The sequence below is a fragment of the Micromonospora globbae genome (genome assembly GCF_036184225.1).
Taxonomy (GTDB): Bacteria; Actinomycetota; Actinomycetes; order Mycobacteriales; family Micromonosporaceae; genus Micromonospora; species Micromonospora globbae.
This window is the reverse complement of the sequence record NZ_CP108084.1, coordinates 861,305-976,352: the sequence shown is the minus strand read 5'-3', so window position 1 is coordinate 976,352 and position 115,048 is coordinate 861,305. Positions and strand designations below refer to the sequence as shown.

General features: G+C 71.5%; 103 protein-coding genes and 8 pseudogenes (2 of these 111 cut by a window edge). 54 read left to right on the top strand and 57 right to left on the bottom strand.

Annotated elements, in window-relative coordinates; all coding sequences use genetic code 11:
• The 3 genes from katG to OG994_RS04385 form a co-directional block, all read right to left on the bottom strand.
• Window positions 1-1,338: the 5' portion of a catalase/peroxidase HPI gene (gene katG / locus OG994_RS04395; RefSeq protein WP_328852269.1), read on the bottom strand. 939 nt of this gene lie to the left of the window's left edge; 1,338 of the gene's 2,277 nt are visible here — the first part of the coding sequence; the start codon lies at window positions 1,336-1,338; the stop codon falls past the left edge of the window.
• Between the two features lie 23 nt (window positions 1,339-1,361).
• Window positions 1,362-1,790: a Fur family transcriptional regulator gene (locus OG994_RS04390; RefSeq protein WP_120326525.1), complete on the bottom strand. Its 429-nt coding sequence runs from the start codon at window positions 1,788-1,790 to the stop codon at window positions 1,362-1,364.
• Window positions 1,791-1,974: 184 nt separating this feature from the next.
• Entirely contained in the window at window positions 1,975-2,847 is an 873-nt protein-coding gene (locus OG994_RS04385; protein ID WP_328852268.1) for an alpha/beta fold hydrolase, read from the bottom strand.
• 241 nt (window positions 2,848-3,088) lie between these two features.
• Between OG994_RS04385 and OG994_RS04380 the strand changes: the two genes are divergently transcribed.
• Complete coding sequence (locus OG994_RS04380; RefSeq protein ID WP_120326527.1) at window positions 3,089-3,295, top strand: hypothetical protein; 207 nt, start codon at window positions 3,089-3,091, stop codon at window positions 3,293-3,295.
• Window positions 3,296-3,308: 13 nt separating this feature from the next.
• Here the strand turns inward: OG994_RS04380 and OG994_RS04375 are convergent, their stop codons facing one another.
• Window positions 3,309-4,292, bottom strand: a complete 984-nt coding sequence (locus OG994_RS04375; RefSeq protein ID WP_328852267.1) for a DMT family transporter — start codon at window positions 4,290-4,292, stop codon at window positions 3,309-3,311.
• Window positions 4,293-4,365: 73 nt separating this feature from the next.
• On the opposite strand from OG994_RS04375, the gene OG994_RS04370 reads away from it, so the two are divergent.
• Window positions 4,366-5,280 carry a LysR family transcriptional regulator gene (locus OG994_RS04370; protein WP_328852266.1) on the top strand — a complete coding sequence of 305 codons (915 nt, stop codon included), beginning with the start codon at window positions 4,366-4,368 and terminating at the stop codon, window positions 5,278-5,280.
• A gap of 106 nt (window positions 5,281-5,386) precedes the next feature.
• Window positions 5,387-6,481 carry an FUSC family protein gene (locus tag OG994_RS04365; RefSeq protein WP_328852265.1) on the top strand — a complete coding sequence of 365 codons (1,095 nt, stop codon included), beginning with the start codon at window positions 5,387-5,389 and terminating at the stop codon, window positions 6,479-6,481.
• 188 nt (window positions 6,482-6,669) lie between these two features.
• On the opposite strand, the gene OG994_RS04360 is transcribed toward OG994_RS04365, so the two are convergent.
• The 3 genes from OG994_RS04360 to OG994_RS04350 are packed head-to-tail and all read right to left on the bottom strand — an operon-like array spanning window position 6,670 to window position 8,761.
• Complete coding sequence (locus tag OG994_RS04360) at window positions 6,670-7,305, bottom strand: hypothetical protein (RefSeq protein ID WP_328852264.1); 636 nt, start codon at window positions 7,303-7,305, stop codon at window positions 6,670-6,672.
• Window positions 7,302-8,054, bottom strand: coding sequence for a hypothetical protein (locus OG994_RS04355; RefSeq protein ID WP_328852263.1), 753 nt, complete (start codon window positions 8,052-8,054; stop codon window positions 7,302-7,304). Before OG994_RS04355 ends, OG994_RS04360 begins: the two co-directional genes overlap by 4 nt.
• A complete protein-coding gene (locus OG994_RS04350; protein WP_328852262.1) occupies window positions 8,048-8,761 on the bottom strand; it encodes an ABC transporter ATP-binding protein in 714 nt (237 codons plus the stop codon). Before OG994_RS04350 ends, OG994_RS04355 begins: the two co-directional genes overlap by 7 nt.
• Window positions 8,762-8,873: 112 nt before the next feature.
• Between OG994_RS04350 and OG994_RS04345 the strand changes: the two genes are divergently transcribed.
• Entirely contained in the window at window positions 8,874-9,722 is an 849-nt protein-coding gene (locus tag OG994_RS04345) for a sensor histidine kinase (RefSeq protein WP_328852261.1), read from the top strand.
• Complete coding sequence (locus tag OG994_RS04340; protein ID WP_328852260.1) at window positions 9,719-10,384, top strand: response regulator transcription factor; 666 nt, start codon at window positions 9,719-9,721, stop codon at window positions 10,382-10,384. The genes OG994_RS04345 and OG994_RS04340 overlap by 4 nt, the downstream gene beginning before the upstream one ends.
• 24 nt (window positions 10,385-10,408) lie before the next feature.
• On the opposite strand, the gene OG994_RS04335 is transcribed toward OG994_RS04340, so the two are convergent.
• From OG994_RS04335 to OG994_RS04310, 6 genes are all read right to left on the bottom strand, one after another.
• Complete coding sequence (locus OG994_RS04335; RefSeq protein WP_120326535.1) at window positions 10,409-10,849, bottom strand: GNAT family N-acetyltransferase; 441 nt, start codon at window positions 10,847-10,849, stop codon at window positions 10,409-10,411.
• A gap of 24 nt (window positions 10,850-10,873) precedes the next feature.
• The gene (locus OG994_RS04330; protein ID WP_328852259.1) at window positions 10,874-11,911 is read right to left on the bottom strand and encodes a CU044_5270 family protein; all 1,038 of its coding nucleotides are present in this window, start codon (window positions 11,909-11,911) and stop codon (window positions 10,874-10,876) included.
• Window position 11,912: 1 nt separating this feature from the next.
• A complete protein-coding gene (locus OG994_RS04325) occupies window positions 11,913-12,455 on the bottom strand; it encodes an RNA polymerase sigma factor (RefSeq protein ID WP_120326537.1) in 543 nt (180 codons plus the stop codon).
• Window positions 12,456-12,716: 261 nt separating this feature from the next.
• A complete protein-coding gene (locus tag OG994_RS04320; protein WP_328852258.1) occupies window positions 12,717-14,126 on the bottom strand; it encodes a pyridoxal phosphate-dependent decarboxylase family protein in 1,410 nt (469 codons plus the stop codon).
• Between the two features lie 102 nt (window positions 14,127-14,228).
• Window positions 14,229-14,804 carry a hypothetical protein gene (locus tag OG994_RS04315; protein ID WP_120326539.1) on the bottom strand — a complete coding sequence of 192 codons (576 nt, stop codon included), beginning with the start codon at window positions 14,802-14,804 and terminating at the stop codon, window positions 14,229-14,231.
• Between the two features lie 90 nt (window positions 14,805-14,894).
• Complete coding sequence (locus OG994_RS04310; RefSeq protein WP_328852257.1) at window positions 14,895-15,881, bottom strand: GlxA family transcriptional regulator; 987 nt, start codon at window positions 15,879-15,881, stop codon at window positions 14,895-14,897.
• Between the two features lie 213 nt (window positions 15,882-16,094).
• On the opposite strand from OG994_RS04310, the gene OG994_RS04305 reads away from it, so the two are divergent.
• Window positions 16,095-16,556 carry a hypothetical protein gene (locus OG994_RS04305; protein ID WP_328852256.1) on the top strand — a complete coding sequence of 154 codons (462 nt, stop codon included), beginning with the start codon at window positions 16,095-16,097 and terminating at the stop codon, window positions 16,554-16,556.
• A 77-nt stretch (window positions 16,557-16,633) separates the two neighbouring features.
• Here OG994_RS04305 and OG994_RS04300 read toward each other — a convergent pair whose 3' ends face one another.
• The 4 genes from OG994_RS04300 to OG994_RS04285 form a co-directional block, all read right to left on the bottom strand.
• A complete protein-coding gene (locus OG994_RS04300; protein WP_158610060.1) occupies window positions 16,634-16,915 on the bottom strand; it encodes a hypothetical protein in 282 nt (93 codons plus the stop codon).
• Between the two features lie 634 nt (window positions 16,916-17,549).
• Window positions 17,550-18,089, bottom strand: a complete 540-nt coding sequence (locus OG994_RS04295) for a hypothetical protein (protein ID WP_328852254.1) — start codon at window positions 18,087-18,089, stop codon at window positions 17,550-17,552.
• 119 nt (window positions 18,090-18,208) lie between these two features.
• Entirely contained in the window at window positions 18,209-18,787 is a 579-nt protein-coding gene (locus tag OG994_RS04290; protein ID WP_328852253.1) for a dihydrofolate reductase family protein, read from the bottom strand.
• A gap of 204 nt (window positions 18,788-18,991) precedes the next feature.
• The gene (locus tag OG994_RS04285) at window positions 18,992-19,900 is read right to left on the bottom strand and encodes a LysR family transcriptional regulator (protein ID WP_328852252.1); all 909 of its coding nucleotides are present in this window, start codon (window positions 19,898-19,900) and stop codon (window positions 18,992-18,994) included.
• 71 nt (window positions 19,901-19,971) lie between these two features.
• Between OG994_RS04285 and OG994_RS04280 the strand changes: the two genes are divergently transcribed.
• Window positions 19,972-20,361 carry a RidA family protein gene (locus tag OG994_RS04280; protein ID WP_120326543.1) on the top strand — a complete coding sequence of 130 codons (390 nt, stop codon included), beginning with the start codon at window positions 19,972-19,974 and terminating at the stop codon, window positions 20,359-20,361.
• 42 nt (window positions 20,362-20,403) lie between these two features.
• Here the strand turns inward: OG994_RS04280 and OG994_RS04275 are convergent, their stop codons facing one another.
• A complete protein-coding gene (locus tag OG994_RS04275; RefSeq protein ID WP_120326544.1) occupies window positions 20,404-20,895 on the bottom strand; it encodes a carboxymuconolactone decarboxylase family protein in 492 nt (163 codons plus the stop codon).
• A gap of 63 nt (window positions 20,896-20,958) precedes the next feature.
• Window positions 20,959-22,362, bottom strand: a complete 1,404-nt coding sequence (gene pdxR, locus OG994_RS04270) for a MocR-like pyridoxine biosynthesis transcription factor PdxR (RefSeq protein WP_328852251.1) — start codon at window positions 22,360-22,362, stop codon at window positions 20,959-20,961.
• Between the two features lie 200 nt (window positions 22,363-22,562).
• On the opposite strand from pdxR, the gene OG994_RS04265 reads away from it, so the two are divergent.
• Together OG994_RS04265 and OG994_RS04260 are read left to right on the top strand one after the other, a co-directional pair.
• Window positions 22,563-22,952, top strand: a complete 390-nt coding sequence (locus tag OG994_RS04265) for an SCP2 sterol-binding domain-containing protein (RefSeq protein WP_120326705.1) — start codon at window positions 22,563-22,565, stop codon at window positions 22,950-22,952.
• Window positions 22,937-25,021 (top strand): annotated as a pseudogene (locus tag OG994_RS04260) (amylo-alpha-1,6-glucosidase). Before OG994_RS04265 ends, OG994_RS04260 begins: the two are co-directional and overlap by 16 nt.
• A gap of 85 nt (window positions 25,022-25,106) precedes the next feature.
• On the opposite strand, the gene OG994_RS04255 reads toward OG994_RS04260, so the two are convergent.
• Window positions 25,107-25,685 carry a TetR/AcrR family transcriptional regulator gene (locus tag OG994_RS04255; RefSeq protein WP_240032744.1) on the bottom strand — a complete coding sequence of 193 codons (579 nt, stop codon included), beginning with the start codon at window positions 25,683-25,685 and terminating at the stop codon, window positions 25,107-25,109.
• A gap of 94 nt (window positions 25,686-25,779) precedes the next feature.
• Here OG994_RS04255 and OG994_RS04250 point away from each other — a divergent pair, with 94 nt between their 5' ends.
• Together OG994_RS04250 and OG994_RS04245 are read left to right on the top strand one after the other, a co-directional pair.
• The gene (locus OG994_RS04250; RefSeq protein ID WP_328852250.1) at window positions 25,780-26,451 is read left to right on the top strand and encodes an FMN-dependent NADH-azoreductase; all 672 of its coding nucleotides are present in this window, start codon (window positions 25,780-25,782) and stop codon (window positions 26,449-26,451) included.
• A complete protein-coding gene (locus tag OG994_RS04245; protein ID WP_120326548.1) occupies window positions 26,448-26,771 on the top strand; it encodes a DMT family transporter in 324 nt (107 codons plus the stop codon). The genes OG994_RS04250 and OG994_RS04245 overlap by 4 nt, the downstream gene beginning before the upstream one ends.
• A gap of 187 nt (window positions 26,772-26,958) precedes the next feature.
• Here OG994_RS04245 and OG994_RS04240 read toward each other — a convergent pair whose 3' ends face one another.
• Together OG994_RS04240 and OG994_RS04235 are read right to left on the bottom strand one after the other, a co-directional pair.
• Window positions 26,959-28,149: a sensor histidine kinase gene (locus OG994_RS04240; protein WP_328852249.1), complete on the bottom strand. Its 1,191-nt coding sequence runs from the start codon at window positions 28,147-28,149 to the stop codon at window positions 26,959-26,961.
• Entirely contained in the window at window positions 28,146-28,802 is a 657-nt protein-coding gene (locus OG994_RS04235) for a response regulator transcription factor (RefSeq protein WP_328852248.1), read from the bottom strand. Before OG994_RS04235 ends, OG994_RS04240 begins: the two co-directional genes overlap by 4 nt.
• Before the next feature lie 127 nt (window positions 28,803-28,929).
• Between OG994_RS04235 and OG994_RS04230 the strand changes: the two genes are divergently transcribed.
• The 4 genes from OG994_RS04230 to OG994_RS04215 are packed head-to-tail and all read left to right on the top strand — an operon-like array spanning window position 28,930 to window position 32,469.
• A complete protein-coding gene (locus OG994_RS04230; protein WP_147427220.1) occupies window positions 28,930-29,505 on the top strand; it encodes a hypothetical protein in 576 nt (191 codons plus the stop codon).
• Entirely contained in the window at window positions 29,502-30,587 is a 1,086-nt protein-coding gene (locus OG994_RS04225) for an efflux RND transporter periplasmic adaptor subunit (protein ID WP_328852247.1), read from the top strand. The genes OG994_RS04230 and OG994_RS04225 overlap by 4 nt, the downstream gene beginning before the upstream one ends.
• Window positions 30,584-31,246, top strand: a complete 663-nt coding sequence (locus OG994_RS04220) for an ABC transporter ATP-binding protein (RefSeq protein ID WP_328852246.1) — start codon at window positions 30,584-30,586, stop codon at window positions 31,244-31,246. The genes OG994_RS04225 and OG994_RS04220 overlap by 4 nt, the downstream gene beginning before the upstream one ends.
• Entirely contained in the window at window positions 31,246-32,469 is a 1,224-nt protein-coding gene (locus OG994_RS04215) for an ABC transporter permease (RefSeq protein ID WP_328853661.1), read from the top strand. The genes OG994_RS04220 and OG994_RS04215 overlap by 1 nt, the downstream gene beginning before the upstream one ends.
• A gap of 195 nt (window positions 32,470-32,664) precedes the next feature.
• On the opposite strand, the gene OG994_RS04210 is transcribed toward OG994_RS04215, so the two are convergent.
• Window positions 32,665-35,289 carry an AAA family ATPase gene (locus OG994_RS04210; protein WP_328852245.1) on the bottom strand — a complete coding sequence of 875 codons (2,625 nt, stop codon included), beginning with the start codon at window positions 35,287-35,289 and terminating at the stop codon, window positions 32,665-32,667.
• A 346-nt stretch (window positions 35,290-35,635) separates the two neighbouring features.
• On the opposite strand from OG994_RS04210, the gene OG994_RS04205 reads away from it, so the two are divergent.
• The 6 genes from OG994_RS04205 (at window position 35,636) to OG994_RS04180 (ending at window position 43,024) form a co-directional block, all read left to right on the top strand.
• On the top strand, window positions 35,636-35,818 hold the full coding sequence (locus tag OG994_RS04205; protein WP_120326555.1) for a mersacidin/lichenicidin family type 2 lantibiotic: 183 nt from the start codon (window positions 35,636-35,638) through the stop codon (window positions 35,816-35,818).
• A gap of 95 nt (window positions 35,819-35,913) precedes the next feature.
• The gene (locus tag OG994_RS04200) at window positions 35,914-39,093 is read left to right on the top strand and encodes a type 2 lanthipeptide synthetase LanM family protein (protein ID WP_328852244.1); all 3,180 of its coding nucleotides are present in this window, start codon (window positions 35,914-35,916) and stop codon (window positions 39,091-39,093) included.
• Complete coding sequence (locus tag OG994_RS04195; protein ID WP_328852243.1) at window positions 39,081-41,315, top strand: peptidase domain-containing ABC transporter; 2,235 nt, start codon at window positions 39,081-39,083, stop codon at window positions 41,313-41,315. The genes OG994_RS04200 and OG994_RS04195 overlap by 13 nt, the downstream gene beginning before the upstream one ends.
• Complete coding sequence (locus OG994_RS04190) at window positions 41,297-41,929, top strand: flavoprotein (protein WP_328852242.1); 633 nt, start codon at window positions 41,297-41,299, stop codon at window positions 41,927-41,929. The genes OG994_RS04195 and OG994_RS04190 overlap by 19 nt, the downstream gene beginning before the upstream one ends.
• Entirely contained in the window at window positions 41,922-42,578 is a 657-nt protein-coding gene (locus OG994_RS04185) for a DUF3105 domain-containing protein (protein WP_328852241.1), read from the top strand. Before OG994_RS04190 ends, OG994_RS04185 begins: the two co-directional genes overlap by 8 nt.
• Before the next feature lie 155 nt (window positions 42,579-42,733).
• Window positions 42,734-43,024, top strand: coding sequence for a DUF4287 domain-containing protein (locus OG994_RS04180; RefSeq protein WP_328852240.1), 291 nt, complete (start codon window positions 42,734-42,736; stop codon window positions 43,022-43,024).
• A 55-nt stretch (window positions 43,025-43,079) separates the two neighbouring features.
• Here OG994_RS04180 and OG994_RS04175 read toward each other — a convergent pair whose 3' ends face one another.
• Together OG994_RS04175 and OG994_RS04170 are read right to left on the bottom strand one after the other, a co-directional pair.
• Window positions 43,080-45,020 (bottom strand): FtsX-like permease family protein, encoded by a 1,941-nt coding sequence (locus OG994_RS04175; RefSeq protein ID WP_328852239.1) that lies wholly within the window; start codon window positions 45,018-45,020, stop codon window positions 43,080-43,082.
• Complete coding sequence (locus tag OG994_RS04170) at window positions 45,017-45,757, bottom strand: ABC transporter ATP-binding protein (protein ID WP_328852238.1); 741 nt, start codon at window positions 45,755-45,757, stop codon at window positions 45,017-45,019. Before OG994_RS04170 ends, OG994_RS04175 begins: the two co-directional genes overlap by 4 nt.
• Before the next feature lie 108 nt (window positions 45,758-45,865).
• Here OG994_RS04170 and OG994_RS04165 point away from each other — a divergent pair, with 108 nt between their 5' ends.
• Together OG994_RS04165 and OG994_RS04160 are read left to right on the top strand one after the other, a co-directional pair.
• Window positions 45,866-47,122 carry a sensor histidine kinase gene (locus OG994_RS04165; RefSeq protein WP_328852237.1) on the top strand — a complete coding sequence of 419 codons (1,257 nt, stop codon included), beginning with the start codon at window positions 45,866-45,868 and terminating at the stop codon, window positions 47,120-47,122.
• Window positions 47,123-47,130: 8 nt separating this feature from the next.
• Window positions 47,131-47,778, top strand: coding sequence for a response regulator transcription factor (locus OG994_RS04160; protein ID WP_328853660.1), 648 nt, complete (start codon window positions 47,131-47,133; stop codon window positions 47,776-47,778).
• Here OG994_RS04160 and OG994_RS04155 read toward each other — a convergent pair whose 3' ends face one another.
• The gene (locus OG994_RS04155; RefSeq protein WP_407942562.1) at window positions 47,779-48,633 is read right to left on the bottom strand and encodes a DUF2510 domain-containing protein; all 855 of its coding nucleotides are present in this window, start codon (window positions 48,631-48,633) and stop codon (window positions 47,779-47,781) included. It abuts the gene before it with no gap.
• Between OG994_RS04155 and OG994_RS04150 the strand changes: the two genes are divergently transcribed.
• A complete protein-coding gene (locus OG994_RS04150; protein WP_120326566.1) occupies window positions 48,632-48,973 on the top strand; it encodes an ArsR/SmtB family transcription factor in 342 nt (113 codons plus the stop codon). The genes OG994_RS04155 and OG994_RS04150 overlap by 2 nt on opposite strands.
• A 65-nt stretch (window positions 48,974-49,038) precedes the next feature.
• Here the strand turns inward: OG994_RS04150 and OG994_RS04145 are convergent, their stop codons facing one another.
• A complete protein-coding gene (locus tag OG994_RS04145) occupies window positions 49,039-49,419 on the bottom strand; it encodes a VOC family protein (protein ID WP_120326567.1) in 381 nt (126 codons plus the stop codon).
• Window positions 49,420-49,578: 159 nt separating this feature from the next.
• Between OG994_RS04145 and OG994_RS04140 the strand changes: the two genes are divergently transcribed.
• Together OG994_RS04140 and OG994_RS04135 are read left to right on the top strand one after the other, a co-directional pair.
• Window positions 49,579-49,797 (top strand): hypothetical protein, encoded by a 219-nt coding sequence (locus tag OG994_RS04140; protein WP_120326568.1) that lies wholly within the window; start codon window positions 49,579-49,581, stop codon window positions 49,795-49,797.
• Between the two features lie 173 nt (window positions 49,798-49,970).
• Window positions 49,971-51,356 (top strand): DEAD/DEAH box helicase, encoded by a 1,386-nt coding sequence (locus OG994_RS04135; protein WP_120326569.1) that lies wholly within the window; start codon window positions 49,971-49,973, stop codon window positions 51,354-51,356.
• Between the two features lie 137 nt (window positions 51,357-51,493).
• On the opposite strand, the gene OG994_RS04130 is transcribed toward OG994_RS04135, so the two are convergent.
• A complete protein-coding gene (locus tag OG994_RS04130) occupies window positions 51,494-51,760 on the bottom strand; it encodes a helix-turn-helix domain-containing protein (protein ID WP_120326570.1) in 267 nt (88 codons plus the stop codon).
• Window positions 51,761-51,835: 75 nt separating this feature from the next.
• Here OG994_RS04130 and map point away from each other — a divergent pair, with 75 nt between their 5' ends.
• Together map and OG994_RS04120 are read left to right on the top strand one after the other, a co-directional pair.
• Window positions 51,836-52,654, top strand: a complete 819-nt coding sequence (gene map, locus OG994_RS04125; RefSeq protein WP_120326571.1) for a type I methionyl aminopeptidase — start codon at window positions 51,836-51,838, stop codon at window positions 52,652-52,654.
• 85 nt (window positions 52,655-52,739) lie between these two features.
• Window positions 52,740-53,684 carry an acyltransferase domain-containing protein gene (locus OG994_RS04120; protein WP_328852235.1) on the top strand — a complete coding sequence of 315 codons (945 nt, stop codon included), beginning with the start codon at window positions 52,740-52,742 and terminating at the stop codon, window positions 53,682-53,684.
• 49 nt (window positions 53,685-53,733) lie between these two features.
• Here OG994_RS04120 and OG994_RS04115 read toward each other — a convergent pair whose 3' ends face one another.
• Window positions 53,734-55,407, bottom strand: coding sequence for a Na+/H+ antiporter (locus tag OG994_RS04115; RefSeq protein ID WP_328852234.1), 1,674 nt, complete (start codon window positions 55,405-55,407; stop codon window positions 53,734-53,736).
• 265 nt (window positions 55,408-55,672) lie between these two features.
• Here OG994_RS04115 and OG994_RS04110 point away from each other — a divergent pair, with 265 nt between their 5' ends.
• The 6 genes from OG994_RS04110 (at window position 55,673) to OG994_RS04085 (ending at window position 59,973) form a co-directional block, all read left to right on the top strand.
• Complete coding sequence (locus tag OG994_RS04110) at window positions 55,673-56,023, top strand: hypothetical protein (RefSeq protein WP_120326574.1); 351 nt, start codon at window positions 55,673-55,675, stop codon at window positions 56,021-56,023.
• Window positions 56,020-56,439 carry a MerR family transcriptional regulator gene (locus OG994_RS04105; RefSeq protein WP_328852233.1) on the top strand — a complete coding sequence of 140 codons (420 nt, stop codon included), beginning with the start codon at window positions 56,020-56,022 and terminating at the stop codon, window positions 56,437-56,439. The genes OG994_RS04110 and OG994_RS04105 overlap by 4 nt, the downstream gene beginning before the upstream one ends.
• 79 nt (window positions 56,440-56,518) lie before the next feature.
• The gene (locus OG994_RS04100; protein ID WP_328852232.1) at window positions 56,519-56,854 is read left to right on the top strand and encodes a YnfA family protein; all 336 of its coding nucleotides are present in this window, start codon (window positions 56,519-56,521) and stop codon (window positions 56,852-56,854) included.
• Window positions 56,855-56,955: 101 nt separating this feature from the next.
• Window positions 56,956-57,285, top strand: coding sequence for an ArsR/SmtB family transcription factor (locus OG994_RS04095; protein WP_328852231.1), 330 nt, complete (start codon window positions 56,956-56,958; stop codon window positions 57,283-57,285).
• Window positions 57,285-58,052, top strand: coding sequence for a cation transporter (locus OG994_RS04090; protein WP_328852230.1), 768 nt, complete (start codon window positions 57,285-57,287; stop codon window positions 58,050-58,052). Before OG994_RS04095 ends, OG994_RS04090 begins: the two co-directional genes overlap by 1 nt.
• A 73-nt stretch (window positions 58,053-58,125) precedes the next feature.
• Window positions 58,126-59,973: a glycoside hydrolase family 15 protein gene (locus tag OG994_RS04085; RefSeq protein ID WP_328852229.1), complete on the top strand. Its 1,848-nt coding sequence runs from the start codon at window positions 58,126-58,128 to the stop codon at window positions 59,971-59,973.
• Between the two features lie 144 nt (window positions 59,974-60,117).
• On the opposite strand, the gene OG994_RS04080 is transcribed toward OG994_RS04085, so the two are convergent.
• Complete coding sequence (locus OG994_RS04080; protein ID WP_328852228.1) at window positions 60,118-60,849, bottom strand: dienelactone hydrolase family protein; 732 nt, start codon at window positions 60,847-60,849, stop codon at window positions 60,118-60,120.
• 305 nt (window positions 60,850-61,154) lie between these two features.
• Window positions 61,155-62,123: a helix-turn-helix domain-containing protein gene (locus OG994_RS04075; RefSeq protein WP_328852227.1), complete on the bottom strand. Its 969-nt coding sequence runs from the start codon at window positions 62,121-62,123 to the stop codon at window positions 61,155-61,157.
• Between the two features lie 141 nt (window positions 62,124-62,264).
• Here OG994_RS04075 and OG994_RS04070 point away from each other — a divergent pair, with 141 nt between their 5' ends.
• Window positions 62,265-65,954: a S8 family serine peptidase gene (locus OG994_RS04070; protein ID WP_328852226.1), complete on the top strand. Its 3,690-nt coding sequence runs from the start codon at window positions 62,265-62,267 to the stop codon at window positions 65,952-65,954.
• Here OG994_RS04070 and OG994_RS31525 read toward each other — a convergent pair.
• From OG994_RS31525 to OG994_RS04020, 10 genes and pseudogenes are all read right to left on the bottom strand, one after another.
• On the bottom strand, window positions 65,917-66,204 hold the full coding sequence (locus OG994_RS31525; protein WP_407942595.1) for a hypothetical protein: 288 nt from the start codon (window positions 66,202-66,204) through the stop codon (window positions 65,917-65,919). The genes OG994_RS04070 and OG994_RS31525 overlap by 38 nt on opposite strands.
• Before the next feature lie 294 nt (window positions 66,205-66,498).
• Window positions 66,499-66,666, bottom strand: a complete 168-nt coding sequence (locus tag OG994_RS04060; RefSeq protein WP_328852224.1) for a hypothetical protein — start codon at window positions 66,664-66,666, stop codon at window positions 66,499-66,501.
• Window positions 66,667-66,959: 293 nt separating this feature from the next.
• Entirely contained in the window at window positions 66,960-68,765 is a 1,806-nt protein-coding gene (locus OG994_RS04055) for a hypothetical protein (protein WP_328852223.1), read from the bottom strand.
• Complete coding sequence (locus tag OG994_RS04050) at window positions 68,762-72,217, bottom strand: DUF5682 family protein (RefSeq protein ID WP_328852222.1); 3,456 nt, start codon at window positions 72,215-72,217, stop codon at window positions 68,762-68,764. Before OG994_RS04050 ends, OG994_RS04055 begins: the two co-directional genes overlap by 4 nt.
• Window positions 72,201-73,316: an ATP-binding protein gene (locus OG994_RS04045; RefSeq protein ID WP_328852221.1), complete on the bottom strand. Its 1,116-nt coding sequence runs from the start codon at window positions 73,314-73,316 to the stop codon at window positions 72,201-72,203. The genes OG994_RS04050 and OG994_RS04045 overlap by 17 nt, the downstream gene beginning before the upstream one ends.
• Window positions 73,313-78,043 carry a hypothetical protein gene (locus OG994_RS04040; RefSeq protein WP_328852220.1) on the bottom strand — a complete coding sequence of 1,577 codons (4,731 nt, stop codon included), beginning with the start codon at window positions 78,041-78,043 and terminating at the stop codon, window positions 73,313-73,315. Before OG994_RS04040 ends, OG994_RS04045 begins: the two co-directional genes overlap by 4 nt.
• Window positions 78,040-78,915, bottom strand: a complete 876-nt coding sequence (locus tag OG994_RS04035; RefSeq protein WP_328852219.1) for a DUF4132 domain-containing protein — start codon at window positions 78,913-78,915, stop codon at window positions 78,040-78,042. The genes OG994_RS04040 and OG994_RS04035 overlap by 4 nt, the downstream gene beginning before the upstream one ends.
• A gap of 170 nt (window positions 78,916-79,085) precedes the next feature.
• Window positions 79,086-79,796 (bottom strand): annotated as a pseudogene (locus tag OG994_RS04030) (IS256 family transposase); the annotation flags it as partial.
• Between the two features lie 26 nt (window positions 79,797-79,822).
• Entirely contained in the window at window positions 79,823-81,316 is a 1,494-nt protein-coding gene (locus OG994_RS04025) for an ISL3 family transposase (protein ID WP_328853659.1), read from the bottom strand.
• Window positions 81,317-81,465: 149 nt separating this feature from the next.
• A pseudogene (locus tag OG994_RS04020) lies at window positions 81,466-82,050 on the bottom strand (transposase); the annotation flags it as partial.
• A 707-nt stretch (window positions 82,051-82,757) separates the two neighbouring features.
• Here OG994_RS04020 and OG994_RS04015 point away from each other — a divergent pair.
• Window positions 82,758-83,972: a HEAT repeat domain-containing protein gene (locus OG994_RS04015; protein ID WP_328852218.1), complete on the top strand. Its 1,215-nt coding sequence runs from the start codon at window positions 82,758-82,760 to the stop codon at window positions 83,970-83,972.
• 101 nt (window positions 83,973-84,073) lie between these two features.
• Here OG994_RS04015 and OG994_RS04010 read toward each other — a convergent pair whose 3' ends face one another.
• From OG994_RS04010 to OG994_RS03990, 5 genes are all read right to left on the bottom strand, one after another.
• Window positions 84,074-85,162, bottom strand: a complete 1,089-nt coding sequence (locus OG994_RS04010) for a hypothetical protein (protein ID WP_328852217.1) — start codon at window positions 85,160-85,162, stop codon at window positions 84,074-84,076.
• 49 nt (window positions 85,163-85,211) lie between these two features.
• Window positions 85,212-86,882 carry a HEAT repeat domain-containing protein gene (locus tag OG994_RS04005; protein ID WP_407942594.1) on the bottom strand — a complete coding sequence of 557 codons (1,671 nt, stop codon included), beginning with the start codon at window positions 86,880-86,882 and terminating at the stop codon, window positions 85,212-85,214.
• Window positions 86,883-87,016: 134 nt separating this feature from the next.
• Complete coding sequence (locus OG994_RS04000) at window positions 87,017-87,592, bottom strand: hypothetical protein (protein ID WP_328852215.1); 576 nt, start codon at window positions 87,590-87,592, stop codon at window positions 87,017-87,019.
• 22 nt (window positions 87,593-87,614) lie between these two features.
• The gene (locus OG994_RS03995) at window positions 87,615-88,106 is read right to left on the bottom strand and encodes a hypothetical protein (protein ID WP_328852214.1); all 492 of its coding nucleotides are present in this window, start codon (window positions 88,104-88,106) and stop codon (window positions 87,615-87,617) included.
• 6 nt (window positions 88,107-88,112) lie between these two features.
• A complete protein-coding gene (locus OG994_RS03990) occupies window positions 88,113-88,478 on the bottom strand; it encodes an ADP-ribosylation/crystallin J1 (RefSeq protein ID WP_328852213.1) in 366 nt (121 codons plus the stop codon).
• 322 nt (window positions 88,479-88,800) lie between these two features.
• Between OG994_RS03990 and OG994_RS03985 the strand changes: the two genes are divergently transcribed.
• The 3 genes from OG994_RS03985 to OG994_RS03975 all read left to right on the top strand — a co-directional run bounded on the left by OG994_RS03985 (window position 88,801) and on the right by OG994_RS03975 (window position 92,486).
• Window positions 88,801-90,465: a recombinase family protein gene (locus OG994_RS03985; RefSeq protein ID WP_328852212.1), complete on the top strand. Its 1,665-nt coding sequence runs from the start codon at window positions 88,801-88,803 to the stop codon at window positions 90,463-90,465.
• 46 nt (window positions 90,466-90,511) lie between these two features.
• Window positions 90,512-90,856 carry a ThuA domain-containing protein gene (locus OG994_RS03980; RefSeq protein WP_328853658.1) on the top strand — a complete coding sequence of 115 codons (345 nt, stop codon included), beginning with the start codon at window positions 90,512-90,514 and terminating at the stop codon, window positions 90,854-90,856.
• Window positions 90,857-91,313: 457 nt separating this feature from the next.
• Complete coding sequence (locus OG994_RS03975; protein WP_328852211.1) at window positions 91,314-92,486, top strand: low temperature requirement protein A; 1,173 nt, start codon at window positions 91,314-91,316, stop codon at window positions 92,484-92,486.
• Between the two features lie 218 nt (window positions 92,487-92,704).
• Here OG994_RS03975 and OG994_RS03970 read toward each other — a convergent pair whose 3' ends face one another.
• Window positions 92,705-94,255: an FAD-binding oxidoreductase gene (locus OG994_RS03970; RefSeq protein WP_328852210.1), complete on the bottom strand. Its 1,551-nt coding sequence runs from the start codon at window positions 94,253-94,255 to the stop codon at window positions 92,705-92,707.
• Between the two features lie 322 nt (window positions 94,256-94,577).
• Here OG994_RS03970 and OG994_RS03965 point away from each other — a divergent pair, with 322 nt between their 5' ends.
• From OG994_RS03965 to OG994_RS03950, 4 genes are all read left to right on the top strand, one after another.
• Window positions 94,578-95,588, top strand: a complete 1,011-nt coding sequence (locus tag OG994_RS03965; RefSeq protein WP_328852209.1) for an aldo/keto reductase — start codon at window positions 94,578-94,580, stop codon at window positions 95,586-95,588.
• A 146-nt stretch (window positions 95,589-95,734) separates the two neighbouring features.
• Entirely contained in the window at window positions 95,735-96,601 is an 867-nt protein-coding gene (locus OG994_RS03960; protein WP_328852208.1) for a helix-turn-helix domain-containing protein, read from the top strand.
• A gap of 49 nt (window positions 96,602-96,650) precedes the next feature.
• Window positions 96,651-97,700 (top strand): PAS domain-containing sensor histidine kinase, encoded by a 1,050-nt coding sequence (locus OG994_RS03955; RefSeq protein ID WP_328852207.1) that lies wholly within the window; start codon window positions 96,651-96,653, stop codon window positions 97,698-97,700.
• Window positions 97,701-97,763: 63 nt separating this feature from the next.
• Window positions 97,764-98,120 (top strand): response regulator, encoded by a 357-nt coding sequence (locus OG994_RS03950; protein WP_328852206.1) that lies wholly within the window; start codon window positions 97,764-97,766, stop codon window positions 98,118-98,120.
• Here OG994_RS03950 and OG994_RS03945 read toward each other — a convergent pair.
• Window positions 98,110-98,769 (bottom strand): response regulator transcription factor, encoded by a 660-nt coding sequence (locus OG994_RS03945; protein ID WP_328852205.1) that lies wholly within the window; start codon window positions 98,767-98,769, stop codon window positions 98,110-98,112. The genes OG994_RS03950 and OG994_RS03945 overlap by 11 nt on opposite strands.
• Window positions 98,770-99,119: 350 nt before the next feature.
• Here OG994_RS03945 and OG994_RS03940 point away from each other — a divergent pair, with 350 nt between their 5' ends.
• Together OG994_RS03940 and OG994_RS03935 are read left to right on the top strand one after the other, a co-directional pair.
• Window positions 99,120-100,091: an alpha/beta hydrolase gene (locus OG994_RS03940; protein WP_328852204.1), complete on the top strand. Its 972-nt coding sequence runs from the start codon at window positions 99,120-99,122 to the stop codon at window positions 100,089-100,091.
• A 36-nt stretch (window positions 100,092-100,127) separates the two neighbouring features.
• Window positions 100,128-101,174: a DUF4331 family protein gene (locus tag OG994_RS03935; protein ID WP_328852203.1), complete on the top strand. Its 1,047-nt coding sequence runs from the start codon at window positions 100,128-100,130 to the stop codon at window positions 101,172-101,174.
• 53 nt (window positions 101,175-101,227) lie between these two features.
• Here OG994_RS03935 and OG994_RS03930 read toward each other — a convergent pair whose 3' ends face one another.
• Window positions 101,228-102,361: a cupin domain-containing protein gene (locus tag OG994_RS03930; protein ID WP_328852202.1), complete on the bottom strand. Its 1,134-nt coding sequence runs from the start codon at window positions 102,359-102,361 to the stop codon at window positions 101,228-101,230.
• A gap of 13 nt (window positions 102,362-102,374) precedes the next feature.
• Window positions 102,375-102,635 (bottom strand): hypothetical protein, encoded by a 261-nt coding sequence (locus OG994_RS03925; RefSeq protein WP_328852201.1) that lies wholly within the window; start codon window positions 102,633-102,635, stop codon window positions 102,375-102,377.
• A 302-nt stretch (window positions 102,636-102,937) separates the two neighbouring features.
• On the opposite strand from OG994_RS03925, the gene OG994_RS03920 reads away from it, so the two are divergent.
• The 4 genes and pseudogenes from OG994_RS03920 to nicT all read left to right on the top strand — a co-directional run bounded on the left by OG994_RS03920 (window position 102,938) and on the right by nicT (window position 105,939).
• Window positions 102,938-103,731, top strand: a protein-coding gene (locus OG994_RS03920) for an IS5 family transposase (protein ID WP_328853657.1) whose coding sequence is annotated in 2 segments (ribosomal slippage) — window positions 102,938-103,274 and window positions 103,274-103,731 — 795 coding nt in all. Because the reading frame shifts where the segments join, the coding sequence is not laid out codon by codon here.
• Window positions 103,658-104,215 (top strand): annotated as a pseudogene (locus tag OG994_RS31520) (low temperature requirement protein A); the annotation flags it as partial. The gene OG994_RS03920 and the pseudogene OG994_RS31520, both read left to right, overlap by 74 nt.
• A gap of 31 nt (window positions 104,216-104,246) precedes the next feature.
• Complete coding sequence (locus OG994_RS03915; protein WP_328852200.1) at window positions 104,247-104,639, top strand: low temperature requirement protein A; 393 nt, start codon at window positions 104,247-104,249, stop codon at window positions 104,637-104,639.
• A 226-nt stretch (window positions 104,640-104,865) separates the two neighbouring features.
• Entirely contained in the window at window positions 104,866-105,939 is a 1,074-nt protein-coding gene (gene nicT, locus OG994_RS03910; RefSeq protein WP_328852199.1) for a Nickel transporter NicT, read from the top strand.
• A 90-nt stretch (window positions 105,940-106,029) separates the two neighbouring features.
• Here the strand turns inward: nicT and OG994_RS03905 are convergent, their stop codons facing one another.
• From OG994_RS03905 to OG994_RS03895, 3 genes are all read right to left on the bottom strand, one after another.
• Complete coding sequence (locus OG994_RS03905; protein ID WP_328852198.1) at window positions 106,030-106,203, bottom strand: hypothetical protein; 174 nt, start codon at window positions 106,201-106,203, stop codon at window positions 106,030-106,032.
• A gap of 1,089 nt (window positions 106,204-107,292) precedes the next feature.
• Window positions 107,293-108,318 (bottom strand): DUF4331 family protein, encoded by a 1,026-nt coding sequence (locus OG994_RS03900; protein WP_328852197.1) that lies wholly within the window; start codon window positions 108,316-108,318, stop codon window positions 107,293-107,295.
• 227 nt (window positions 108,319-108,545) lie between these two features.
• Window positions 108,546-108,704 (bottom strand): hypothetical protein, encoded by a 159-nt coding sequence (locus OG994_RS03895; RefSeq protein ID WP_328852196.1) that lies wholly within the window; start codon window positions 108,702-108,704, stop codon window positions 108,546-108,548.
• Window positions 108,705-108,945: 241 nt separating this feature from the next.
• On the opposite strand from OG994_RS03895, the gene OG994_RS03890 reads away from it, so the two are divergent.
• On the top strand, window positions 108,946-109,275 hold the full coding sequence (locus OG994_RS03890; RefSeq protein ID WP_328853656.1) for an ArsR/SmtB family transcription factor: 330 nt from the start codon (window positions 108,946-108,948) through the stop codon (window positions 109,273-109,275).
• Window positions 109,275-109,990, top strand: a pseudogene (locus tag OG994_RS03885) (cation diffusion facilitator family transporter). The gene OG994_RS03890 and the pseudogene OG994_RS03885 overlap by 1 nt, the downstream one beginning before the upstream one ends.
• A 76-nt stretch (window positions 109,991-110,066) precedes the next feature.
• Here the strand turns inward: OG994_RS03885 and OG994_RS03880 are convergent.
• A pseudogene (locus OG994_RS03880) lies at window positions 110,067-110,698 on the bottom strand (vitamin K epoxide reductase family protein).
• Window positions 110,695-111,334: pseudogene (locus OG994_RS03875) on the bottom strand (DsbA family protein). Before OG994_RS03875 ends, OG994_RS03880 begins: the two co-directional pseudogenes overlap by 4 nt.
• Here OG994_RS03875 and OG994_RS03870 point away from each other — a divergent pair.
• Together OG994_RS03870 and OG994_RS03865 are read left to right on the top strand one after the other, a co-directional pair.
• On the top strand, window positions 111,249-112,166 hold the full coding sequence (locus OG994_RS03870; RefSeq protein ID WP_328853849.1) for a hypothetical protein: 918 nt from the start codon (window positions 111,249-111,251) through the stop codon (window positions 112,164-112,166). The pseudogene OG994_RS03875 and the gene OG994_RS03870 sit on opposite strands and share 86 nt — an antisense overlap.
• Window positions 112,167-112,279: 113 nt before the next feature.
• Complete coding sequence (locus OG994_RS03865; protein WP_328852195.1) at window positions 112,280-112,426, top strand: CbrC family protein; 147 nt, start codon at window positions 112,280-112,282, stop codon at window positions 112,424-112,426.
• Window positions 112,427-113,125: 699 nt separating this feature from the next.
• Here OG994_RS03865 and OG994_RS03860 read toward each other — a convergent pair.
• Together OG994_RS03860 and OG994_RS03855 are read right to left on the bottom strand one after the other, a co-directional pair.
• Window positions 113,126-113,620, bottom strand: coding sequence for a thiamine pyrophosphate-dependent enzyme (locus OG994_RS03860; RefSeq protein ID WP_328853655.1), 495 nt, complete (start codon window positions 113,618-113,620; stop codon window positions 113,126-113,128).
• 153 nt (window positions 113,621-113,773) lie between these two features.
• A pseudogene (locus OG994_RS03855) lies at window positions 113,774-114,651 on the bottom strand (IS5 family transposase).
• Window positions 114,652-114,900: 249 nt separating this feature from the next.
• On the opposite strand from OG994_RS03855, the gene OG994_RS03850 reads away from it, so the two are divergent.
• A protein-coding gene (locus OG994_RS03850) for an IS5 family transposase (protein WP_396844139.1) crosses the window boundary here: on the top strand, window positions 114,901-115,048 show its start. It continues 767 nt past the right edge of the window; the window shows 148 of its 915 coding nt (coding positions 1-148); the start codon lies at window positions 114,901-114,903; its stop codon lies off the right edge, out of view.

Below are 115,048 nucleotides of genomic sequence, written 5' to 3'. Positions count from 1 at the left end.
CCGGCTGACCGGACCCATGTCACGGTGCAGCAGCTTGTACCAGGCCTTGGCGAACGCCAGCGCGAACTCGTCGGGGTTCTCGAGGAAGCGACGCGAGATCTTCTCGTACGTCGGGTCGACGCGCAGCGCCAGGTCGGTCGTGAGCATCGTCGGCTTGTGCTTCTTCGACGGGTCGTACGGGTCCGGGATGATCGCCTCGGCGTCCTTGGCGACCCACTGCTTCGCGCCGCCCGGGCTCGTGGTGAGTTCCCACTCGTAGCCAAAGAGGATCTCGAAGAAGCGGTTGCTCCACTGCGTCGGGCGGTCGGTCCACGTCACCTCGAGACCGCTGGTGATCGTGTCCGGGCCCTTGCCGGTGCCGTAGCTGCTGAGCCAGCCCAGACCCTGCGCCTCCAGCGGGGCGGCCTCGGGCTCGGGGCCCACGTGGTCGTCGGCGACGGCGGCACCGTGCGTCTTGCCGAACGTGTGGCCGCCGGCGATGAGGGCGACGGTCTCCTCGTCGTTCATCGCCATCCGGGCGAAGGTCTCGCGGATGAAGTGCGCGGCCGCCGCCGGGTCCGCGTTGCCGCGCGGGCCCTCCGGGTTGACGTAGATCAGGCCCATCTCGGTGGCGCCGACACCGGCCACCATCTCCTTCTCCGAGACGTAGCGCTCGTCGCCGAGCCAGGTGTCCTCCGGGCCCCAGAAGATCTCCTCGGGCTCCCAGATGTCCTCCCGGCCGAAGCCGAAGCCGAACGTCTTGAAGCCCATCGACTCCATGGCGACGTTGCCGGCGAGCACGAGCAGGTCGGCCCACGAGATCTTCTGGCCGTACTTCTGCTTGACCGGCCACAGCAGCCGGCGGGCCTTGTCGAGGTTGGCGTTGTCCGGCCAGCTGTTGAGGGGGGCGAACCGCTGGGCGCCGTCGCCCGCTCCGCCGCGGCCGTCGTGGATGCGGTACGTGCCGGCGGCGTGCCAGCTCATGCGGATCATCAGGCCGCCGTAGTGGCCGAAGTCGGCCGGCCACCAGTCCTGCGAGGTCGTGAGGACCTCGACGATGTCCCGCTTGAGGGCCTCGACGTCGAGCTTGGCGAACTCCTTGGCGTAGCTGAAGCCCTCACCGAGCGGGTTCGCCTTCGGCGAGTTGGCGTGCAGCACCGACAGGTCGAGCTGATTGGGCCACCAGTCCCGGTTGGTGCGGGGACGACCTCCCGTCTTCGGGGTCGGCGAGTCGATCGCCGGGTTCTCGCTCTCGCTGCCGTGGGCGGTCACCGAGTCGTGCGCGACCGGGCAGCCGGCGGCCGCCTTCTTGTCGACGCCCTGCGCGCTCACGGGGGCGTTGTCCTGGGTGTCGCTCATCTTCTTCCTTCCGAACTGGCGGATCACTGGGAGGTGCGTTCGGTCGCGCAGTCGGGACAGGTGCCCCAGTAGACGACCTCCGCCTCCTCGATCACGTAACCGTGGTCGTCGGAGGCGGTCAGACAGGGAGCGTGACCGACAGCACAGTCGACGTCGGCGATCGCACCGCAGGAACGGCACACCACGTGGTGGTGGTTGTCCCCCACCCGCGCCTCGTACCGGGCGGTCGCGCGGGCGGGCTGGATGCGGCGTACCAGGCCGGCGTCGACGAGCGCACGCAGCACGTCGTAGACCGCCTGGTGGGAGACGGTCGGAAGATCGGCCCGCACGAGCGCGATCACCGCCTCGGTGTCGACGTGCGGATGGTCGTGCAGCGCCGCCAGCACCGCCAACCGAGGCCGGGTCACGCGCAACGACGCCGCCCGCAGCTGGGTCACGAAGTCGGACGGCATACGGCAAACCTAGACCACTCTTCTGGAATGAATCGAGTTTTCGCGGGGTGTCGCGCGGCGGACGTCGACCGGGGCCCGGTCTCCCCCGACCGGTACGCGAACGCGGAGCCGGCCCGGACCAACCGCGGGTCCGGACCGGCTCGACGCGTCCTGCGGGGCGGGACCTCCGACACCCGAGTCCTGGTCAGTCGTCGTTCTCCAGGACCTCGCGCAGCTTGCGGGCGAACGCCTCGGGCTGGCCGGGGTAGCCGAACTCGTCGCCGAGGAAGCCGCCGTGGTTGCTCGGGAACACCGTCGCCCGCTGGCCGAGCAGCTCGGCGGTGGCCACCGCGGTACGCGCCGTGAAGGTGCCCGCGGACTCCTCGCCCACGGCGATCACGACGCGGGTGGGCGCCGCGGCCAGCGCTTCGACGTCGGGGCGGTAGCTGCTGACCGCCCAGGACCGGTCGGAGAGCAGCGGGTCGTCCCGGCGACCGTCGTCCTCGGTCGGCATCCCGAACGCCGCGGGATCGGGGGCGCCCTGCGCGAAGTACGCCTCGGTGAACTCGCCCTGCCAGGAGGTCATCGCGATGAAGGCGGCCATGCCGGCGTTCGACCCCTTCGCCTCGTACACGGCCCGGACGCCGTCGCGGGCCCGCTCGGCCGCCACGGCGTCCGGCAGCACCGGGATGATCGGAGGCTCGTGCGCCACCAGGACGGTCACGTCGTCGGGGTGTGCCGCCACGAGCGCGAGCGCCGTCACCGCGCCCCCGCTGCTCGCGAACATCTCCACCGGGCCGGCACCGAGCGCCTCGATCACGGCGTGCACGTCACCGGCCTGGACCGTGGGGTCGTGGTCGACCCGGCCGTCCTTGCGCCGGCTGCGGCCGAGGCCCCGAGGGTCGTACGTCACCACGGTGCGGTCGGGGAAGTACGACGCCAACGTGGCGAAGCCGGTGGCGTCCATGGGCTGGCCGATCATGAACAGCGGCGGGCGTCCGTCGGCCGTCGGCAGCGGGCCGCGAACGTCGTACACAATGTCGGCCTCGGCCGTCTCAAGAACGTGGGTAGTCGTCATGCCGGTACTGACTTCTCCGTCGCCGGAAACTCATCGGTCCGCGCGGTGGACGATCGGTGGCGCCGTGCGGCCGCACCCGGCCGACGCGGGCGACGCCGGGCCGCCGGCTCCTCCGACCCGATCCGTGCTGGTCGTGCGACCCGCCGGCGGCGGAGCCCGACGGCGCCCACGTGTCGGCCGCACCGGCCCGGGGTACAGGTCGAGGCAGGGCTATATTGCCTGGTGGCGGTAGGAGAATGACGTGACGGAGGACAGCGGACACACCCGGGCCGGATGGGCCGTCCGCCGCTACGTCGTCACGGTCCGTCAGCCCGGCGACACGGCGCGGCCCGTGAGCCGCCACTTCACGTCCCGTGCCGCGAACCGCCGCGCCGACTGGCTGCGCCGCCAGTCCGACTACGCCGACTGCGACGTGCGCGTCCGGCGCCTCGGGGACGGGAAGGGCTGAGGCCCCGGCTCCGTCAGGCCTCGTCGTGCGGTGCGGCGGCGGCGCGTACGCCGAACATCGCCCGCCCCACGCGGAGGCCGCCGCGCGCGGCACCCGGCGCGCCGGTGCTCGACCTCGGCGCCGGAACCTGCAGGACGGCGACGGCGGACAGCACGAGAGCCGCGCCGGCGAGCTGAACGGCGCTCAGGGACTCACCGAGGACGAGCGCGGCGAGCGCCGTGGTGACCACGGGTTCGAAGGTCGACAGGATGGCGGCGGTGGACGGGCCGGTCCGCCGCAGACCCGCGAAGAAGGTGAGCATCGCCAACACCGTGGAGACGACGGCGATGCAGGCCAGCCAGAACCATCCCGGCAGCCCGACGTCGAGGTCGACGCCACCGGTGACGGCGGCGCGTACGCCGAGGGTGCCGGCGGCCCCGGTCATCACCAGCGTGGACAGCACCACGGGCGGCAGCCGGTGCACGACGGTGTCGGCGACGAGGATGTAGCTCGTGTAGACCACCGCGGCGCCGAACGCCAGCAGGGCCCCGAGCGGATGGAAGCCCATGCCGCCCGCGCCGAGGAGGACCAGGACCATTCCGCTCGACGCGGCCAGCAGCGCGACGAGGCGTCCCGGTGTCAGCCGGTCCCGGCCGAGCAGGACCGCCGCCACGGTCACGAGGACGGGGTAGGTGTAGAGGATCAGGGACAGCAGCGAGGCGTCCATCAGTTCGAGGGCCGAGAAGAACAGGCTCGCCTGCGCGGCGTACCCGACCGCGCCCAGGCCGAGCGCGGTGACCAGCACCCGGCCGCCGGCCGCGGCCGGCGGATCCTCGTCGGCACCGCCGCGTCGCAGACCGGGCCGCAGGAGCAGGAGTACGCCCAGCACCGCGGCCGCGAGGCCGAAACGCACCAGGAGCAGCGCCCCGGGCGAGACGCCCGCCTCGTAGGCGAGCTTTCCGAAGACCGCCATGGCGCCGAAACACGCCGCCGACAGGAGACACAGTGCGGGACCCACGCCGTCGAGCATCGGCCACCCGACCCATCAGGTCCAGTGATGATTCGTGGAGTCGATTCGTTAGCATTCCCGAATGGTTGCGCTGGACCTCCGCCGCCTCCGGTTCCTTCGCGAGTTCGAGGAGCGCGGCACCCTGGGCGCGGTGGCCGCGGCGCTCGGCTACAGCCCGTCGGCGATCTCCCAGCAGCTCACCCTGCTGGAGAGGGAGGTCGGGACGCGGTTGTTCGAGAAGGCCGGGCGCGGCGTGCGGCTGACGGACGCCGGGCACCTCCTGGCCCGGCACGCGCGGGTGCTGCTGTCGGCGGCCGAGGCGGCGGCGGCGGACCTGGCCGCCCTCGACGACGACGTGCGGGGCACCGTGCGGGCCGGCGGCCTGCAGTCGGCGGCCCGCCGCCTGTTGGTGCCGGCACTCGCCCACACGACGGCCGCCCATCCCCGGGTACGGGTGGAGATCTTCGAGATCGAACTGGAACAGGCGCTGCCGAACCTCCGCCTGGGCGCGATCGACCTGCTGATCGCCGACGAGTACGACGGGCACCCCCGGCCGCGACCGGCAGGGCTGCGTTTCGCGGTCCTGCACGAGGAGCCGCTGAAGGTGGCGTTACCGGCGGCGCACCCGATGGCCGCGTCGGGTGGACCGGTGTCGATGGCCACGCTGCGGTCGGACGTCTGGACCGCGTCGGCCGAGGGGACCGGCCACCACGCCATGGTCGTCGGAACCTGCCGGTCCCTCGGCGGGTACGAGCCCGACCTGCGGCACCGGTGCAGCGACGCGGACGTCCAACTCGAACTCGTCCGCCGCGCGCAGGCCGTCGCCCTGCTGCCGGCACTGACCCTGCCGCCCGACGATCCCGCTCTCGCCGTCCGTGACGTCGCCGAGGCGGACCTCCGGCGGCGTCTCGTCGTGGTCACCCGCGACACCCCGCCGGGCCCCGCACTGACCGCCTTCCTGGCCGCCGTGACGGCTCAGGCGCGCACACTGACCTGAGCCGGGCTGGTGGACGCGGCCTCCCGGAGACCAGCGATCCCGAAGAACGATCTTCACCGGTGTACGAGTATGTGCTCCAGAGCCGGCGGGTCGTTGGAGGTGAGACGTGCGGCCTGAGCTGCTGCGGCGCGAGGGCAGACAGGCGTACGAGCGGCTCCGCAACTACCTGGTCATCGCGGTCCAGGCGGGTGTCGCCGCTGGTCTGTCCTGGTTCATCGCGAACGACGTGCTGCAGCACTCGCAGGCGCTGTTCGCGCCCGCGGCCTCGATCGGCACGATCGCGGCGGCCCATGGCAACCGGATCCGACGAGCGGTGGAGCTCATCGCCGGCGTGGTCGTGGGGGTGCTGACCGGGCAGCTGATCATCGAGGTCATCGGGACAGGGCCCGTCCAGACCGGCCTCATCGTGGCGTTCGCCATCTCCTCGGCCGCCGTGATCCGCGGCAACGGCGCCGTCATGGTGCACGCCGGCAGCACCGCCGTGCTGCTGGGAACGCTTACCGCCGAACAGCCGCACCTGGCCGCCGCGCGGACCGTCAACGGGTTGATCGGTGTGCTGGTGGCCGTCGCCGTGGCGCTGCTGGTGCTGCCGGCAAATCCGGTGCGGGTCGTTCATCGCGCCGCCGGCCCCACGCTCGACCTGTTCGCCCGCAATCTCACCGCTGTCGCCCAGGCCCTAAAGCAGCGGGACCTTCAACAGGCGGAGAATGCCTGGCAGCGCCTGGTCGCGGCAGAGGAGGAGCGGAACCAGACGGTGGAGATGGTCGCCGCGGCCGCCGAGATCGTGAAGCTGTCACCGTGGCGGCGGCGGCAGGTGACGGTGATGCGCAGGTACGAGCACGCCTCGGAGCACCTCCAGCACGCCTACTCCAACAGCCGCGAGGTGGCGCACTGGATAGCGTCGACCGTGCGCCAGCGGGAGCCGTTCCCACCCAGCCTCCCGGCGTCGATCGAGCACCTCGGGCAGGCGGTGAGGCTGCTGCACCGTGACTACCTCGCCGGCCGGGAACCCGACCTCGCCCGTGCGCGGGCGTGCCAGGCCGTCGAGGACGTCGACCGGGCCTGCGCCGAGGAACTCGAGTTCTGTGGACGGGTCCTCGCGTCGCGGCTCCGCCTCGCCATCAGCGACGTCCTCCAGGCCACCGGAGTGCCCAAGGCGGAGGCGAACCATACGGTCGGGCTGTCGTCCGGGGCGACCTGACGGTGGCCGTGTAGACGCAGGTGGAGGCGCATCGACGGCGGCCGGCCGCCACCTGCCCCGTCGCCGCGTGTCAACAGCCTTCCGACATCGCTCGATGGGCGAAGTGGCACGACTACTTCGGCCTCGACGGCGAAACCACCCTCTGAACCGGCGGTCCGGACGACGCCCCCGTCCTCGACGTCGGCGCGTCAGGCGTCGCGCCGGTGGAAGGTCAGAGCGGCGAGCGCCAGCACGGCGGCCGTCCAGGCGACCGTGGCGGCGGCGCCGCGAGGCGGATCGAGGGCGGCGGTGTCCGGTAGGTAGGCGGCGATGCCGCCGGGCCGGGCCCGCAGCAGGGGGCCGGCGATGAAGTACAGGCCGAGCAGCAGGATCGCGGCGGGCACGGCGCGACGGACGACGCCGGCGACCGCCGCCGCCAGCAGCGTGGTGAGTGTCAGGTACGCGGTGGCGGCCGGTGTCCACGTGGCGCCGCCGGCCGGCAGCGTGCTGGTGGCCGCCGTCACGGCGGCCACCGGAAGCGTCACGGCACCCAGCGTCAGGGCCTTCACCACGTGTAGTGGCAGGCGGCGGGGCATCGCCAGCAGGGTGGTGTGGATCTGTCCGCCCTCCTCGTACTCGGACGCGGCCGCCAGCACGCCGAGCACCAGGAAGCCGGCCTGGGTGTAGCCGAGTGGGGCCAGGGCTGCGTCATCGAGCGGCGCGTCGCGGTCGGCGTACGCGTACGCGTACGCCAGCAGCAGGGTGGCGGCCCAGGTCAGCAGCGCGGTCAGGCGCAGCGACGGCAGCGTCAACAGTTTGCGCAGCTCGGCACGGGCGACGTTCATGCGTCCCGCCGCTGGAACAGGACGGCGCCGATCGCGAGCAGCACGGCGACCCACGCCGTCATCACGAGCCCGGCGGTCAAGGGTGCGATCTCGACGGGGAAGTCCGCGTCGCGGATGAACATCTGCGCGCCGACGATGTCTGGCAGGTAGGAGGCGAGGTCGGTGATCTTGGTCAGCAGGTAGGACACCGACACGACGGTGCTGTTGATGACCAGCAGCGTCAGCGGCACGATGCCGTTGCGGGTGATCAGCGTGATCGCGTACGCCAGCAGCGCGGTCAGCGTCCAGTAGAGGATCGCGCCGGCGACCCGGGCCGGGGCGGGCACCGGCACGTGGTCGCCGTGCAGCACCTGGGTGAGCCCCAGCGTGGCGGTTGCGGCCACCGCCGCCTGCGCGGCGACCACCAGCACGAGCGCCGCGGTCTTCGCCACGAGCAGACGTAACCGGTCCGGCACCGCCGTGAGCGTCGCGGTGAGCTGGCGGGCGCCGGGGGCGTGCTGACTGGTGGACGTGTACTCGCTGCTCACCGCGATCACGCCGAGGACCATGGGACCGATCAGTCCCACACCCAGGTCGCGCAGACCCAGGTCGGAGGTGTCGGTGAGGGTGCCGGCGGCGATCGCGCGGCGGGTGTACGGCGCGTTCAGCAGGACGATCGCCGGTGCCGTCAGCGTGCCGAGCACCAGGCCCACCCAGGCGGTGGGCAGGCCGAGCAGCTTGCGGAGTTCGGCGCGGACCCGGCTCACCACGGGCGGACCGCCTCGGTGGCGGTGAGTGCGAAGAAGGCGTCCTCGAGCGTCCGGTGGTCACCGGTGACCTCGGCGAGGCTGCCGCGCGCCACGATCCGACCCTTGTCGATCACGATGACGTCGTCGGCGATCTCGGCCAGCTCGCTCATCAGGTGGCTGGAGAGCAGGACGGTGCGACCCTGCACCGCGCTGTTCCGGAGGAACTCGCGCATCCAGCGGATCCCGACCGGGTCGAGGCCGTTGACGGGCTCGTCCAGGACCAGCACCTCGGGGTCGCCGAGCAGCGCGGTGGCGAGCCCGAGCCGGCGGCTCATGCCGAGGGAGAAACGGCCGGCACGCTTGCGTGCGTCGCCGGTCAGGCCCACGATCTCCAGGACCTCGTCGGCGCGGGAGTCCGGCAGCCCGTTGCTGGCGGCAACCCAACGCAGGTGGGCGCGGGCCGTGCGGGCCCGGTGCGCGCCGCTGCCATCGAGCAACGCGCCGATCGTCGTGAGTGGGCGGTCCAGTTTCCGGTACGGGCGCCCGCAGATCAGCGCGGCGCCGCTCTCCGGGCGGTCCAGGCCGAGCAGGATGCGCAGAGTCGACGTCTTGCCGGCTCCGTTCGGCCCGAGGAAGCCGGTGACGCGGCCGGGCCGGGCCTCGAAGGTGACGTCGTGCAGGATCCGCGTCCTGCTCCTGGTCTTGCTGACGCGATCGACCGTGATCATGATCCGAGTCAACCGGTTGTCCGGCCCGCACGCATCGGACCGTTCTCGGATCCCGACGGCCGGGTCGGTCCGTGGACCGTCAGACCCTGGTCTGAGACCTACAGTCGTGGTGGTGAACACCCATCCGCGCCCGTCCGGGCGGTCCCGGGTCGTGCCGGTGGTCGCCGTGGTGATCAGCGTGCTGGTGATGGCCATGTGCACGGCCGGTACGCCCCAGGGCCCGCTCGCGCTCGTGCTGCCGCCGCTGATGGTCGGCATCGCAGTGGCGGCCGCGGTGTGGGCGGTGCGGCGGTCACGCGCCGACCGGGCCGCCTACGAGTCGCGGCTGACCGCCTGGGCCGCGTCCGAGGCGGTGCTCGCCGAGCGGCTGCGGATCGCCCGCGACCTGCACGACATCGTCTCGCACGGCCTGGGTCTGATCACGGTCCGCGCGGCGGCCACCCGGCATCTACCCAAGCCCGCCGAGGTCGCGGCGGCGCTCACCGACATCGAGGACGCGAGCCGGCACGCGACGACGGAGCTGCGCCGCATGCTCACGGTCCTGCGTGAGCCGTCGACCGCCAGCCGCCGTACGCCCGTCGACAGCCTCGACGACCTGCCCGGCATCGTGCACGGCGCGTCGCTCGCCGGGCTCCGGACGCGGCTGGCGGTCGAGCCGCTCGGTGAGGTGTCGCAGGGCGTCCAGGTCGCCGTCTGCAAGATCGTGCGGGAGGCGCTCAGCAACGCGGCGCGGTACGCGGGACCGACGGAGGTGGAGGTGCGGGTGCGCCGGGACGGACCGTTCGTGGTGGTCACGGTGGCGGACTCCGGCCCGGTCGACGGGTGGCGGGCGTCGCCGGGCGCCGGACACGGTCTGACCGGATTGCGGGAGCGGGTCGCCAGCCTCGGCGGCACGTTGTCCGCGGAGCACGTCGACGGCGGCTTCCGCCTCACCGCGCGGATCCGGGACGAGGCGACATGAGCGGCATCCGCGTGTTGTTGGCCGACGACCAGGCGCTGCTGCGGCAGAGCCTCGCCATGATCATCGACAACGAGCCGGACCTGGCCGTCGTGGGCGAGGCCGGCGACGGCGGGCACGCCGTCGCGCGCGCCCGCACGAGCCGCCCCGACGTCATCCTGATGGACGTCCGGATGCCGCACGTCGACGGCATCGAGGCCACCCGCCGCATCTGCGCCGACCCGGCGCTGTCCACCGCCCGCGTACTGGTGCTGAGCATGTTCGAACTCGACGAGTACGTCTACGACGCGCTGCACGCGGGAGCGTCCGGTTTCCTGCTCAAGGACGCCCGCCCCGAAGAGCTGATCGACGCGATCCGCCGCACCCACCGGGGTGAGTCCCTGTTCGCGCCGTCGATCCTCACGCGGCTCGTCGCGCACTACGTCGCCGCGCCCCGCCCGGACCGGCCCACGCCGGCGCTGCGGCGCCTGACCGTCCGCGAGGTCGAGGTGCTCACCCTGATCGGCGGCGGCATGTCGAACGACGAGATCGCCACCGCGCTGACGATCTCCGTGAAGACGGTGAAGACGCACATCACGCACCTGATGGCGAAGCTGGCCGCGCGGGATCGGGCGCAGCTCGTGATCGCGGCGTTCGACGCGGGGCTGGTGCGGCCGCGCCCCTGATCCGACGCGAGCTGGTCGCCGCGCCTACCCGAGGAGCTTCAGGAAGCGCGCGGACCGGGCGCAGACGTCCTCGTATCCCAGCCGCCGGTAGAGGCGGTGGGCGTCGCCTCGCTGACGGCTGCTCGTCACCTCCATCCGACGGCAGCCGAGCTCGGCCGCCCGGCTCTCGGCAGCCTCGACCAGGCGCCGCCCGATGCCCTTGCCGCGGTGCTCCTCGTCGACGACCAGCACGACGAGACGCGCCCACCGGCCCGTCAGTTCGAGGAGCGGAGCCACGTGCAGGGCCGCGACCCCGGCCAGCTCGCCGCCGACGTCGGCGCCGATGAGGACGCCGGCCGCGTCGTCGCCCCAGTAGCGCAGCCGGGCCGCCGCCTCCGGTTCCTCGGTCGGATAGCCGAGCTGGGTCAGCAGCACGGCGAGGCGAGCGGCGTCTTCCCGGCGTACCGGCCTGAGGTCACCATCCATCGACCCACTCTGCCAGCGCCGGCGTCACCGTGGCATGGACGCGTACTCCGCCTTCAGGTACGAGCGGTAGGTGATCACGGCGGGGATCGTCACGTTCAGCTTGCCCGCCGTGGTGGTCAGCATCTCCTCGTATCCCAGTAGCGTACCGGTGCGCGGATCGACGATCACCGTGTACTGGGCGGGCAGACCGTGTGCGTCGCTCGTGATGGAGAAGGCCTCACCGGCGCGTCCGGCGCGATCGGTGACGGTGCCGGCGGCGGTGATGCCGGGGAGATCGGCGAGAAGCGTGAGCACCGCGGCGCGCTGAGCCGGGTTCAGTAGCCGTATGCCCGCAAGCTGGGCGACGTCCTCCAGGTACTGCACCGGCGCCGGCGGCGCCGACGTGCCTGCTCTCAGCCAGTCGCGCAACACGCCGGCGTCCGTCGGCACCTCGCCGCGGAAGCCGCGGTAGAACTCGCCGGCCGCGTAGTCGCGCACCTCCCGCGACGAGTCGACGCGGCCACCCCACTTCTGCCACTGCCTGCGGTCGACGTCGGACCGGAATATCGGGGGTAGATCCTTCCTGACCATGCGGCCGGCGTCGTCGTCGCTCCGCCAGGACTCCCACTGCTGCGGCACCACCGCCGACGCCGTCCGCCCACCGGAGATGGAGGAATTCAGGAACCAGTTCGCCGACTCCAGATGCTCGACCGTCCCGGCCGGCCGCGGCGGCATCGGCTGCGCCGCTGCCACGGCGGCCAGACGCCGAAGCCGGACGCTGGCCGGTTCCGCGCTCGCCGGCGGACCGTAGTCCAGGAGTGCGGGGGTTGCCGCGTACGCCGGCTGCGGCTGACGGTCGATCCCGATCGCTACCGCGCCACCGGCAACCGCCACGACCCCCGCAGCGGCTGCGGCCAGCACGAATCGGCGTCGTGGGGTTGCTCGGCCAGCGGCGCCCGCGGTGCGGTCGACGGAGAGGATGCGAGCGAGATCCCGCTCGTGACGAGCGTCCTCGGCTGGCCCTGTGTTCCGGGTCGGGTCCAGGCCGCCCAACAGCTGGCGCACTTCGTCGATGGCCTTCATGTCATCCGTTCCGGTTCGACATCGAGGGCGTCGCAGGTCGCCCCGCCGCGTCGCTCGCCATGCCGAGATGCCTGCGCAGCCGACGGCGGGCCCGCATCAGCCGCATCGCGAACGTCGCCCGCGACTGGCCCAGGACTGCCGCCGCCTCGACCGGCGTCAGCCACTCCCAGGCCACCAATCGCAGGATCTCCCGGTCGCCCGGGGACAACCGGTTGAACGCGACCGCGGCGTCACGCTGGCTGACCACCGCGTCCGCGTGGTCCATCACGATCACGTGGCCCGCCTCCGCCGCAACGCGCACCGTCAACTCCTGCCACCGCCGACGGCCCCGAGCCTCGTTGGCCAGCACCAGACGCGCCACCCCGTACAGCCAGGGCAACGGCGAACCCGCCGGGACATCGGCCAGACGTCGCCACGCGACGAGGAACACCTCGGCAACCACGTCACCGACATCGGACGCGACGATCCGCCGAGCAACGTACCGCCACACCTCGGCGTGATGACGCTCGTACAGCTCGGTGAACTGCTCCTTCGCCGCGTCCATGACACCTCCTACCTGCTTATGTCCGGCACCAGGCGAAACGTCACACTCCGAACCCCACCCGGCCGCTGCCACGGCCTCGATCAGGAAGCCGAAGCGCCTTCGGGCGTGCCGACCCGACCGTGGCGCCGTACGACCGTGGCGCAGTGCGCGTCGCAGCCCGCGCCCGCACGCTCACCCGAGCGAGTCGTCGCGCTGCGGATCTGTCCGGGACCGTGTGCCGCGCAAGCCGGCACGGATGCCCGGTGGACCTGCGGTGGACCGTCAGAGCACGCTCCGCGCGATCCGGGTGATGGCAGCCACGCTGCGGTCCACGTCCGCCTCGGTGGTCAGGTGGTTGGAGACCGAGATCCGCATGAGTCGCCGGCCGCGCCAGCTCGTCGCCCCCAACCAGCAGGTGCCGTCGCGCTGCACGGCCGCGACGATCTCGTCGGTCCGCGTGTCGTCGCCGAAGCCGACCAGCACCTGGTTCAGCACCACGTCGTTGACGACCTCGAAGCCCGCCGCGCGCATCCCGTCGGCGAACCGTTCCGCGAGCGCGCAGCAGCGCTCGACGAGACCGGCGACGCCGTCACGTCCCAGTTCACGCAGCGCCGCCCAGACGGCGAACCCGCGCGAGCGGCGCGACGACTCGGCGGTGTAGTCGGCACCTCCCACCGTCGCGCCGGCGCCGGTGAGGTAGGGGGCGGAGTAGGACATGGCCGCGGCGTGCGCGTCCGGCCGCGAGGTGATCGCGAAGGCCGAGTCGTACGGCACGTTCAGCCACTTGTGGGCGTCGCAGGCCCACGAGTCCGCCAGCTCGATCCCGGCGACCAGGTGTCGCTTCGCCGGCGAGGCCGCCGCCCACAGCCCGAAGGCACCGTCCACGTGGACCCATCCCCCGTGCCGGTGGGTCAGCCGGATCGCCGCGCGCAGATCGTCGCACGCCCCCGTGTTCACGTTGCCGGCCTGGAGACACACGATGGACGGCCGGCCGCCGCCCGACGCCAGCACGCGCTCCAGGTCCGCGACGTCGATCGCGCCGTTGCGGTCGGTGCGCACCGTCGTGACGGCGTCGGTCCCGATCCCGATCAGGCGCACGGAGCGGTCGATGGTGGCGTGCCGCTCCTCCCCCACCACCACCCGGATCTCCGGCGCGCCGCCGAGGCCACGACGCTCGACGTCCCAGCCCGCCTGAGCCAGGACGTGGTGGCGCGCGGTCACCAGACCGACGGTGTTGGCGGCCTGGGCGCCGGTGACGAATCCCACCGAGGCAGACGCCGGGAGGGTCAACAACTCCTTGAGCCACGCACCCGCCGCCTCCTCCGCGGCGATCCCGGCGGGCGCCAGCGCGGCGTTGAACGCGTTCTGGTCCCACCCCACGGCGAGCATGTCCGCAGCCATCGCGGCCGGCAGCGTCCCGCCCACGACGAACCCGAAGAACCGTGGCCCCGGCGAGCCCATCAGGCCCGGCTCCGCGGCCGCGACGAGCGCGGCGAGAACCTCGTCGGGCGGCGTCGGATCCGACGGCAACGGCCCGCCGAACGCCTTCCGGAGCGTGTCGAGGTCCGCCTGCGGTCGCACCGGACGGCCCGGCAGCGACGCGTGGAACGCCGCCGCGTGCTCGGCCGCCCGCACGAGGAGGGCCCGCAGGTCGGACCGGTCTCGGTGGGACTCGTCGGAGCGTTGGTTCATCGCCACTTCCCGCGTTGTCGACCGGCGCCGCACTCGTCGCGTCACCGCGGACGAGCGGTCCCAACCTACCCGCACCGGCCGCCGGCGAGCCGCTCCGGACTCTCAGCTGGTGAGGCCGACGAGGACCACCCCGAGCCCGAGGGGCACGTCGAGCGCCATGCATGCCTCGGCGAGGGATCGGGGTACGACTCGGGCGCGGACGAAGTGCACGGCGTCCCACACAGCGTGGGCGGCGAGGGTCAGTCCGGCGAGGACGAGGCCAGGTCGCGGGTCCAACGCCAGCGCGCCGAAGGCGAGGCCGCCGTAGGCCGCGAACGCGACGGTCTGGGCGATCACGGGCCGCCGCGGGGCGCCGACGACCACGGCGACGACGACGAGCGCGAGCGCGACGGCTCCCAGCGCGGCCCAGCGACCGATCCCGGCCAGTTCGCCGGCCGTGACGACGACGCTGCCGCCGAGTACGCCGGCCCATGCGACCCAGGGACGGTTCAGTGCGGCCGCGCCGAGGTAGCAGAGCACGGCCACGCCGACCGAGGTGGCCGCCGTGTCCCGGTCGGCGGCGGCGAGCAGCGCGGCGGACGCCGCGACGAGCCCGACGACGGTCGGCCAGCGGTGCAGCGCCTGGTGGGTCGAACGTCGAGCGGCGTACGGAGAGCCAGGGTGAAGGGCGTCGGTCATGCCGGTGACCCTGCCGAAGCGGAAGCGGACGGTCGAGACGCGGGCACCGCGCCGTCCGGAATCCTTGGCGGTGCGGCACGGGGACGGTGGTCAGTGGGCGGTGACCGGCGGCGTCGACGTTGCGCGGAACCGCGACGGCGGCACACCGTACTGCTGCACGAATGCCTGGCGTAGCGTCTCCACGGAGGAGAACCCGCACCTGCGGGCGATCGTGGCGAACGGCTGCCCGGTGTCCGCGAGGAGGCGGGCGGCGGCGTCGAGCCGGGTCCGGCGGACGAACTGACCGGGTGGCATGCCCAGGTGCTCGACGAAGAGGCGGTGCAACTGCCGCTCGCTGACGCCGGCGCTACGGGCCAGGGTCGCGGTGTCCAGCCTCGCGGACAGGTTCGCGTTGACGTGTGCGACGACCTCCCGGACGAGCGCGTGGTCCGGGTCGGGGGCGGTGAACACGCTCATCTGCGCCTGGGTGCCGGGCCGCTGCAGGTGGGTGACCAGCGCCCGCGCGACGGTGCGGGCCAACTGCGGCCCGTGGTCCTCGGCGACGAGGGCGAGCGTGAGGTCGAGGGCGCTCGTGACACCGGCCGAGGTGGCGATGCCGCCGTCGCGGATGAAGATCGGTCCGGGGTCGACCTCGACGCCCGGGTACCGCTCGCGGAGCGTGCTGGCGTAGCGCCAGTGGGTCGTCACCCGCCGCCCGTCGAGCAGCCCCGCGGCGGCCAGCACGGTGGCTCCGGTGCATACCGACACCGTCCTGCGGGCCAGCGCGGCGAGCCGCCGTACGTGTGCCACGACCGTCTCCTCGGCCGCCGCGTCCTCGTGGCCCTCGCCGCCGGAGATGACCAGCGTGTCGATCGGTCCGGTCGTGCGTTGCAGCGACCCGCCGCTCTCGAGGCGGAGGCCCGAGTCGCACCGGACCGCCCGGCCGGCCGGTGACACCAGTTCCACCCGGTACAGCGGGCGGCCGGCGATCCGGCCGGCGAGGTCGAGTGTCGAGGTGACGCAGGCGATGTCGAGCAACTCGGAGCCGTCGTAGCCGACGACCACGACCCGTCGTGCACCATCGGACGCAGCAGCCATCGCGGGCATACATACATCCTGCCCGATCCACCGTCACCGTGTACCCTGCCGGTCCCGACGCTTCGGGCGTGCCGGGCCGGCCAGCGCGTCGCTCCCGCCCTGGGCCGCACGTGGCCGTCGATCGCTCCGGGCGGGTCGGGTCGCTCCGCCGGTGGCTCGCGGCACACTACGATCGATGCCGTCGTCCCGCGTCGAGCCGTGCAGGAGCAGCAGATGACCACCGACGCCACGCTCGTCCGCATCGGCCAGGGCGTGGCGTTGCACCACCATCAGGGTCAGCGCGAGGCGGCTCGGGACCTGTTCGCGCAGATCTGGGACGAGATCGGCGGGGAGCGCGGCGATCCCTTGCACGTGTGCGTCCTCGCGCACTCGATGGCCGACGTGCAGGACGACGTCCACCAGGAGTTGGTCTGGGACCAGCGGGCGCTCGCGGCCGCCGACCTGCTCAGCGACGCCCGGGTCGCCGAGGCCGGTGTGACGCTGCCGGTGGCCGGCCTGTATCCGTCGTTGCACCTCAACCTGGCTGACTGCTACCGCAAGCTCGGCGATCTCGGCCGTGCCCGCGAGCACCTCGCGTGCGCGCAGGCGGGGATCGGCGCCCTGGGCGACGACGAGTACGGGCAGCTGATCAAGGACGGCCTGGAGCGGCTGGCGCAGCAGCTGAGGTCCACGTAGGCGCGAGACCACCCGAGCAGCGAGGGTCCTCGGCCGCTGCTGTCCCCGCCCGTCGCTCGCGTCCAGCCCCGAAGCCGTCAGCCGTTGCTGTCAGCAACCGCCTTCATCAGACCGCCCGCGTACCTGCGCGTCTCGAACCGGCCGTTCGACGCGCCCGAGCATCGGTTGGGTTCCGCGCTCGCGGCCACCCAGACGCGTCCCTCCGCGTAGTCCAGACCCAGCAGGTAGGGGACCAGGGGACCCCCCATCTCGGTGCAGGACGCAGGGCCCGGATGGTCCGCCAGCGACGGCAGCGCGGCGAGTTCGCGGGCCAGGTCGTCCCGCCCGGTCGTCACGGCCACCGCCGCGGCCAGAGGCACGCTGCTGGCAGTCGAGGCGGTTCCTACCGGGACGGACCGGTACTGGCAGAGGACGGCGCTGCGTGGCGCCTCCGTCGGCACGAGGTGCTGGTCCGCACCTGACGCGGTCGGTTGGGCCGGCACCACCGGGACGATGCCACTCCGCGGAGCGGCCGACACGGTCAACGGCACGGTCGCCGGGCACTCCGCGGTCCCGCCGGCGGTGGCGTCCCTCGCGGTGGCGTTGGTCGTGGCCGCACTGGTCGTCGCGGCGCACCCGCCAGCAGCCAGAGCAAGAGCGACGGCGCCCACGACACCGATGGGGCCCGCGGACCACCGAGCGGCAGAGCGTACTCCCGACGGCGACCGCCTCGTGAATGGACTCCCCCGTGATGGCATCTTTCGATCGTAGGCCGCGTTGGTGCTCGGCGTCACCACCGACGGCTGCGTCCGCGCGACGAGGCGTGCCACTGGCAGCGCCGGCGGATGTCCCGGCGGTCGGTGATCGCGCGCCCACGAGCGGGGCAGTTCCTCCGGTGGGGACGGACAAAAAGGCCCCCGACCTGCCTGATCGGCCGCCCGGGGGCTTCTCCGTGCGCGCCCGAGGGGGCCCGAACCCTCGTCGCGATCGTTCGTCAGGTTCGTACCGGCGGCGTCAGCACAGCAGTTCGAGCCAGTAGGCGCGGTCGTTCATGTAGCTCGGCATGTTGCCGAACCCGTACCCGGCGGTGACGGGTGTCAGGGTGAACCACTCGTCCTCGAACCTGATCTTGGCGCCGCCGGTCTGGTTGTTGTACCAGGACGAGGCGCCACCGCGCTGACCGATGGGGAACCCGTATTCCGGGAGCCGGTAGGTCTGGCATCGGTAGAAGGCGTAACCGTAGCCGCCGCGGTTGGCGTCGGCGTGGATGCACGCCCGTCCGGTCTGGCACCAACTGCCAGCAGTGTCGGCGTCCGTGACGGTGAGGACGACGCCGTCGTCGGGCCACGCGACCTGGTTCGCGGAGAGCCGGGTCGCGTCCGGGTGGGCGGCCAGGATCGCGCCGATCCGGTCCTCGGCGACGGCATTCGGCGGTGACGCCGTGGCCGGTGCCGCCGAGGCGGGTATCAGTACGAAGGTGGTGATCACGATGGACAGGGCGAGCGTGAACATGCCCCTGCCTCGCCGGCGGGGTGTCGCTCCAGCGGTGTTCACGGTGACTCCTTTCGGATTCGGATGGTGGTCGACAGCCGTGCGCCCAGGGCGGCCGCGAGATCGGTGGGCGGAGTCCGCTGCCGGGTGCCGGCCGCAGGCCGGTGAGCGCTCGGCTGGGCTCAGCCGTGCAGGGTGGGCCGGTAGACCAGTTCCTGGATGGAGCCGTCGAGCGTCCGGCTCTCGATCAGTTCGAGGTCGAAGTCCGCCGCGCCCTTGAAGATCGGGTCCACGCCGGTCCGACCCGTGACGACCGGGAAGATCGTCACCTGGAGTCGGTCGACGAGCCCGGCGGCCATCAGCGCCCGGTTCATCGACAGGCTGCCGTGCGAACGTAACGGCACGTCGGACTCCTCCTTGAGCCGCGCGACGACGTCGACGGCGTCACCGCGTGCGACGGTCGCGTCCGGCCAGTCGAGCGGTCCTTCCAGCGTGGTGGACACCACCGTTGCCGGCAGGCTCGTCATCCGGGTGACCCATGGGTCGCGCATCTCGGACTCGTCGGTGCTCGATGCCAGCATCCGCGCGAACGCCCGGAACGTGGTGGCCCCGAAGACCATCCGTTGCTTCTCGCCGTACCGGGCGAGTCGGTGTGCGAGCAGTTCGGGACCTTGCTTGCCCCAGTAGCCGGTCCAGTCGCCGGTGGCGGCGCCGAAGCCGTCGAGGCTGGAGAATACGTCGAAGGTGTAGGTGGCGGTCATGAATGCCCTTCTCGGGTGCGGTGGCGTGGGGACGCGCCCCTCCGGGTCCGGCCAGGGGCAGCGACCCGATGGGAGTTCACGCCCTCGCGGTGGCCGCGTGGCGAGCAGGTGACGAGGCGGACGCGACAGCCCGGCAGAAATCCTGGACCTTCTGGCACACGAACGACTCCCGGCCGGCGTGCGACCACCAGGCGTCGGGCTCGCCTAGGGTCGGTCTCGCGGATCGTGGCCGACGGCCGCCAGCAGGTGCGCGACCAGGGGGCTCCGGTCGTTCCTGACCCAGGCGACGGCGACTCGCGTACGGGCGGTGCCGGGCTCGACCCTGCGGAACGCGACGCCCCTGAGGCGGATGCGTCGGATGCTCGCCGGGGCCAGCGAGACCCCCAGACCGGCACCCGCGAGCGCGCACACCGTCTGCCACTCCACGGCGTGCTGGGCGATCCGCGGTGGGAAGCCTGCCGCGGCGCACAGGCCGGTGATCTGGTCGTACAGCTGCGGGCCGGCCGCACGGGGCAGCAGCACGAACGGCGAGTCCGCCAACTCCGCGAGCGGCACGACCCGTTGGGCGGCCAGTGGGTGGGCGGCCGGGAGCACGGCCACGAAGGGCTCGCTGAGCACCGTCCGGAATTCGAGCTCCGCGTCGACGGCGGGGGGTTCGCGCAGCAGGCCGACGTCGATGGTCTTGTCGCGCAGGGCGGTGAGCTGCGGCGCACTGGTCATCTCGCGGATGTCCAGGTGCACGCCGGGGAACCGCTGCCGGAAGGTGCGCAGCAGGTCGGGCAGGACGGTCAGGGCGAGGGAGGCCGCGAAACCGATCCGCAGCCGGCCGGCCTGGCCGCTGCCGACGGCCCGGGCCGCGGCCAGACCGTCCGCGAGGTCGGTGAGGGCCCGCCGCGCGGCGGGCAGCAGTTCGCGACCGGCCGGGGTGAGCGTGACCCGCCCTGGTTCGCGGCGGAACAGCGCGTGGCCGACCTTGTCCTCCAGGCGGCGGATCTGCTGGCTCAACGGCGGCTGGGCGATGCCCAGCCGGGCGGCCGCGCGGCCGAAGTGGAGTTCCTCGGCGAGCACGACGAACGCGTGCAGCTGTGCGAGGGGAATGTCGGGCCGCGCCATACGCCTAGAGATATCACCTCACGCCCGAGGCGGTATTGGACGTATATGCGCTGGCCACCTAGTGTTCGCCCGTGACAGAGCGACGTGCGATCCTCAGCGGCTCGACCTTCGAGGAGCAGATCGGCTACGCCCGCGCCGTGGTGGACGGCGACTGGGTGCACGTGTCGGGGACGACCGGGTTCGACTACACCACCATGACGATCTCGGACGACGTGGTGGAGCAGGCCGAGCAGTGCCTACGCAACATCGAGGCGGCGCTCGCCGAGGCGGGGTGCACCCTCGCCGACGTGGTGCGGGTGCGCTACCTGCTGCCCGACCGGGAGGACTTCGAGCCCTGCTGGCCGGTCCTGCGCCGCGCCTTCGGCGACGTCCGGCCGGCCGCCACGATGCTCGTGTGCGGTCTCGCCGACCCTCGGATGAGGATCGAGATAGAGGCGTACGCGCGGCGGGCCGCCGTATAAACAGACGACCCGCCACGCCCGCCACGGCATCGCCGCCGCCGGTCAGTCGCGACGCCGGATGGCGGTCGGCCAGCAGCGCGTGGTCACGCCGATCGTGTTCCAGGTGTTGATCGCGATGACGAGGGTGAGGAGCGCCGCGGCGCCCTCCTCCCCGTAGGCCGCGACGACGGCGTCGACGGTGGACGCGGGCACCTTCGTGCGGGCGAGCAGGGTGACGTCCTCGGCGAAGTGGAGGGCGGCGCGCTCGGCGGCGGTGAAGAGGTTGGAGTCGGACCAGATGGCGACGGCGTCGACGCGTTGGGGCGCGACGCCGGCCCGGCGGGCGGCGCGGGCGTGCATGTCGACGCAGTAGGCGCAGCCGTTGAGCTGGGAGGCGCGCAGCCGCACCAGCTCGCGCAGGGCCGGGTCGATGCCGACCCGGTCCAGTTCGGCCGTGGCGGCCTCGTCCAGGTCGTTCACGGCGCGGGCGAAGGCGGGCACGAGTGCGTCGAAGTCGAGACGCGTGGGGATCGGGACGTACTCAGTCGCTGTCATGCCGAGAACGCTAGAGCTCGATCGCACCGGCTCCCTGGGGCAATCCGCCGGCTGAGCGCTGGGTCAATCCGCTCGCCGCCGGACACTCGCCCGGATGCTCTCCACGAGAAGCTCGATCGCCGTCTCGTACTGTCCCGGCGTCGGGCCGCCGTACCCGATCACCAGGGCGGGCCCGTGGGGTTCCCGCCCCGGGCCGAAGCGGAAGGAGCCCAGGCCCTCCAACCGCAGCCCGCGCGCGGTGGCTTCCTGCTCGACCACCTCCTCGGCAGCCCCGGCGGGCAGGGTGAGCAGGCACTGGAGGCCGGCCGCGAGACCGGTCACCTCGCAACCGGGAAGCCGGTCCGCGACGACCTCTTCCAGGCGTAGGCGACGCGACCGGTAGGTGGCGCGCAGCCGCCGGACGGTGCGGTCGTAGTCGTGGGCCTCGACGAACCTGGCGAGCGCCAGTTGGTGCAGCGCCGCCGGCTGCCCGCCGGAGAGCGCCCGCTGCTCCAGCACGTCGGGCAGCAGCCACGTGGGCAGGACCCCCCACGCCAGGCCGACGGCCGGCGCCACGGCCTTGCTGGCGGTGCCGAGGTACGCGACCCGTTCGGGCGCGAGGGACTGGAGCGCGCCGATGGCCCTCCGGTCGTAGCGGAACTCGCCGTCGTAGTCGTCCTCGATGACGAGGGCGTCGGACCGCTCCGCCCAGCCGACGAGCCAGCGGCGCCGGCCGGCGGCCAGGGGGACGCCGACGGGGAACTGGTGGGCCGGCGTGAGGAGCACCGCCGACACGTCCAGCTTCTCCAGGAGCTGGACGTCGGCGCCGTCCTCGTCGACCGCCACCGGAACGGGCGTGATCCCGGTCGAGGCGATCAGCCTTCGGTGGTGGTCGTGGCCGTACTCCTCGACGGCGATCCGGGTCGCGCCGCGCTGGCGCAGGGCTCGGCACAGGAGCACGAGCAGCTCCCCGAATCCCTGGCCGACCACGACGCGTTCACGTTCGACGGCGACGCCGCGGGTGCGGGCCAGGTACGACGTCAGCGCGCCGCGCAGCCGCGTCGTGCCGGCGGGGTCGGGATAGCCGAGTTCGGCGGTGGTGGCGTCCAGGGTCGCCTGGCGCGCCGCGGACGCCCACTCCCGGCGGGCGAACCCGGCGGTGTCCGGTATCCCGCCCCGCAGGTCGATCCAGCGGCGCCGGACCGTGCGCTGGCGCAGACCCGCCTGGACGTACGACGGCGTCCGGACGGAGACCCACGTTCCCGCGCCGACCCGCGATTCCAGCCAGCCCTCGGCGGCGAGCTGCGCGTACACGTCGGCCACCGTGTTGCGGCTGATGCCGAGGTCGGCGGCGAGTGTCCGGGCCGCCGGCAACCGGGTGTCCGGGCTGAGCCTGCCGTCGAGGATGGCGGCGCGCAGCGCCGCCTCCAACGAGCGCCCGGGCCGGACGGGTGAGAGGTCGAGGTGCAGGTCCAGGCCGAGGCTCATGACGAGATCGTAGATTGCCCCAGTTGGATGCCACGAGACGGGCGCGGTGACCTGGGCCGATCGGCGGTCGCGGGCGTCGGCCCCCGCCCGACCCGGGTCGGCGTCGGAGCCGGGGGTGCACCCTTCGGCCACCGACCCGTTGGCGGGGCTTCGGGTGGTTTCCGGCCCGGGAGCCGGGCGTGCCCGCATACCATTTGCGGGTGTCCGAGCCGATTGATCGATTCTTCGACCGTCTGCCGGCGCACGCCGCCATGGTGCTCCGGGGACCGGTCCAGGGAACCCTGCGAATCGATCTCGATGTCGACCACCGGACGGAGCACTGGCTGGTGACCATGACACCGGGAGCCGTGGCCGTCACCCGGGAGAGCGCCGAAGCCGACGCGGTGTGGAAGTGCGAGCTGGACCTGTTCGCCGACCTGGTGAGCGGGCGCTCGCAGAGCATCGCGGCGGTGCTGCGCAACGAGGCGACCGTCAGCGGCGAGGTCTCCCTGTTCCTGGCCTTCCGGCGGTTCTTTCCGGAGGCCCCGGGTGCGAGGGACCCCCGTACGGTTGGCCGTGAAGCGCTCGACGGCGAATGCGATCGACCGTGACGGATCTGATCAGCATCCTGGACGGGAACACGTTCGTCGTCTCCGACGGCCGCGGCGACATCGAGGAGTCCTTCGACTACCCGATGGGGCTGTTCTCGTTCGACACCCGCTTCCTGTCCACGTGGGTCCTCACCCTCGACGGGCAGCGGCTGGGTGCGCTGTCGGTCAACGAGGAGAACTCCTACGCCACGACGTACTTCCTCGTGGCCGGGGAGCCGAGCCATTACGTGGACGCGAAGATCTCCGTCCAGCGACAGCGGGTGATCAACGGCAGTTTCGAGGAGACCCTCAGCGTGCGCAACCACGGCACCGAGGCCGCCGAGGTCACCGTACGCGTGGAGATGGCCGCCGACTTCGCGGACCTGTTCGAGATCAAGAACGCCCAGCGGAAGCAAGGAACCGCGACGGCCGACACCAGCGGTGGCGCCCTGCGCTTCGTCTACCGTCGGGAGAAGTTCCACCGCGAGGTGATCATCACCTCCAGTGCCGAGGCGCGCGTGGACGCGCGGGGGATGACGTTCGCGATCCGCATCGAACCGCATGGCGAGTGGCAGACGCGCCTGCGGGCCAAGGCCCGGATCATCGGCGCCAACGGCCGCGACTTCCGGGAGTCCGTGCCCCTCGGCCCCGACCGGCCCGTACCGGAGATCCGTGACGAGCGGCGCCAGTTCCTGGAGTCCGCTCCGACGCTGCGGTGCGACAGCGAGGCGCTGCTGCTGGCCTACCAGAGGGGTATCCGCGACCTCGCCGCGCTGCGATACGAGTCGATCACCCTCGGCATGCGGCTCGTGGCCGCCGGCCTGCCGTGGTTCATGACGCTGTTCGGCCGGGACAGCATATTCACCTGCCTGCAGGCCCTACCGTTCCTACCGGGAGTGGTCAAGCCGACCATCGTCATGCTCGCCGGACTGCAGGGCAGCCGCCTGGACGACTTCCGCGACGAGGAGCCCGGCAAGATCCTGCACGAGCTGCGCTACGGCGAACTCGTCGGCTTCGAGGAGCAACCGCACTCCCCCTACTACGGCTCCGCCGACTCCACCCCGTTGTTCGTCGTCCTCCTCGACGAGTACGAGCGGTGGACCGGCGACGTCGACCTCGTCCGGCGGCTGGAGTTCCCGACCCGTGCGGCACTCGACTGGATCGACAACTACGGCAACATGCTCGGTACGGGATACATCTACTACAAGACCCGCAACCCGGAGACGGGACTGCTCAACCAGTGCTGGAAGGACTCGCCCGACGCCATCTCCTACCACGACGGACGCCTGCCCTGTTATCCCCTGGCCACCTGCGAACTGCAGGGCTAAGCGTACGACGCGAAGATGCGCGGGGCCCGGCTCGCCCGGGAGGTCTGGGACGACCCGGCGTACGCCGAGCGGCTCGAACGCGAGGCCGCCGAGCTGAAGCAACGGTTCAACCGTGACTTCTGGATAGCCGACCGCGAGTGCTACGCCACCGCCCTGGACCGCGACGGCGGACACGTCGACTCGCTGTCGTCCAACATGGGGCACCTGCTGTGGAGCAGGATCGTCGACGAGGCCCGCGCTCCCGCCGTCGCGCGGCATCTGCTGGGGCCGGCGCTGTTCTCCGGCTGGGGCGTGCGCACGCTCGCCACCACCGAGGGCAGGTACAACCCCATCGGGTACCACGTCGGCACCGTCTGGCCCTTCGACAACTCCATCATCGCCTGGGGGCTGGCCCGCTACGGCTTCCGCCACGAGGCGGGCCAGATCGCGGCCGGGATCATCGACGCCGCCCGTGACTTCGGCGGCCGCCTCCCGGAGGCGTTCGCCGGCTTCCCCCGCGACCAGACGAACTATCCCGTCGAGTACCCCACCGCGTGCAGTCCCCAGGCGTGGTCGGCCGGGGCTCCCCTGCTGCTCCTGAGAGTCCTGCTCGGCCTGCGACCGCACGACGGGCACCTCATCATCGATCCGCACGTGCCGGAGGGATTGGGGCGGATCGAACTCCTCGACATCCCCGGCCGCTGGGGCACGATCGACGCGCTCGGCCGCGCCCGGGACTCCGTGGAGACGGGCCGGCTCCTGTCCAGCCGCGGGCTGCCGTGAGTCGAGGCCCCGCACCGGTCGGCCGGGCCGCGCGTCCCAACTGACGGGACGCGGACCGCTGTCGTTCGGCCTCCGCGCCGCCGGCTCACCCGAGCGCGGCGCGGGCGAGGCGTTCCAGGGCCGCCGCGATGCGGTCGGCACCGATGCCGATCTCCCGCTGCCGGGCGAAGACGTCGGGCGCGAGCGGGGCCAGGAGCGGCTCGACCATCGCGTCGGGATCCGCGTGGCCCGCTTCGGCCACGAGGGCGCGGACGTGGGCTCGCCAGAACCCGTAGGCGCCGGCCTCGAACCGGGAACGGCCGACCTCGGCGCCGAGCGCCAGGTGGACGTGCCGGTCGAGCAGAGCGACCATCGCCGCGTAGAAGGCGGCCAGCCGCTCGGCCGGCGACGCACCCGGACCCAGCGGAGGTTCTCCCCGCAGGAGCGTCTCCTGGAGGTCCCGCTCGTGCGCGTCGAGCAGCGCCAGCGCGATCGACGCACGGTCCGGATACCTGCGGTACAGCGTGCCCCGGCCGACGCCCGCGGCACGCGCGATGTCGTCCATCGTCACGTGCGCGGCGCCCCTCTCGGCGTAGAGCCGGTCAGCCGCCTCGAGGATGAGCCGGCGGTTGCGGGCAGCGTCGGCACGCTCATGGTGCGGGTGCTCCACCGACTGACGCGTCACACGATCGAGCCTAGGAGCATCTGGACACGGCGTCCAGTTCTCCGTACGCTCCATAAGTGGACATCGTGTCCGGATACTTCGAGGAGGGCCAGACATGCCGAATCTGCTCCACCTGGACTCCAGCGCGCGGACCGCGTCGTTCTCACGCGACCTCGGCGCACGCTTCGCCCGTCGCTGGCGCGAGGCGTACCCGAACGGCGGCTACACCTACCGGGACCTGACGCGGGAGCCGATCCCGCCGATCGGCGAGGCGTGGACGCAGATCTGCGACACGATGCTGGCCGAACAGATCACCGACCCCGCGCGCTACCGCGAGGCGGTGCGCACGCCGGCCCAGCACCGGGCCTGGGACGTGGTGCAGCCGCTCCTCGACGAGCTGCTCGCGGCCGACGTCGTCCTGATCGGCGTGCCGATGTACAACTTCTCGGTCCCCGCGTCCCTCAAGGCATGGATCGACCAGGTGACCTTCCCCCGGATGAACCTCGCCGGAAAGCGGTTCGTCGTGGCCGGGGCGCGCGGCGGCTCGTACGTCGAGGGCGCTCCGCGGGCTCCCTACGACCACCAGGAGCGCTACCTGCGGGACTTCCTCGCCGGGCACTTCGCGGTACAGGACGTCCGGTTCGTCCACGCGGAGCTGACCAACGCGCGACTCGACCCGGGCCTCGCGCACCTGCGGGACCGGCACACGGCCTCCGTGACGGCCGCGCTGACGCGGATCGAGGCGATCGCCAGCGAGCTGGCAGCCGAGTTGGAGGCCGTGTCATGACCGGCTGGCCGCTCCTCATCCTCGCCGGCCTCGTCGAGATCGCCTGGTCGCAGAGCATCAAGCCCACCCACCACTTCACCCGGCCCGGCCCCACCGCGCTCTGCGTCGTGCTGGGCGTGTCGGCGGTGTACCTGCTCTCCCGGGCCATGGAGTCGCTTCCCGTCGGCACGGCGTACGCCGTCTTCACCGGCATCGGCGCCCTCGGGGCGATCGTGCTCGGCGTCGTCCTCTTCGACGACCCGGTGTCGCTCGGAAGGATCGGCGCGCTCGCGCTCATCCTGGCCGGCGTCGTCCTCGCACGCGTGACGACCGAGGCGTGAGGCCCCGCGCGTGACGACCGAGGCGTGAGGACCGCGGCGTGAGGACCGCGGCGTGAGGACCGGGGTGTCGGACCGGTGCCGGCGCCCAGCCCGGTGGGGCCTGGGTGTCGGACCGGCGCCGGCGCCCGCCGCACCGTCGCTCCGCGGTCCGGACGCGCCTCGGCTCGGAGGGGTCGACGGCGTCGCGTCAACCGGCGGGCGGCAGGGTCACCGTGACGACCAGGCCGCCACCGTCGCGGGGCTCGGCGCGTACGCCGCCACCGTGCGCGCGCGCCACCGCCCGCACGATGGACAGCCCCAGGCCCGCGCCGGGCGGACCGGAGGACTGCTCGGCGGAGAGCCGGCGGAACGGTTCGAACAGGCTCGGGATCTCGTAGCGGGGCACCACCGGACCGCTGTTGGCCACCCGCACCTCGACCGCCCCGTCCGGGCCGGTGCCGCTGGAAACCCGCACCCAGCCCCCCTCGGCCACGTTGTGCCGCACCCCGTTCTCCACCAGGTTCTGGACCAGCCGTTCGAGCAGCACGGGGTTCCCGGTGGTCGGCGCCTCCCCCGGTTCGGCCTTCACGGACACCGCGCCCGAGGCGACGCGCGCCACCACGTGATCCACGACGTCCGCCATGTCCACGTACGACCTCTCCGGGATCTCGCGCTCGGATCGGGCGAGGAGGAGCAGCCCCTCGATCAGCCGCTCGTGCCGCTCGTTGATGGCCAGCAGCGTCCCACCGAGCTGGGCCATCTCGGGCGACGCCGTACGCGGATCGATCATGACCTCCAGCAGCGTCCGGTTCAGCGTGAGCGGGGTGCGCAGCTCGTGCGAGGCGTTGCCGATGAACCGGCGCTGGGCGTCGAAGGCGTGGTCGAGGCGTTCCAGCATCACGTCGAACGTGTCGGCCAGCTCCTTGATCTCGTCGGCCGGGCCGGCCAGGGCGATGCGCTCGTGCAGCCCCCGGTCCGCGTCCGGGGCGGCCCCGATCCGCCGGGCCGTCTCCGTGACCCGGTGCAGCGGCTGGAGCAGACGACCGGCGATCAGCCAGCCGAAGGCGATGGCGGCGGCGCCGACCACCGCCAGCGCGATCCCGCCCTGGGTCAACAGCGCGTCCAGGGCGTCGTGCCGGGTGTCCGTGACGAACTGGGTGGACGAGGGCCCGGGGGCCTCGCCGGTCACCGGCGGGGGCCGACCGCCGGGCATCGGCGACGGCGTCGCTCCACCGACCGAACGTCCGCTCGTCGACACCGTGTTCCCCTGGGGAAGCCGCTGCGACACCAGCACGTACGTCACGCCGAGCAGCAGCAGACCGGCGAGGAGGAAGAGCCCGCCGTAGACCAGGGTGAGTCGGGCCCGGATGGTCAGCTTGGCGAGCCAGGCGGCGGTCACGGGATCCGGTACCCCACTCCCGGGTCGGTCAGCACCACCGGCGGCTCGCCGAGCTTGCGCCGCAGCTTGAGGATGGTCATCCGCACGGCGTGGCTGAACGGGTCGGCGTGCTCGTCCCAGGCCTTCTCCATCAGGTGCTCCTGGGAGACCGCGGCGCCGTCGGCGCGCAGCAGCTCGGCGAGGACGGCGAACTCCTTGCGGGACAGCGGGACGTAGCGGCCGTCCCGGTACACCTCGCGCCGGTGCGGGTCGAGGCGTATCCCGCCGCGTTCGAGGATGGGTGGCGCGGCCGCCCGCGAGCGCCGGCCGAGCGCGGCCACCCGGGCTGCGAGCTCCCGGTAGGCGAACGGTTTGGGCAGGTAGTCGTCCGCGCCGAGGGCGAGCCCGGCGACCCGGTCGTCGATCTCGGCGGCGGCCGTCAGCATCAGCACCCGTACGGAGGTGTCGCGGGCGGCGAGCGCCCGGCAGACGTCGTCGCCGTGCACGACGGGGATGCCGCGGTCGAGCACGAGGACGTCGTAGTCGTGCACGTCGAGCCGTTCGAGCGCCGCCGCGCCGTCGTGGACGACGTCGACGGCGTGGGCCTCCCGCCGCAGGCCCTGCGCCACCGTGTCGGCGAGCAGCGGTTCGTCCTCGACCACCAGGATGCGCATGGGTCCATGGTGACCCGCCCCCGCGTCACCTCCGCGTCAACACTTTCGCTGACGGCCGGGAAAACCCCGTTTCGCTGTACTTCGTCGCAGGGCCGACGCCCGCTCGGCCCGGACGGAGATGGAGACCATGCGTATCAGAACCCTGCTCGCCGTCGGCGGCCTGCTCGTGACGCTGGCGGTGGCCGGCTGTGGTGAGGCCGAGGCCGGCGGCGGAGTGGCCACGGCCGGCGGCACACCGACCGCCGAGGTCAGCGGCGCCGCGGCGTCCGGCGCGGACCAGGATCGGGAGAACTTCGTGCGGTTCTCCCAGTGCATGCGGGAGAACGGCGTCCCGGAGTACCCCGACCCGAAGTTCAACCAGAACGGCGGCGTCAACCTCAGCCTGCCCGAGGGGGTGAGCAGGGAGAAGGTCGCCGCGGCGGAACAGCGGTGCAAGCGGTACATGCCCAACGGGGGTGAGCCGACCAAGGCCGATCCCGAGGTCGTGGAACAGCTGCGGGCCTTCTCGAAGTGCATGCGGGAGAACGGGGTGCCGAACTTTCCCGACCCGACCGACGCCGGCCTGCAGGTCAGCAACGACGCGCTCGGGATGCAGCCGGACGACCCGCGGCTGACCGCGGCCCAGGAGAAGTGCAAGAGGTACCGGCCGAACCCGAAGGACGGCGCGCCGGCCGGCGGGCTGACCACGGAGAACAAGGAATGAGAGGGTTCGCCCGACGCGGGACCCGTCGGCTGGCGGTCGTGGTGGCGGCGGCGCTCGCCGTCGGCACCACGGCCGTGGCGGCCACCGGGTCCGGCCTGGATTTCGGCAGGAAGCGCACGGGGTCGGCCGCCGGAGGGTCCCGGCCGCTGGAGACCGCTACGGTGACCCGGCAGACGCTGGTCGAGCGCAAGACCGTGGACGGCACCCTGGGCTACGGGGACGCGACCGTCCTCGCCGACCGGGTCGGCGGCACCCTGACGGCCCTCCCGCCGGTCGGGCAGACCGTCGCGCGCGGGCAGGCGCTCTTCCGCGTCGACGACAAGCCGACCGTGCTGCTCTACGGCCGCCTTCCGGCGTACCGGGACCTGGCGCCGGGGACCGAGGGGCCGGACGTCCGGCAGTTCGAGGAGAACCTGCGGAAACTGGGGTACACGGGGTTCACCGTCGACGACGAGTACACCACCGCGACGGCGACGGCCGTCGAACGCTGGCAGGAGGACCTCGGCCTGCCGGGGACCGGCTCGGTGGAACTGGGCCGCGTCGCGTACGCGGACGGCACGGTGCGGGTGGCCAGCCACGAGGCGACCGTCGGCACCCTCCTCAAGCCCAGCGAGCCCGTGCTGTCGCACACCGGCACGACCCGGGTGGTGACCGTCGACCTCGAGGTGACCGACCGGAGCATGGCCCGGACCGGGGCCGCGGTGACCTGCACCCTGCCCAGCGGCACGGCGACCCCCGGCAAGGTCATCAGCACCGAGACGGTGGTCGTACCGGCGGACGGCAAGGACCAGGAGTCCGAGACCCGACTCCGGGTGACCGTCGGCGTCACCGACGCCAAGGCCCTGGCCGGGCTCGACGAGGCGACCGTGCCGGTCGCGTTCACCGCCTCCCAGCGTGAGAACGTGCTGGCCGTGCCGGTGGCCGCGCTGCTCGCCCTGGCCGAGGGCGGGTACGGCCTCCAGGTGGTGGAGAACGACGCCGTCCGGGTCGTGCCGGTCGAGACGGGACTGTTCGCCGAGGGCCGCGTCGAGGTCTCGGGCGCCGGCGTGGCGGAGGGCACGACCGTGGGGATGCCGTCGTGACCGCGGTCGTGGAGCTGGCCGGGGTGACCAGGACGTACCCGGGCGGAGTGACGGCGGTACGCGAGGTCAGCCTCGCCGTCGGGTACGGCGAGATGGTCGCCGTGGTGGGCCCGTCCGGCTCGGGCAAGTCCACGATGCTGCACCTGATCGGCACGCTGGACCGCCCGTCGTCCGGAACGGTGCGCGTCGACGGGTACGACGTGGCGACGCTGAGCGACCGCCAGTTGTCCGCGCTGCGGGCCCACCGGATCGGGTTCGTGTTCCAGCAGTTCCACCTCGCGCCGGCGGCGACCGCACTGGACAACGTCGCGGACGGGCTGCTCTACACCGGCGTGCCCCTGCGGGAGCGGCGGCGCCGGGCGGCGGCGGCGCTCGTCCGGGTGGGGCTGGGCGACCGGCTGGACCACCGGCCGCACGAACTCTCCGGCGGCGAGCGACAGCGGGTGGCCATCGCCCGTGCCGTGGCCGGCAACCCGGCGCTGCTGCTCGCCGACGAACCGACCGGCAACCTCGACTCCGCCGCGGGGGCGGGTGTGATGGCGCTGCTGCGGGAGCTGAACGCGGCCGGCACGACCGTCCTGGTCATCACCCATGACCAGGAGATCGCCGCCGCCCTGCCCCGGCGGGTGGTCATGCGCGACGGGGAGGTGACGAGGTGATCGGACCGGCACCCGGTGATCCGCGCCGGTCGCTCTCCCCCGCGGCACTGCGACCCGCCGACGTGCTCCGGGTCGGCAGCGCGGGACTGCGGACGAGGCCGCTGCGGGCGTTCCTCTCCGCGCTGGGCATCGCGATCGGCATCGCGGCCATGGTGGCCGTGGTCGGCATCTCGTCGTCGAGCCGTGTCGAACTGGACCGCCAGCTCGACGCGCTCGGCACGAACCTGCTCACGGTGGCGCCGGGAAACTCGCTCAGCGGCGACACCGCCACGCTGCCCACCGAGTCGGTCGCGATGATCGCCCGCATCGAACCGGTACGCCAGGTCGCCGCGACCGGAACCGTCCCCGACGCCGGCGTCTACCGCAACGACCGGATCCCACGGATGCAGACCGGCGGCCTGGCGGTGCTGGCCGCGCAGCTGAACCTGCTGGAGACGGTGGGCGCCACGCTGGCCGACGGCGCCTGGCTCAACGCGGCGACCGAGCGGTACCCGGTGGTGGTGCTGGGGTCCGCGGCCGCCCGCCAGCTCGGTGTCCCGGAGGTGAACCCGGACGTCCAGGTCCACCTCGACGGGCAGTGGTTCACGGTGGTCGGCATCCTCGACCCGGTGCCGCTCGCCCCGGAGCTGGACTCGGCCGCCCTGGTCGGCTGGCCCGCCGCGCAGCGGCAGCTCGGCTTCGACGGTCACCCGACCACCGTCTACACCCGGTCCCGTGACGCGGACGTCGAGGCGGTACGTGGCGTCCTGGCGGCGACGGCCAACCCGGAGTCACCGAACGAGGTGACGGTGTCCCGGCCCTCGGACGCGTTGGCCGCCCGGCGGGCGGCCGACCAGGCGTTCACCGGTCTGCTGCTCGGCCTCGGCGCGGTGGCTCTGCTGGTGGGCGGGGTCGGGGTGGCCAACACCATGGTCATCTCGGTGCTGGAGCGCCGCGCCGAGATCGGACTGCGCCGTTCCCTCGGCGCGACCCGGGGGCAGGTCCGGCTCCAGTTCCTCGCCGAGTCCCTGCTGCTCAGCGCCATCGGCGGTGCCGGTGGGGTGCTGATCGGTGTCGCGGTGACCGCCGGATACGCCAGCTCCCGGTCCTGGCCGGCGGTCGTGCCGGCCTGGGCGTCCGTGGGCGGGGTGGGGGCGACGCTGCTCATCGGAGGCATCGCCGGCCTGTACCCGGCTGTCCGTGCCGCCCGGCTGGCACCCACCGAGGCGCTCGCCGCGTCCTAGCGGCCGGGGCAGGTGACCCGCGAATGCGCCAGACGTGAGTCCTCCCGACGCGGCGCCCTCCGGGCGGGGGCGGGGCGGCGGGCCCCGTCTCCGCCCGGGGCGGCACCTGGGCCGCTCCGGGCGGCACCGCGGCCCGATCCGGGCGGCCGGTCCGGGCGGCACCCGGGCCGGTCAGTGTCCGCCGACGGCGTACGGTCAGCCCGCCCGCTGCAGCCCGAGGGCCTGGGCGAGACCCGCCCGCCCCCGCAGCCCGAGCTTCACGTACGCCCGCTGGAGGTGGTTCTCCACGGTCCGCACCGACAGCACCAGCTCGGCGGCGATCGCCGCGTTGTCGTGCCCCGTCGCCGCCAGCTCGCAGATCTGCCGCTCCCGCGGGGTGAGATCGTCCCGGCCGACCGGGCGCGGCCTCAGCGGCGGCCAGTAGCCCCCGCACCGCTTGTGCAGCAGGTCGGCCCTGCGGGCCAGCAGGTTCGCCCGGCGGTGGTCGCCGCGACAGCCGTACGCCGCCTCCCCGGCGACCATCGCCTCCAACGCGAGAGCCAGGTATCCGCTGGCCTCCAACTCGGTGCCGATCCGTTCGAGCGCGGAAGGGTCGTCGGCGGCGAGCGCGTGGGCGTAGTCGGCCCAGAGCGTGAACAGCGGGCTGTCGCATCCGGCCGCGACCTGCGCCAACCGCTCGGCGGTGCCGGTGGTGGGCTCCAGGCGGGAGAGCAGGTGCAGGCACTCCACCGTGATCGTGGTGGCCTGGTCGGCCCGGCCGGGCAGCTCGCGCAGCGTGCCGACGGCCGTGGCGAGTTGGCCGTCGGCGGCCGCCAGCCAGGCGGCCGTCAGCTCGGCGTCGGCGGCCACCAGGCCCCTGAGCTGCCCGTCGCCGGCGCCGGCGTGGTCGTCGAGCAGCTGTTGCAGCAGCCGCCGGCTCTCGGCGAGTTCACCGAGCTGCGCCGCCACGTACGCGTTGGCGGACAGCACGTAGGCCCGGACGGGGAACAGGGTGCGGTCGCCGGCGAGCGTGCGGGCCTCGTGCAGCCAGCGCATCGACCGGTGCATCTGACCGGCGTGGTAGGCGCACTTGCCACGGGCGAAGGCGAGCAGCCCCACCGCGTCGGCGGCGCCCCGCTCCACCGCGTCCCGGTAGTAGCGTTCCGCCAGCTGTTCGGCCTCGGGCAGCCGGCCCGACATGAGCAGGGACTGCACGTGGCAGGCCTGCGTGGCGGCCCGCATCGTCGCCCAGGTGTCGGGGATCTCGACCTCACCGCTGTCGAACATCCGGGCCGCCCGGCCCGGCTGCCCGTCGAACAGCAGCAGGTAGGGGTGCAGGGCCGTGACGGCGGTCGCCAGCAGCGGATCGCGCGGCGGATCCACTGCCAGGCGCGCCAGGGACTCACGGGCGCCGCCGCTGTCGCCGCTGAACGCGCCGATCCCCGCCTGCGCGGCCAGCAACCCGGGGTGCGCCTCGGCGGCCAGGTCGCGGTGGCTGGCGTCGATCACCTCGCGGGCCTGGTCCGGCCGGCGGCCGCCCCAGAAGAGGTTCAGCGCCCGCAGCGCCGCCGCCTCCGCGCGGTCCCTCGGATCGGTCAGGTCCGCGGCCGCCCGGGCCAGGTGCGCGTCCGCGTCGTCGCTGCGGCCCTGCGCGACCAGCGCCCGCGCCACCTGCCAGTCGCCGCGCGCGGAGTCGACGCGGCGGCCCAGCCGCTCGGCGAGGACCGGGTCGTGCCGGCGCAGCGCGTACTCGGAGGCAGTGAGCAGGTCGTCCGCGGCGACCGGGAGATCCGCCTCGCAGCGCCAGGCCACGACCCGGGCCAGGTCGCCCTCGCCGCCGCCGTCGACCGCCGCCAGCGCCTCGGCCAGGTTCCGGCGCAGGCGGCGGGCACGCAACGCGCCGGTGCGGTTGCGCACCACCTCCGCGTACAGCGGGTGGCCGGTCTGCACCAGCACGTCCGCGCCGTGCTGCACCAGCCGGATCAGGCCCCGCTCCTCCAACTGCTCGGCGGTGCGCGGTGGGACCATCCGCTCGATCAGGGCCAGCGGTGCCGGCTCGGCGTGGGCGACGTACTGCAACGCCTCGGCCTCGTCGGGGTCGAGGGTGCCGAGGGTCTGCTCGATCAGCTCGGCGAGGTGGGTGGGGCACAGCGACTCGGCGGGCCACGTCCACATGCCGTCGCGGCGGACCAGCCCGCCCTCGCGCAGCCCGCACCGCAGCGCCTCCCGCAGGAACAGCGGGTTTCCCTGGCTGATCCGCCACAGCGCGCCGAGGGTGAGGCCGTCGACCGGGCCACCCAGCGCCTCCCGTACGACGAGCGCGGTCTCGTCGGGATCCAGCGGCGGCACGTGCACCCGGTCCACCGAGCGGGACCGCCGCAGCGCGGCCACCGGCGCGGCGTCCAGGGCGTCGGTGCGTACGGTGGCGACCACCTGGACGGTGCCGCCGACGACGAGCCGTTCGAGCAGGGCTCCGGAGGCGTCGTCGAGCCAGTTGAGGTCGTCGACGCCGATGACCACGCCGCGGCCCGCCGCGACGTCGCGCAGCCGCCGCTCGACGTCCCGGAACACGTCGGCCACGTTCGCGTCGGACGGCTGGGGCAGGCGGCTCGCGAGCACCCCGAACGGCACGTCCCGCCAGCCGGGTGTGGCGGTGACCCGCAGGACGACACGCTGCCGCCGCAGGGCGTGGTCGAGCACCTCGTCGAGCAGTGAGCTCTTGCCGACCCCGGGATCCCCGGTGAGCAGGACGCCCGAACCGGACGCCGTGTCGAGCGCGGCGACCGTCTGCTCCCGCTCACGCGCGCGGCCGACGAACGGCCACCCGCCGTTGCCGTCCACGAGACATCCCGGCGCAGCCACTGGACCCCCTCAACCCCGGGCCGGACCACCCCGGGGCCCGGTCGCCAATCTCGTCCTCGATCCGCTCGGCCGACCGGATCAGGACGTGCGGCGGCCTGAGTGTGACTCCGGCCCACCTTCACACATCGCACGCGGTGGGGCCGTCGCCTTCCGGACACGCCCGCACACGGAACGCTCCGGCCCGCCGGATTGGTTGTCACCGGCGCGACAGGACCGGGCCGGACTGAGGTAGCGGCTACTCATGTGCCGGCGGCCCGCGGCGCGGAGGCTGGTCCTGCAAGCGACCGCCGGGCAGGCCGGACGGTCGTCGTGAAAGGAGAACCGCATGTCCATCACCGACATCGTCAACGGCTGGAAGGACGAGTACCGGCGCGCCGCCGCCCCGGAGGCCGCCGAGGCCCACCCGGTGGGCGTGGTGGAGCTGGACCGCGACCAGCTGGAGACGGTCGCCGGCGGCGCCGCCGCCACCACCGGTCACACCACGGCCTGCTGCCACTGCGTCTGCTGAGTCCGCACGAGCCGACCCGACCACGGGTCCCAGGGGGGTCCGGGCCACGGCCCGGGCCCCACCCTCCGTCCGATCCACCGCCGCTGGAGCGCCGCATGTCCACTGTCCCGCATCCCGCCGACGACGACCCGACCACCCCGATCGAACAGCGACTCCTGGCCGCCCTGACCGTCACCGAACGGCTGGCCGCTCCCCCGCCCGCCGACGCCGAGCCCGGTGAGCGGTCCCGGTGGCGGCTGTCCCGCTGGCGCACCGGCGGCGCCTTCGCCGACGACGAGGAGTGGCGGCGCCGGCTGGCGGCGGAGGGACTGGACGAGGGAACCCTGCTCGCGCTGCTGGACGAGTCGCCGGCGCGGCTCGCCGCCCGCCTCGGCGGGACCCCGGAATGGATCCGCGACCTCGTGGCGTGCTACCGCGCGGCGTCGACCTCCGACATCGACCCGGAGCTGTTGCCCGGCCGCCCGCTCGACGCGTCCCTCGCCCTGGTGGCGCCGCTGGTCGCGCGGGCCCGGGCCCGGGTGGCGCGACACGTCCGGCACCTCGCCGACGACGCTCCCGACCTGCTGCCCCCCGACGCCGACCGGCTGGGTGTGACCGGGCTGCTCGACGAGCTGGTGGTGGTCCTCAGCCGCGCCGTCGTCCTCGAACTCAACATCGACCGGTTGCGCGGGGCGTCGGCCGGCGACACGCCGCAGGAACGGTACGCGGCCTTCTTCCGCCGCCACCGCGCGCCCGAGGCGGCCCTGGCCCTGCTGGCCGAGTACCCGGTCCTGGCCCGTCAGGCGTACGACCTGACGCGCGGCTGGGCCGACCGCACCATCGAGTTCCTGCGGCGGCTCGCCGACGACGCCCCGGCGCTGGCCACGACCTTCCACGGCGGCGCCCGGCCGGGCCGCCTGGTCGGCATCCAGGAGACCGGTGACCCGCACCGCGACGGCCGGCGGGTGCTGGTGGCCACCTTCGACAGTGGCCTGCGGCTGGTCTACAAGCCCCGACCGGTCGCCGTCGAGGCCCGCTTCCAGCACCTGCTGGAATGGCTCAACGAGCGGGGCACCGACCTGCACACGTTCACGGTCCTGCCCCGCGGGGACCACGGCTGGGCCGAGTACGTCGAGTCCGCCGCCCCCACGACACCCGGCGGGCGGCGGCGGTTCGCCCGCCGCTACGGGTCACTGCTGGCCCTGCTGCAGGCCGTCGGCGCCACCGACTGCCACCGGGAGAACGTGGTCGTCCACGGCGAGCATCCCGTCCTGGTCGACCTCGAGACCGCGTTCACCCCCGCGGTCGCCCGGGCCGCGGGGGCCCGCGGCGGTGGCGACGCGATCGCCGACTCCGTGCTGGCCGTGGGTCTGCTGCCCCGCGCCGACGAGGCGGCGGGCCCGGCCGCCAACCGTTGCAACTGCTCGGCCTGGCAGGCCGAGGGGACCGACGAGATGCGGCTGTGCGCGCCGGGCCACCACCACGACGAGCACGGCCCGCTCGACCCCGGCGCCGACCCGGCCGACCTCGCCGCGCACCTGCCGCAGGTGCTGGACGGCTTCACGGCCACGTACCGGCTGCTCGCCGCCGTACGCGACGAACTGCTCGCCCCGGACGGACCGGTCACCGCGTTCGCGGCCGACGAGATCCGCGTGGTGCTGCGCCCGACCCGGACGTACCTCCGGCTGCGCGACGCCGCCCTGCACACCGACGCGCTGCAGGACGGCCTGGACACCGAGCGGTTGCACGACTGGCTCTGGTCGGGCGTGGCCGAACTGCCGCTGCTGGCCGCCACCGTCGCGGCGGAACGGGCCGACCTGGCACGCCGCGACGTGCCGATGTTCACCACCACGGTGGACTCCCGCGACCTGTGGACGAGCCGGGGCCGCCGGCTGCCCGGTCTGCTCGCCCGGTCCGGCCTCGCCGAGGCGCGGCGCCGGCTCGGGCGGCTGGGAGAAGCGGACCTGGAGCGGCAGCGGTGGCTCGTCCGGGCCGCCTTCACCCCCCAGGTGGACGGGGCGGACGCCCCGCACGCCCGGGTGCGCTGGCACCTCGCGGAGGTGCCGCCGGCTCCGGTGCCGCCGGCGGCGGCGTACCTGGCCGCGGCGACCTCGGTGGCCGACGCGGTGGCCGCCCTGGCCTTCCCGGGCACGGAACCCACCTGGTTCGGCCTCACCCCCGACACCGCCACCCCGGGCCGCTGGGCGCCGGCGCCGCTCGGCCCGCACCTCTACGACGGGATCGCCGGGGTGACGCTCTTCCTGGCCCACGCCGGTCGGCTCACCGGCGAGCAGCGGTTCACCGACCTCGCCGACCGCGCCGCCGCCGGGCTCACGGCCCGGATCCTCGACCGCCGGGTCCCCGGCGACCGGATCGGCGCGTTCACCGGCTGGGGCGGCCTGGTCTACACCCTCGGCCACCTCGGGGAGCTGTGGCAGACCCGCCGGTTCGCCCCGGCCGTCGACGTGGCGCTCGCGCGGGTCACCGCGCTCGGTGCCACCGACCAGGCCCCGGATCTGGTCGACGGGTTCGCCGGCGCCGTCCTCGCCGTGTCCCGCGCCGGTCTCGACCCCGAGCGGGTCGCCCCGGTCGTGCGCGGTGCGGCCCGCCGGCTGCTCGCCGCCGCCGACACCGCGTACGCCGACCCGCCGGGCGGGACGGCCGGCGCCCCCCTGGGTGGACTCGCTCACGGCGCGGCCGGGATCGCCGCCGCGCTGGCGCACGCCTGGGCGGTGACCGGCGACCCCGCGTACGCCGACGCCGCAACCCGCGCGCTCGCGTACGACCGCAGCCTGTTCCGCCCCGCCGAGGCGAACTGGGCCGACCTGCGCCGGCCGGGACGCTGCGGGGTGACCTGGTGCCACGGCGCCCCCGGGATCGGCCTGTCACGGCTGCTGATCCGGGACGCCCTCGGGCCGGACGACACGCTGGACACCGAGATCACCACCGCGGTCACCACCACGCTCGCGACCGGGTTCGGGCGCAACCACTCGCTGTGCCACGGCGACCTCGGCAACCTCGACCTGGTGCTGGCCGCCGACCCGCGGCAGGCGACCGCGCCGGCCGCGGCGGTGCTCCGCGACGGGCTGGGCGGCGGCTGGCGCTGCGCGAACCCGACGGCGCTCGCGTCCCCCGAACTCATGACCGGCCTGTCCGGCGTCGGACTCGCCCTGCTGCGGCTCGCCGCACCCGAGCGGGTGCCGTCCGTGCTCCTGCTCGCACCACCCGCGAGCGCCGGGCCGGCCCGCTCCGGCGCCAGCGCCCCGGCCCGCCGGGAGCGACAGTGGGCCGCCTGACCGGGAGCGGGGCGCGCCGGTTCTGGCCGGGCCGGCGCCGGGTCCCGCTGGTGCTCCAGATGGCCGACGCCGACTGCGGCGCCGCCTGCCTGGCGATGATCGCCCGCCGGCACGGCGTACGGGCCTCGCTGGCCGCCGTACGCGACGTGCTCGACGTCGGCCGCGACGGGATCACGGCGCGGGCGCTGCTGGCCGCGGGGCCCCGGTTCGGGCTGCGCGGCCGGGCCTTCCGGGCCGACGCGGCGCACGTCGGCGCGCTGCCCCTCCCGGCCATCGCGCACTGGGAGAACGCCCACTTCGTCGTCGTGGAGCACGTCAGCGAACGCGGGGTCCGCCTGGTCGACCCGGCGCTCGGGCGGCGGCTGCTCACCCCGGCCGAGTTCGCGGCCGGGTTCAGCGGGACCGTGCTCACCTACACCCGCGACCCGCAGTCCCCGCCCGCGCCGCCGACCGCCGGACCGGGACCGATCGCCCGGCTGCGACGCGCCCGGCCGCTGCTGCGGCCGTTCCTGCCGCAGCTCGGCGCCGCGTTCACCGTGTCCCTCGTCCTGCAGGCGCTGGGCCTCGCGCTGCCGATGGCCACCACCGTCGCGTTCGACCGGATCATGCCGGCCCGCGAGACGGCCCTCATGCCGTACCTGGCGCTGGCCATCGCGGCGCTCGTGCTGACCCAGTTCGGGGTGGCCTACCTGCGGTCCCGGCTCCTGGTCACCCTCCAGGCCCGGGTGGACGCCGCGCTCATGACGAGGCTGTTCGGGCACCTGCTGCGGCTGCCGTACGCCTTCTTCCAGCAACGCTCCAGCGGCGACCTGATGCAGCGGCTGTCCAGCAGCATCCTGCTGCGCGAACTGGTCACCACCCAGGTGCTGACCGCGGTCATCGACGGCGTGCTGGTGATCGCGTACTTCGGCGTGCTGCTCGCCAGCGACCTCGCCTTCGCAGGGATGGCCGCCGCGATCGGCGTCACCCAGGTGGTGGCCGTGGCGGTGGTCAACGGCCGGTTGCTGCGGCTGAGCCAACGGCACCTCACCGTGCAGGCCGACGCGGAGAGCGCACTGATCGAAGCGCTGAACGGCATCGCGACCGTCAAGTCCATGGGCGCCGAGCGGCAGGTCTTCGACGGCTGGCTGCGCCGCTACACCACGGCGCTCGACGCCGACGTGGCCCAGAACCGGCTCTCCGCCACGGTCGCCAACATCACCGCCAGCGTCCAGCTCGCCGGCCCGCTCGCGCTGCTCTGGCTCGGCACCGGGCGGCTCTTCGACGGCGCCAACCTCGGCCAGACCCTCGGCCTGCAGGCGCTGGCCATGTCCGCCCTCACCCCGCTGGCCTCCCTGGTGGCCAGCGCCCAGGTCCTCCAGTCCGTGGTGTCGCACCTGCAACGGCTGCGGGACGTCTTCGCCGCCCGCCCGGAACCGGCCGGCGACCCGGACCTGCCCGCGCCCCACCTCACCGGCCGGATCAGCGTCCGCGACGTCAGCTTCCGCTACGACGGCGCCACACCGCCCGTCCTGCACGGGATCTCGTTCGACGTCGCCCCCGGGGAGAAGGTCGCCATCGTCGGCCCCTCCGGCAGCGGCAAGAGCACCCTCGCCATGCTGCTGACCGGTCTCTACCGGCCGACCACCGGGGAGATCCTGTTCGACGGGGTGCCGCTGTCGCACATCGATCCGACCGCGCTGCGCCGCCAGTTCGGCGTCGTGCTCCAGGAGAGCTACCTGTTCCGCGACTCCATCCGGCGCAACGTCAGCCTCGTGCACCCCGGCATCGGCATGCCGGCGATCCGGGCGGCCGCCGAGGTGGCCGCGATCGACCAGGACATCGCCGCGATGCCGATGGGCTACGACACGCAGGTCGCCGAGCGGGGCCAGGCCCTCTCCGGCGGGCAGCGGCAGCGGCTGGCCATCGCGCGCGCGGTGGCCGGACAACCCGCGGTGCTCCTGCTCGACGAGGCGACCAGCCACCTCGACGTGGCCACCGAACGACGTGTCGACCAGGCGATCTCGGCCCTGCGCTGCACCCGGATCGTCGTGGCGCACCGGCTGAGCACCGTCCGCAACGCCGACCAGATCCTCGTGGTCGCCGACGGACGCATCGTCGAGCGCGGCCGGCACGAGGACCTGCTGCGCGCCGACGGCGTCTACGCCGGCCTGGTCCGCTGCCAACTGACCGACGACAACTCTCCCCTGCCAGGAGGCGATCCGTGGCTACCCGTACCGTGACGACCACCGAGCATCCGCGGCGGCCGGACGGGCCGCCCGCGGCGGGCGCCGGTCCGTTCCCGGCGCGCCGGGTCCTGCTGGCCGCCTGCGGCTCCGCGGACGTGCTGACCCTCCCCCAGTCCATCATGGTGATGCGGCACGCGCTGGGGCTCGACGTGCGGGTCGTGCTCACCCCGGCCGCGGCGCGTTTCGTGCCCGCCCGCTCGTTCACCCTCCTGACCGGACATCCCGCCCTCGTCGACGAGGAGGCGACCACCGAGGTGCCGCACCTGGCCCTCACGACCTGGGCGGACCTGGTGCTCGTCCTGCCGGCCACCGCCAACACCCTGGCCAAGGCGGCCCTCGGCATCGCCGACAACCTCGTCGGCACCTGCCTGCTCGCCGCGTCGGCGCCCGTCGTCCTGGTGCCCTCGATGAACCAGGCGATGTGGGAACGCCCCGCGGTGCAGCGGAACGTGGCGCAGCTGCGCGACGACGGGTACGCCGTGGTGCCCCCGGTGCCGGTGCTCGCCCTGAGCACGGGCACCCTCTCCGGCCGCGGAACGCCGCCCATCGAGGTGGTGCTGGAGTTCGCCGCCGACCACCTGCGACGCCGGGACGGGCGCCGTGGCTGAGCCGCGTCGGGCGGCCGGGCCGAGGATCGCCGCCGTCACGGTCACGCTCGGCACCCTGCTGCTCGCGGTGGCGGTGGTCCCGTTCGTCCGCGCGTACGCCGACTCGGCGGCCCACCGGCCCGCCGCCGAGATCGGTGTCGACCTCGCCCGGTCCGGCTGCGACCCGGAGCTGACCGACCCGGTCCGGGGCGTCGGTGTCCACGTCGGACCCGGCACCGCCGAGCCGTACGCCACCCGGATCCAGTACGACCTGGTCCCCCCGTCGTCCGGGCCCCACTTCGTGGTGCCGGCGCCCGCCGTGCGACGGTTCTACACCACCCGCGACCGGCCGGCGATCGAGATCCTGGTGCACAACCTGGAGCACGGCTACACCATCCTCTGGTACGTCGAGCCGCTGGTCCGGGACCAGATCGAGGCGCTGCGCGCGTTGGCGCAGAAGTTCGGCGACGACCGGTACGGGGGGCGGTTCGTGGTGGCGCCGTGGGATCCCGGGTACGGGGAGTTCCCCGCCGGCCGCCCGCTCGCCCTGTCGCACTGGGGCGCCACGGCCGGGTACCGGCAGTTCTGCGCCGCGGTCAGTGGCGCCGCCGTGGAGCGGTTCGTGCTGGCCCACCCGCCGGGCGACTCGCCCGAACCGACCGGCATGTGACCCGCCGGGGTCGCGGATCGGCCCTCGGCGGGGCGGCGTCCGGCGGTCGGCGGGACCGATCGCGGGCCGATCAGACGGTACGCTCGTCGACCGGGCACGCCGCGGTGCCACATCGACCTTTGTCCACTCGCACCACCGGATCGGAGACTGGCGACATGTCCTTCCAGGCGTACCTCGACGCCATCGAGGAGAAGACCGGCAAGACGCCGCGGGTCCTCGTCGACGAGGCCAAGCAGCGCGGCTACGACAAGGCCGACGTGAAGGCTGGTGTGATCGTGGACTGGCTGAAGAACGAGTACGGCCTCGGCCGCGGGCACGCCATGGCCCTGGTGCACGTCATCAAGAAGGGCCCGAAGATCAGCACCAAGCACGTCGGCTCGGACGGCTCGCACCGCGACGCCACGGACACCCTGTGGCTCGACGGCAAGGCCACCCGGCCGGCCTGACCGAGCCGGGACCCGACCCGGGGTCCGGGGCCGGCCGGCAGGTGGCCCACCGCCCCTACGGCCGGCCTCGATACAGCCCCTTCCGCAGCCCGACGGCGCCCGCCGTGGCCGCCGCCGCGGCGAGGCCGACGCAGGCCGCGACGATCGCGATCAGCGGAACCCAGGGAATCGTCATCGGAACGTCCACACCGGTGCCGGCGAGGTCCGCGGTGACCGCGCGCCGCACGAGCCAGCCGAGGTACCCGGTGGTGAGCCCCGCGAGGACCAGGCCGGCACCGGTGACGAGGGTGGCCTGCCACAGCGCCGTACGGCGCAACTGGTCGCGCGTCGCGCCGAGCAGGCCGAGCGCCCGGTGCTGTCGGCGTCGTTGGCTCGCGCCGATGAGGGTGGCGTTCACGACGGCGATGGCGGCGTAGAACCCGGCAGGGCCCAGCAGGATGGTGAGCCCCACGTTGTTGCTGCGCCGGACCTGGTCGGTCACCTCCGCGATCCACTCCTCCCCGGTCAGGACGCGGCTGCCGGTGCCGGCGAGGACTTCGCCGAGAGCCGTCCTCGCCGCGTCGGTCCCGGTGCCGGGTTCGGGGACGACGAACAGCTCGTCGGCCGGCGCGTCGTCGAGTTCCCCGGCGACGAGGTCGGCGGGCAGGAGGATGTCGCCGTACAGGTCGGGCGCGGCGGGCACGACGGCGACGACCGTCAGGTCGACCGTGCGGCCGTCGATCCTGGCCCTGAGGTGGCCGCCGAGTCCGGTGCCGCTGTCGACCACCTGCGTCTCGGAGACCGCGACGGTGGCTCCGCGAAGGTCGCGCAGGCTGCCCTTCGTGGCGTGCAGGCCCCGCGCCACGCTCGCGGTCGTCACGTCGACGGCGTCGACCTCCAGGCGTCCCTCGTCGCCGAACGGAACGGTGAGCCGGCGGCGGGCGTCGACGAGCTTCACGGCGGGGTGCCCGGCCACCGTGGCGGCGACCTCGGTGGCGTGTCCGGCGCCGGGGCGGACCACCAGGGGCGCGCGGAGTTGGGCGCGGTCCTGGGCCGACGTCCAGTCGGCGGTGAAGCTCAGCGCGAGCAGCATCGAGCCGGCCACGGCCGAGATCGCGAGGACGGGCGCGGCCACCGACGTGGTGGTGCGTACGGCCGTGCGCAGTTCGTCGCGGGCCAGCCGGGCGGCGACATCGCGGCTGACGAACGGGATTGCCAGCAGCGCGGCGAGTCGTGGGACGAGCAGGGTGCCGAAGCACATGAGTGCGATGACCACGACCTCGGGCAGCAGGACGGAGGCCACCAGCGCGAAGAGCGGCTCCGCGTGCCGGGCCAGCACGGTCGCGGTGAGCACGGCGGCGAGGCAGAGGGTGCCGACGACCAGTTGCGCGACGCTGGGGCGGCGGCGCTCGACGGCTGCCTCACGCAGTGCCGCGGACGGTGGGACGCGGGCGGCCCGGCGAGAGGACCGCCAGGTTCCGAGCAGCGCCACGGCCATGCCGGCGGGTGCGGCGACCGCCCAGGCCAGCCACGCGGGAGGGGCCACCAGGTGGAGGTCGGTGAGGCCCAGGCGGCGGATCAGGCCGAGTACGGGCGCCGCCAGCGGTGTCGCCGTGAGGCACCCGGCGACGACCGCGGCCGCGGCGACGACGACCGACTCGCCGAGGACGAGGCGGCGCACCTGACGCCCGGTGGCGCCGACGAGCCGCAGGAGTCCCAGTTCGCGGCGGCGGGTCGCGACGACGAACCCGAACGTGCTGCCGACGACGAAGATCGCCATGAACAGCGAGATCGCCGACATGATGCCGAACATCGAGGTCAGGTCGTCGAGTTGCTGGCGCTGCTCCCGGGTCGCCGCGCCACCGAGGTCGGAGAGGGTGGCCTCCACCGAGCCGACCAGGTTGACGGTGGTGGCCATCAGGACGACGCCGCTCGAGAGGGCGACGAAGGCGCCGAGGTAGGCGGGCCAGGACGTACGGACGGTCTGGCGGGAGAGCCCGCTCGTCGCCGGCCTCATCGACGCTCCAGATCGTTCATGCGCGACGCGACGGCGGCGGCGTCGGCGCGGTGCAGTCTGCCGACGATCTGCCCGTCGGCGAGGAACAGGGTCTCGTCGGCGTACGAGGCGGCGAGCGGGTCGTGGGTCACCATCACGATGGTCTGTCCGCCGTCGGCCAGGGCGCGGAGCAGCGCGAGGACCTCGCGGCCGGTGTTGCGGTCGAGGGCGCCGGTCGGCTCGTCGGCGAAGATCACGTCGGGCCTGCCGTGGAGGGCGCGCGCGATCGCCACCCGTTGCTGCTGGCCGCCGGAGAGCTCCGGTGGCCGGCGCCTCGCGAGGTCCCGCAACCCGACCCGGTCCAGCGCGTCGGTCACCGCCGCCCGGTCGACCCGCAGTCCCGCGAGCCGGGCCGGCAGGGCGACGTTGTCGAAGGCCGTCAGGGCATCGAGCAGGTTGTAGGACTGGAAGACGAACGCCATCGAGGTGCGCCGGAACCTCGTCAACGCGGTCTCGTTGAGGCTGTCCAGCGCCGTGCCGCCGATCGTCACCCGCCCGTGGCTCGGCCGGTCGAGCCCGGCCGCGATCTGGAGGAGGGTCGACTTGCCGGATCCGGAGGGGCCCATGATCGCGGTGAAGCTGCCACGGGCGAAGGCGTGGGTGAGGCCGCGCAGGGCGTGGACGCTGCCCGCGCGGGAACGGTACGTGCGGGTCACGCTCTCGAGCGCGACAGCGGGCGCCGTCGGTGTCTGCGTCATGCGTCCAGTCCAGCGAGTCGGCTGGTCCGGCGCACTGGCCCGTACGCGAGATCGGGGGTAGCGCTGGCGCTACCGTCGAGGAGCCGGGCACGCCCTACGCTGGGTGAAGTGAGCCCCCACGCCGACGCCTGGTCCGCCGTACGCGGCAGGCCGTGGCGTTTCCTGGTCTCGGCCTGGCCGTGGCGGTCCCTCGCCTACCTCGCCTCGACGGTGCCGATCGGGATCGGCGTACTGCTGGTGCTCGCGACGGTCGTCGGCCTCGGGCTCCTGACCGCCGTGATCGTCGTCGGGCTCCTGTTGCTGGCCGGCGTCCCCCTGGTGGCGACCGTCATCGCGGAGATCGAGCGCGCCCGGCTCCGGCTGGTGCTTCCGCAGCCGTCCGGCGGCGAGCACCCGACGCTGCGGGAGCGGCTGCGCACCTGGCGCACCGTCCCGGTCTCGTGGTCGGAGATCGGCTACGCCACCCTCCTCGCGACGGTCGGTTGGGTCGTCGACGCCGTCGTCCTGACCCTGGCCGTCACCACCCCGGTCGTGCTGATCCTCGCGCCGGCCCTGGTCCGGTACGACGCGGTGGACATCTTCGGGTGGCGGATCGACACGGCCGCCGAGGCCTGGCCCGCCGTGGCGGTCGGCGTCCTGGTCCTCGCCGTCGTCGCCTATCTGCTGACCGCTCTCGCCAGCGCCCAGGCCGCGCTCACCCGGCTCCTGCTCGATCCGCCGGAGGCACGGCTGGTCGCCGCGGTCACCGAGCTGCGCCGCTCCCGCGTCGGGCTCGTCGACGCCTTCGAGGCGGAGCGCCGCCGCATCGAGCGCGACCTGCACGACGGCGCGCAGCAACGCCTCGTCGCCCTCACCATGACACTCGGGCAGGCCGAGCTCGAACTGGACGACGGACCCGCGCTCGACCTGGTCACCAGGGCCCACGCCCTCGCCGAGGAGGCGCTGGAGGACCTGCGGGCCACGGTGCGCGGCATCCATCCCCAGGTGCTCACCGACCACGGCCTGGCCGCCGCGATCCACGAACTGGCCGACCGCTCCCCGGTCCCGGTCGACACCGACCTCCACCTGGCCGGAAGACTCCCCGCACGGGTGGAGACCGCCGCGTACTTCCTCGTCAGCGAGGCCCTGACCAACGTCGCCCGCCACTCGGGCGCCCGTGACGCCCAGGTGCACGCCTGGGTGGCCGACGGCACCCTGACCGTGACCGTCGTCGACGACGGCCGCGGTGGCGCCGACCCCGCCCGAGGGTCCGGGCTCGCCGGACTCGCGGCGCGCATCGACGCCATCGACGGCACCCTCGACATCACCAGCCCGCCCGGGGGCCCGACCCACGTGAGAATGACATGCCCGATCGGCCCGACGTGACCAAGCCGTTGAGAATCGTGATCGCCGAGGACGCGGCCCTGCTGCGGGAGGGGCTCGTCGGGATCCTGGAGCGGGCCGGCCACCAGGTCGTGGCCGCGGTCGCGGACGCCGACGCACTGCTCGTCTACACCGCGAACCAGCGGCCCGACGTCGTCGTCACCGACATCCGCATGCCGCCGACCCACACCGACGAGGGGCTGCGCGCCGCCGTCGCCATCCGCGCCCGGTACCCCGACATCGCCATCGTCCTGCTGTCCGCGTACGTCGCCGAGGCGTACGTCACCGACCTGCTCGCCTCCACCACGGGCGGCGGCATCGGCTACCTCCTCAAGGACCGGGTCAGTCACGTCCGGGAGTTCCTCGACAGCCTCGACCGCGTGACCGCGGGTGGCACGGTCGTCGATCCCGACGTCGTACGCCACCTCGTCACCCGACGCCGCAACGACGGCCCGTTGGCCACGCTCACCCCACGCGAGCGCGAGGTCCTCGCGTTGATGGCCGAGGGGTACACCAACCCCACCATCGCCGAGCACCTCGTGGTCAGCGAGGCGGCCGTACGCAAACACGTCGGCAACATCTTCGCCAAGCTCGATCTCGACCCCGACTCCGACCGCCGCGTCTCGGCCGTGCTCACCTACCTGCGGGGCGCGTCGTGATCAGCGAGGTCGCCGCCGCCGCTTGTGCGTGAGCGGGCAGGCCACCACCAGCAGCGCGTGCGCCGCCAGCACGGTGAAGTAACCGGCGGCCGACCGCAGCGCGACGGTGCCGTTGCCGGGCGAGGCGACCATCGCCCCGAACAGCGCCGCGACCGCCAGCACGAAGACCGGCACCGTCCACCACGGCTCACGGGACCGGTAGCGGGGCACCAGCGCCACCAGCAGCGCCGTGCCGACGACGGCGGCCCACACCACGAGCGCGATCAGCGCGCCGAGGCCCTTCGAGTACGCCCGTCCCCAGCCGCCCATCTTCGTGTCGTACGCGGCGAGCCAGACGCCCAGATCGGGATAGCGCACCGGCGCGTAGGTGAAGTCCCGGGGGAAGCCGTCGACCCCCGCGTACGGCAGCACGAGGAAGCCGAGCACCAGGAGCACCGCCACGCCGCCGAGCGCCAGACACCGTACGACCAGCGACCCGACCGGAACCCTCGCCGGCGGCTGCCCCGGCGCGGGAGCCGGCGCGATGGACACCTGCGGCGGCGGGCCCGGCGGAACGGGCGGCGTGACGGGGTGATCGGGCAGCGGGTCGACCTGCGGCTGCTGCCGGACGTCGATCACGTGCGCCGTCCACCGGCCGCCGTCGAACCAGCGCAACGGCTGCCGCCCCGAGGGATCCGGATACCAGCCGGGCCCCGGCCCACCCGTCGTACCAACCCCGCCACCGCGCACCGGGAAACCGTGCCACGAGAGCCTCCTGGTGCGGAAGGGGGCTTTACCGCCCAGATCGTGGATCGCGGGGCCGGCCGGTGGGACAGGGTGCGACGATGAGGGCGTGGGACCTGCCAAGACTGCCATGCCTGCCATCTCGCCGCTCGCCGGCGAGCCGATCAAGAGTGCGGACGCCCAGCGGCTCGCGGGAGTGCTGAAGGCGTTCGCCGACCCGGCCCGGCTGCGACTGCTCAGCCTGATCCAGTCCGCTCCGGAGGGCGAGGCGACCGTGAGTGACCTCACGGCGCCGCTGGGCCTCTCCCAGCCGACCGTGAGCCACCACCTTCGGATCCTCACCGAGGCCGGTCTGCTCGAACGCGAGAAGCGCGGCGTGTGGGCGTACTACCGTCTGGTGCCGTCCGCGATCGCGGCGATCGCGGACCTGTTGACGCCGCCCCGCAAGCGGGCGACCAAGAAGGCCCGCTGAGGCGGCGGCGCTGGTCCCGTCGCCACACGCTGGTCCCGTCGCCGCAGGTGGGGCGACGCCGGGGATCAGCCTTCGCGGGGCTGGGTCACGCCGAGGATGTTGCCTTCGCTGTCCTTGAACCAGGCGCCGCGCATCGTCGGGAACTCCGCGACGCCGTCGACCGTCCGGAGACCGGGGAGGTCGTACTCCTCGAACGTCACACCGCGCCCCCGAAGGTCCGCCATCTCGGCGTCGAGGTCGGCGACCAGCCAGGCCGCCAACGTGTGGGGCGCCTGCCCGGCGTTGGAGGTGGGGTAGATGAAGAACCGCGTTCCACCGGACTCGAAGTGGACGGCGTCCTCGGCCTCCCCGGAGACGGTCAGGCCCAGGGTGTCTCGGTAGAAGCGCTTGGCCCGTTCCATGTCGCTCGCGGGAAGGGCGGCCTGCACCGGGGCATCTCTCAACATGACGGTTCACCTCCTGCCACAGCGTAGGCGGCAGCAGGCCGACAATCTTTCGCTTTGCCCCACTTTGCCCCCGTCGGTGGCCGCCCTCCGGCCTCCCGCCGACGGTTGTCAAGATCGTTAACATTCCCTCCCCCGGTCCCGGTGCTATACGGTCGGGAGGTGAAGACCGAGAGTCACTGGTGGAACGGCAACCGCACCCCACGAGGGCGTCGCGACGTGTACATCCGCACCGACGGCGAGTCGTGGGAGGTCGAGGCCCGGGCCGGCGGCGAGGCCGGCCGGTCGAAGATCTACCAGTGCCCGGGCCGGCAGTCGGCGGAGATCCTGGCCCAGGCATGGATGGACGGACAGAGCCGGTGGCAGGTCGTGGCGCCCTGATCGGCCGACGCTCGTCTCCGCGCAGGTGACCTGGCAGGCACCGGGCAGCGGGTGCGGGTAGACTGGCAGCACGGCCCGCGCAGCATGCCGGCCGGTTCCGATGCCCCACGCCACGCGCCGCGGCCGAAACGGTCAGCGCCGGGCGGGACATCCCATCGACGTTCGGAGCCTTCATGGCGGTAAGCCGCCCACGCCAGACCACCTCGTCCCACTCCCTCACCTTCGCCGACCTCGGCGTGCCCGACGCGCTCACCCGCGTGCTGGCCGCGACCGGGGTGGAGCGGCCGTTCCCGATCCAGGCCGCGACACTGCCCGACGCCCTCGCCGGGCGGGACGTGCTCGGCCGAGGCCGCACCGGTTCGGGCAAGACGTACGCCTTCGCGCTGGCGGTGCTGACCCGCCTGGCCGCCACGGCCACGCCACGGCGGGCCGGACGCCCCCGGGCGCTGATCCTCGCGCCCACCCGTGAGCTGGCCACGCAGATCGACAGCGTGATGGCGCCGCTGGCGCAGGCGCTGTCGCTCCGCACCATGACCGTCTTCGGCGGCGTCGCCGCCCGACCCCAGATCGCCGGGCTGCGCGCCGGGGTCGACGTCCTGGTGGCCTGCCCGGGCCGGCTCGCCGACCACGTCGACGCCGGCCACGCGCACCTGGACGCCGTCGAGATCACCGTGCTCGACGAGGCCGACCACATGGCCGACCTCGGCTTCCTGCCCACCGTGCGGCGGCTGCTGGAACGGACCCCACGCGGTGGGCAGCGTCTGCTGTTCTCCGCCACCCTGGACGCCGGTGTCGACGTCCTCGTGCGGCGGTTCCTCACCGACCCGGTCGTGCACAGCGTCGACTCGACGCTGTCGCCGGTGGCCGCGATGACACACCACGTCCTGCACGTCCACGCCGACGACCGGTTCGCCGTGCTGGTCGAGCTGACCGCCGCGCCGGGCCGCACCGTGGTGTTCACGCGCACCAAGCGGGGTGCGAAGACCCTTACCCGCCGGCTGGTCACGGCCGGCGTGACCGCCGTCGAGCTGCACGGCAACCTGGCCCAGGGCGCACGCACCCGGAACCTGCAGGCGTTCTCCGATGGCACGGCGCACACGCTGGTCGCCACCGACATCGCCGCCCGGGGCATCCACATCGACGACGTGACCCTCGTCGTGCACGCCGACCCGCCCGAGGAGCACAAGGCCTACCTGCACCGCTCCGGCCGTACCGCCCGGGCCGGCGCGGCCGGGACCGTCGTCACGCTCATGACCGACCGGCAGGTGCCCGAGGTGCGGGAACTCACCCGCAAGGCCGGCATCACGGCGACCACGACGCGGCTGCGCCCGGGTGACGCGCTGCTGCGCGAACTCGCCCCGGGTGAACGGACGCTGGTCCCCCAGCCCGTACCGCCGGCCGCCCGGCCGCGGCACGAGGCGCAAACCGCCCACGACGGCCGGAGCCGGCGCGGCGGCAAACCGGCGCCGACCACCTCGACACGATCCGCGCCGACGCGATCCGGTGCGGCGGCCTTCTCCGCCCGGGCCCGGCCGGCCGCGCGTCGCGGTGGGCGCTGACCCCGGCCCGCCCGTCGATCACCGCGGTCGGGCCCGCCGCCTCAGCGGCTCATGAGGTACGCCACCACGAGGGCCGCGACCAGCGCGAGCCCGGCCAGCGGCCGCGACGGCCCCCATCGGAACCGGGTGGCTGATCCTCAGGACGCCTGCCGGACGGGCATGTCGGCCAGCCAGACGTTCGCCAGGTCGCTGAGGGGGACGTCGAGGGCCTGGCTGAGGCAGACCACGGTGCCGAACGCCGGCGCGGGAAGGCGACCCGCCTCGATCTTGCGCAGCGTCTCCGGGGAGATGCCGGCCGCCAGCGCCACCTCGACGAGGCTGCGCCCGGCGCGCGCGGCCCGGAGGGCGGCTCCGAGGCGCTGGCCCGCTGCGATCTGTTCGGCGGTCAGTGGTTGGCGAACCATGCCAGCAGGATATCCCTCGGAGCCTCCCGACCGAGGCGTGGTATAAAAATACCGGTTCCGGAGAGGGAGGCTGTCGTGATCGAGCTGAAGTCCGCCGAGGAGATCGGCCGGATGGCGGTGACCGGCCAGTTCGTCGGCGAACTGCTCGCCGAGCTGAGCGACGTCGCCGCGGTCGGCGTCAACCTGATGGACCTCGAACACCACGCCCGCCGCCGGATCGCCGAACGCGGCGCCGAATCCTGCTACTGGGACTACGCCCCGTCGTTCGGGCGCGGCCCGTTCCGCAACGTGCTGTGCCTGTCGGTGAACGACGCGGTGCTGCACGGCCTGCCGCACGACTACGTTCTGCGCGACGGTGACCTGCTCAGCATCGACATGGCGGTCGGCATCGACGGCTGGGTGGCCGACTCCGCGGTCTCCGTCGTCGTCGGCACCCCCGACCCGGCCGACCTGAGGCTGATCGAGGCCACCGAGGTCGCACTGGAGGCCGCCATCACCGCCGCCCAGCCCGGCGGCCGCCTCGGCGACATCTCCGCCGCGATCAGCGAGGTCGCCCACTCCTACGGCTACGGCGTCAACGCCGAGTTCGGCGGCCACGGCATCGGCCGGACCATGCACGAGGCCCCGCACGTCTCCAACAAGGGCCGCGCCCGCCGCGGCATGAAGCTCGAACCCGGCCTCACCATCGCCATCGAGCCCTGGTTCTGCCGCACCACCGACAGGATCACGTTCGACGCCGACGGCTGGACGATCCGGTCCGCCGACGGCTCCCGCACCGCCCACTCGGAACACACCGTCGCCATCACGGCTTCCGGCCCCCAGGTGCTGACCCGCCGTCCCACCCCCGGCGCCACCTCGACCCGCCCCACGGGGCGGCCCGCCGCAGCCTCCTGATCCACCGCCCGCTCCCGAGGCGAGGGCATTGCGGGGACGCTCCGACGCCTGTCGCGGCGATCCCGCGGTGGGTAGGGTCGTCCGCGTGGATCTGGACGACATCGCCGCCCGGCTCGGCGTACCCGTCGAGGAGGTCGACCGCGTACACCGGCTCGCCGGCGACCGGCCCTCGGCACCGCTGCCCGCCAAGGCCGACGCGCCCGCTCTCCTCGACCGGCTCGCGGTACGGCCGGACGACGCCGCCGAGATCATGGCGGGCTGGCCCGACGCCGACTCTCCGCTGTGGACTCCGGAGCTGCGCTGGCTGCTCGACCGCTCGACCGCCCTGGTCCGCGCCGACCTCGGGGGTTACGCCTGGCTGCCGCCGGGTCCGGCGCTTCCGCGCGACCGGGGCCCCGCCTGGCGGCACCTCTACGTGTACGCGTACCTGGCCATGGTCGACGTCGTCAGGGAGTACCACCGTGACCACGGCATCCCCGATGCCGTGTCGTGGGCGACCCTCGCGGACCTTGGCCGCAACCTCGCCATCGACCGGCGGATGCACCGCGAGGGCTGGCCGGTCATGCAGAGCTGGCTGACCCTGCACGCGCGCGGCGGCGTCTACGAACTGGGCCGGCTGCAGCACCAGCGCGGCGACACCACCATCGACCTGCACGTCCCGGAGTCGGGGCCGCTGACCCCGGAGGCGATCGCGGCGTCGCTCGACGAGGCCCGCGCGTTCTTCCCGCGCCACTTCCCCGACGAGCACTACACGGCGTTCGCCTGCGGCTCGTGGCTGCTCGACCCGCAGCTTCAGGAGTACCTGCCGGAGGACTCCAACATCGTCCGGTTCCAGCGCATGTTCGAGCTGGAGCCCTACGAGGAGCCGGAAGGGCTGGACGCCGACGTCGAGGTGCTGCGGTTCGTGTTCCGCACCCTGAGCACGCCGCTCGACCAGTTGCCGCGCCGCACCGTGCTCCAACGCGCGGTCGTCGACCACCTGAAGTCCGGCCGTCACTGGCGCTGGCGCCGCGGCCGATTCCCGATCTAGCCAGGTCCGGCCCGCGGGCAGGCACACGTGTCGCGGCCCGCGGGCGCTCCTACGGCTTCCGGGCCGGCAGGCGCAGCTCCTCGTGGTCCAGCTCGCGCTCCAGGACGCGCAGCCCCTCGTCCGGCAGTCGACCGGCGTCCCGCCACCGCAGCAACTCCTCGCGCTGGGCGTCGATCACGGCCCGGCGGATGCGCAACGCCGCCTCGTACCGCGGTGAGTCCGGCAGCCGCGACGAGTCGGTCGCCTGGAGTTGGTCGAGGCGGCCACGGTAGCGGGTCAGCCGGCTGTGCAGTTGCGTACGCATCGCCTCGACGGCGTCGATGTGCTCCGGTTCCTCGGCGGCGACCTCCGCGAGCCGGGCCAGGGCGGCCTCGACGGATGCCGACCGCGCTTCGTTGCGGACACGCGCCTGGTCCGCCTCGTCGGCCCGCAGACCCAACGCCCGCACCAACGGCGCGAAGGTGAGCCCCTGACCGACCAGCGTCACGAGCACGACGACGAACGCGCAGAACAACAGCAGATCCCGGTCCGGGAAGGGTTCTCCGCTGTCGGTCACCAGCGGCAGGGTGAAGATCGCGGCGAGGCTGATGACGCCGCGGGTGCCAGACCAGCTGAGGGCCACGACCTCGCGACCGGTCAGCCGGCGGGCGTTGCGGGCCTCCCGCGCGGCCCGGCGGGCGGAGCCGGGGGTGTCGTCGTCGTAGTCGGAGGCGCCGCCGAGGCGGGTGTGCATCCAGCGGGGCAGCGACTGGTTCAGGATCAGCCACAACGGGCGCAGGAGCAGCACCACGCCGACCGAGACCGCCACCGCGACGACGATCGTGGAGGTGTCGTACTGCCGCAGCCCGCGCACGACGTTGGGGAACTGCTGGCCGATCAGGAGGAAGACGAACCCTTCGAGAAGGAAGTCGACCAGCCGCCACACGGCGCTGGTCTGGAGCCGGCTCGCTCCGGAGGCGAGGCGGGGCGTGTGGTGCCCGACGATCAGCCCGGCGACCACCACCGCGAGGACCCCGGAGACGTGCAGCTCCTCGCCGAGCAGGAAGGCCACGAACGGGGTGGCCAGCGAGATCGCGTTGGACAGCAGCGGATCCCTGGTCAACGGCCGGGCCAGACGCACGGCCCACGCGACCGCGGCCCCCACCACGAGGCCGCCGGCCGCCGCGAGGACGAACTGCCCGGCGGCCGCGGCGAAGGAGAACGTGCCGCTGACGGCCGCGGTCACCGCCACGCTGAGGATCGTCAACGCGGTGGCGTCGTTGAGCAGCCCCTCGCCCTGGATGATGGTGACCAGCTTCGGTGGGAGGTTCACCCGCCGGCCCACCGCGAGCGCCGCCACCGGGTCGGGAGGCGCGACGGCCGCGCCGACCGCCACACCCGCGGCCAGGGTCGCCCCGGCGACGAACAGGTGGAATCCCCACCCGATGGCCAACGCGGTGACGAGCACCAGGACCACGGAGAGACTGACGACGATTCGCATGTTCTTGCGGATCGCGAGCAGTGACGAGTCGAGCGCCGCGCTGTAGAGCAGCGGTGGCAGGACGACGGTCAGCACGATGTGCGGGTCCAGCGTGATGTTCGGTCCCGGCAGGAGCGCGTAGAGGATGCCGATCAGTGTCAGGAGCGCCGCCGAGGGCAGGCCGGTGCGCGAGGCCAGCCACCGCGCGACGACGACGACCGCGACGGCCGCCAGGACGAACCACAACAGGGCCTCGGGACTCACGTACGCACTCCCCCTCACGCCCACCAGCCCCGCGACCGGCGACCGTCCGTCACTGGTGAGGCTCAGGGCGGACACCTCCGGCCGCCTCGGCAGAGGGCGCCATCACCACCGCCCTCGACCTGCGAGCCCGAACCCACGCTAGAGGACGGCCGTCGACCCCGGACCGAATGGTCCCGGCAATCGTGACGAGATCGGCGGGCACGTCGTTTCCGCACCTCGACCGGGGCTTGCATCCGGTACCGGGGTACGGGCTTACCGTCGGAGCATGAGCGACCGCCATCTCGACGACTCCTGGGTGCCGGATGCGTGCACCCTTCCGACGGCCGAACGGCCACTGCGGCTCGCCGAGTTCGACCAGCTCTTCCGGGACGCGGTCCGGGGTGTCGACCGCCCGACGCCGCAGCACCTGCGGCTGCGGCTCGCCGCGGACGCGCAGGTCGAGGAGACGACGCGGGACCTCATCGCCCGGGAGTCGTCGTGCTGCTCGTTCTTCGCCTTCGAGATCTCCCGCTCCGGCCCGGACGCGCTGGTGCTGGACGTCCGGGTACCGGCGGCCCACGTCGACGTGCTCGACGGCCTCGCCGGTCGCGCCGCCTGCGCGGCAGGCTCCCGGTGAGCGGATCGGGGCTGCGCAGCGGCCAGCTCGCCGACGCGGCCGGGGTCAACCTCCAGACGGTGCGCTACTACGAGCGCCGGGGGCTGCTCCCGTCCCCGCAGCGGTCGCCGGGCGGGCACCGGCTCTACCCGGCCGACACGGTCACGCTGCTGCGGGTCATCAAGACCGCGCAACGCCTCGGCTTCACCCTCGACGAGGTGGCCGACCTGCTCGCCGCCGGGCGACGCCGGCACGGCGACCGATCGGGCCTGCAGGCACGCGCCCGGGACAAGCTCGTCGAGGTGGAACAGAAGCTGGCCGATCTCACCGTCATCCGCGACACCCTGCGGGCCGCCCTCTCCGCCGGCTGTGACGATCTTGTCGCCTGCGCCGCCAGCACCTGCTGTCCCCTGCCGTTCGCCGGAGGCACCACGTGACCGGCGACCCCGGGGCACCTGCTCCTTCGGGGCGCAGTGAGCAGGAGGGCCGCGAGGTGGTGACGCTACGGTCTGACGCATGACGGTTGTCCGCTCGATCCTGCTGTTCGTGCTCGCCGCGCTCGCCGAGATCGGCGGGGCCTGGCTGGTGTGGCAGGGCTGGCGGGAACACCGGGGGCTGCTGTGGATCGCGGCCGGCGTCATCGCGCTCGGGTTCTACGGCTTCGTCGCCACCTTCCAACCCGATCCGAACTTCGGCCGCATCCTCGCCGCCTACGGCGGCGTCTTCGTCGCCGGCTCCCTCGCCTGGGGCATGGTCGTCGACCGGTTCCGCCCCGACCGCTACGACGTCATCGGCGCCGCCATCTGCCTCGTGGGCGTCGCCGTCATCATGTACGCCCCGCGAGCCGACTGATCACCGGCTCCCGCCGACGGCCCGGGACGGAGCCCACGGGGGCACCGACGGCGGTGCGACCGTCGAACCCTTTGATACAGCGTGTGCTGTACTATCAGCGCGTGGAGACGGCGACGTACGGGCAGGTGCTGGCCCGCTTCGGTCATGCCCTCTCGGATCCGACCCGCGCACGGCTGCTGCTGGCCCTGCGCGACGCCCCGGGATACCCGGCGGAACTGGCCGACCTGCTCGGCACCACCCGGCAGAACCTGTCGAACCACCTGTCGTGCCTGCGCGGCTGCGGCCTGGTGGTCGCCGTGCCGCAGGGCCGCCGCACCCGCTACGAGCTGGCCGACCCCCGCCTGGCCCACGCCCTGGCGGACCTGCTCGGCCTCGTGCTGGCGGTCGACCCGGCAGCCTGTCCGGATTCCGGCGAGAAGGGCTGCTGCTGATGAACCTGCCCCTGGTCGACCTGGCAGCGGCGGGGCCGACGCCGGCGCGCCGTCGGGTGCTCGCCCGCCGGGTGCGGCTCCTGGTCGCCGCCACGATCACCTACAACGTCGTCGAGGCCGTCGTGGCGATCACCGCCGGATCGATCGCGTCGTCGACCGCGCTGATCGGCTTCGGGCTGGACTCGGTGATCGAAGTGTCCTCGGCCGCCGCGGTGGCGTGGCAGTTCGCCGGCCGCGACCCGGAGGCGCGGGAGAAGGTGGCGCTGCGGATCATCGCGGTCTCGTTCTTCGCCCTCGCCGCCTACGTGACCGTCGAGTCGGTACGCGCGCTGGTCGGCGGCGCCCAGGCCGAGCACTCCAGCATCGGCCTGGTGCTGGCCGCGCTGTCGCTGGCGATCATGCCGGTGCTGTCGTACGCCCAGCGCCGCGCCGGCCGCGAACTCGGCTCGCGCTCGGCGGTCGCGGACTCCAAGCAGACCCTGCTGTGCACGTACCTGTCGGCGGTCCTGCTCGTGGGCCTGGGCCTGAACAGCCTGTTCGGGTGGTCCTGGGCAGACCCGGTCGCCGCGCTGGTCATCGCGGCGGTGGCGGTCAAGGAGGGCCGCGAGGCGTGGCGTGGCGACGCCTGCTGCACCGTGGCCGCTCCCCTCGCCGACACCGGCGCGGGTGGCGACGGCTGCGGATGCCAACCGGGCTGCTCCTGCTGCGCCGGTACGGGCCGGGGCCCGGCGGCAGGCGCAGGACGCGGGGCGCGGGAGGGTGGCTGACCGCGAATCGAGCGAAACTCGACATTCCCTCCCTTAGGTTACTGCCCAGGGGCAGTCGAGACCGGGAGGCGACGTGGAGAGCTATCCGGCGATCGAGGATCACGGGCTCATCGGTGACCTGCAGACCGCCGCGCTGGTGACGTGCGACGGGACGATCGACTGGTTCTGCGCGCCGCGCTTCGACTCTCCGAGCATCTTCGCCGCCCTGCTGGACCGCGAGCGCGGCGGCTACTTCCGCATCGCCCCGCACGACGTCCGGTACGTCACCAAGCAGCTCTACCTGCCCGGCACCCCGATCCTGATCACCCGGTTCATCAGCGCGGACGGCGTCGCCGAGGTGATGGACTTCATGCCGGTCACCGGCGAGCGCGCCACCGACTCGCACCGCCTCGTCCGCGTGGTCAACATGGTGCGGGGCACCATGCGCTTCCGCGTGGAGTGCCGACCCCGGTTCGACTACGCCCGGGAGAACCACGCACTGGAGCGCCACCGCAACGGTTACCTGTTCCGCAGCCCGTCGGCGACGCTCACCTTCAACCCCGTCGACCCCGTGCGGCAGTTGTGGGCCCAGACCGGAGAGGTCCGCATGGAGGACGGCGACCTCATCGCGTACGGCACGCTCAACGAGGGCGACACCGGCGGGGTGGTCCTGGAGACGGACGGCACGGAACCCCGGTTCATCCCGGCGGAAGAGGTCCAGGGCATGTTCGAGTGGACCCGGGACTACTGGCGGCGCTGGGTCGAACGCTCCCGCTACACCGGGCGGTGGCGGGAGATGGTCGAGCGCTCGGCGATCACGCTGAAGCTCATGACGTACGCGCCGACCGGCGCCATGATCGCGGCCCCGACCACCGCGCTGCCCGAGCTGGTGGGCGGCACCCGCAACTGGGACTACCGCTACACCTGGGTCCGCGACACCTCGTTCTCGGTGCACGCGCTGCTCGGTCTCGGCTTCACCGAGGAGGTCAGCCGGTACATGAACTGGCTCGACGAGCGGATCCGCGAGGCCGGCGACCACCAGGACCCGCTGAGGATCATGTACCGGGTGGACGGCTCCTCGGAGCTGCACGAGGAGGTGCTCGACCACCTCGAGGGGTACCGCGGCTCCCGCCCGGTGCGGATCGGCAACGGCGCGGCCGACCAGCTCCAGCTCGACATCCACGGCGAGGCGCTGTACGCCATGCATCTCGCCGACGAGCAGGGCATCCGCGTCTCGCACCAGGTGTGGAAGAGCACCGTCCGCCTCGTCGACTGGCTCTGCCACCACTGGGACCAGGCCGACGCCGGCATCTGGGAGAGCCGCCACCACCCCCGCAACTACACCTTCGGCCGGGTGATGTCGTGGGTCGCGCTGGACCGGGCCATCCGCCTCGCCACCCGCACCGGCCGCCCCGGTGACGTCGCCTGCTGGACCGAGCAACGCAACCGGATCTACAACCAGGTCATGGCCCGCGGATACCACCGGGGACGCGGCTGCTTCGTGCAGGCGTACGACGAGAACATGCTGGACGCGGCGCTGCTCACCATGCCGGCGGTCGGTTTCGTGACGCCGAGCGACCCCCTCTGGCAGTCCACCTTGAACGCGATCGAGCGCGAGCTGGTCTCCGACAGCCTGGTCCACCGGTACGACCCGGTCCACTCCCCCGACGGCCTCCCCGGACACGAAGGCACCTTCAACATGTGCACGTTCTGGTACGTCGAGGCGCTGGCCCGCTCCGGTCGCCTGGACGACGCCCGGCTCACCCTGGAGAAGATGTTCACCTTCAGCAACCACCTCGGCCTGTACGCGGAGGAGATCGCCGCGACCGGTGAGCAGATCGGCAACTACCCGCAGGCGTTCAGCCACCTCTCCCTGATCAACTCGGCGCTGGCGCTGAACGACCTGCTCGACGTCGAGGCCAACGCCCGGCGCCGCCAGTAGGGCGACCCCAGCCCAGGTGGACCACCTGTGGCTGGGGCCGCCCGCCGGTCGCCGCGGTGGGGTCGCCGGGGTGGGGTCGCCGGCTGCCGTCGACGAACGGGATCCGGACCGACGGCTCCTACCGCCTGCCGCCCGGGCCCGGCCTCACCTCAGGTGCCGGGCGAAGAACCGGCTCCCGTCGTCCCCCTCGAACCCGGGTACGCCGGTGTGCCCGCCCATGTTGGCGTGCAGCGTCTTCTCCCGGGACCCGAAGGCGTCGAACAGGTCCAGGGCCATCTGCCGGTCGTTCCCTTCGTCGTCCCACTGGAGCAGGACCAGCAGCGGGATGGTGACCTGCCGGGCCTCCTCGAACATGCTGCGGGGCACGTAACTCCCGGCGAACAGCACGGCGGCCGAGATGCGCGGCTCGACCACGGCCAGCCGCACGCCGATGGCGATCACCCCTCCCGCGTACCCGACCGGGCCGCCGATCCCGGGCAGCGCGAGGAGGGCGTCCAGGGCGGCCCGCCACTCCGGGACCGCCTTCTCGACCAGCGGGAGGACGAGCCGGTCGACGATCTCCCCGTCGACCGGCGCACCGGCCGCGAGCGCCCGCTGCAGGTCGGCGCGGGCCTCGTCGACGGTGGCGAGACGGGGCCGGTCGCCGCTCCCGGGAAGCTCGATGGTGGCGGCGGCGAAGCCCTCCGCCACGGTGTGCCGGGCCCGGGCCGCCAGTCGGGGGTACATCCTGTGCAGTCCGCCGGGGTGGCCGAGCAGGATCAGCGGGGCCGGCGCTGACGCGGATCCGGGCGTCCACAAGATGCCGGGGACCTCGCCGAGGGTGAACCCGCGCTCGACGACGCCGTCGTCGAGGCGCTGTTCGGACGTGAATCGCATGGTCGTGCCTTTCGGAAGCGCGGAAAACGGCGCTCCCGGACGACCTATCGCCCGACCGTGACCCCCGAGGGGAGCACCCACGTCGATACTGCGTTCACGGGTACCACCTCCTCGTTCTCCGGCACGGCCTACCGAAAGCTAGCAGTGGTGGCCGTGGCCGCCAACGGGTTTACGTACTGGACGAACGGGTGGTCGTACCAGTCGCCGTGCTTCTCACGTGCTCGATGAACTCGGCGCCGGTGAGTGGTTCTGCCACGGGCCTACGGAGCCACAACACCCGGACTTGCGGGCGAGCGGTACACGACTCAGAGCCAGCCGCGGCGTTCCGCCAGGCTGCCGGCTTGGAACCGGCTCGACGCTCCGAGTTCGGCCATCAGGCGCTGGAGCCGGCGGTAGGTGGTCCGACTGCTCCAGCCGTTCACGCGCGCGATGGCTGAGTCGGTCAGGCCCGCCATCATCATCCTGCACAGGGACCGGGTTTCCTCGTCCGGCCCTGGGACGCCCCCGTCGAGCGGGGTGGCCTGGGCCCATTCACCCTCGAACAGGGCTTCGAGGGCGGTGAGCAGCGGGGAGCGCCGCACGAGATAGGCGACCTGCAGGCCGCTGCGGCTGAGGTCGAACGGGATGAGGGCGTCCTGGTCGTCGCGGATGATCAGCTTGATGGGCAGGGTCGGCCGGGTCCGGGCCTCCTCGCCGCCGCGTACGGCGGGCAGGATGTCGGTTTCCAGCTTCTGGGGCCACGTCACCGCGTCCAGGCTGTAGATCACGCGGTGCGCCACACCGTCGTTCTGGTGGTGGGCGATCTGCGCCTGGGTATTCCTGGCGGCGCCTTCACCCCCGGGCGCCTCGTAGTAGGGCGGCGTGTCGAACACCCGGACCTGATGCTGCGCCTCGGATTCCAGGTGGGCGACGGCTGCGGCGATCGTTTCCCGGTCGGTCAACTGCTCGATCACGAGCTCGGGGCTCGTCCGGTGCGCGCTGCGGTGGATCTCCGACAGCGAGTGGACTTTGGCGCGTGCCGCGCTCAGCTCGCGTTCCCGCTGCTGCACGAGCTGGTTGATCGCGATGTCCGGGGGAGCGGCCAGGTACCGGGCCGGTCTGCCGCTGCGGGCCGCCAGGTGCTTCGCGCAGAGGGCGGCGAGGGTCCGCTGCACGGGGCCCGCCGAGGTTGACAGGTGGTCGGCGAGCGCCGCGACCGTCGACCCCGGCAGGGCGACCAGCGCTTCGTAGACCCGCTCCTCGTCAGCGGACAACCCCAGGACCGCGAGCTCCATTGTCGAGATTGTGCCAGGTGGCAGTGAGCAGCCACGAGGGGATCTTGTGGCGGGTGATGCCGGCTGGCACTGTTCGGCCGCAGTGGCGCTCATCGACCTGCGCCGGCGCGGAAAGGAATCCCGCTATTGAAAACTCCACGCATGCGTCGGGCCATCGCGGCGGCCGCCTGCCTCGCGTTGCCGCTCAGCTCGGGCATCGTTCCCGGCGAGGCGTCGGCCGCTCCCGGCGGATCATCGGGACGCGCGGCCCCGCAGACCCACACCGTCACCCTGATCACCGGCGACGTCGTCACGGTGAACGCGACCGGTGACGCCGGTGACGGCGGGGGGACGATCTCGGTCGAGGGACCGGACGGCGAACCCGCCGACGCGAGGATCCTGGCCTCGGCGGGAGACGTGTACGTCTACCCGTACTCGGCGGTGTCCTACCTCGCCAAGGGACTGCTCGACCGGCGGCTCTTCAACGTCACGGACCTGATCGCCGACGGCTACGACGACGCTCACCGCAGCGACCTGCCCCTGATCGTCTCCTACGCCGCCCAGTCGCCGGGGTTCCGCGCGAACACCGCCCCGCGGGGATCGGCGTTGGTCCGACCGCTCCCGAGTGTCGACGGCGCCGCCATCACCGCCAGCCGCGCGCACGCGGGAGACTTCTGGGCCGCGGTGACGGCAGGAACGTCCGCGGCGGGAGTGGCCCGATCCGCAGCGCCGACGTTCGCGGACGGCATCAGGCAGATCTGGCTCGACGGCAAGGTCTACCCGGACCTGGCCGAATCGGTCGGGCAGATCGGCGCGCCGGAGGTCTGGGCCGGCGGCGACACCGGGCAGGGCGTCGACGTCGCGGTCCTCGACACGGGTGTAGACGCAGGCCACCCCGATCTGGCCGGACGCATCGTCGACACCCGCAGCTTCATCCCTGGCGAGGGCGTCGAGGACGTCCGCGGCCACGGCACCCACGTCGCCTCCACCATCGCCGGTACGGGCGCCGCGTCCGGCGGCACGGAGAAGGGTGTCGCCCCCGGCGCTCGTCTGCACATCGGGAAGGTGCTGGCGAACTCCGGCTCCGGCACCGACTCGCAGGTCCTCGCGGGCATGGAGTGGGCGGCGGTGGAGAAGCATGCCAAGATCATCAACATGAGCCTGGGTTCGCAGGAGCCCTCCGACGGCACGGACCCGTTGTCGCAGGCCGTGAACCGGCTCAGTGCGCAGACCGGCGCGCTGTTCGTGATCGCGGCGGGCAACACCTCGGGCCCCGGCACCGTCAGCTCGCCCGGTGCCGCCGACGCGGCCCTCACCGTGGGCGCGGTGGACAGCGGTGACCGCCTCGCCGAGTTCTCGAGCCAGGGTCCCCGAGTCGGCGACGGCGCGCTCAAGCCGGAGATCACCGCCCCCGGCGTCGACATCCTGGCGGCGCGGTCGCAGTACGCCTCCGAAGGGGATGGCTTCTACCAGACGATGAGCGGCACGTCGATGTCCACGCCGCACGTGGTCGGTGCCGCCGCGCTGCTCGCCTCGAAGCATCCCGAGCTCACCGGCGCCCAGTTGAAGGACCTGCTGACCAGCACCGCCAAGCAGACCCCCGACTACACCGCGTTCCAGGCCGGCAGCGGCCGCCTGGACGTGGCAGCCGCCGCCCGCACCGGGATCTTCGCTTCGGCCACCGCGTCGGCCGGGCAGAACACGGCCGACCCCGTCCGCCGCCCGGTGACGTACACCAACCTCGGCGCCACGCCGGTGACTCTCGCCCTGTCGATCGCGGCGCCCGGCGTGCCCCAGGGGATGTTCCGGCTCTCGACCGACCGGGTCACCGTGCCCGCGCACGGCACCGCCTCGGTCACCGTGACCATCGATCCGCACGCCGCGTCCGGCGGGTCCGACAGTTTCAGCGCCCAGATCATGGCCACCGGACCGGACGGCGGTCTCGCCGCGCACACAGCGGTCTCGCTCGGCGCGCTGGCGCACCGGATGACCATCAGCGTCAAGGACGCCGCGGGCAAACCCGCGTCCGCCTTCGTCATCGTGCTCCGGGCGGGCGATCCGACCCCGATTCCGGTCCCGGTCGATGGCACCGTCAGCTTCTACACTCCGGAAGACCAGTACTCGGCGCTCGGTTACCTGACCGTACCCGGCGTCCACGGTTCGAATTCACAGGGGCTGGCGCTGCTCGGCGATCCCGACTTCACGTTTGACGGGGACCGCACGATCACGCTGGACGCCCGCCACGTCCGGCTGGTCGACGAGACCACCCCGCAGCCGGGCGTCCCCAGCTACCTGCGGCTCGAGTACTCGCGGATGCTCCACAAGGACGGCCGCTGGCACGACTTCGGTCTCGCTGGCACGGGCTTCGACAGCCTGTGGATCCAGCCACAGGGCAAGGTGACACACGGCGACTTCGTCCTCGGTGCGCGGTGGCGCAAGGAACAGCCGGCGTTGACGGTGTCCGTGCAGGGGACCGAATACACCGATGTCCTCCGGCAGGCGGGCGTCACTCCGCTGCCCGAAGGTACCCGCACCCTGCCGCTCGTCTTCGCGGGTGCCGGGGCGCCGGCGGACTATGCGGGCCTCGGCGCGCGGGGCAAGGCGGTGGTCATCCGCCGCGCCGCGTCGGCGACCCCGGCCACGCTCGCCGAGGCGGCGGCGGACGCCGGCGCCGAGCTGCTGCTGGTGGCCAACGACCGTCCCGGGCGGCAGCGCCTGTACTTCGGGACGGACGCGCTCGACGTCGGGCTCCTCAGCCCCGACGAGGGCGCGAAGCTGATCGCCCAGGCCCAGCGGCCCGGCGCGATGCTGCGGACGGAGTCACACCCTGCGCCGGCCTACCTCTACGACCTCGTGCACACCTGGCACAACGAGGTGCCGAAGGACATGGTCGTGCGCGCGTCGGGCAGGAACCTCGCGCGCATCGACGAGACGTTCGCCGGTGCCGTCCCCACTGGAGCAGGTCAGGAATGGCGGTACGATTTCCCGGCGTACTCGGAGTGGGGTATCGGGAACTACGTCGCCATGGCCGCCAGCGGCCGCCGCACGGACTGGGTCACCACCGACGGCGCGAACCGGTGGGGCCACGAGGTCTACGACGGCCTCCTGAGCCAGTGGGGCGTCAGCCGGACGTACGAACCCGGCACCGTGTCGAGCGACGAGTGGTTCACGCCCATCCAGCGGCCCTACCTCAACAACAACTACCTCGGGCCGACGCGTACGGACGACGAGATGCGGATCGACGTGCCGGGGTACGGCAACGCCGACCACGTCGGCGCGATCTCGGACCTGCAGCACGCGAGTCAGACCGTGACCCTCTACCAGGGTGACACCCTGCTGGGCAGGTCCGACAACGGACTCGTCATCTATCCCACGGCCCCCAGCGCCGGACCGCTGCCGTACCGCCTGGTCGTCGCGAACCAGCGTGACGCATCCGTCAGCCCCTACTCGTCCTCGACCACGACGGAGTGGAGGTTCACCTCCGCGGCCCCGAAGGTCACCGGCCAACGAGACCTGCTCCCGTTGCTGCAGATCCGCTACGACGTCGACCCGGACGCCTCCGGGTCCGTGCGCCGCAACGCGGCCTTCGGCGTGACGGTCGAACAACGCGCTCCCGTATCGGTCGGCCTGACCCCGGTATCGGTCGCTGGCGGGGGCACTCCTCGCTCGCCCCGCGTGGAGGTCTCCTACGACGGCGGCACCACCTGGTCCCGTCTCTCGGACGACCGCCGGGGCGCCTACCGGCTGGACGCACCGAAAAAGGCGCAGTTCGTCTCGCTGCGCGTAACCGCCACCGACTCCGCCGGCAACTCCGTCACCCAGACAATCCTCCGCGCCCTGGGACTCCGCTAACCTCTCTGCGCCTTGGATGACGTCCTGGATCACTGTGGGGTGTCCCCTGGTCCCAAACACTCAGCGATTCGCCAGGATCATTGAGCGGACTGCCATGGGACACCCCACCATCCTGCGAAATCGGCGAAGCCCCGGTTCCCGATGCTCGGATTGGTGGAGACATCGCTGAACCAGCGAGGTGGCAACCGGAGGAACGTCCGGGCTCATCGAAAAGGTCGACGGCAAGCAACTGGTGCTCCTCGTCGGCCATGCTGACGGTATCGGCCAGGAACAAGTACGTGACCTTGTCCTCGTCGCTGGCCGCGGCATCTGAAGCTGCGTCGCCACCACGGCAAAAATCCCCGCCCGGCGGGACGGGGATCACGCAAAACACGAAGAACTACCACGCTTCGTGTGGAAACAACGTGTCCGAGGGGGGATCTGAACTCTCCTATGTAGCATCCGTTATACAAACGGGTGCTCATGCGTTAAGCCTAGCACTTCACGATGCGTAACACTACAGGCGTGAGCTGCCCAAGAGCGCGCCACGGCGCAGCTAATGCAATCAATTCTGCTGTCTCCCCAGCGCCAATACGGCCGAAGGCTCCGGAGTTCTTGAAATTGCCGTGCGGCGCAATGCGGAGCCGCTCCCCAGCACGCCCCCGCGCAACTCCAGGTCGGCCTGGCCGTAGTCGGCATCTGGTATGGGCGGCTTGCGGAAGAGTCCGAACATCCGGCGATCATAAAGAAGACGGGGCCCTACCGCCCGTGCTGTTCCTGCAGACAGGGATCTATGTTGGGTCGCGCACCCAGGCCGCTCCAGCCGTCATGCATCACTACCTACGTGACGAGGATGGGACCATTCCGCCGATATGCCGCTACGCGAGGACGCATGGACAGCCACCGACAACCGCCGCAGGAATGGCGTTCAACTGTGCGGGGCCGGCGGGGTTCCAGCGAGCGGCCGGGCGGGTGGCCGCGTCATGGCGGCGAGCGGCACGATGTCAGGGATAGCACAGGGCAGCATCAGGCTGACGGCTGCCAGGCGCGACCTTCAGCGCGGTGAGCTTTGTCGTCTACCTCGCGCCCTCGGTTGGATTGCCATGATCCTGCGGTTGCGGCTGTAGCTGCAGCGTATTGATAGGCGGCAGCGGTCAGCCAGGCCACCGCCAGGGCGATGGAGTCCTGCTGGTTCAAACGGCCGAACGCGTCGCGGCTACGCCGGTGACCCGCGCGCAGTAGATCGCGCAGCACGGACGCGGCTGTCGGCAGTTGGGCGTCCAGGAGCGCCCGCGCGTCACGGTCGGCGTCCGGCACCAAGGCGCTGCGGCCGGCGGCGACCACTCGTTGCAGGTGGTGGGTGAGGAGATGCAGCGGCGGTTGAGGGTGGTCGGTGCTGGAAGGCTCCGTGGTTGCGGCGCCGGGTAGGTCGGCGCGCTGTAGCTGGTCGACGCCAAGGTCGACGTGTCCGCCGAAGCGGCCCGGCAGCCAGGCCGCGGCAACGGCGAGACCGTGGACCTGGCGGGGCCCGTGGAAGCGTCCGACCATCCGTACCGGCATGCCGGTGGCGTGGGTGGCGAGCAGGCGCAGGTTCGCGACGTACGGAAGCACCGGATCATCGTGTGGGGCGAAGACGATGACCGGCCCCGGCAGTTGCGCCGTCTGTAGGAGTAGACCTCGCTGGTCGGCGGCGAGGACGCCGTCGAGGAAGGCGAGGTCGTGGCCGGCGGGCCGCTCGTGTTGGGCGAGTTCGAGGGCGTTCAGCCAGCGGGCGGCCTGTTCGGGGATCGGTTGCCGCCAGAGGGCGTCGGCTGGTTCCTCGTGCCAGGTGCGGCCTGTGGTTCGTACGGCCTGCACTGTCCTGCCGTGGCTGAGGCGCCGGTCGGCGGACGCATGGGCATTGACGGCGATGATCCCGGCGCGGCCCAACTCGCGGTGGCTGAGCGTCACGTCGCCGAGGTTGACGCTTGCGTAGGCGGCGTTGCGGGCTGTGTCGCCCTCGCCGGGGCGTGCCTGCGCCAGGCTCCAGATGGTCGCATTGCCGTCGGCAAGGTAGCTGATCGCGCCGACGTGGCCAGTGGTGGTCCGCAGCGGCTCGGTGCACAGCCCGTACAGATGCAGATCGCCGACCGGGCCGTAGCCGCGCCGGCTCGTGCCCCGGGCGGCTCGCTGGTCCCCGATGCCTTCGCTCAGGAGGTGACAGACGGTCAGGACTTCGCGCAGATCGTCGGTGAGGTCGGCCAGCCGGAATTCGGGGGTGCTCCGGCGGGATGCGCGGAGTTGTTCAACCACTCTGGTCGCGGCTGCCGCCAGTCGGGGCAGTCCGATGGCGCGGGCCTGGTGGATGGCCCGGAGCAGGTCTGCCTGGGTCACCGCGCCGGCGCCTGCCACGCCGTGTTCGAGGATCTGCGCAGCGACGTCGCGTACCCGGGTGGCGGCGGCCTTCTCGTCGGCGGTGATGGACGGGGCGGCGGGATCGGGCGGGTCGGCTTCGGTGGCCACGACGGCCTCGGCGGTGGCCACGTCCGGTCCGGCTGCGGCCGCGTGGTGTGGATGCGTGGTCAGGACGGGTGCGGCGCTGAGCACCGCGGCCCGGTGCAGGCAGCGTGGTGCGAGCAGGCAGTTGCAGGCGGCTCCGTCCGCGGTGTCGACCGGCGTGGTGAGGGTGACGGTGACGTGGTCGTCGATGGCGATCGTCGCGCCGGAGTCAGACGTGGTGATGGTCCAGGTCGGCTGCTTCTCGAGCGCCTGGTCGAGCTTGGACCGCAGCCGGGTGGGGAGAGCGGCGACGGCGTCGGCGGTGACCTGTGGTGCGGCGGCGGGCAGGCTCATCGGACCTGGTCTCCGATCCAGCGGGCGAGTTCGGTGGGACTTAGCGCGGCGACGGGCATCCCGGCGGCCACGAGTTGCCCGGCGACGGCGGTGCTGTAGCGGGGTTGGCCCCGGTCGTCGAGGCTGGCGCAGCCGAGCAGGGTGACCCCGTCGTCGGCGAGTGCCCGGACGGCGGCGAGTAGTCCGCCGATGGGATGTCCCTCTTCGAAGTCGCTGACGAGCACGACGAGGCTGCGGCTGGGGGTGGTGACGATCTCCCGGGCGTAGCGCAGGGCGGCGGCGATGTGGGTGCCGCCGCCGACGCTGATCTCCAACAGCAGGCTGAGCGGGTCGGCGACCCGGTCGGTCAGGTCGACGACCTCGGTGGAGAAGGTGACGAAGTGGGTTCGTAGGGTCGTCACGCCGGCGAGGACGGACGCGGTCAGCGCCGCCCAGATCGTGGACGGTTCCATCGACCCGGATACGTCGACGAGGAGGATGACCTGCCAGTCGACGCTGCGTCGACCGCGGCTGCGGAAGACGAACCGTTCAGGGCGGATCTGAGCCGCGCCGAGGGAGTCGATGTGTGCGGTGTGCAGGTTGGCATGGACGGTGGCCCCGAGGTCCAGGCGCCCGGTGGGTCGGCGGCTGCGTCGTGGTGTGGCAAGCCCGCTAAGTGCCGGTCTGATCTGTCGGGCCAACTGCTCGGTCAGCTCGGCGACGAGCCGGGCGACGAGTGGGCGCAGTCGGTGCAGCCGCGCCTCGGGCAGGCCGCCGGCCAGGGCCAGGACGGTGTGCAGCAGTTCCACCGAGGGTCGGACGTTTTCGGGCGCGATGGTGAGGATGGCGTCAGCGCGTCCGCGTTCGGCGGCGCGGGCGAGCACCTCGTCGCGTACTGCCGCGCCGAACAGCGCTTCGAGGTCGTCGGCCCAGTCACGCACCTGGGGGTATGCGGGTTGTCGTCCGCCGCCAGGTCCGGCGGTGGTGTGGGAGCCTTCTCCCCTGCCGCTGCCGTACAGCTCATCGAGGGCGGTAGCGAGCCGGCGGGCGGCCAGCGGCAGGTCGTCGGGGCGGCGGCCGAGCAGCAGCCGCCAGCGCTGCGCGGCGGGCAGCGTCTGCGGCCGGGAAGCCGGGCGGGAGTCTGCCGGGGGCGGTGGTGGAGCCAACCACTCGGCGGTTCTGTCGCCTCTGCCCGCAGGCAGTCCGAGGGCGGTCAGGGCCTGCCGGCCGGACTGGTCGACGGCGAGCCAGTCGGCGAGCAGGCCCGGTGAGACGCTCACCGTCGCGTCGACGTCACCGATGCGGTGACGGACGGTGTCCAGAAGACGGTCCCGATCGGCGGGGCTCAACGCGTCGAAGCCGCCGCGCAGCGCGGGCAGCCGGCGGATGAAGTGGTCGTCGTCCCAGCCGTCGATGGTGTCCAGCAGCGGGGCCAGCGTGTCCCCGCCGGCCTCGAGCAGTGCACCGGCGACGCTGAGCGCTCCCCGGAGTCGGTCGGTGCACTCGGCGGCGGGCATCTCGGTCCAGGACGCCAGGGCCGCACCGAACGCGTGGGGGTCGGCGAGGCCGAGCAGCACCTGGACGGCGTGGCCCGCTCCCCGCATCAGCGGTGATCCGTCGCGGGCGAGGCGGCTGACGGCGTCGCCGAGCCGCAGCAGGTGGCCGCTGTCGTCGGCGTGCCGGACGAGGTCGAGCAGGGCGCGGGCGTCCCCCGCATCGGTGGATCCGGCGAGCCCGTCGACGGCGCGGACTGCTGCGGCGTGCAGGTGGGTCAGGTGCTCGTCGAGGCCGGTCGGTGGTGACGGGGTGGCGGGGATGTGCCCGCGTTGCAGCCGCTGGAGCAGTTGGCTGGCGGTGGCGAGTTCGGCGAGGGTGGCGGTGCCGGTCGCGGCGGTGTGCAGGTCGGCGAGGCGGACGTCGATGGCGTCGGGTAGGCCGCAGGCGGCGGCGCGCGCGAGCCCGGTGATAGCTTGTGCGGCGGTGGGGCCGCCGTCGGCCACCTCTCGGCGGCGCCGGGTGTTCAGCATGCCGGCGGCGGCTTGGGCGAGGGTGACGCCGTGTGGGCTGGCGGCGGCGAGGGCGGCTTCGGTGCCGGGCTGCCAGTGCAGCCGCCAGCGGGTGGTGAGGGTGTCGGCCGTGGTGGTCTCGGCGGGCTCGGCGTAGGGCACCTGGCAGGCCCGCAGTCGCTGCAGGGTGGCCTCTCGTCGCCGGTCGAGTGGGGTACGCAATGGATCAAGGCGAACGGTGCGGGGCGGCTCACCGGGGCCGGGCAGGCGCAGCTGCCGCAGCAGAGCCGTGGTCGCGGGCGTCAGCCCGCAGACGGGTGTGTCCGGGCAGGGTTGACCGCGGTGCTGTCCGATCAGGGCGTGCTGCATGGCGGCGGCGACCGCTCGGCCGCGGCCGACCGGCTCGCCTTGGGCGAGGACGGTCTGCAACGCCTCGACGAGTTCACCGCGTCCGGCGGTGGGCAGGTTCCGCAGTCGGGCCAGATCGTGGGCGAGCCGGGTGATTTCGGCGGCCTCCGCCGGCCCCGTGGGGTGTCCCTGCGCCCGCAGGTGCCGGGTGATCTCGACGGCGAAGCCGCGCAGGTGGGCGGCCAGCGCGGTGGGGTCAGCGTGAGCCTCGTGGACAGCCTGCTGCCAGCGAGGATCGCGGATCCCGGCGGGATAGCCGGATCGCGCGTCGAGCAGGTCGAACGAGTACGGCACCAGCGAGATGACCGGGGCTCGCCGCGGCGCCTCGGCATCGGGTGGCGGTGGTGTGGTGGGCGATGGGTGACCGGGTGTGGTCAGGGCGGGGGCGTGGAAGGCGCCGACGACGACGGCGAGGCGGCCGGGGGTTTCCGCGATGCGCTGTCGCATCCACGCCTCGCGCCGCTGATCAAGGGCGCCGATTCCGCCGGCGGCGGCATCGGTACGCAGGGCCCAGCCGACCGCCAGCGCCGATCGGCGTACCGCCTCGGGCGGTGACCCGGGGGCCGCGGCCTCGACCCAGCGGTCCCACAGGTCGTCTCCGGTTCGGCCGGTCAGGGCGGCCCGCACGGTGTCGGCGTAGCCGCTCGCCCGCGGGCCGACGGCCGGGCGTTCCCGCCAGGCCGGGTCGGTTAGCGGCAGATCGCAGCAGTGGGCCGGAACGCCTCGGTGTTGCGCCCACCGCAGCGCGGCCAACTCGGGGGAGAAGTCGGCGAACGGGTAGAACGCCAGCGGTCCGCCCTCGTCGCCGTCGCCGGCGGCGAGCGCGACCGGGGCCCGGGTGTCGGGGTGCGCCAGCCAGGTCAGCCACGGCTGCATGTCGGCGGGCAACTCGACCAGCACCGCCTCCGGGGCGGCCGCGTCCAACAGGGCGGGAATAGCGGCGGCGAGCACCGGCGAGTGGTGCCGCACTCCGATCAGGGTGACGCGGCCGGTGTCGGTCAGACGTGCGACGGCGGCGCGCGGGTCGTCAGCCGTGATGTCGTCAGTCGCGGAGGACATCGCGCTGTTCCCACAGCTGCCGCCACATCCGGCCGCCGGCCTCGGCGCGGCGGCGCAGGGCGCCGTCCCAGTACGCCAACAGCCTCGCGTGGTCGGCCGGGTCGTCCTTGCGCACCACGCCCACCAGGTGCCCGGGGAGCAGGGATAACGGGTCCGGGCCGGGCAGGTACGCGGTGGACAGGCCGATCGACGCGGCGACGGCGACCGCCTCGGCGGTGCTCATGACCGAGGACGGGCGCTCCACCTCCCAGCCCTCGACGGTGCTGCCGGTGCGCAGGTCACGGAAGGCGGTCACCAGTGTCTCCAGCACCGCCTCGTCCACCGTGTACGCGGCGCCGACCCGTTCGACGGTCGCGCGGGCCTGTCGGGTGACGAGGGCGACCTCGGCGTCGAAGTCGGCGATCGGCGGGACCACCTCGAAGTTGAACCGCCGTTTCAACGCCGCGGACATCTCGGACACGCCGCGGTCCCGCAGGTTCGCCGTGGCGATGACGCAGAAGCCGGGAGCGGCGTAGGCGACGGGGTCGTCGGCGAGTTCGGGCAGGACCAACCGACGGTCGGACAGGATCGACACCAGCGCGTCCTGCACCTCGGGCAGGCAGCGGGTGATCTCCTCGACCCGGGCGACGGCGCCGGTGGTCATGGCGGTGAGCACCGGTGAGGGCACCAGCGCCTCCCGGGACGGCCCCTTGGCCAGCAGGAGCGCGTAGTTCCAGCCGTAGCGCAGCTGTTCCTCGGTGGTGCCGGCCGTACCCTGCACGGCCAGGGCGCTCGTGCCGCAGATCGCCGCGGCGAGCAGCTCGGACAGCATCGACTTGGCAGTGCCCGGTTCGCCGACGAGCAGCAGGCCCCGTTCACCGGCCAGGGTCACCACACACCGCTCGACCAGGGCCCGCTCCCCCACAAATTTCGGCGCGATGGTGACCTGACGGCCGTCGGGGCCCGGCATGGGGCGGCCGGCGGAGCCGGCGATGAACGTGACCACAGCATGAGGGGTCAGCCGCCAGCCGGGCGGGCGGGGACCACGGTCGGCGGCAGCCAGGAACGCCAGCTCGTCGGCGTACAGGTGCTCCGGCGGGTCGATCTGTCGGGTGTTCACGCCTTCTCCTGCAGGTCGAGGTAGCGGGGGTTGTCACCGGCAGTCACCCGATCCCAGGCTGCCTGGAAGAGCTCCGGCGTGGTGCGGGTGACGAGGATCAGTCCGTTGAGGAACAGGTACAGCGGCTGCTTCCAGGTCTCCATGGGCGGGTTGGGGGTCTTCGCCGCGAGCCAGCCGCCGGGCAGGAAGACGCCACGGCCGGCACGTTCCCGCTTGCCCGCCAGCACCAGTCCGGAGTCGAGAAGAGCCGCCTGGGCCTGCTTGAGGGTGGCGGGCTTCCAGGCGTTCCAGTTCCGCACGTTGACGTCGGTGGGGTTGGGCAGGGCCAGCAGCTGCAGGTAGTAGCTGGCCGGGTCACGGTCAAGGCCGGTGTGAACGGCGACGGCGTCGACCAGCTCGGGTGCGCTGACCCGCGGGTCACGGTGTTCGCCGCGGGCTCCGTCGGGGGTGGACAGCACTGCGGTGATGTCCGGTGCGAGGACCAGCCGCAGCGTGTCGGCGACCGGTCCAGGGACGAAGCTGACCGCCGGGTCGTGCGGTCCGCTGAGGCGGGCCGGGGCGAGGTGGTGCACGACCGTGTCCCGGAAGGCGTGCCCGGGTACCAGCGCCGGCCCTACCTGGGGTGGCTCGTCCACCTCGTGTCGCCCGGCGCCGATCAGCAGCCGTGGGTTGCGCAGCCGCTCCCGCAGCAGCTCCAGAGCCCGGGGCAGCGTGTCGCGCATCGGGTCGCCCCATGGCAGCTCGTAGGCCAGCCACAGCAGCGCCACGGTGCACCCGTAGAGGTGGTTGCCGTCGAACGGGGTGCCGGTGGTGGCGGTGGTCTCCAGTCGGCCCCAGTCGGCGGGGTGGCTCTCCCCGTCGGTGGTCAACCAGCTTCCGGGTGCCGGGTTGGCGATCGTCTGCAGGATGTCGGCCGCTTGGGTTGTGGGCAGGATGCGGGTGGCGTCGGCGAGCAGTTGCTCGCTGATGACGACGCGGGCGCCGCGCAGTGCCAGCCAGGCGGTCGCGAGGCTGTCGACGTCCGGGCCCCGCCGCCACAGATCGGCCGGGTCACGCGGCATCGCCGCGTCGACCAGCGCGATCCGCTGCCCGTACGACAGGGACTTCAATGCGTCGCGGGCCGTGCGGGCCTGCGTGGTGTTCACCCCGAGGATGCGCCGCTGTTCGGCGGTGAGGAAGTTCGCCTGCCACTCGTCGATGCCGGGAAGACCGGCCAGCAGCAGGGCGGCCTCCGCGCGCGTCATGCCGGTGCGCTGCACCAGGTCATCGACGCGTTCCGCGCGCCAGGGGGCTGGGCCGTGCTCGGCGAGCAGCCGGCAGAACGCGCCGATGCGATCCGCGCCGCGCCAGCCCGCCGCGACGGTTACCGCCTCGACGGTAGCGCCGGACGGTGGGGCGAACTGCCCGTCCGGGGACAGCTGCACGGCCGTACGCCGCCGCTGCTTGCCCTGCCAGGCGTACCAGGTGGGGCCGCGCTCCGGCAGCAGCACCGTCACCTGGCCACCGTCGCGCTGAACGATTCTCTTGCCTTCGGGAGGCGCCTCGTCCCAGCAAACGGTGAGCACCCGCACCGCCTGCGCCGGGTCGGACAGAGCGGTACCGGCCAGGGTGGACAGCAACTGCGTCAGAGCGGCCCGCTCCTGCTCGTCGGTGACCGGTGTGGCGGCGCGGACGGCCAGGGCGCCGAGGCCGCCGAGGGCCTCCACCCACGTCGGGCTGGCTTCCGGTACGTCCTCGACCGTCCCGGCCGTGAGAAGGTCGGCGACCGCGATGACCTGCCGGAGAACATCGTGCCGTGTCTGGGTGTTGCCCGAGTAGTAGGTGAACCGTTCCGCCGGCAGCAGTCCCGACCAGGCGGTGCGCAGCAGGTCATCGGCGACGGTCTCGACCGCGGTCTCCTCGACCGGGTCGGTCGCCAACAGCTGTGGCAGCCCTTCCAGCCGCCGGCGCAGGCGTACCGCGCGCACCACCTTCTCCACCACGGCGGTACGCAGCACGGGATCGGTCACCTCCGTCAGCACCTCGGTGACGATGGCCAGCGCGACAGCGTTGATCTCGGTGGACTTCGTGACGGAGTCGTCGATCGCCATCAGCCGGGCCGCGTCGGCGGCGGCGAACCGCCGCAGGCGGGCCGAGCCCCTCCCATCGCGCGTGCCCAGCGCGTGCCACCAGGCCAGCGGCGGAAGGTACCGGGATGTCCTGCAACGATCCACCGGCTCGCGGCCGTCGGCACTCCACACCGTCAGCTCCAACTCGGCCCGGTGATGGGGCCGCCCGGTCACCGGAAGCACCACGTCGGTGCCCGGCAGCTGGAGCCCCGCCACCAGCGCGTCACCGTGGAACGGGTTGCGGCTGGCCCGCACCGCGCTCGGATGCCAGGACACCCGCCGACCGTCAACCCCCTCCCCCACCTGCGTGCCGTCCGGCAGCCGGGTCACCCGCCACCCGACCAGCCCGTCGCGCCAACCGAGCGGCGACGAGGCGAACTCTGCCGGTGCCGGCCGCAACTCACACAGGTCAGCGAGGAGGGTCGCGTCGGGGGGCAGGTCGGCGGCGAAGAACGCGGGCAGGCTGTAGCGGCCACCCTCGCCCGTCGCCGGGTCGTACTCCCGCCAGCGCCGGTCACCGGCCGTCGGGTCGGTGGGCCGTTCGCAGCGCCAGAACGAGACGCCGTCACTCGCGACCGGATACGTCGCGGCCGGGCCGCGGGTGTCCCCGGCGTGCCAGGGCCTACCGCCCGTGGTCATCGCGCCGTCGGGCAGCGGCAACGGCAGGGACCGCCGGCCCCACAGGGCGTGGTCCGTCGGTTGGTCGTGCTCAACCAGCACGTCCGGGTCGGCGGTCCAGTAGCCGACAAGCCGGCCACTGGTGCTGTACCAGGTGACCAGGAGCTGCCCGTCGACCAGCCGACAGGTGGTGTCGGCGTGGGAGTTGCGCGCGTGCGGGCTGTCCGAAGGCGGATACCGGAAGATGTGTTCGCTGCTCGGGGCGTTGACGTCGACGACGTGCGCCGTGCGGTTGTCCTGCACCACCAGCTGCGGCCAGCCGTCGCCGTAGCGTCGGCCGATTTTGTCCTCGGCCACCTGTTCGTAGGCCGGCCAGGACAGCTCCGCGACCAGGCCAGCCCGCAACGACCGGGCGAGTACCGCAGGCACGTCGACCGTCGCCAAGACCCTGAACGCCTCCGGTGCCAACGCCACACCGGCGGGCGACCACACGGCCGCGAGCTGGGACAGTGCCTCGTCCAAGCCGATCAGGGTGCCCTCCGGCACCCGGGCAGCCCGTTCGACGAGCAGCTCGGACAGCACCTCCCGCAGGCCTGCCGCTCCCAGCGTCTCGGTGACCAGCTGGGCCGGCAGTGGCCCCGACCCGTGCCTGCTGTGCAGCCCCGACAGCGCGTCGGCCGCCCCACGCGCCAGCAGCACCCGGCATCCGGGGTCGGCGGCCACGCCGCGCAGGTCTCGCCGGCCGGGATCGTCGTCCTGCACCCAGGGGGACACGTTGAACCCACCGCTGTCGGTGTCGACCGCCACCGGCACCCCGCCGGCCAGGCACACGTCGAGAACGTCCAGGTCGGCCCGGTGGGCGAAGTCGCTCCACAACCTCACCGGCCGGCCCTCCGCCCGCAGCCGCGGCACCAGGTCCGCCACCACACGGATGAGCCGCTCACAACGGCGTCGGCTGCGCCGTTCCCGCAGCGCCATCAGCCGCTCCAGCCACCGGGCCGCCGACACCGTCGCCGCCTCGTCCCGCAGCAGATCGAGCGTGCCGGTCGCCTCCAGCAGCTCCAGCCAGAAGTCGGTGACATCCGTGGACCAGCCCGGCGGCTCGGGGAACATCTCCACCAATCGAGTACGCACCGCCGGGTCCCGCCTGGCCAGCCGCATCAGGGGCTTGCGGTACGCCTTCCACACCGGCTCGCTCGAGCGAACCATCGCGGGCAACGCCAGCAACTGCCGGAGCACCGCCTCGGCCTGCTCCTCGACGTCCACGCCGGCCGTCTTCGCCAGCCGCCGCAGATCCTCGGCCATTCCCGCATACGGCGGCAACCCACCAGCGACGCGACGAATGGCAAGGGTCCGCACCAGCTCGTACGCCTCAAGCGCCGGCCGCCGTGCCGCAACCGCGCGGGAGTACTCGGTCAGCATCTTCGCCGTCAGCGCACCGGCGAAGGCGAACTCCAGATGCACCTCCCGCAGCCGCTCCTCGTCAACCGCGAGCCCGTGCATCTGCTCGGCCCGCCGGGCCTCTGCGAAGCAGCCGCCGGCCATCCGCGGGTTGTCGGCCGCGAGGAACGCGCGCCCGGCCTGCTCCCAGAACGTCGGCAGGAAATGCGGCGCCGCCGCGCCCAACCGAGCGGCCAGTTGCTGGTAGCCATCGCGGGCGTTGCCCGGCTTGGAGAAGGCGGTGCGGGCCAGCCCCGCCATGTCCTTCACCATCGCCAACGCGTGCCGACCGTTCCCCGGATCGTTGATCAACGCCCACGCAGGGAACCCGAGCGACTGCCGCCGGGCGGTGCCCACCGGAATGGGTTCGGCGGTACGACTGAAACCGAGGAACTCCATCGACAGGTCCTCGGCCTCGCCCAGCGTCGCCCCGGCCAGGCGGACCACGGTCCGACCGGTGAGCGCCGGATGGCTGTAGCGGCGGGCGGTCACCACGTCACGTCCGGCCTGCGCCTCACCGCCAGGCAGGATCGCCCCCGCCTCCACCAGTGCCTCACTCACGCCTGCTCACCGTCCTCGTCGACGACCCGGCCGGCGTACAGAACTGCCGCCATTCGCATTCCTTCCGACCACGCCACCGGCCCCACGGCCGCCAATGCCAACGCCTCCCCCGACGGGTCGGTGAAGTAGAGCGGGCCGGTCTCGGTCTCGTACAGCGGATCGCCCTCGCCGATCCACACCGCCGCGACCGTCGGAACGCCGTCTTCCCACACCCGCACCGACGCGGCGCCACCCTGCACGCGGTAGCCCGCCGACGTCGCCCGCGCCTGCACGTGGCGCAACTCCTTGTAGCGGCCGCCGGCGTACCGGGACAGCTCCCGTCGCCGTTCGTCGTCTGGTTCCGGTCGCGCCCACACCTCCCGGAACAGCTGCAACGTCTCCTGCCGCACCCCGAGGTCCGCGGCGAACTCCCGCAGATCCGCCAGGTCCGCCAGGCGAACCGGGTGCGGCAGCACCACCTGCGCGGCGGTGAGCCGGCCACTTTCGCCGTCCAGGTCCACCACACCCAGGCCCTTCTCCGGGTCCGCGTCACGCAGCAACCCCGCGCGGTCGGTGTCCCATCGCCCCGCGTCGTCGATCGGCACGACGACCAGGTCACGCAGCGGTGTCCGCCACGCCTCGTCGGCCCACACCTCGCAGATCACCGTGGTCGGCACGGGCAGGGACCGCACCATCCACTGCTCAACCTCCCGCCTGCAGGAGATGTCGTGCCGCTTCAACCAATCCGAGAGCTGCCGCAAGCCGACCACCACGTCGGCATCACGCAACGCCTTCGGTAAGCCTTTGAGCTGCCTGCCCTGGCGGTTACGCGCGATGACCTTCCCGCGATCCAGGCTCACCTCATACTCGGCATCGGCCGCCAGCCAGCCCATGTTGATCTCCTCCCGCCGGGCAGTGAGCGGATTCTGCCATCCGCGGCTGACACTCGAGATCACCGTCGGACGCCCACGGCCGCCTGTTCAGCCATGACGACGAAGAGCGCGAGGCGTTCGCGTTCCTCTGGGGTCTGTCAAACGAACGGTGTAACTCGGGTTGTTGACGACTACTTTCGGCCTGCGGACAGGCGTCCTCCGAAGGCGATGTCGAAGGCGTTGAGGGCTGGTTTCCAGCGCATGGTCCAGCGCCGGCGGCCCTGCCCGGTCGGGTCGAGGCTCATGATCGCCAGGTAGACGCACTTGAGCGCCGCGGCCTCGTTGGGGAAGTGACCGCGGGCTCGCACGGCCCGGCGGATGCGGGCGTTGACCGACTCGATGGCATTCGTGCTGCAGACGACGGTGCGGATCTCGGTGTCGAAGGCCAGGAACGGCACGAACTCCGCCCACGCCTGCTCCCACAACCGGGCGATCGCCGGATACCTGTCGCCCCAGGCCTCGACGAACTCGGCGAACCGAGCTCGGGCGGCGGCTTCGGTGGGCGCGGTGTAGACCGGGCGCAGGGCTTTGGCGATGGCATCCCAGTGCTGCCGACCGGCATACCGGAAGCTGGCGCGCAGCAGATGGATCACACAGGTTTGCACGACAGCTTCGGGCCACACCTCGCCGATGGCATCGGGCAGCCCTTTGAGCCCGTCACAGACCACCATGCACGCGTCGGCGACGCCCCGGTTCTTCAATTCGGTGAGGACCTGCAGCCAGAATTTGGCGCCTTCGCCGCCGTCGCCGGCCCACAGGCCCAGGATGTCCCGGGTGCCCTCGACCGTGACGGCCAGGGCCAGGTAGATGGGCCGGTTGGCGACCTTCCCATCGCGGATCTTGGTTCTGTCGCCGATCTTGTGAAGTCTCAGTGCGCGAGTAGGACGCGTTTGCGGAGTAGGTCGAGGCCGGCGCGGCCGAACATCTGTCGTTTGATCATTTTCAGGCGGTTGATGGTGCCTTCGACGGCGCCGGAGCTGTGCGGCAGGGTCAGGCCGTTGCGGATGGCGTCGAGGTCGCGGCGCATGTTGCGGGCGAACGCGGCCAGCGGCGCGAGGGTGTCGTGTTCGACGGCGACGATCCATTCGTCGAGGCGGTTGCCGTGGCGGCCGGTCATCATCACCGCGAACGCGCGCACGTGTTTGACCAGCCGGTTCAGGTCACGGTCGCGGTGGCGCAGGTCGCGCAGCTTGGCGGCGTCGCGAGGATCGAGGTGGTCGGGATGGGTCATGATCCACGAAGTGACCTGGCGGACGGTGGGTGGTTTCGGACCGGGGTGCGGGGCGTGACCGCGGCCGGTGCGGAAGCGGCGCAGGTAGCGCTGAACGGCGAGTTCCCCGCCGGGGTAGCCCTGTTGCTGGATCTCGCGGAACAGTTGGGTGGCGTTGCGTTCGCCGTCGTTCCAGCGCTGGTGCAGGTAGCCGGTGAACGGGTCGACCAGGTGTGAGCGTTGCTCGGTGACGGCGGTCAGGTCGGCGAGGCTGCGGGCGTTGACGAACTTGCGCACCGTGGCCTGGTGCAGCCCCAGCTTGCGGCCGATCGCCGCCTTGGACATGCCCTGCGCTGCCAGTTCCTGCACGGCGGTGTAGTGCTCACGCAGCCGGGTCACGATCTTCTTCTCCGGTAGCGGCCGCACCAACTGCGGCGGCGTGTCCTCGGGAGGCGGAGGTCCTGGCCGGGCGAGCTGGGCGCGATGGGCGTTGACTGTCTTCTCCACCGCTTGGCCCAGGTTCTGCCAGAGGTGGAACCGGTCGGCGACCTGCACCGCGTGCGGGGCGCCCTGCCGGGCGCCTTCGCCATAGCCACCGGCACGGTCGCGGCAGATGATCTCCACCTCTGGGTGCTGCGCGAGCCAGCCGGCGAGGCTGTCACCGTCACGACCGTCGAAGACCTCGACTGGGCGGCGGGTGGCCATGTCGACCAGGATGGTGCCGTAGTGGCGTCCGCGCCGGAACGCGAAGTCGTCGACACCCAGGACCGTCACCGCGGTCCCTGCCGGGTCCGGCAGGCCTTTCACCAGCCGCAACAGGGTGTCACGGCCCACGTTCACTCCGACGGCGGCAGCCAGCCGTGCGCCGGCACGCCCGGCCAACGCAAGCCCGATCCGGGTGAGCAGTTCCCGCAGCCCCTGGGTGAGACGGGCATGCGGAGCGGTCAAGCCGTCGACCTGCTCGACGAAGGTCACCGCCGGGCAACCGCGGTTGCCGCAGCGGAACCGCCGCACCCGCACCTGAAGCAGCACAGCCACCCCGGCAACCGTGAGGTCGCGCAATCGCCGCAGGTAACGGCCATGAACGCGACTCGATGACTGCCGGCAGCTACCGCACTGCGCCGTCGCTGATCGGACCCGGGCGGAGATCACAACTGCCTCGTGGCGCTGTTCAACGCCGTCGATCAGCAGGTCGGACAGGTGAGGCAGCAACTGCTCCACAAGCGAACACGCCGAACATGATCAGTGGGTGGCGCGTCGACTTGCCACGACCGTCCACATCACAAGATCGGCGACAGAGCCCGGATCTTCACGTGCACCGCGTCGAGGAAGATCACTGGGTAGACCGCATCGAGGGGACGGTTCTGCCACTCGGTCATCCCGTCGATGACCTTGTCGGTGATCGTCGAGATGGTCTGCCGCGACACGTCGGCGCCGTAGACCTCGGCCAGGTGGGCCTGGATCTCCCCGGTGGTCAAGCCCTTGGCGGACAGGGAAATCACCATGTCGTCCACCCCGGACAACCGGCGCTGACGCTTGCGCACGATCTGCGGCGAGAAGCTCCCGTCGCGATCCCGTGGCACGTCGATCTCTACCGGGCCGACGTCGGTCAGCACAGTCTTGGCCCGCACACCATTGCGGGAGTTCCCGCCGTTCTTGCCCGCCGGGTCGCCCTTGTCATAGCCCAGATGGTCGGTGATCTCACCCTCAAGCGCTGACTCCAGGACCCGCTTGGTGAGCTGCTGCAGCAGACCGCCATCACCAGTCAACTGCAACCCGGCCGCCCGGGCCTGCTCCACCAACTGCGCGACCAGGCCTGCGTCGACACCGTCCGCCGGTAGTCCCGGCCCATTCTTCGCCACCGCGGAAGTATCCACGGCGGCCATCGATCCTTCAGACATCAGGTGCTGCTCCTTGATCAGGAGTTACACCGTTCGTCTTACAGTCCCTTCCTCTGCGACCTCGATCCCGTCTTCATGCTGAGATTGGATGACGAGCAGGTCAGAGGGGGCGAGAGCGGCGGGCAGCACCGGCTGACCGGGCTCGATCCCGCACATTCGCCGCGCAGATGCCGGTAGGGGCAGCGCGCCTCGGCTGCCCACCCTGTGCCGACCGTCGTCGGCCGAACCGATGACGAGCAACCCGTTGTACACCTGAATGCCGAGGCGGCGTCCCGGCTGCCAGCGCAGTGCATGCAGGAGGTGCTGTTCGGTCACTCGGCCGCAGCGGGACGGGAGGGCCATCCCGAGTAGAAGTTCAGATGCGTTGACCGACGCTGGTAGGGCAACCCGGGCGGGCAGTGCTGGCATCGGCGCCGGGCGGGGATGTGGACGGGCAGGCAGTGCGGCAGGAACAAGCGGACGGACAAGCCGTTCACCGCTCGGGATAGGAGGTCGTGGCGGTGACAACCGGAGGACGACGTCTTGGGCCTCGTCATTCCCGACGGCCGGGAGCCACCGGTGGCCGACGCGCTCCGCGCGGCACCTCTCAGCCCAATGATCGGGCCCCGTCTCGAGGAACCCGACTTGGCTGATGGCTGCAGCGATCTTCGAGGGGTACCCCATGACGGCGCACCTCGTGGAGAATGCGGCGGGTGCGACTTGATCTGGACAGCATCGACTGGGCGTCGTTGACGCACGCGTACGGAAGTGCCGAGGACGTGCCTGGCCTCATCCGTGATCTGCGGTCGTCCGACGCCGAGGTCCGTAGCGCGGCGATGTACGAGCTGTACGGCAACATTTACCACCAGGGCACCCGCTACGAGGCCAGCGCCTACGCGGTCCCGTTCCTGCTGGAGCTGCTGGCCGACCCCGCCACGCCAGCCCGGCACGAAGTCATTCAGCTGCTCTCCTGCCTCGCTGTCGGTTACCCGCCTTACGACATACCCGCCGGCGGCTTCCCCATCGCCGACATCCGCAACAAGGTGGCCCAAGTCCCCGAGGAGACCTGGCGCCGCTGGTCGCAAGCGATGAAGGACTGGTACGACGTCGTTAGCACAGGGCAGAGGCAACCGCTTCCGCTCACCAAGCCCGAGCGGCGACTGTTCGAGACCCGGCACGCGCTTGCCGCGTACGATGCCGTCCGGGCCGGTGTCCCGCTGCTGTTGACATGCCTAGCTGACCCAGACGCCGAGGTGGTCGGGGAGGCGATCCACGCCTTGGCCTGGTTTTCGGAGGAGATGACGTCGATCCGCCCCCGCCTGCTCGAAATCGCCTCCGACGACCAGCGCCCGGCGCAGATAGTGGGAGCGGCGCTGATCGCGTTAGGACTGGTCGGCGGTGCGTTGACGCAGCCCGTGGCGGACCTGCTCGACAGGAACCTTGCAGGTACAGATCCCGACTTGAGATGGGCGGCTGCTGTGGCGTGGGCGCAGCTGGCCGGTGAAGAGGTGCCGGAGGCGGCTGTAGCCGAGCTACGCGGATGGGCGGCGGCCATTCGCCAACAGGACACCGGGCAGACAATCTGGGAAGCGAGCCCCAGCTACGTGGCACTCGACGTGCTCGACGCCTTCGCCGCGCCGGTGGCCGCGCAGGTGCGGTCGGACGTCGTTGCGGCGGTGCTCGCCGAGCAACCCACGTCGAACTGGCACAACCATTTCAACGTGGTGCTGGGGTACGCGTTTCCGCGCATGGAGTCGGATCATGGCCGCGGCTTCGAGGAGCTGACGGCGGCGCAGCGGGCGGCGGTCGCCTGGCTCATCGATAACCCGCATGTGTTCGGCTCTTCGGGGCCTCAAGGCCCGCTCCGCCAACACGGCCTGCCGACAACTCAGGAGGCGCTACGCGCTTACGCCGGCTTGGACGGGTAACAGCCCACGCCGCCGACGTCACGATCGTGCAGGCCATCCTTGTCCTGCAAGCTGCACAGGACGCCGGCCGCGCAGGATGAAAATGGCCCAGCAGATGTTGGCTAGCCGTTGAAGCGTTCCCAGTCGAGGCGAGAGCGTAGGGGCCGCAGGGCTGAGCGTTGCCGGCTGCCGACGCTCAGCCAGATACCACTCTCGCCATAATCGGCGGCCATGACGACCAGTCCGGGAGCCACCCAATGGCGCGTCGGATCGCCGGGTACCCGCATCGGCTGCAGCGGAACGGGAACCAGATCCTCGACGAACCGATCCAGCGACTCCGGGGTGACCGTGGCGAAGCCGGTGAACGGTGAGGTGCTCACCGCTTCGTTGAGGGCGAACTGGAGCAGGAAGCCGCTGAGGCGTTCCCGCTCGCGCAGCCGCTCCGGGCCGCCGTCGTACCAAACGACCGGATCATCGTCGGTGGGGTCGATCAACGCCACCCAGACGCCCTGATTCTCGGTCGCGAGGACCACCAACGGCTCGTCGTCGAGGTACTCGACCTCGTCGAGCGGCTCGATGAAGTCCTGCCGGCCGAGGATCTCCTCGCGCCCAGCGGCGATGTCGTGGAAAGCCAGCAACGGGGTCGGAAGCTTCATAGCCGCACGGTGGGGCGCGCCCGGTGCCACCGGCACATCGGCGTACCAAGCAGTCAGGAAGGACCGCAGCGCCCGGGTCAGGTCCTGCGGCACATCGTCCAGCCAGCCGATACCGGGTAGCGGCAGCGCCGGCGTCGGCCGCACCGTGTCCAGCAGTTCGGGGGGAAGCCGCTCACGCCAGGTCAGCTTGGCGGACGTGAGGGACCCCTCTTCCCCGGTGTACGGGTCCATCCCGCGGTAGGTGCTGACGGCCTGGTAGAGCTCACCGAGAGCCAGGCAACCATCGGCCATCTTGACAAAGCCGAAAAGCGGCTGGTTGGACTTGTTCTTCGAACTTATCCACTCAGTCGCCTCGCTGGGCAAAGGCTCCCGCAGCATCAGGGTGTTCGCGTTGTCGACAGCGTTGCCATGGGGTCGGTCTCCAGCATCGACGATCACAACCAGAGCATCAGCCCCATACGCGAAAGTCACCCCATCACCATGCACAACCTCGGCGTTCGGGCCGGCAGCATCCACCGCCACCCGCTCCGGGACAACCGACCATCCCTCGATCATCGGGCGAGTATAGGAGCCCCAAATCCAATCCCTTAAGAGACGAGAGCAATCATCCGCCGGGGCGGGTACGCGCCAGCCAGGTGGCGAGCTTCTGGCTGTTGTCCTCGCCGAGCGCCGTCGTCGCTCGGGCCGCCAACTCGACCAGTTCGGTGTGCTGCGTCGCGGTGACCGTCAGCTGCGGCCGCGGGCTGCGGCGCCAAGTCGTTCGTTCGGCGTCTCGGGCGAGGCGGGTTACGTCGGCTTTGCCACGTCCGGCCAGGCGAGGATCCGGGTCGAGGGTCAGCAGAAGGGCGGCGCGCAACTCGACGTCGACACCGTTGCCGCGCAGCAGCCGGTAGCCGGCCCGACGTAACTCCACCCGGCCATCCGCGAGCAGCTCCCACGGTAAGCCCGGCGGCACGGCACCGAGTAACGGCCGCAGCGCGGCGGTCGCCTCCCGGACCACCGCCGGCGACGGATCCCGCAACAGCGGAACCAGGTCCCCGACGACGACAGCACCCAGCATGCGCAGACCCCTGACCGCTTGGGCACGGACCTTGGCCAGCGGGTGGCTCAGCAGCGGCCGCAGCAGCGGAGCATCCGCGGCCGAGCCGGTCTCGGCGAGTCCGGCGATCGCCCCCAGAAGCGGCTGCGCGGCACTGACCGCGGTCCAGTAGTGCTCCCGCGCATCAATGCCGAGGCGGCGGGCCGCGTCCCGGGCGACCGCCCGCACCAACGGCGCCTCATCGTCCAGATGCGCGGCAACGTCAGGGTCGTGGCCGACCCGGACCAGCCCCGTCAACGCCACCACCCGCACCTCGGGCCGCCTCGACCCGGCCAAGCGGCGCAGGACATCGAGCCGGCGGGTCCAGACCGCCTCACGGCAGGCCACCTCCGCCGCCCGAGCCCGAACCCCCACATCCGGGTCAGTCTCGGCGCTGGTCACATAATCGGCCAGACGCAGCCATCCCTGCGACACGGCGATGTCAAACACGAACCGCCGCTGCCGGCAGCCACCCGAGCCGAACAGCCCGCGCCACACCTCGGGCGACGACGAGAGCAACGCCGCCCGTACCTGGGTGACGGCGAAACCACCCCGCACCCGGGCATCGAGACGCAGCACCATCGGCAGCACGACTGGCAGATGAGCACCGGGATCGTCAGCGAGCAGCAACGCCAGGCCGGCACGTGCCCGATCCCGCACCGGCTTGACCCAGTCAGCGGTACGCAACACCAGGAACGGCATCACCTCCGGCCACGGCCGGGCGACCATCGCCGCGACCGCACGCTCCCGGAGCCGGCCGTCACCGTCCATGCTGGCCAATGCCGTCGCGACCGGTCCCGACGTCGCGCCCGAAAAGCGCGCCCTGACCCGCCGCACCGCAGCCTCCTGGTACGGGCCGTACCACGGTCCCTGACGCGCATGGGCGTCAAGCCGCGTCACTAACCCGGCAGCACCGGTCACCATCGCCAATGCCGACCGCGCCGCCTCCTCATCACCAGCAGCGTCGACCTCAAGCAACACCTCAACCAGATCGTTCAACGCCTCCCACCCGGCTACGGCAGCACCGTCAACCGCGCGCCGCACCGCGCCGAGCGGCCCGCCCTCCCCCAGTACCGGCCGTTGAACCCGTTTCCCCCAGATCACCCCGCCATCCTGCCCGAGCCAACAAATCCGCCCGAACCCGTTTTCCCGCAGCGACCCACCCGGCAGCACAGCCCTGAACCAGAGCGCGTGCACCAAAGCCCGCTCCACGACAAGCGGGCCTGATCATTGGCGAGGCGTAGATGGCTGGGTTCGGTAACCGACATTGGTCGCAGCTTCGTCGTCGGTCAACTCGCGGCATGCCCCCGTCGCCGCCGCCCCCTACTCGATCAACTGCGGTGCCAGATCGTGATATCGCTGCTGGCGGCAACCACGAGCGTGCGTCCGGAGGCTGAGAAGCCGGCGGCGCGAAGCTCCGAGTAGTCGGAATGGAAGATATGCCACCAGTGCGTACCGGCCGTGCCGCGATAGATGTCGCCGTTGATAGACAGCACGACGCGTTCGTTGGGCCAGTCCGGTGCGACAACATCGACGGTGCAGCCGTCCTCGGTGGTGGTGTGGAGTCCGCCGCCGAACAGCCCGGCGATCCGGATGCGCGTGCCTGCCAGCGGACCGAAACCTGGACATGCCAGACCCGTACCCCTCGGGAGGCAGAGGTCCAGATCAGGATTCCGGTCGCGGGCGATCTTCGCGCCCGTGGACGGGTCGAACAGACCTCGTCCCTCGTGTGAGACGACCATGAGGATGTCTTCGCCGCTCGCCGGATCTGCTGCGAAGCCGACGCCCAGCAGCCCGCCCACAGGTATGGACGTGTGTGGCGTGGGCAGCGCAAGCCACGGAGCAGGTGCAGGCATGACCGGGGCACCGAGGAACCGGTCACGTAGCTGCTGCTGATACTCACGCACCCCGGCTTCTCGTCTCGTCGAGTCAGTCTTCGTCTACAGCCAGCACGGCTACGAGAATCCCGCCGCCGGTGCCGGCGACAAGGGCGTCCATGGCGTGCGTGGTGGCCGGGTTCCACGAGCCCAGATCGGTGTTCGTCCACCAGCGGGTCCCATACCCGAGCAACGTGATCAGCTTCTCGAACACGTCCTGGGCCTTGTCGACCGGGTAGCGGCCCCGCACGCCATAGGCCAGCGTGCGCGAGACCATACCCACCAGGACGGCGAGCGCCCCGTCCTGATCCACCTGAGCCAGGCACACCGCCAGCTCCTCAGCATCCTGAGGCGCCTGCGGCGGACCACCGAACGATCTGGCCGAGTCGATGACACCACAGTCGGCCAGGAACGCGAACACGCCCGTGAAGAGATCCTCGCCGCCGGCGAACCCGATCAAGGTCCACAGGTGCGCGTTGCCGTAGGGTCCTGGTAGTCCGGCCAGGAGATGCTGAACCCTCGCGAGCCGCTCAGACGCGTCCAACGCCGGTCACCCCGTCGGCCCACCCTCGGGCTGGAACTCGTGGACGACCTCGATCAGCCCGACGATGTGCTGGTTGAACTCGTCGAGCTCCTCAGCGGGCACCCACAGCTCAACGATGTCGCGGCCGCCGACCTGCCGGACCGGGTAACGGGAGGCGAACACGCGGTCGACCTCGAACCGGGTGACGTAACCGACGCCGGAGGCGGGAACGTTCCAGTCCCGGGCGATCATGATCGCGTACTGCTCGTTGAGGACCGGATAGAAGATCGGCTGGTCGGGCAGCCGCGGCGGCCACGCCTTCCAGCCGGAAGCGCGCACGAGGTCGAGCTCCTCGGGGCCGGTCGGCCGCCACAGGGTCATCGTCCCGGCCACCGCCGCACTCCTTCCTGGCCGGCGCAGAGTACCGGCTGGCCCACGACGTAAACCAGCCGTTTCCGACTTCACCGTCGTACCGACCAGTCGAAGCCAAACTGCCGGACGCCTTCCGTGCTGCCGCCGGTCAGGCACTGCCGGTGGCGCACCGAAACTCGCCGAGGCGGTCACCGCACAGCCGCAGATCAGGTGACCAGCCGGGCCCACCCCCACACGGTTGAGCCAACAGATGTTGCGAGTGGCCGAGCCCCACGAGCCGCAGCATCGTTATTCATCTATATCGGCATGGGCGGATGCAACGCCGTGTGTGGGGAGGGTCCTGATGCAGTACGCGCCGGAATTGGACGGCCCCGACCTGCTCGGCTGGTGGATACGGCAGCCGAACCAGCGAGGCCGCCAGCGGGCGCGGCGCCCGACAACATCACCTCCACCCGGCATCCGCTTCGCCTTCTATGGCCGGATGTCCACCGTCGACTTTCAGGATCGGGCGTCGTCGTGTCGGTGGCAGCGCAACTACGCAGAAGATCTGGTCGCCGGCCAGGGGCGGATCGTGGCCGAGTTCTTCGACGAGGGTGTCTCCCGCAGGGTGGCCTGGCCGGACCGGCCGCAGGCGGCACGGCTGCTCGCCGCCGTGGCGGACCCGGCGCGCGGGTTCGACGCGATCGTCGTGGGCGAGTACGAACGCGCCTTCCACGGCCAGCAACTCGAACAGCTGACCCCCACCTTGCTCAGGCACGAGGTCCAGTTGTGGTTGCCGGAGACCTACGGGCCGGTGGACTTCGACAGCACCCGACAGCTGGCGCTGCTGGACCTGCTGGGCGTGCACTCCCAGCGGGAGGTGTCCCGGGCCCGACATCGCACGACCGCGGCCATGCGTGCCCAAGCCGAACTGCAGGGTCGACACCTCGGCGGCCGCCCGCCCTACGGCTACCGGCTGGTCGACGCCGGGCCTCACCCCAACCGGGCCCACGCAGCCTGGGGTCGCCGTCTGCACCGCCTGGAACCCGACCCGGTCACCGCACCCTGGGTGAGGTGGATCTTCGAGCAGCGGCTTGCTGGCTACAGCGTGGCCAGTATCGCCCGCGCCCTCAACGACGCCGGTGTTCTGTGTCCGTCCGGCGCCGACCCGGTACGCAACCGGCACCGCAGCGGCCAACAGTGGATGCTGACCACCGTCGCGGCGATCCTGGCCAACCCCCGCTACACCGGCCGCCAGGTCTGGAACCGGCAACGCACCGACCACGACGACCTCACCCCCGACGGGACCGTCGCGCGGCACCGCGAGGTCCAGCGCTGGAACGCCGCCCCGCACTGGGTCATCTCCCGCCAGATCGCTCACCCGCCGCTGGTCACCGAGGAGCAGTTCGTCGCGGCTCAGGCGATCCATACCGCGCCGACGCCAACCGATGGCACTCCTCGCCACTACCTCCTGGCCGGCCTCGTGTGCTGCGGTGTCTGCGGCCGCATCATGGACTCCCACTGGGTCCACGGCCGTCCCGGCTACCGCTGCCGCCACGGCCACACCAGCACCCGCACCAAGACGTCTGCCCAACCGAAGATCCTCTACCTCCGCGAAGACCACCTGCTCGACCGCATCCGACACGACCGCGAACTACACCGTCACCATCCCGCGCTGCGCAGCCCCGACCCGGAGAAGATCACCGCCTGCCTGCGCACCAACAACATGATCATCGTGTGTGACCACCGCGCCTGGACCATCGAATCCGAGACCGCGATCCACCCGCTCAACCGCAGGGAAGCATCCTCACCGCCACAGCAAAAATCCCCGCCCAACGGGACGGGGATCACGCAAAACACGAAGAACCATCACGCTTCGTGTGGAAATAACGTGTCCGAGGAGCTGAACACATATTTAGAGCATCCACGCTTAGCGTGGGTGTTCATGCATTCAACTTACCAGCTCACGGGACTGAGACAAAGCATCCCGCCCCAGCTCATTTGTAGGGCGGCCTTGGCAGTGCTGTGAACTCTCCACAAGGAGTCGAACCGCACTACTGGCTCGATGAACTGTAATCTATTCGCGTCGCCACAAGACCTTCGCGTTCGGCACTGAGTACAACTGGGAGTGGTACGAGGGTCTGCTCGGTGGCGCCAACTACTACGACCACGGGCGCAACCAGCCGGGTGTCGTCGAGACGGTCAGTCGCCGCGACGTCTCCACCTCCGGTCTGCCGTCCCGGTGGCAGTTCGCTGACGAGTGGTACAACCTCGTGCCGTTCCCCAGCAAGGTGCGGATCCTCGCCAAAGTCGACGAGTCCACTCTTCCCGACGGTGCGACCGGCGGCAGCGGCCACCCCGGCCACGGCCGCAACCATCCGGTGTCCTGGTGCCAGTACTACGACGGCGGTCGCTCCTGAGTCACCACACTCGAACATGCCGTTGAGGCCTGGACCGACGCGCCGATGGACGGTGACCAGTACTTCCTGACGCACGTTCTCGGCGGCATCGAGTCCGCCATGGGAAGAAGCCCGTTCTGCCGGTAGGCACCACGTCACTATCGCCGCGCTACCCCAGTTCGGCGACAGGCGATCGTCGGGACGAGCTGACGACCGGGAATCGGATTCCGCCATCTGCTACGCGAGCGGCCCCTGGATCCCGCACGCCTGCCGAAACGTCGCACTTGATGACCGGGTCTGACCTGGTGGAGCCCGCCCTGATCGCCACCATTCGCTAGCGGCCGGTCGGCGAGCCGGAGCCCTGCAAATTCACCCGCGTACGTGGGTGTCGGCGTCTGCCGCTGACCTGGTTTTGTCTCCAGCAGTCCTTTCCAGGTGGTACGAAGACGGGGGCGCGTGTGCCCCGGGAGGAGCGCGGATGGTGAGTTGGCCCGAGCGGCTGCTGCGTGAAAGGAGCATGCCGCTCAACGCCTCGTTCCTGGAGCTCTTCTTCGACCTGGCGTTCGTGCTCGCCCTCAGTCAGTTGGCCCAGCATCTGCTGCACGATCTCACGCTGGTGGGCGCGCTACGCACCGTGTTGCTGCTGACGGCTGTCTTGTGGATCTGGGTGCCCACCACCGTGTTGTCCGACTGGTTCGACCCGGACACCCCCGCCGTCCGGGCGGTGTTGATCGCCGCCACGCTGGGGAGCTTGCTGGCCGGGGCGGCGATCACCCAGGCGCTGGATGGGCGGGGCATGCTCTTCGCCGGCGCCTACGTCGCGGTCCACCTCACTCGGGGCCTGGTCACCGCCTTCACACTGCAAGGTCATCCGCGGCAACGCCGCTCGCTGAGGACCTTCAGCTGGTACAGCGTCTCTGCCGTGCCGTGGCTGGCCGGAGGATTTCTGCCGCAGTGGCGGGTGCCGCTCTGGCTGCTTGCCCTCGCCATCGACCTCACCGGCCCCCGCCTCGGCTGGCCCACCCCTGGACTGGGCCGGACCGAGCGCAAGGAACTGCGTTTCGCCGGCGAGCACCTCGCCGAGCGTTACCAGCAGATCATGATCATCGCGCTCGGCGAACTGGTCCTGGCCGCCGGCCTCACGTACACCGGCAGCAGTCTCAGCCTCTTGGAGACCGCCGCCTTCTTGCTGGTCTTTGCCACCGCCGTGCTGATCGGTCTGCTCTATGTGACGCCCGCCGGCCCGCGTTTGGGACCCGCCGTCGAGCGCAACGAAACGCCCCTGCTCGGCGTCGTCATTGGATACGTGCACCTGGTGATGATCGCCGGGCTGGTGGTCACCGCCGCCGGCGCCGAACTGAGCATCGCCCACCCCACCGACACCAACGACAAGCGGGCAGCCCTCGTCATCCTCGGCGGACCCGCGCTGTTCCTCATCGGGCGGATCCTCTTCTCACTGGCGATCCATCGGCGGCTGTCTTGGCCACGGGTGATCGCCCTGTTCCTGCTGGCTGGTGCGGCGGCTATCCTACGGCTGCCATTGCTGGCGGTCAGCGCCGTCTCCACCGCGGTGGTACTCGTGGTGGTCGTCCTGGACCACGCCGGCATCTTCTCCTACCGCCCCCGACCCAGCCGTGACTCACCTGCCTGACTACGGCCAGGTACATGGACGTCATGCTCATCGCCACCGTGCGGCGGTTCAACCGGCAGTCGTCCAGCCTGTCGACGAGACCGACGACCGGTGCCGTCGCGACCTAGGTCGCGACGGCACCGCGAGGTCGTCACCGGCTACCTCGCCTGGTCGAGTGGCTCCGTGCTGCCCGCCTCCAGTCTCGCGAGGGGAACTGGGGCGAGGTCGCTGACTTCTGCTCAGGCCGGGTTGATGTTGTGGTTGACCTGGAACATGTTCGACGGGTCATATCGGCGCTTGACGGCGACGAGCCGGTCGTACCGGTCACTGCCGTAGATGCTGCGCATCTGCTGCGGTGTGGTTCCCTCGCCTGCGGTCAGGAAGTTCGTCATGGCCTCGTCGTGCGCCCACGGGGCGAGTGCCGTCATGACCTGCGCGAGTTGCTCGATGTTTCGGGCTTGCTGGTCGGGACCACCGACCCCGAACCCCAGGACCGCCCACGGAACATCACGTCCGGCCACCGCGTTGGGGACCGCCGGCGGGCGGGCAAGCGCTCCCCCAAAGGACCGAATTTCCACCACGGTCAGCTGGGTGCCCGAGTCCGGACCGACCAGTCGCAGCAGCGCGTCGGCGGCCTCGGCGGGGAAGTCGCGCAGCGCGGTGGACCGGTCCACCCACGGCACCGGCGTCACCGGGTCCATGTGCACGGCGGCCACGGCGGCGTAGGGGAGCTCGGCGATGGTGTCGAGCACGGTCGGCGCGACGGCCCGCATCGGCGCGAGAAGCCGCTCGGCGTCTTCGGCGTCGCCTAACGAGGAGAAGCGAAGGTGGATGACGAACGTGCCCTGCAACGGCGGGGGGAGCTCCGGCATCGGTGGCAGCCGGAGGAATGACAGCGACGTGGTGGCTTCCTCGGGCAGGGTCGGTGCCCAGCGACGCCACTCGTGCAGCACCGACGCTGCCGCCTCACCCGGGAAGAAGAGACCACCGCCGTAGAAGCGGGCGACGGGGAACAGGCGGAACTCCAGCGCGGTGACCACCCCGAAGTTGCCCTTGCCTCCGCGCAGGGCCCAGAACAGCTCGGAGTCGGTGTCCTGGGTGACTCGCCGCGACTGGCCGTCGGCGGTGACCAGCTCTGCGGCCAGCACGTGGTCTGCGGCGAATCCGTAGGCACGGCCCAGAACTGGGCTCTGCCCGCCGCCTAGGTGGTAGCCGATCACGCCGACGGTGGACGACGATCCGCTCGCCGGCGCGAGCCCGAACTTCAGCGCCTTGTCGAGGACCTCCTGCCACTGCACGCCGCCCTCCACGCGGGCGGTGGCGGCATCGGCGTCGATCGTCACCCTCGCCATCCGGGACAGGGTGATCAGAACAGCGCCGTCGGCCGGACGGGCCACCTGGTGCCCAGTGGTCAACACTGCGACAGGCAGGCCCCGATCGGCGGCGAACTGCACTGCGGCCTGCACGTCGGCGACGCCGGCCGCCCCCACCACGAGCGCGGGTTGCACGGGTGCCAGCAGGTTGAAGGCGGCGCACTCCGCCGCGTAGCCGGGATTGTTCGGCAGGAGTACTGATCCGGTGACGCGAGCGGCCAGCTCGGTGGCGTCCGTCTCGAGGGATGGCACGGCTGCGGGGGGAATCTCGGCTGAAGTCATCGTCCACTCTTCTTCGTACGGGCGCTGGACTCCTCCGAGCCTGACCGCCTGGGTGCTGGGAGGCCATTGCGGTGCCTCCAAGATCGAGCGTGGGGTTAACCCCACGTTTGGATCGAGACCGCGGTCCAGCCACAAGCCGGCTGCTCGCCCTCCGCGCTGGGCGGCCCAGTCGCCGTCAGGTCGCCATCCCTGACGGAGAACCGTCATCGGGTAAGCCCCAGGGCCGACACCGAGGTGGCCGCGCAGCATCGTAGGGCTGGCTCTATTGAGCTGCCCCAGCTTCGGCAGAAACATGGACGCTGTCAGCTCGTTCGGCTGCGGCGCCGGAGGTGCCCCTGGTAGGCGTGCGAGTGATTCTCCGGGCGCAGGCCGGGCATACCGTCCTCGCATCGAGAGCAGGACCCGGACGAGCGGGCGGACAGCCGGATCACCGCAGAGAGTTCATAAGGAGAACGGCATGGCGACCATCAGAAGACGCACCTTGGGCACGACCGGTCCAGAGGTGTCGGTCATCGGTCTCGGCGCGATGGGGATGTCCGACCTGTACGGGCCGGCGGACGAGGAAGAAAGCGTCGCCACCCTGCACGCCGCTGTCGACGCCGGGATCAACCTGATCGACACCGGCGACTTCTATGGCTCGGGGCACAACGAGATGCTAATCGGGCGGACCCTGCGCGAACGCCGGCGCGAGGAGGTGGTGCTCAGCGTCAAGTTCGGCTCCCGTCGGACGCCGGACGGCGGCTTCCAGCCGGTCCCGTACGACGTCTCGCCCGCCGCGGTCAAGGACCGGCTCGCCTACTCCCTGCGCCGACTCGGCACCGACTACATTGACATTTACCGCCCATCCCGGTTGAATCCGGAGATACCGGTCGAGGACACCGTCGGAGCACTGCTGGAAATGCAGCAGGCGGGGTTCATCCGCCACATCGGGCTCTCCGAGGTCAGCGCTGAGACGATCCGCCGGGCTGCCGCGGTGGCGCCGATCAGCGACCTGCAGATCGAGTACTCGCTGCTGTCGCGTGGGCCGGAAGCGTCGATCATCCCCGCGCTGCGTGAGCTGGGCATCGGTCTGACCGCCTACGGCGTGCTGTCACGTGGTCTGCTCAGCGGGCATTGGCGTCCCGACCGGCAGCTGACCGGCAACGACTTCCGAGCGAACAGCCCCCGTTTCCAGGGCGACAACCTGGAGGCGAACCTGGGCCTCGTCGACGCCCTCAGCCGCGTCGCCGAACGGCACGGCGCGACCACCAGCCAGGTGGCGATCGCCTGGGTGGCCGCGCAGGGCGAGGACATCGTTGCGCTGGTCGGCGCGCGCCGCCGCGACCGCCTCAGCGAATCCCTGGCCGCGGCCGACCTCACGCTCGACCGCGAGACCCTCGACGAGATCGAGCAAGCCATCCCGGCCGGGTCAGCCGCCGGCGCGCGGTACGCGGCCCCGCAACTGGCCTCGCTCGACAGCGAGAAGTAGGGCAGGTGGTGGTCGCCGGCGTGGTCTTCTGCCGCCGGCGACCACCTGCGCTTCCCCGTCGGGGAGTCCCGGGGGAGACCGTGCCCACACCTGGGTGGGTGTAGTACAGCCACCTTTCGTCGGCGCGGCCGACCTATCGTTGGCACGTGCAGAAACGGAGCGAACTAGGGCAGTTCCTGCGCGCACGCCGCGCCCAGGTGTCGCCGGGCGACGTGGATCTCCCCGCGGACGGATCGCGACGGGTGCCAGGGCTGCGCCGGGCCGAGGTCGCCGCGCTGGCAGGGCTGAGCGTCGACTACTACATCCGGCTGGAGCAGGGACGCGAACGTAACCCGTCGGTCAGCGTGCTCAAGGCGCTCGGCCGCGCGCTGCGGCTCGAACCGGACGCGCGACGCTACTTGTTCGTCCTGGCCGGTGCGGCACCGAGATGCCCCGATCGGAACGGCCCGAAAGCGGTCAGCCCCAATCTGCTCGCCATGCTCCACGAGTGGACGAACCACCCGGTCCTTCTGATGGACCGATGCAACACCATCCTCGCCGCGAATCAACTCGGCACCGCGCTCGTCGCCGGACACCGGCACAGCGACAACCTGACCCGACTGACTTTCCTCGACCCCAACGCCCACAGCTACCTCCGGGACTGGGAACAGGTAGCCGCGGTGTGCGTGGCGGGCCTACGGGCGGCAGCGAGCGACGATCCAAACGACCCGGAACTCACGGCACTGGTCGGGGAGTTGAGCGTGCAGAGCGACGACTTCCGCAAGCGCTGGGCGAAGGCCGAGGTGCGGGAGAAGACATCGGAGCTTATCCTGCTGCACCATGCGCTGGTCGGCGACCTCGACCTGACGTACGAGATCCTGCGCCCCGCCGCCAATCCGGACCTGATGGTGAAGGTCTTTCGCGCCGAACCCGGTTCAGCGACGGCGGAGCGGCTGGCCGTACTGGGCAGCCTGACCGCGCAGGAGCAGGTTGGGCCAGCGCAGGTGAGCACACGCGTGGCGCGGCAGCCATGATGGGCCCGAACGGTGACCTGACTGTCGCCGCGGCAGCGAGGGCCGCCCGGTGACGACCATCGCCGAACTGCTGCCGAGCGTCCTCGACGCCGTGCCGCAGCCGGTCTGGGTGGCAGATTCGGCGGGCATCGTCGTCTACACCAACCCAGCCGCCGTCACCGCGCTCGGCTACCAGGACACCGCAGACATTCAGGGTCGCTCCAGCCACCTGCTCCTACATCCGATCCGCCGCGACGGCTCCCCGTTTCCCGCCTCGGAGTGCCTCATGCTCGCCCCGGCGCAGACCGGCGTTACCGCGCACAGCGACGACGACTGGTTCCTGCGCCGAGACGGATCGTTCTTCCCGGTCTCGTGGTGGTCGGCCCCCATCACCCTGCCCAGCGGCCGAGGCGTCGTGTGCGCCTGGTCCGACGCCACCGAACGGCGAGCGTTCGAGCACGCCGCCCGCGAGCGCGACGCGGCGCAGATCCGCGCGTCCGAGTCCCGCGCTGCCCAACGCCGCATCATCGAAAGCGTCGCCGCTGTGCATCGGCAGACGGCACGTGACCTGCACGACGGCGCGCAGCAACGGCTGGTGAACCTGCTGATCGGCCTGCGCCTGGCCCGGGAGCAGATCGCCACGACCAGCCCGCAGGCGCTCCCGCTCATCGACAATTCGGTCGCCGACGCTCAGGCGGCCATCGACGAGCTGCGGCAACTCGCCGTGGGCATCCACCCGTCGATGCTGACCGCCCGAGGGCTGGCGCCGGCCGTCGACGCCCTGGCGGCCCGCAGCCCGATTCCGACCGTCGTGTCCGGAAGGCTTGATCGCCGCCTGCCCGCCGCGGTCGAGTCGAACGTCTACTTCCTGATCTCCGAGGCGATGACGAACGCCGCGAAGCACTCGTGCGCCTCCCGCATCGAGATCACCCTCACCCTCGCCGACGACCTGGTGGTCACGGTCGCCGACGACGGAATCGGGGGCATCGATGACCGGAGGTCCGGCAGCGGACTGATCGGCCTGACCGACCGGGTGGCCGCGTTCGACGGCGACATCACGATCACCTCGCGCCGTGGAGGCGGCACGATCATCCGGGCTCGACTACCAGTGCCCGTCTGACCAGCAGATTTCGTGGGGTTGACCCCATGGACCAGGGCCGCCGGGCCGCGCGATCCTGGAAACATGGCGGTAACGGTGGTCGTCGTCGATGACGACGCGGGCTTTCGGCGAGTGGTGACGATGTTGCTCACCGCTCGCGGCCTGAGCGTCGTGGCGGAAGCGGTCGACGGCGCCTCCGGCATCGAAGCCGTACGCCGCCACGCCCCCGACGCCGTCCTGCTGGACCTGAACCTGCCCGATCGGGACGGGCTCGCGGTCGCGCGGGCACTGAGACTGGCCGACCGACCGCCGACGGTGGTGCTGGCATCGACCGACGCGTCGCCGTGGCCGCCCGAGGAATTGACCGAGGCGGGTATCCGGTCGTTCGTGGTAAAGGACCGGTTGTTCGACGCCGACTTCGACGCCCTGTTCAGCTCCTGAGGAACGTCAGCACGGCCAGCACCCTACGGTGCTGGGTCGAGTCCGCCTGCTGCAGGTCGAGCTTCTGAAAGATCCCGGTGACGTGCCGCTCAACGGCGGGCACCGTCACGAACAGTTTGCTGGCGATTCCCGCGTTCGAATGCCCTTCGGCCATCAGGGACAGCACTTCTCTCTCCCTGGGCGTCAGTCCGCCAAGCGGATCGCCGGTGCGTTTGCGCCCGACCAGACTGGCGATGACGTCAGGATCCAGGGCCGAACCACCGTTCACGACCCGCCGCACCGCGTCGCTCAGCATGTCCGGGCTGGCGATCTTCTCCTTGAGGAGGTAGCCCACCCCGGACGGATCATCACCAACGAGGTCGAGAGCGTAGCCGGCGTCGAGGAACTGGGACAACACGATCACGCCGACCAGAGGCTGGGTCGCCCGGATCCGCAACACCGCCCGCAGACCGTCGTCGGCCAGATTCGGCGGCATCTGGATGTCCGTGATCACCACGTCCGGCCGATGCTCGGCCGCGCTCCGGATCAAATCGTCAGCGTTGGCCGCCGACGCCACAACCTCGATGTTCACCCGGGCCAGCATCGACACGATGCCTTCCCGGACCAGGGGCTGATCCTCGCCGACAACGGCGCGAAGTGTGCTGTTCATCGACTCTCTATCTCAGCAATTCGGTTGCATCCCGAATGCCGGTTACCGGTCAACCGGTAACTCCGGGACCAGCGCAATTCTAACCAGCGAGGTGGCGCCGGTTCAGGCCGGCTCACCAGGGCGCTCGACCGGCGAACCCAATCCCCTCGTGGGGTTAGCCCCAGCCGCGCCCTCGGGCGGACAGTGAAAAGTCGTCGGGCGGACAGCGGCGAAAGGTTGGAGACCGCTCGACAGCCTTTCCCCGCCTTTCTCGCAAGACTTCTTGTCAGCGGCGGAGATGCCAACGAGCCTCCCCGCGAAGACAGGGAACAACCGAGCCCCAGTGCGGGGCCGACGGCAAGGAGAAGGACATGAACCAGTCGGAGAACCAGCCCGTGGTACTCGAACCGGCGGCGCAGGCGTTCGTCGAGGCGACCGCGAACCCGCCGTACCTGTTCGACCTCGGCCCGGTCGAGGGACGCACGGCCGTCGACGAGGTGCAGAGCGGCGACATCGACAAGCCGAAGGTCGACATCGAGGAAACCACCGTGCCCGGCGGCCCGAACGGCCCGGTCTCGGTGCGGATCCTGCGCCCGATCGGCGCCACCGGCCCGCTGCCGGTGATCATCTACATCCACGGCGCAGGCTGGGTGTTCGGCAACGCCCACACCCACGACCGCCTCGTCCGGGAACTTGCCGTCGGCACAGGCGCCGCTGTGGTCTTTCCGAACTACAGCCTCTCCCCCGAGGCCCGCTACCCGGTCGCCATCGAGGAGAACTACGCGGTCGCGACCTGGATCGCGGCCCACGGCGCCGAGCACGGCCTGGACGCCGCCCGTATCGCGGTCGCCGGGGACAGCGTCGGCGGGAACATGGCAGCCGCGCTGACCCTGATGGCCAAGGACCGCGGCGGCGTGGATCTGGCGCAGCAGGTGCTCTTCTACCCGGTCACCGATGCCGCGTTCGACACCACGTCGTACCAGCGGTTCGCCACCGGCTACTTCCTGCGCCGCGACGGCATGCAGTGGTTCTGGGACCAGTACACGACCGACCTCGCCGAGCGGGCGCAGATCACCGCGTCGCCGCTGCGCGCGACGGTCGAGCAGCTTTGGGGCCTGCCCCCGGCGCTGGTGATCACCGGCGAGGCCGACGTGCTGCGCGACGAGGGCGAGGCGTACGCGAACAAGCTGCGCAAGGCCGGCGTCCCGGTCACCGCCGTGCGCTACCAGGGCATCATCCACGACTTCGTGATGCTCAACGCCCTGCGCGAGACCCACGCCGCGCAGGCCGCGATCACCCAGGCGATCACCGTGCTGCGCGCCGCGCTCGGCACCGACGCCTGACCCACCTACACCCCTTCCTTCCAAGGAGTTCGAACGATGTCGCACCACCTCGATTCCCCCGCCGCCCGCCAGGACGTCCGACTGGACATCACTGACCTGTACCTCTTCCGTGGCGAGCGCGGCACGGTGTTCGTGATGAACGTGAACCACTCCATCGCCACCGCGGCCACCGGACACGAGGTCCCCGCTGGCTACCACCACGAGGCCCAGTACGAGTTCAAGATCGACACCAATGGTGACGCGGTCGAGGAGCTCAGCTACCGGTTCACCTTCGCCGAACTCGACCAGGCCGGTAACCAGACCGTGCGGCTGGTCCGACTCGACGGACCCGACGCAGCGGACCCGCACGCCCCGGGCACCCTGCTGGCCGAGGGCAGCACCGGCCGGGCCACCGAGACCACCGTCGGCCTACGGCTCTGGGCCGGCAAGGCCGGTGACCCCTTCTGGATCGAGCCCGACGTCCTACACGCCATCGGCCACGCCCTGACCGACGGCACCCGCGCCGACCTCGGCGCGTGGACCCCGGCGCAGGCCACGAACTTGTTCGCCGGACACACCGTGTACACGATCGTCCTGGAAGTCCCCGACGAGCAGCTACTCGCCGCCACCGGCCCGGACAATCGAATCCACGCCTGGGCGGTGACCAACCTGGCCACCGACGCCGGCGGCTGGCGACAGATCAACCGCGCCGGGCACCCGATGATCCACCCGCTGCTCACCCAGTACGACGAGCAGTTGGGCAACCAGCTCAACGCCACCCTCCCGGCGGACGACACCGCCAACTACGGCAAGGCCGTCGCCGCAGCGGTGGCCGGGGTCGTCGCCGCCTACGGCACCGCGCAGGACCCGCAGGCGTACGGCGCGACGGTCGCCGCCCGGCTCTTCCCCGACGTGCTGCCGTACACCATCGGCACCCCGGCGGTGTACGGCTTCGCTGGTTTCAACGGGCGGTCGCTGATCGACAACGCCCCCGACGTGATGTTCTCCCTCGCCACCAACACCGCCTTCACGATCGGCCTCACCAAGAACTCAGTCACCGCGAAGCCGACACGCCACTTCCCGTACGTGCCCCAGGTCGCCTGAACGACCGTACCGGCGCGGTGACCGGCCTCGCGTGTCGAGGCCGGTCACCGCGTTCAGATCACGACCTGCTTGGTGGTCGGCAGGCCGTCGACGATCGACTTCTGCACGTTGATCGTGTCCGCGATGACCTCGTGCGGCGTGTTCGCCATCCACTGCATCACCGAGATGTCCTCGAAGCGCGCATGCCGGAACATCTCCAGATACACCAGCGGCTCATCGCCGGTGTTCTCGATGTAGTGGCCGTATGCGAACGGGACGTAACCCACGTCACCGGCCTGGAAGTCGAACGTCCGCGCGGCGGCCTGCGACGCGAACACTCCCATCCGACCGGTCCCCGAGGTGAAGTACTGCCACTCATCGGTGGTCGGATGCCAGTGCAGCTCCCGCATCCCCCCAGGCTCGACCTCCACCAGGGCGGCCGCGGTGGTCACCGACGCGGCGAAGTTGGTCGAGTCGGTGACCCGGACCGTCCCGCCCCGGAAGCGTTGCGGGGTCTGCGCGAGCATCCGGTGCTTGAAGCTTCGCGGGATGTCGCCGGTCGGGCTGATCACCCGGTCCTGTTGCAGCGGCGGTGGGACATCGCCCGCGAAGATGTACTTTTCCCGCTCGGGCAGGTTCTCCATCTGCTCGGTCGTCCAGCCGAAGTTCTTGGCCAGGACGTGCCGAGGCGTGTGGGCGAAGAAGTCACTGAGCAGGAACGTGTTGTTCTCCGAGAATGCCCCGTCATCGAACACCAGCAGGAATTGGGCGCCGTCGGCCAACGCCTGGATGTTGTGCGGGATGCCCTGCGGAAAGAACCACAGGTCACCCTCATTCACGTCCTCGATGAAGTTGCGCCCCTCGTGGTCGACAGCGCTGATCCGGCAACTGCCGGAGAGCATGTACGCCCACTCCGACTGCTGATGCCAGTGGATCTCCCGGTACGCGCCCGGCTCCAACCCGAACTGGACACCGGCCATCTGACTGGCGATCGGCAGATCGCGGACGGTGACCTCGCGGGTCCAGCCACCCTTCTCCACCCGCGTGTGCGCCTGGGAGAACGAGAACTTGAGGTTGGGCACGAGCCGACTGTCCGTCGTGGGCGGTACCAGGAGATCGGGGTTCTGCCGCTCCAGCTCGACGTTACGGCCCGCGAAGGGCGCGGCACCCTGCTCGCCGCGCCGCGGCTGGGGATCGTTGTTCGCCATGATCGCTGTCTCCTCACTCGGGTTGGGTCGGATGGGCGCCGGGAACGGATCCGCCTCCCAGCCGTAGCCGGGACGAGATCCCCAGCAGGGCACGCACACCAGGCCAGCCGTACTGAACCGCGACCGCGACCGGAACCGCGACCGCGGTCGCCACCAGCACCAGACGGGCCCACGCCGGAACATGACCACCCGCCCCGGTGCTGGCAAACAGGACGAACATGAGCAGTACGACGCGGAGCCGGTGCAGGCCGGGAAGTTCGGTCGAGTGGGCCATGCCTTCGATGATCGGCGCCGAACACCAACCGTCGCATCACGTGATCGCGCCATTACGACAGGTCGAATACTGGACACGATTGGCAAGTCTGCGCATCCCAGCGTATTGCCGATGGGCCGCCCAGTCCTGCCGCCATGACTCGACTGGGCGCAGACGGCATCTACACGCGGGGTAGCCGCCCGCGCGACGTGCTCCGCCCGATACGTCACTAAGAGGTCCTAACAAAATGGTCTAGGGGCTTGTCCGGTGTAGACGATGATCTACAGTGTTCGGCCGTGAGGCGTGGTGAGCAGCCGCCGTGGATCGTGTCGGACGGGCTGTGGCAGCGCATCGAGCCGTTGCTGCCCAAGCCTGAGCGCAATCCTCGGCACCCGGGACGGAAGCGGATCCCGGATCGGCAGGTGCTGTGTGGGATCTTGTTCGTGCTGCACACCGGCATCCAGTGGGAGTTCCTGCCCCAGGAGTTGGGGTTCGGCTCCGGGATGACCTGCTGGCGGCGGTTGGAGGAGTGGAACCGGGCTGGGGTGTGGCAGCGGCTGCACGAGTTGCTGCTGGCAGAGCTCCAGGCGGCCGGGAAGCTGGACTGGTCCCGCGCCGTGATCGACTCCTCGCATGTACGGTCCGCTCGACGTGGCCCAAAAGTGGGCCGAGCCCGGTCGACCGCGCCCGCCCGGGCTCGAAGCACCACGTCCTGACCGAGGGCGCCGGCATCCCCCTGGCCGTGTCGTTGACCGGCGGCAACCGCCACGACGTCACCGAACTGCTCCCGCTGATCGACAAGATCCCGCCGGTCCGCGGGAGGCGTGGTCGGCCCCGCCGGCGCCCTGACCAGCTGTTCGGCGACCGCGCCTACGACCACGACAAGTACCGCAAGGCGGTAGGCGGCAAGGGCATCCGCCCGCGTATCGCCCGCCGCGGCCAGCCCCACGGCTCCGGACTCGGTGTGTTCCGGTGGGTGATCGAGCGGACGATCGCCTGGTACCACGGCATGCGACGGCTACGCATCCGGTGGGAACGCCGTGATGACATCCACGAAGCCTTCCTCACCCTCGCCACCTGCATCATCACGTACCGACACGTCGCCCGACTTTGTTAGGACCTCTAAAGCGGCAGCAGTCCCACCAGGCGATGCACGGAGTGCCAGCGTCCCGGCCCCAGGTGGACCACTGGAGCGTCGCCCGGTAGCTGTCTCGAGTGCTCCCCTGCCAGACCTGAGCGGCCGAAGAACATTGGCGCCTTCGAGGTCGAGGCGTCTCGTCGGTTGTGCTGGCCTGACTACCGGAAGCTCATCGCGGCACGCAGGCGTCCTGTGGCTGTGCGCCCTGCTCCTGGATTACGTCTCGGCGACGCTGCGCTGGCCAACAACCGGGCTGGGCCCAGGCCCCGGGTGGGAACTGGGAATCTCCGAGACACACCTCGCTGAACGCAACCGGCAGGTGGTGATCGTCGCGTTCGGCGAGATGATCCTGATCATCGGCCTGTCCTTCACGGACACCGGACCCGAGGACTTCACCCTCAGCCGCAGCGCCGTACTGCTGCTGTCGGCGGCGAGCGCGGCGTTGATGTGGCGGCTCTATATCTACCGCGCCGGAGCTCAACTGGGACCAGCGATTGCCGCCTGCAGCCAATCCGCCCCGCCTCAGCCAATGGTCCTCGTACCTGCAAATGACAATGATCGCCGGCATCATCCTGACCGCCGTCGGCTTCACCCTCATCATCGAAGCACCCGACCAAAACCCACCCCCGGGCTGTATAGCCGGAATCACCGGTGGTCCCGCTCTCTTCCTGGCCGGACGGTCCGCCTTCGAATACCTGATCTTGGGTCGGGTGACCGCACCCCGGTTGATCGGGATCATCGCTCTGGCCGGAATCTCGATCGTCGTGGTTCACCTGCCGCCAGAGATCGCCTCGGCTGCGGCGACCCTCGTCCTGGCTCTGGTTGCCGCCCTGGATACCGCCCGCAGCCATGGCCGGTCGATGGCGCCGCCCGCACCAACTCGTTGAGGCGACCTCAGTCATGCGCTCCGGACCAACCGCGCTGGCCTGTTGCGGCCCAAAGCTGGGGAAAACCCCACGCTGCGATTTGGAGTTCACGTCATGGATTGCGCAGGCCCCGGCAGGCAGTCTCGGATATGCCCTATTTCGCAATCCACATCGCCGGGGGAAAGCCATGACGACCACGCCGATCCGCACGCCTGGGCGGCCAGCAACCAGATCCGCCCTGCGGCCAATGAGCAGGGCCGAGTGGGGCCGCGTCGGCGGGATGGCCGCTGTCGTGATCGGCCTGCACGTTCTCGGCTGGGGCACATTGGCATTGCTGGTCGCACCCCAGCACTACATCGTCGGCACCCAGACTCTCGGCCTCGGTGTGGGATTCACCGCCTACACGCTCGGCATGCGGCACGCCTTCGACGCCGACCACATCTCCGCCATCGACAACACAACGCGAAAGCTCATGCACGAGGGGCAACGACCCCTGTCCGTCGGCTCCTTCTTCTCGCTCGGCCACTCCAGCGTGGTCTTCGGACTGGCACTGCTGTTGTCGCTCGGCCTGAAGAAGTTCATCGGGCCCGTACAGCAGAACAACTCCGCGCTACACCACTACACCTCACTGATCGGGACGTCGATCTCCGGCGCCTTCCTCTACCTCATCGCCATCCTGAACGCCGTGATCCTGGTCGGGATCATCAAGGCCTTCCGCGCGATGCGATCCGGCCCCTACGACGAGGCCGGACTGGAGGAGAACCTCACGAACCGGGGTCTCATGAACCGGGTGTTCGGCCGGTTCACCAGGTCCATCACCAAGACCTGGCACATGTACCCGCTGGGAGTCCTGTTCGGGCTGGGCTTCGACACCGCGACGGAGGTCGCCCTGCTGGTGCTCGCCGGCACCGCCACCGTCGCAGGGCTGCCCTGGTACACGCTGCTCTGCCTGCCAGTCCTGTTCGCGGCGGGAATGTCCCTGCTGGACACCATCGACGGCACGTTCATGAACTTCGCCTACGGCTGGGCATTCTCGAACCCGGCCCGAAAGGTCTACTACAACCTGACCGTCACCGGGCTGTCCGTGCTCGTCGCGGTGCTCATCGGCACCGCCGAGTTGCTATCGGTGCTGTCCGGGCAACTCGGCCTCTCGGGCGGGTTCTGGTCCTGGAACGCGAACCTCGACTTCAACACCCTCGGGTTCGGCGTCGTCGGCCTGTTCGTGATCACCTGGGCAGTGGCCGTGCTGATCTGGCGGTACGGACGCATCGAGCAGAGGTGGTCCCCGCAGTCGGGCCCTCGCACGGACAGCAACGGCTGACCCTCTGATGGTTACACGGTGCCTGATCGCGCGATCGAGGGCGGGTGGACGGGTGAACGGGACCGTCCACCCCGTCCACCACCCCTCGGGTCACATCTCACTGTCGAGCCTGACCATGATCGCCGCCGCGCACCGTTGCCCCGAGGCGGACCCGCCCGGCACGGCCCGCTCGATATCGTCCAGCGTGCTCCGATCCAGCATCAGGTCGACCGCGGCCAGCGATTCGACCAACCGAATCCGCCGCCGCGCGCCGACCAACGGCACGACCTGCTCGCCCTACGCCACCACCCAGGCGACCGCCACCTGGCTCGTGGTCGTCCCCAGGCGGTGCGAGATCCGTCCGAGCGCGTCCACCAGGCTCAGGTTTGCAGCCAGGTGCTCCCCCTTGGAACCGGGACTGTGGGCCCGAAAGTCCGCCCCGGTCAGCTGACGTCCGCCGACCAGTGCCCGCTGAGCAGGTTCCGCGACTGACACGACGCCGCCCAGCTCCCACCTCGTTTACCTCAGGCAGCGCGTCAACCTCGCATGCCAGGCCGGGAGTGCGGGGTTGTCAAATGCCCAGGCAGGGCGGCCGCCTCGCAGAAAATCGCAGCCGCTACGCACCCCACCAGTCGCGCTGATCATCGTCTCGCGCGCGGCAACCCGCGCAGCAGCGTCTCTCTCAACGCAACGCCACCTCGCCGGCCAGGTGCAGCGCCTTAGCCACCGATCGAAGCCCAAGCACGATTGTCGACCTGATTGACGGACGGGCGGGCCAGACCCTCTCAAGTGCGACCTCACCCACCCGTAGGTCGGTGCCGGCGCTCAACGATTCGCTGACGAGGACCCCGCTCATCTCCGGCGCCGCTGCGGCCGGGTCGCCAACCCAGCCAGCGGCGACCCGGCAGTCGGCGGCCTTTCTCGGCTCACCTCCTACCGACCGCCGCCGATGCGGGGCCTGACCCTGGTGCAGGTCAGATGCGGGTCGCGGACGAGACCATCAGGCGGACCCGAAGGATCAACACGTCCCTCGCGCGACGCAAACGTACCGAGCACCCCGTCGAAGGCCACCAGCGCAATCGGCGAACCTGCGGGGTACGCCGCGATATACCGTCAATGGCACCCAGGACGGCGTGGTCGATGTCGACTTTTCCGATCACCGCCCCACTTGCCCCGGGCTCCGCTGTACACAGGCGAACGTCAAGCCGCCCCGGAAGTTACCCGTGGCTGCTCCGCTGCCCCAAACTGCCGCCAAAGGGCGTCTGCCGCAACTGCTCAGTGGCAGCGCTCGGCGGATCAGCCACAGCCGGGAAGCCCCTCCGCTGTTGGACGCTCGGCAGCCGGCGCCACGCAAGCCCGATGGGCGGGCCGGGGTCACCGCGCGACTGGGACCACGTACGGGAAGGAGTCGGAGCGGGCGTCCTTCGTGGTGTCCGGGGTAAGCCCGGAGTTGATGCCCGTGTTGACCGCGAGCGACATCATCACCTCAGGGACATTGTCGGCCAACGTCCGCCCGTTGACCTTCGCGAAGCCGTAGTTCGCCGGCGTGCCCACCTCGTAGGACAGTACGTCCGGGTAAACCCACTTCGCCACGCTCCAGCCGTACGCCTGCGGGTCCTTGGACGTGCCGCCGGCGGCTACGGCGCCGGCGACTGCCTTAGCGATCTCTGCGCCGTCCTGCTGCAGGTCGTCGCTCGGGTGCCGAGTATTCGCCGGGTTCGAGAAGTCGGTGTCGTGGGGCCAGAAGATGGGCCACATCATCGGGTGGCCGGCGCGGTTGATCTGTCGCCAGCCACCGGCATCGGTGGCGAGCTTGGTGACAGCCCACACACCGATGGTCGTACCATCAGAGAACGCCGACTCCTCGATAACCTCCAGGACGATCGAATCGACGGTGGTGTTGACAAAGCTGTTCTTCGCCTTCTCCGGCTTCCACGTCGACCGGTCCAGCTTCGTACCCTTGGCGACCGCGCCGTTAACGGTGGCGAGTAGATCCAGATCCACGTAGAAGGGGTCGGTGATCCTCCCAGCCCACACCCGCAGACGCTGCCCGGCCGCTACTTCCTCGCCCGTGCGACCCTGGGCCACCACCAGGCCCGTTGCGGCGTCGTCCCGGGCCTCCGCGCCCGTCAGAACAGACACGGTCAGATCCTGCCCCTGGCCGTCGAACTCGCCAAAAGTGATCCGATAGGTCAATTCCTCCTTCGTCGATCCGTTGATGAGGAGCTTGAACTCGTACCGGCCCTCGTGATGGAAGCCCGGCTGAAGGTCGACGTTCGTGACCGAGCTGTTCACATCCATCACCAACACAGTCCCGCGTTCGCCGGGGAAGACATACAAGTCGTCAAGGTAGAGCTGGCCGGTCTGGGCGGCGTGCGGAGTGTCAAGGTGATGAGACATCGTCGGCTCCTGAACTTGCTGCGATAGGACAGGCCGAAGCTAACCCAAGAACTAGCAGCAAAACAGTCGTTTCACGGCATTCGTCAGCAATCGACCAGGTCGTCCAGGTCGTTGCTCCACGGTGTCGGGAGTTCCACGGCAACACGAGCCGCGCGATGGCGCCTGCGGAGACCATCCGCCCGGGTTGAAAGATCAACAGGCCGAAGGCAGTAGGCGGTGCGCCTCGGTTAGGGGTGGGTGGGGTGTTCGTGGTCGGCGTGGCTGGCCGGTTCGAGTTGGAAGGCGCTGTAGTCGACGTCGAAGTGCCCAGCCAGGCAGGTTTGCAGGCCGGTGATGACCGCACCGACGACCTCGACAGCGAAGATCACCACCGACACCAGGAGCACGCCGGCCAGGGGCTCGGCGGTGCTGCCCAGTCGCCGTCACCTGATGGCTGCGGCCGTGGTCGTGGCCCATCAGTGGGTCCCATTCACCGTGTTCGTTGCGCCGTCGGCGTCCTGCTGGCCAACCGGACTGCAAATCATGCAAACATCCACACGTTGGGGTAGACCGATCGGACCCTGGTCAAGACTTGCGAAGAATTAGTTCAGCGCTCTGTTTATTCATCTGATGATGTGCTCTCGGGTGGTGAAGAAGCTCACGCACGGACAGGTTCTGGCTCGCTTCGGTCACGCCCTGTCCGACCCGGTCCGCGCCCGGCTCCTGCTCGCGCTGCGCGAGGGTCCCGGCTATCCTGCCGACCTTGCGGACCTGCTGGGCACAAGCCGGCAGAACCTGTCCAACCACCTGGCGTGCCTGCGCGGCTGCGGCCTCGTCGTCGCCGTACCCGAGGGCCGCCGCAGCCGCTACAAGCTCGCCGACGCGCGCCTCGCGCACGCCCTTGGAGACCTGCTCGGCCTCGTCCTGGCCATCGATCCGGCCGCCTGCCCGGCCACCGAGGCCGAGGGATGCCACTGATGAACGCGCCACTTCCGCTGGTGTCAGTTGGTCCGTCACCGGCCCGCCGCTCGATCCTGATTCGGCGGGTGCGCCTGTTCGTCACGGCGACGATCACCTACAACGTCGTCGAGGCGATCGTCGCCGTCAGCGCCGGCAGGATGGCCTCCTCGACCGCGCTGATCGGCTTCGGGCTCGACTCGATCATCGAGGTGGCCTCAGCCACCTCGGTCGCCTGGCAGTCTTCCGGCCCCGACCACGAACGTCGGGAGCGCACCGCGCTGCGGATCATCGCGCTGTCGTTCTTCGCCCTCGCCGCGTACGTGTCCGTCGAATCGGTGCGTGCGCTCGTCGGCGCCGACCGTGCGGAGCACTCCACGATCGGTCTGGTCCTGGCCGCGGTGTCGCTGGCGGTGATGCCGGTGTTGTCCGCCGCGCAGCGTCGTGCGGGACGCGAACTCGGGTCGGCCTCAGCCGTCGCAGACTCCAACCAGACCCTGCTGTGCACGTACCTCTCGGCGGTGCTGCTGGTCGGGCTGGCGATAAACTCGCTGTTCGGCTGGTGGTGGGCCGACCCCGCCGCCGCGTTGGTGATCGCCGCTATCCCGGTGAAAGAAAGCCGCGAAGCTGGCGCGGCGACACGTGCTGCGCCCCCGACGCCGTCTTGCGCTCCCCCACCGCAGGCGGCGACGCCAGCGGGCGCGACGGCGAATGCTGTAACACCGATCACCGTTGAGCGGAAGCTGCGGGCGCGGGAGGTTCCTTCCGCTCGCGACACTAGCCGTCCGGCGAGCTTAGGAGCAACGGACGGGCTAGAAGAGGGTGATCCAGTATTCCCAGAAGCGGTTCAGGATCGCGATGAGGATGACCGCGTACCAGCCGCTCAGGATGAGGCTGTGGTAGGTGCCAGCAGCGGCGGCGACCCGCCGCACAGGCCCGGGAAGCGCACCAGGATGCTGGTGCAGGGTGCGCAGGGTCACGTAGTGAAAGATCGGGATGGTGAGGCCCAGACGACCATGCAGTACGGGCACAGGGCGCCGATGACATAGAGGCTCTGATAGATCAGCCAGTGCACGAAGATCACGCCGAACGTCGCGCCGGCCTGGAGTCCCCACCACAACCAGGTGGGCAATCGCGCACCGGTCAGCAAGACGACGCCGATTGTGTGACCACGGCGAAACCCGCGATGCCGATCAGGAGGTTGGGGATTCCGAACGCCTCGGCCTCAGGTGTGGTCATCACCGAGCCGCAGGACAGGATCGGATTGATGCTGCAGCTCGGCATAGTCGGGGTCGGCGAGCAGGTTGATTTTCTCGACGATGAGGATCATGGCGGCGAGCAACCCGACACCGCCACCGACAACGCAGATCCAGGCGGTGGCCCGAGACAGAAAATCCTGCTCGGGTGAGACCCACTCGGCGTGCTGGTCGACGGTGGCAGTCATTCGGCCAGCGCGGCATCGATGGCGGCGACGAGGTCGTCCTGGCCGCGCAGGTCGGTCAGTTGCCGGCCGTTGAGGAAGAACGTCGGCGTGCCCTGCACGCCGGCCGCCGCGCCGTCGGCCTTGTCCTTGGCGACCCGCGTGGCAGTCGCAGGGTTCGAGATCGCGCTGGAAGCGCGGCACGTCCAGGCCGAGGGCACGGGCGTAGCCGACGAACACCTCATTCTGGGACTGCTCCTTGTGACTCCGACTGGTCTGGTTCTCGAACAGCTGGACGTACATCTCGGAGAAACGGCCCTGGTTCGCGGCAGCCTGAGCGGTCCGGGCAGCCAGGTCGGCATTCGGATGGCCGGGGATCGGGAAGCACCTGGCCACGACGGTGATGCACTTCTGGTATGTGGCCAGGATCTGCTTGACCGCCGGGTAGGCGGCGGCGCAGGACTCGCACTCGAAGTCGAGGGACTCCACCAGCGTCACCCTGCCGTCCGCCGCGGTGGACAGCCGGTGACTGTCCTCGCGCACCAGCACCGACGATTCGATCGCGCCAGTATCGGTGGTCGCGACAGGCGGCTGGTCGGGACGATTGACGGCCAGCAGACCGCCCGGGCAGCGCAACGTCCCGGAGACCGAACCCGCCATCCCGGTCCTGCAACGCCAGGTCGCACACCTGCAGGAGCGCCTGCGCGCGGAGACTGAGCGTCACGTCAGCAACCTGCGGGCCTCGGAGAATGCCCGCAACCAGGCGGTCCGCCAGGCTAACCAGCTTGAGGTGCAGTTTCATCAGGTCAGGGAGGAACTGCTGAGGGTGCGTGGCGTCGCCGCGGAAGTCGCGACAAGCCGCGAGGAGTACGCGCGCCAGTGCGTCGCGCTGGAACTCCTCGCCGCGCCCGGCCTGCGCGCGATACCCATCATCGATTTGCCGGAGTTGCCCGCCACCCACCGGCGGATCCGCTTCGGACTCCTTGTCGCCACGATCGACGCCCAAGCCCCACCCGCCCGCCGGGCTTTGGCCCGCTACCTGTGCGTCTACGCCGAGTTCGCCGGCGTCTGCCCCACCGAGCTGGCCACCCGGGCAGACATCGCGACCGCCGTGACGATGGACATCCTCGCTGGCCGTCACGTGCCCACCACCGCTCACGCCACTCGCCTGGCCACAGTCCTTAACCGCGAGACAGAAACCCTGCGCCACCTCATCAGCGCCACCAGCAGCAGCACGGCCCTCGACGAATACTTCTGGAACATCGCCCGCGCCGTCGACACCCCAGCCGCACCGGACAGCCCGCTCGGCACCAGGGACGATGTCGGGTCGGATCCCGACAACCCTGTCACGCGTCCACACCCCGACCCAGCAACGGCGCCACTCGCCCCGATCGTCGAGCGGCTGCGCCAACTCGCAGCCGTGTACGAGCAAGGACTGGTCAGCGACGGCGAATACGCCGAGCATCGCAGCCGGATCCTCAGCGAGCTGTGAACCGCGTCGAAGTCGATGACACTCGGCCTGAAAGCTGGTTCGTAGCGCCCCAGGATCGGCGGGTGCTGGTGATCAGGCAAATCTCCCGCAGTTCCCCATACCACCGGGAACCGGTGGCGACGGATTCGGTCGTGGCCGCCGAGGTGGCGGAGGACAAGGAGTGCTACTTGCAGGCCATCAGCAAGGACGGTCCGGTCATCGCGTTTCTTTTTCGCTGCCGGCACTGCGGTACTCACCTCGCGTACTCCGACTTCTCCTGACCCCCGATCTTGCGCGGCGAGGTTCCTGGTCAGCCGGTCCGGTGATCAAAACCCCGACGCTTGCGGCGGCACGTCGTCGACGGCCAGGTCGGCGCGTACGCCGACGAACCTCACTCGGTGTCGCCACCGGCCGCGCTCGATGTCGTAGGCGACGTCGGCGTCAACTTCCACTACCACCGTGGGCTGCACACGCGTGTAGGGCAGCGGCTGCCGTCGGTCGAGTTGCACGCTCCATGCCGCAGGCAGCGGCTCGGGCTACGGATGCGCGGCGGCACGGGTCGCGGGGAGCAAGTCCGCCGATGGCCTGTCGCTCAATGGTGATGAGTCGGTGCGTCTGGGCTACTGGCAACGTCAGATGTCGGAACTGATGGAATTCCCGGTTCTAAGCGAGGCGGGCTGCGCGATGAGACGCCTGGATCGCGGCTCAGCCACACGGCGGCAAGAGGAGCGCCTGTCCGCATACGCGGTGCTCTGCGTGTGTGAGCAGCAACTGCCGCGCCGGCCAGCTCCCGAGGCCACCGACGCTCTAAAGGGGCGGGTGCGCAGGCCTCCCGCTACGGCGCGCCTCACTCGGTCCATTCTGCCCGGTCCGAGTGTCCCGCGACCCCGGCCGCCGTGCTCGCTGCGTTCCGGACAGCCGGCACGGCTATGCGCGAAGTGCTGGATTGCCGGCGCGGTGGTCGAGGGTTCGGCCGGTGGTCAGGCGGCGGGTGGTAGTACGGCCTGGATGAGGTGTGGGCCTGGTTCGGTGAGGGCGTTGGACAGTTGTTCGGTGAGTTCTTCTGCGGTGGTGGCGCGGGTGGCGGGCACGCCGAAGGACTCCGCTAGGCGCACGAAGTCGATCGGGGGATTGGTCAGGTCGAATTGGGGGTTGGTGTCTGGGTCGCTGGCGCCGGGGCGCCGGCTGTAGTAGTTCCATTCCTGGCGCAGGATGGCGTATGAGTGGTTGTCGAGTATCACGGTAGTAACGTTCAGTTGCTCACGTGCCTGAGTCCAGAGCGCGGTGGGCGTGTACATGGCGCAGCCGTCGGCGATCAGGGCCAGCACTGGACGGTCGGGGGCGGCGACGGCGGCGCCGACGGCGAGGGGCATTCCGTCGCCCATGGCGCCGCCGGTCTGCATGAGGACGTCGTGGCGGGGAGCTGCGGCGGTGGCGTGCGCGAGCGCGGTGCCCGAGCTGACGCTCTCGTCGATGACGATCGCTCGTTCGGGTAGCAGCGCGGCGACGATGTCGCACCAGCTCTGCAGGGTGAGAGGGCCGGTGGGCAGTTGCGGGCGTCGGGGTTCGGTGACGCGGGCTGTCGTGTCGGGGGCGACCAGGTCGGCTAGGGCCTGTGTCGAAGTCGGTCACAGCCACTCGTTGATTGCGGCGAGGTGGATGGTGGCCTCGTACCGGACGGCCAGCTTGTCGAATCGGGTGGCCACCGCTCGGTTGCGCTTGAGCCGGTTGATCCCGCACTCGACGGCGTGACGCTGCTGGTAGAGGTGCGGGTCGAAGGCTGGCGGTCGGCCGCCCTTGGATCCCTTGGCCCGCCGGTTCGCGTCTTGGTCGGCCTTGCTCGGGATCGTCGCGGCGATCCCTCGCCGGCGCAGGTAGGCCCGGTTGGCTTTCGAGGTGTACGCCTTGTCGGCCAGGACCCGGTTCGGTCGGGTCCTCGGTCGGCCGGTGACCAAGCGGGGGACACGGATGGCGGTCAGGACCGGGATGAACTGCGGGCTGTCACCGCGCTGCCCAGCGGTCAGCACCATCGCGAGGGGCTTCTGCCCTTGCTCGCAGCCCAGGTGAAGCTTGGTGGTCAACCCACCGCGGGAACGGCCGAGCGCATGATCGGCGGGCTCGACGCTGACTCCGCCGGGTGGTTCGGCCTGCAGATCCCCCTTTTCCTCGCCCCGGCCGCGTGCTGGTGAGCGCGGGCGCTGGTCGAGTCCACTGACACGTCCCAGGTGATCCTGCCCTCCGCATCGGCGAGAGCCTGCAACGCGGTGAGCACCTGCTTCCAGGTCCCGTCGCGCTGCCACCGCCGGAACAGGGCATACACCGCCGACCAAGACCCGTACTGCGGTGGCACATCCCGCCACGGGGCACCCACCCGGATCCGCCACCGGATCCCGTCGATCAACTGCCGCCTGGTCCATGACGACGGTCGACCTGGCCGTTTCGGCGCCGGCAGCAACGGCTCCAGCACCGCCCACTGCACGTCGGTCAGGTCGAACCGCCTCGTCACCGCTAGGGTGTCCACGAGGTCTCCGGTTTTCAGGTTCTGCTTGGTCGCTGAACCATCTACCGGAGACCTCACCCATTTTCGATCTCCGACACGCCCAGACCTTCAAGCCAGCGCAAACCTTGGCACCGACTTCGACACACGCCCTAGGCAGTGTCTCGAAGTCGGGTGCGGCGTGTCGGTGGTCGATAGATGGCGAGGTCTCCGGTAGAGGGTTCATCGACCAAGAAGAACCTGAATACCGGAGACCTCGTGGCCACCATAGCGGTGACGAGGCGGCACGACCTGACCGACGCGCAGTGGGCGGTGCTGGCGTCGCTGCTGCCTGTGGGTAAGCGGCCGGGTCGACCGTCGCAGTGGAGCAAGCGGCAGCTCATCGACGGCATCCGGTGGCGGGTGC

Bases quoted from the DNA above. Each gene is read 5' to 3' on its own strand.
- OG994_RS04390 (WP_120326525.1), bottom strand. From the start codon at position 1,790: ATGCCGTCCGACTTCGTGACCCAGCTGCGGGCGGCGTCGTTGCGCGTG.
- OG994_RS04385 (WP_328852268.1), bottom strand. From the start codon at position 2,847: ATGACGACTACCCACGTTCTTGAGACGGCCGAGGCCGACATTGTGTAC.
- OG994_RS04370 (WP_328852266.1), top strand. From the start codon at position 4,366: ATGGTTGCGCTGGACCTCCGCCGCCTCCGGTTCCTTCGCGAGTTCGAG.
- OG994_RS04360 (WP_328852264.1), bottom strand. From the start codon at position 7,305: ATGAACGTCGCCCGTGCCGAGCTGCGCAAACTGTTGACGCTGCCGTCG.
- OG994_RS04350 (WP_328852262.1), bottom strand. From the start codon at position 8,761: ATGATCACGGTCGATCGCGTCAGCAAGACCAGGAGCAGGACGCGGATC.
- OG994_RS04340 (WP_328852260.1), top strand. From the start codon at position 9,719: ATGAGCGGCATCCGCGTGTTGTTGGCCGACGACCAGGCGCTGCTGCGG.
- OG994_RS04335 (WP_120326535.1), bottom strand. From the start codon at position 10,849: ATGGATGGTGACCTCAGGCCGGTACGCCGGGAAGACGCCGCTCGCCTC.
- OG994_RS04330 (WP_328852259.1), bottom strand. From the start codon at position 11,911: ATGAAGGCCATCGACGAAGTGCGCCAGCTGTTGGGCGGCCTGGACCCG.
- OG994_RS04325 (WP_120326537.1), bottom strand. From the start codon at position 12,455: ATGGACGCGGCGAAGGAGCAGTTCACCGAGCTGTACGAGCGTCATCAC.
- OG994_RS04320 (WP_328852258.1), bottom strand. From the start codon at position 14,126: ATGAACCAACGCTCCGACGAGTCCCACCGAGACCGGTCCGACCTGCGG.
- OG994_RS04315 (WP_120326539.1), bottom strand. From the start codon at position 14,804: ATGACCGACGCCCTTCACCCTGGCTCTCCGTACGCCGCTCGACGTTCG.
- OG994_RS04310 (WP_328852257.1), bottom strand. From the start codon at position 15,881: ATGGCTGCTGCGTCCGATGGTGCACGACGGGTCGTGGTCGTCGGCTAC.
- OG994_RS04305 (WP_328852256.1), top strand. From the start codon at position 16,095: ATGACCACCGACGCCACGCTCGTCCGCATCGGCCAGGGCGTGGCGTTG.
- OG994_RS04290 (WP_328852253.1), bottom strand. From the start codon at position 18,787: ATGACCGCCACCTACACCTTCGACGTATTCTCCAGCCTCGACGGCTTC.
- OG994_RS04285 (WP_328852252.1), bottom strand. From the start codon at position 19,900: ATGGCGCGGCCCGACATTCCCCTCGCACAGCTGCACGCGTTCGTCGTG.
- OG994_RS04275 (WP_120326544.1), bottom strand. From the start codon at position 20,895: ATGACAGCGACTGAGTACGTCCCGATCCCCACGCGTCTCGACTTCGAC.
- pdxR (WP_328852251.1), bottom strand. From the start codon at position 22,362: ATGAGCCTCGGCCTGGACCTGCACCTCGACCTCTCACCCGTCCGGCCC.
- OG994_RS04250 (WP_328852250.1), top strand. From the start codon at position 25,780: ATGCCGAATCTGCTCCACCTGGACTCCAGCGCGCGGACCGCGTCGTTC.
- OG994_RS04245 (WP_120326548.1), top strand. From the start codon at position 26,448: ATGACCGGCTGGCCGCTCCTCATCCTCGCCGGCCTCGTCGAGATCGCC.
- OG994_RS04235 (WP_328852248.1), bottom strand. From the start codon at position 28,802: ATGCGCATCCTGGTGGTCGAGGACGAACCGCTGCTCGCCGACACGGTG.
- OG994_RS04230 (WP_147427220.1), top strand. From the start codon at position 28,930: ATGCGTATCAGAACCCTGCTCGCCGTCGGCGGCCTGCTCGTGACGCTG.
- OG994_RS04225 (WP_328852247.1), top strand. From the start codon at position 29,502: ATGAGAGGGTTCGCCCGACGCGGGACCCGTCGGCTGGCGGTCGTGGTG.
- OG994_RS04205 (WP_120326555.1), top strand. From the start codon at position 35,636: ATGTCCATCACCGACATCGTCAACGGCTGGAAGGACGAGTACCGGCGC.
- OG994_RS04200 (WP_328852244.1), top strand. From the start codon at position 35,914: ATGTCCACTGTCCCGCATCCCGCCGACGACGACCCGACCACCCCGATC.
- OG994_RS04180 (WP_328852240.1), top strand. From the start codon at position 42,734: ATGTCCTTCCAGGCGTACCTCGACGCCATCGAGGAGAAGACCGGCAAG.
- OG994_RS04175 (WP_328852239.1), bottom strand. From the start codon at position 45,020: ATGAGGCCGGCGACGAGCGGGCTCTCCCGCCAGACCGTCCGTACGTCC.
- OG994_RS04170 (WP_328852238.1), bottom strand. From the start codon at position 45,757: ATGACGCAGACACCGACGGCGCCCGCTGTCGCGCTCGAGAGCGTGACC.
- OG994_RS04150 (WP_120326566.1), top strand. From the start codon at position 48,632: ATGCCTGCCATCTCGCCGCTCGCCGGCGAGCCGATCAAGAGTGCGGAC.
- OG994_RS04155 (WP_407942562.1), bottom strand. From the start codon at position 48,633: ATGGCAGTCTTGGCAGGTCCCACGCCCTCATCGTCGCACCCTGTCCCA.
- OG994_RS04145 (WP_120326567.1), bottom strand. From the start codon at position 49,419: ATGTTGAGAGATGCCCCGGTGCAGGCCGCCCTTCCCGCGAGCGACATG.
- OG994_RS04135 (WP_120326569.1), top strand. From the start codon at position 49,971: ATGGCGGTAAGCCGCCCACGCCAGACCACCTCGTCCCACTCCCTCACC.
- OG994_RS04130 (WP_120326570.1), bottom strand. From the start codon at position 51,760: ATGGTTCGCCAACCACTGACCGCCGAACAGATCGCAGCGGGCCAGCGC.
- OG994_RS04110 (WP_120326574.1), top strand. From the start codon at position 55,673: ATGAGCGACCGCCATCTCGACGACTCCTGGGTGCCGGATGCGTGCACC.
- OG994_RS04100 (WP_328852232.1), top strand. From the start codon at position 56,519: ATGACGGTTGTCCGCTCGATCCTGCTGTTCGTGCTCGCCGCGCTCGCC.
- OG994_RS04090 (WP_328852230.1), top strand. From the start codon at position 57,285: ATGAACCTGCCCCTGGTCGACCTGGCAGCGGCGGGGCCGACGCCGGCG.
- OG994_RS04080 (WP_328852228.1), bottom strand. From the start codon at position 60,849: ATGCGATTCACGTCCGAACAGCGCCTCGACGACGGCGTCGTCGAGCGC.
- OG994_RS04075 (WP_328852227.1), bottom strand. From the start codon at position 62,123: ATGGAGCTCGCGGTCCTGGGGTTGTCCGCTGACGAGGAGCGGGTCTAC.
- OG994_RS04070 (WP_328852226.1), top strand. From the start codon at position 62,265: ATGCGTCGGGCCATCGCGGCGGCCGCCTGCCTCGCGTTGCCGCTCAGC.
- OG994_RS31525 (WP_407942595.1), bottom strand. From the start codon at position 66,204: ATGGCCGACGAGGAGCACCAGTTGCTTGCCGTCGACCTTTTCGATGAG.
- OG994_RS04060 (WP_328852224.1), bottom strand. From the start codon at position 66,666: ATGTTCGGACTCTTCCGCAAGCCGCCCATACCAGATGCCGACTACGGC.
- OG994_RS04055 (WP_328852223.1), bottom strand. From the start codon at position 68,765: ATGAGCCTGCCCGCCGCCGCACCACAGGTCACCGCCGACGCCGTCGCC.
- OG994_RS04050 (WP_328852222.1), bottom strand. From the start codon at position 72,217: ATGTCCTCCGCGACTGACGACATCACGGCTGACGACCCGCGCGCCGCC.
- OG994_RS04035 (WP_328852219.1), bottom strand. From the start codon at position 78,915: ATGGGCTGGCTGGCGGCCGATGCCGAGTATGAGGTGAGCCTGGATCGC.
- OG994_RS04010 (WP_328852217.1), bottom strand. From the start codon at position 85,162: ATGATCGAGGGATGGTCGGTTGTCCCGGAGCGGGTGGCGGTGGATGCT.
- OG994_RS03985 (WP_328852212.1), top strand. From the start codon at position 88,801: ATGCAGTACGCGCCGGAATTGGACGGCCCCGACCTGCTCGGCTGGTGG.
- OG994_RS03975 (WP_328852211.1), top strand. From the start codon at position 91,314: ATGGTGAGTTGGCCCGAGCGGCTGCTGCGTGAAAGGAGCATGCCGCTC.
- OG994_RS03965 (WP_328852209.1), top strand. From the start codon at position 94,578: ATGGCGACCATCAGAAGACGCACCTTGGGCACGACCGGTCCAGAGGTG.
- OG994_RS03950 (WP_328852206.1), top strand. From the start codon at position 97,764: ATGGCGGTAACGGTGGTCGTCGTCGATGACGACGCGGGCTTTCGGCGA.
- OG994_RS03945 (WP_328852205.1), bottom strand. From the start codon at position 98,769: ATGAACAGCACACTTCGCGCCGTTGTCGGCGAGGATCAGCCCCTGGTC.
- OG994_RS03940 (WP_328852204.1), top strand. From the start codon at position 99,120: ATGAACCAGTCGGAGAACCAGCCCGTGGTACTCGAACCGGCGGCGCAG.
- OG994_RS03935 (WP_328852203.1), top strand. From the start codon at position 100,128: ATGTCGCACCACCTCGATTCCCCCGCCGCCCGCCAGGACGTCCGACTG.
- OG994_RS03930 (WP_328852202.1), bottom strand. From the start codon at position 102,361: ATGGCGAACAACGATCCCCAGCCGCGGCGCGGCGAGCAGGGTGCCGCG.
- OG994_RS03925 (WP_328852201.1), bottom strand. From the start codon at position 102,635: ATGGCCCACTCGACCGAACTTCCCGGCCTGCACCGGCTCCGCGTCGTA.
- nicT (WP_328852199.1), top strand. From the start codon at position 104,866: ATGAGCAGGGCCGAGTGGGGCCGCGTCGGCGGGATGGCCGCTGTCGTG.
- OG994_RS03900 (WP_328852197.1), bottom strand. From the start codon at position 108,318: ATGTCTCATCACCTTGACACTCCGCACGCCGCCCAGACCGGCCAGCTC.